This window comes from Sphingomonas sanxanigenens DSM 19645 = NX02 (genome assembly GCF_000512205.2).
In the GTDB taxonomy this organism is placed as follows: domain Bacteria; phylum Pseudomonadota; class Alphaproteobacteria; order Sphingomonadales; family Sphingomonadaceae; genus Sphingomonas_D; species Sphingomonas_D sanxanigenens.
Genome location: NZ_CP006644.1, coordinates 1,861,372 through 1,976,714 on the forward strand (window position 1 = coordinate 1,861,372; position 115,343 = coordinate 1,976,714).

The window sequence follows — 115,343 nt, forward strand, 5'->3', positions numbered from 1 at the left end:
GCAAGCCGATCATCCTCACCGGCTGCGCGCTGGCGGCGCTTGCCTATTTCCCGCTGTTCGGCGCACTGACCGACGCCGTCAACCCGGCGCTGGCGCGGGCGCAGGCATTGGCGCCCGTCACCATCGTCGCCAATGCCGATGAATGTGCTTTCCAGTTCGATCCGGTCGGCAAGAACAAGTTCGAAGGCTCGAGCTGCGACATCGCCAAGGCCTTCATGGCGAAGACCGGCATCAGCTATGCCAACCAGCCGGCGCCCGCGGGCGAACCGGCGACGGTGCGGGTGGGGACGACCCCGTTCACGGTGCCCACGCCGGCGGGCCTCTCTCCCGAGGCGCGCAGGGCGGCGATCGCCGATTTCCAGACACGGCTGGGGGAGGCGCTGGCGGCGGTCGGCTACCCGCCCGCCGCCGACCCGGCGCAGATCGACCGGGTGAAGGCGATCGCTGTGCTCTGGGCGCTCGCGATGCTGGTGACGATGGTCTACGGCCCGATCGCGGCGATGCTGGTCGAACTCTTCCCCAGCCGCATCCGCTACACCGCGATGTCGCTGCCCTATCATATCGGCAATGGCTGGTTCGGCGGTTTCCTGCCGACCACCGCCTTCGCGATGGTCGCGGCGACCGGGGATATCTATTATGGCCTCTGGTATCCGGTGGTGATTGCCGCGGCGACGGTCGTGATCGGGCTCATCTTCCTGCCGGAGACGTTCCGGCGGGATATCGACCAGTAAGGAAATTCCCCTCCCGCAAGCGGGAGGGGAATGCCCGCTACGCCCGCAGCATCGCCGTGCCGACCGCATTCCTCAGCACCCGGCCCGCCGCGAAATCACTGACGTTTTCGAGGGTCGTCGCCGCAATCGCCTGCAGCGCCTCCTCGGTCAGAAATGCCTGGTGCCCGGTGATCAGCACATTGGGAAAGGTCAGCAGCCGCTGGAACACATCGTCCTGGACGATCTCGTTGGAAAGATCCTCGAAGAACAGGTCAGCCTCCTGCTCATAAACGTCGAGCGCGACGCCGCCGATGCGGCCGCTCTTGAGCCCGTCGATCAGCGCGGCCGTGTCGATCAGCGCGCCGCGGCTGGTGTTGACGAGAATCAGCCCGGGCTTTGCCCGCGCGATTGCCTCGGCGTCGACGATGTGGTGCGTCTCTGGGGTCAGCGGGCAGTGCAATGTGAGGATCTCGGCCGCGCCGATCACCTCGGCGGGCGAGCGATACGCGACGCCGATCGCCACGAGCTCCGGATCCTCGACGACGTCCGCCGCGAGCACGCGGCAGCCGAAACCGAGCCGCAGCGTGCGGGCGACCAGCGCGCCGATCCGGCCGGTGCCGATCACCCCGGCGGTGCGGCCGTGAAGATTGCGCCCGATCAGCCCGTCCAGCGCGAAATTATTGTCGCGTACCCGTGCCCAGGCGCGGGGGATGTGGCGGTCCAGCGCGAGCAGCAGTGCGATGGTGAATTCCGAAACCGCATGCGGCGAGTAAGCGGGCACGCGCGCAACCGCGATATCCAGTCGCTCGGCGGTCCGCAGATCGACATTGTTGAAGCCGGCGCAGCGCAACGCGACCAGCTTGGTGCCGCCTCGCGCCAACCGCGCGAGCACGTCCGCGTCGAGGCGGTCGTTGACGAAGGCGCAGACCGCCGGAAATCCGTCGGCGAGCGTGGCCGTGGCGGAGTCGAGCCGTGGTTCGAAGAACGTCAGGTCATGGCTGTGCGCGGCATTTGCGGCGGTCAGGAACTGACGATCATAGGGTTTCGTGCCGAAGATCGCGACGTGCATGATGATCAATCCTCATCGGCGCCCGGGGTTTCGGAAGGGGGATCGGGTACCGGCTGGCGCGCGCGCAGCGCCTCGATCATCCGCGCCGCATCCTCGGAGGCGTTTCCGCCATGCGGATTGTTCGCGAGCGGCTGGAGCAAGGTGATTGCGGCGTCGGGCTTGCTCGCGCGCGCCAGCAGCCGCGCGTAGGTGAAGCGCACGCCGACATGCTGCGGCAGCAGTTGATAAGCGCGCGCGAGGCCCTGTTTCGCGGTTGCCGACGGTTCCAGGCCGAGCCGGGTATAGATGCGGAAATTCTCGTAGAGCGGCAGCGGATCGTTGGGCGCCGCGCGGTTGGCGCGGATGATGTCGGCGCGTGCCGCCTTCCACGCCTCGGTGTCGCGGTTGCCCGCCTTCTGCAGCCGTGCGGCCTCGGCCAGCGCGCGCCAAAGCGCGGCGCGGCCCAGATCGGGATCGAGCGCGAGTGCCTTGTCCGCCGCGGCCTTGGCAGCGTCGTGCTCGCCCAGCAGCAGCCGCGCCTGCGCGAGCATCGCGAAAGTCTCGGCGTTGTCTGGAAACTGCGCCGCCGCCCGTTCGAGCTCGGTCGCAAGGGCAAGCCGGCGTTCGCGGGGTACGCCACGCATCAGCGCGATGCGCTCGCGGATCGTCTGCTGGCCTGCGGCATCGAGCGCCGTCACCGTCGCGGCGCCCCGATAGACGAAGGGCTGCGCGATGTGGAAATAGTTGAGCCGCGATTGCTCCCGGTAGCGATCATAGTCGTTCTGCAGCTGGTCCAGCGGCCCGAACGCCTCTGTGGCGGCATCGCGATTGGGCCGTCCTCCGGCAAGCAGATCGAGATAGCGCGACAATTGGCCGGGGCGTTCGCCGCTGACCGACAGGTAATGCGTCAGCATCCAGCCTTCGGCGTAGAGTGCGCTGGTCTGCGGCCCCTTCAGCGTCCCGCGATTGGCGGTCAGCAGTCGTTCGAGCGGCATTTGCGGGCCGTTGCGCGCGGCCATCCAGCGTGCGGCCGGCGGTGTGCCCAGGCTCGCGAAATCCTGCTTGTCGAAGCTTGCGGTGGAAAGGAAGTCCGCGAAGCCCTCGACATACCAGATCGGGTAGGTCGAGGGAAAATACTGCATCATCAGATGATGCGCATATTCGTGGCGCAGCACGATCTCGCCGGTCTGGATCGAACCGGTGGCGCGGGGCACCACCGCCAGCGCGCCGCCCGCGGCGGGCACATAGAAGCCGCCGACATTGCCCGAATTGTCGCCGAACACGGCACGCACCTGGCCGTCGGTATCCAGCGCGAACACCGTCAGCTTCATGCCAGGTTCGCGATCTCCCAACGCGAACACGTGGCGCGCCAGCATGTCGAAGCGCTCAAGCTCCAGCGCATAGTCCCGCGCCTTGTCCGGACGGGTATCGGCATAGACGGTGAAATGCTCGGTATCGACACGCTGCCAATCGGCGCGGGCGGGCACACTTGCCGTGGCCAGCAGGGCAAAAATCAGTCGGATCAAGCGCATGACTTCGCTCCCGTCAGTCCGCAGGGCTATCGCCCGTCGTCGCGCCGGGCAAGGCCGGATGTCAGGGCGCGACGAGCTTTCCACATTGATAGACCAGGCTCTCGTTCGCCTGCGGCGGCAACGACGTGCGGATTGCCGCCTGCATTTCCGCCACCGTTCGCAGCACCTCCGGATCGGTGGTGCAACCCGTCTGATCATAGCGGCGGCGAATCTCACGCACCGATTCCATGTCGGCGGCGTTCAGCAGGTAACGGTCCGAGCGGAAACGGCCTTTGGCGGGCTCGAAGCTCTGCACGGTGACCGTGGCGTCGTTCTCTGGAACCAGCGCTCGACTCCAGATGCCGCTCGCGATCTCGCCATATTGGGTCTTGCCGTTGACGCAGCCGGTGGCGGTCCACTCGAACGGCAGGTCATCGGTGGCGGAAACGGTGATGCGGCTGCGATCGCTGACCACACGGCAGATATTCTTGCCGATCGCATCATAGCCCTCGGCAACAACCTTCTTTTCCGGCGGCATGCGATCGTCGACCTCGTCGAACTTGGGCCGGTTGAGGAAGATGAGCAGTGCGCCCGCGAGCAGCAGCATGCTGACGACGATCGCGCCGATGCCCGGGTTGCGGCGCTGCTGGCTGAGCGCGAGACCGCCGCCGGCCAGCGCCAGCACGCCGAGCGCGAGGAGCACAGCCGCGACCGCGATGGCGTTCTCGCGCTCGGTTGCGATTTCGCGCTCGATGCGTTCGCGTTCGGCGGCGCGCGCAGCCTTGGCGTCCTCGGCCATGCGGCGCTGCGCCTCGGCGTCGCTCGCATCGCTTGCGGCTGCGCGACGTTCGAGTTCGGCCTGTTCCGCGGCGGAGAGGCAGCGCACCGGCGTCGTGCGCGCCTCGACTTGGGCGCCCTTGAGGAACGCGGTCAGTTCGCGGCCGCTGGCGGCGAAACCGAACTCGGCATCGACGCCGTCGGATGCGCTCAGATAGGAATTGACCCCGACGATGCGGCCGCACTCGTCGAGCAGCGGCCCGCCGCTGCTGCCGCGCGCGATCGCAGCGGTGTGCAGGATGGTGTCATAATCCTTGCTGCTGCGTCCTTGCGAGATCAGGCCCTGCGTGCGCACCGGCGCGGTCGGGCGGATCAGGTCATCGGCGTTGCGGCCTTCCGCGCGGTCGACATTGCTGGGATAGCCGATCGCATAGACCGGTTCCGAACCTTCGGGCGGCAATGTCGCGATCGTGCCGGGCGCCAGCTGTCCGCCATCCAGGTCGACCAGCGCGAGATCGACGCGCTGAGAATAGGTGGCAACCTTGCCGACGAAGCCTTCCTTGCCGTCATAGGGCACAACGAAGATCAGCATCTCGGGATCGTCGAGCGCTTGTTCGACGACATGGAGGTTGGTGACGATCTGCCGCGGCCCGACCGCGAAACCGCTGCCATGGCCGCGATAGAAATAGTCGTTGCCGTCGGTCGCGACCACCACGACGCGCACCACGCTGCGCTCGGCCGCGCTGATGTCGCGGCTTTGCGCGTGCAGGGGCCCGGCCAGCAGCGCGACGACCATCATCAGCCCGGCGATGAACGCGTGCTTCACCTGTATCCCCCATGTGCGACCCATGGCGTGCCCCATATCGTGGAGGCACGCCTTAGGAAATATCTGGATGCGTGCGTTTGCCGCGATACGCCTTTTCGCCCTCCGCGGGCACCTGCTTATTGTCATCAGGCGTGCTGTCCATCGCGGCGAGGGCTGCCTTGCCGTCCATCGCGTCGAGGGCCCTCATCACCGACATCGCCCAGTCGCGCTGCGCTGCGCCCTGTTCGGCACTGTAGGCGATTGGGGCGATCGCCACTCGCGCTTCGGCAAGCTTCTGCTGCCCGATCAGCAGCCGCGTCGCCAGGATCCGAAGGCCATAGTCGAACGGCGCCAGCGCATGCGCATAGAGCAGGCCGGATTCGGCGTTCGCAGTGACCGGCTGGCCGGCGGCGCCGAAGCTCTGATAATAGAGGATCAGCGGCCAGGCATATTCGGGATCGATGCGGTTCGCGGCGAGGTACCAACGGCGCACCTCCCGCCAGTCCGTATCCTTCGTATCCGCCTTCGCGAGCAGCCGCGCCTGCGCCGAAAGCCCCTTGTAGATCATCGCGTGGATAGATTTTGGGTCGGCGCGCAGCGCCCGATCCGCCGCGGCCTCTGCCGCTGCATGATTGCCCGCATCATATTCTGCCTCGGCCAGCACATTCTGCGCGCCGGCATCGTCGGGATAGGCGGCTGCGGCCTTGCGGGCCTCGGCCGCGACCAGCGGGGCTGTTTTCTCGCTCACCCCGCGCGTCGATCGGATGCTGACCTCCATTGTCGCGGCTTCGCCGGGCGTCAGCGGCCGGACGGCGACCGCGCCGGGATCGAGCCCCGATTTGATGCCCAGCGCCGGCAATTTGCGCTGCCGGATGTAGCGGTTCAGGGCTTGGTCGAACGCGCGTGAATCGCCGAATACCGCGCTGGCCGTATCTGCATCGGTGCCGCTGTTGATCGCGTTCAGATAGGTCCGCAACAGCTTCGCGCGTTCCGGCTCCATCGCCAGATAATGAATCGCCAGCCAGCCGCGGGCGTACAGCGCGGCCGTCTGTTCATCGCTCAGCCGGCCGGGATTGAGCTTGAGCATCGTCCGGGCGGGCAGGATCGATGCGTCGAGCATGCCCCAGGCGCGATAGCGCGGCGCCGTGCCCAGCACCAGCTTGCCGTCGTCCTCGAACGTGGCTGTCGCGTAGAACTCCGCGAACCCTTCCGAAAACCAGAGTGGCACGACGGTGTTGCCCCAACTCTGATACATGAAATGATGCGCGTATTCGTGCAGCAGGACCGTCTGCGCGTTCAGCGAATATCTGCCCGTATCGGCGCGGCGGGGGACGAAGGCGACGCTTCCCGACGCGCGGTTCTCCATGAAGCCGGCAACGCTGCGGATACCCGCCAGCCGCCGGATGTCGCCCATATCGTCGACGATGTAGATGGTGACGCGGCTCGACGCACTGGCCGGGATCTTCGGCGCCGATGTCACCAGCCGCAGCGCACTGTCAAATTGTTCGAGGCGTGCGGCAAAGTTGCGAATATTCTCCGAGCTGTCGTTCGAATAGATGATGAAATGATCGCTGCTCGCCTCATGCCAGGCGGCAGAGGCGGTTTGCGGCAGGAACAGAAACATCAAGAATGACAGGACACGCAGCACGACGAAACACCCCCATTTCGTAGATGGCGAAAGCCTATCCGCGCTGCGATGCCGGATCAAACGAAACTATAGGGGTCCACATCGACCGAAACCCGCACGCTGCGCGGCCATTCGAGCCCGCCCAGCCACTCGCGGATCGCCGATTGCACGTCGAGTGCGCGGACCGCGTGGACCAGCAGGCGCTGGCGGTGGCGGCCGCGCAGCATCGCCATCGGCGCGGGGGCGGGGCCATAGACCGCCATGCCTTCGATCCGTGGCGCGGTGCGGCCGATCAGGGTCGCGGTCTCGGCCGCCTGGCGCTGGTCCTCGGCGGAGATGATGATCGCGGCATAGCGCCCGAACGGCGGGGCGTTGGCATCGCGCCGCGCCTCGGTTTCCGCGGCGTAGAAGGCAGCGGCGTCGCCGGCGACCAGCGCCTTGATCACCGGATGGCTGGGGCCGTGCGTCTGGATCATGACATGCCCGGGCTTCTCGCCGCGGCCGGCGCGGCCCGCGACCTGCATGATCTGCTGGAAGGTCCGCTCCGCCGCGCGCAGGTCACCGCCGGCCAGCCCCAGATCGGCGTCGATCACGCCCACCAACGTGAGTTCGGGGAAATGATAGCCCTTGGTGATCAACTGGGTGCCGATGACGATGTCGATCTCGCGCGCTTCCATCCGCCCGACGAACTCGGCCGCCTTCGCCGGGGACCACATCGTGTCGGACGTGACCAGCGCGGTGCGCGCGTCGGGGAAGAGTTCCGCGACCTCGTCGGCGATGCGCTCCACGCCGGGGCCGCAAGCGACGAGGCTGTCCGCCTCGTGACATTCGGGGCATTCGGCGGGCGGCGGCATCACATGCCCGCAATGATGGCATTGCAGCCGGCGAATCAGCCGGTGTTCGACCATCCACGCGGTGCAATTGGGGCATTGGAAGCGGTGGCCGCAGGTGCGGCACAGGGTGAGCGGCGCATAGCCGCGGCGATTGAGGAACAGCAAGGCCTGCTCGCCGCGCGCGATCGTTTCTTCCATCGCCCTGACCAGCGGCGGCGCAATCCAGTGCTGGCGGCTCGGCGGATGCGCGGTCAGGTCGATCGCGGCGATATCGGGCAGGGTCGCGCCGCCGAAGCGATCGGGCAGTTTCAGTTCCCGATAGCGGCCGATGGCGACCTGATGGCGCGTCTCGATCGCCGGCGTCGCACTGGCGAGGATCACCGGGCAGCCTTCGAAATTGCCGCGCATCACCGCCACGTCACGCGCATGATAGGTGACGCCGTCTTCCTGCTTGAAACTGGTCTCGTGCGCCTCGTCGACCACGATCAGCCGCAGGTCGCGATAGGGCAGGAACAGCGCCGATCGCGCACCGACCGTCACCTTCGCCTCGCCGCTGGCGATCGCGCGCCACGCCCGGCGCCGCTGCGACTGGCGCAGTCCCGAATGCCAGGCGACGGGCTGGTGGCCGAAGCGCCCCTCGAAGCGGCGCAGGAAGGGTTCGGTCAGCGCGATTTCCGGCAGCAGGACCAGGGTCTGCCCACCCTCGTCGAGCGCGCGGGCGACCGCCTCGAAATAGACCTCGGTCTTGCCCGATCCGGTGACGCCGTCGAGCAGGAAGGTCTGGAAGCCGCGCGCGGAAACCGCCCCGGCGAGGGTTCCGGCAACCTGCGCCTGTTCGGCCGACAGCGTGGGGCGCGCGAAGGCCGGATCGGGGCGCGGATAGGGATCTTCAACCGAGACCTCGACCGCCTCGATCGCACCGGCCTTCACCAGCCCGCGGATGACAGCGTCGGAAACGTCGGCGATCGTCGCCAGTTCGCGTACCAGCCCCTGCCGCTCGCCGATCCGCTCCAGCGCCTGAGTGCGCATCGGCGTCATCCGATCGGGCACGCGACCGGTCAGGCGATATTCGGTGACGGTGCGGCTGGCATCGAGCGCGGAGGCAGAGGACAGCGCCATGCGCAGCACAGCGGCCGGCGGCGACAGATAATAGTCGGACGTCCACTCGATCAGCCGCCGCAGCGGCGCGCCCAGCGGCGGCAGATCATAGACGCCGAGCAGGGGCCGTAATCGATTGTCGCCCACTTCTGCGTCTGAGGGCATCCTCTCGGGCTCCCAGACCACGCCGGCAAGCTGGCGCGGCCCGAGCGGCGCGAGCACGATGCTGCCGGGTTCGACGGCATGTTCGCGATCCACGCGATAGTCGAGGGGGCCGAGGGCCGGGTTCAGCAACAGGACTCGCGCGCGCGCCATCGCCGCTAGTTAGGGATGGACGCGCTGGAAGAACATCCCTCTGTGCCGAGACCTGCACCAGCGCACTGGCCTGACAGGCGTCGACACGGAGATCCTAATCCTCACCGGCCCTGCAAAGGATGTGTTCGATCCGATGCCCGACGGCTTTTCAGATAATCCGTATCACCCCTGACTGAGCTGCCGTTGAGGCGTCCTTGACATTGCCGAGATCACAACGGCATGCCATGCCAAAATACGGAACATTCAACCAAATGGTGGAGGTGCGTGAATTGGGGGGGCGCTATGCTGGGACGTGAAGAGCCGTCACTCGGACATTCTCGCCTGCCAACGGCATTCCCGCTGAGTCGCTGGCGTCGACCATCACTGGCGCTCGCTCTTTCCTTCGCCGCGCTGCCCGCCGTGGCGCAGGTGCAGAACGGCCCCGGTATCGGCTCCAATCCTCAATTGCCGCCGCCGTATCAGACGAAGTCCGCGGTCAACACGCCGGACACCACGCCGTTTCCGAACGGTGGCGGGCCGGCCGCAGCAGCGGGGCTCGCCGTCAATCGGTTTGCGGATGGTCTGGATTCGCCGCGCAATGCCGTCGTGCTGCCAAATGGCGACGTCCTGGTGGCCGAGGCGCGGACCGAGCGGAAGAACGAGGATCCGACCTATCGCGATCAGGGCCGGAACCGCATCCTGCTGCTGCGCGACAGCGATGGCGATGGACGCGCCGATGTCCGCGAGGTGCTTATCGCCGGGCTGCAACAACCCTACGGCATGGCGCTGATCGGAGCGAAGCTGTATATCGCCAACGCCAATGGCGTGTTCTGGACGCCTTATGCGATCGGGACGACGCGGATCGCCGACGATGCGCCGCGGACCTGGATCACCCGGTTCGATCCGACCGGCTACAACAATCACTGGACCCGCAACCTGCTGTCCAGCCGCGATGGCAAGACGCTATACGTCGCCATCGGTTCGGCCAGCAACGCCGGCGAATATGGGATGGAGAAGGAAAAGCGCCGCGCGGCGATCCTCGCCATCGATCTGCAAACCGGGCGCGAGCGCATTTTTGCCGATGGCATCCGCAATCCGGTCGGCATGGCGCTGGAACCGGTCACGGGCAAGCTGTGGACGTCGGTGAACGAACGGGACGAACTGGGCGACGATCTCGTGCCCGACTACATCACATCGGTTCAGGAAGGCGGCTTCTATGGATGGCCCTACAGCTATTGGGGGAAGCATCCCGATCCGCGGCTGAAAGGCCAGCGCCCGGATCTGGTCGCGCGCGCGATCACGCCCGACTATGCCGTGGGCGCGCACGCCTCGGCGCTGGGCATCTCGTTCGGCGATCGGACGTCGTTGCCGCAGCCGTTCCGATCGGGAGCGTTCGTCGCCCGCCACGGATCGTGGAACCGGGCGCAACTGCTCGGCTATGATGTGGTGTTCGTTCCCTTCCGCGATGGGCGCCCCGCCGGCGACATGAAACCGGTTCTGACCGCCTTCACCGACGGCGTGCTGGTTCACGGCCGGCCGCGTGCTCTGGCAACCGCCAAGGATGGCGCGTTGCTGGTGGTGGACGACAAGGGCGGAGCCATCTGGCGCGTCGCCGCGGCGGCCGCTGCGCCATAAAAGGCTTCTCCCGCCGGAGCGGGAGAAGATCCGAAAATGGCGTGGGGAGCCCCGCGTCAGATCAGGCTGATGCGCACGTCCAGCCCGTTACGGGTGGCGTGGCTGTAGGGGCAGACGATGTGCGCCTGGTCGACGATCGCCTGCGCGGTCTCGTGGTCGATACCGGGCAGGCTGATCGCCAGCGCCACGTCGAGGCCGAAGCCCTGGCCATCGTCACGCGCGCCGATCCCGACGGTGGCGGTCACGGTGGAATCCTCCGAAACCTTCACCTTCTTCTGGCTCGCGACGAATTTCACGGCGCCGAGGAAACAGGCCGAATAACCCGCGGCGAAAAGCTGTTCGGGGTTGTTGCCCTCACCACCCGGGCCGCCCAATTCCTTGGGGGTGACCAGCGACACGGCGAGCGCGCCGTCCTTGGTGCTGGCGCTGCCGGTGCGGCCGCCGGTGGCCGTGGCTTCGGTGGAATAGAGAACCTTCATCGTCTGTCTCCTTGCTCGCCCCGCCGGTGGTTCCGTTGGCGGGCTGATGCAGCTTATATATCGTGCACGATATTATCGTTCAATAAAGTTTGAGTTGGCCACGCGAAACCTGAGCTTGGTAGCGTTCCCACAGCCGCGCAGCTAAGCGTTGGGCGTCAGCGTTCGCGCGCCTATAGAGGGCGCCGATTCGCACAGCCCAGAGGGGACGATCATGAAGTTCTTCGTCGACACCGCGGACACTGCCGAAATTGCCGAGCTCGCGGCAACCGGCCTGCTCGATGGCGTCACCACCAATCCGTCGCTGATCCACAAGTCGGGCCGCGACTTCCTGGAAGTGGTGAAGGAGATTTGCGGGATCGTCGACGGCCCGGTCTCGGCGGAAGTCGTCGCGCTCGATCACGAGACGATGATGAAGGAGGCCGAGATCCTCCGGAAGATCGCCGACAACGTCACCATCAAGGTGCCGCTGACGATCGATGGCCTCAAGACCTGCAAAGCGTTGAGCGGCGAGGGCACGATGGTGAACGTCACGCTCTGCTTCTCCGCCAACCAGGCGCTGCTGGCGGCCAAAGCGGGCGCGAGCTTCATCTCGCCCTTCGTCGGTCGCCATGACGATGTCGGCCTCGACGGCATGCAGCTCATCGCCGACATCCGGCTGATCTACGACAATTACGCGTTCGACACCGAGATCCTGGTCGCAAGCGTGCGCCACCCGATCCATGTGCTGGAATCGGCCAGGATCGGTGCAGACGTGATGACGGCGCCGCCTGCGGTCATCAAGGCGCTGTTCAACCACCCGCTGACCGACAAGGGCATCCAGGGCTTCATGGCGGACTGGGCCAAAACCGGCCAGAAGATCGGCTAATGACACGAAGCGCCGGGCGGCCCGATAACCGCCCGGCGCTCGGTACGAACCATGCTTGGCGCCGCTCAGCCAGCGGGTGAGCGCGTCCGGTCCGAATCGGGGCCGCGCAGCGCCTCGATGCCGCTGACCGCCTGGCCGTCGCGCGACCGGTGCGCCGCGCCCATCACGCGATCGAGCAGGCGCTGGCCGTCTGCCCAGAAGCCGATATCGCTGTCGGCATTGATATGGCCGAGCGCGCCGGCAGTCTCGAAATGACAGCCCCAATGCCGGGCCATGTCGAACGAGGCCTGGATCGACGCATAATGATCATCCTCGCTGGCCACGAGGATCGCGGGGAAGGGCAGGATCGCCGGCGCCATCGGCGCGAAATCCTTGATGCCGGGATGGACGCCCGCGCGCGTCACGTCCGGCGGCGCGACCAGCAGCGCGCCCGCGACCGGCCAGCCATAGGGCTGCCCGGAGAGCGCCGCCCACCAGGCGACGGCATGGCATCCCAGGCTGTGCGCCACCAGGATCACCGGGGTCGGCGAATTGCGGATGGCCTGGTCGAGCTTCGTCACCCAGCTGTTACGGTGGGGTGCATCCCATTGGCCGAGGTCGACGCGGCTGCAATCGTCGCGCGATTGTTCCCACAAGGTCTGCCAATGGCCTGGCCCAGAATTGCTCAGGCCCGGAACCGTCAGCACCAGCGGAGCCCGTCCGTCGAAGTCATGAGACAGTTGCGCCATCGCAGCCTCCTTACCTCGTCCCTGTTGCTCTTGCCGAAGGTTGCGGCCGCGCGCCGCTCTAGGGGGACGTCGCGCGGCCGCTGTCTTTCGACGATTTGAAGATAAAGTCTACTGTATAGATAGACAATAGGACGGCGATAAAAGGACGGTGCCGCGCGCCAGTCCGACTGCGGCGACAATGCGGCGGCGCTTTCGGGGGCGTGGCGGGCGCCAGCCCGAACGCGTATGGCGCAAGCGATGCCCAAGATTCGTGCCGATCAACTGCTGGTGGAGCGTGGCCTCGTCGAGTCGCGCGCGCGGGGTCAGGCGTTGATTCTCGCCGGGCTGGTGCTGACGGGCGACCGCAAGGTCGACAAGGCCGGCCAGATGCTCGCCGAGGATGCGCCGCTGAGCGTGAAGGGGCGGGATCATCCGTGGGTATCGCGTGGCGGGCTCAAGCTCGATCATGCGCTGACCCATTTCGGGATCGATGTGACCGGCATGGTCGCGATCGACGTCGGCTCGTCGACCGGCGGCTTCACCGACGTGCTGCTGAGCCGCGGCGCAGCGCGCGTCTATGCAGTCGATTCGGGCACGAACCAGCTTGCCTGGAAGCTGCGGCAGGACGATCGCGTGATCGTCCATGAACAGACCAGCGCGCGCATCCTGACGGCGGAGCACATCCCCGAGCCAATCGACATCATCGTCTGCGATGCCAGCTTCATCGGCCTCGCCAAGGTGCTCGAACGTCCACTGTCGTTCGTGCGACCGGACGGGCGGCTGGTCGCACTGATCAAGCCGCAATTCGAGGCTGGCCGAGCCGAGGTTGGCAAGGGCGGTGTGGTCCGTGATCCTGCGGTGCATGCGCGCGTCTGCGGCGAAGTGGTCGAATGGCTGCAAACGAGCGGCTGGATGGTCGAGGGTGTCGTCGAAAGCCCGGTCACGGGCCCCGAGGGCAATGTCGAATTTCTCGTATCCGCGCGGCGCGCGGGCTGAACGGAACCAGCGCCGAAGCGGCGCCTTGCGTCTTGTGACTCCTTCGAAGGGCGGTTGGGTGATGAGTAGGACTCTCGGCAAGACGCTTCTGCTTACCGTGCCCTCGATCCTGTTGCTCGGCATAGGCTCGGGCTGGATCTCCAGAGCGAGCGAGAGCAATCGCTGGTATGCTGCGCTGGACAAGCCATGGTTCGTGCCGCCGGGCTGGGCTTTTCCCGTCGCCTGGACGACGCTCTATATCCTGATGGGGGTTGCGCTGGCGCTGGTGCTCGATGCCCGCGGCGCGCCGGGGCGGGGGCGTGCGATAGGTCTGTTCGCCACCCAGTTGCTGCTCAATCTCTCGTGGTCGCCCTTGTTCTTCGGGCTCCATCAGGTTCGGATCGCGCTGACGGTGTTGATCGCGATGGCGGTTATGGTGGCAATCACCATCACGCTGTTCCGCCGCATCCGGCCGCTCGCGGGCTGGTTGCTGCTCCCTTATCTGGCCTGGCTTTGTCTGGCTTCGGCGCTCAATTGGGAGATCGCGCGCCTCAATCCGGACGCGGAAACCCTTGTGCACGGGGAGCCGAGGGGCCAGATAACCCGCTGATGGGCATCGGCCCGATGGGAGTTTCTTGAATGCAGACCGAAAACCGGTTCTTCGACGATCTGGCCAAGCTGATGAACGGTGCCGCCGGCACGCTGGCCGGCATGGGGCGTGAGGCCGAGGCATCGGCCCGGCAGCGCGCGCGTGAATGGATCGGCGGGCTGGACTTCGTCAGCCGCGACGAGTTCGAGGCGGTGAAGGCAATGGCCGCCGCTGCCCGCGATGAGGTGGACGAACTTCGCACGCGCCTCGCGGTGCTCGAGGCGTCGCGTACGGGCGCACCCGCCGCCGCTGCGCCGGCGGATGTCGATCTGGGCAAGCCCACCTCCGACCCGGTGGATTGACCCCCTTCTTATCCACAGGATTTTCCACCGATCGGGAAATGCCGGCTTGCGCGCGCGCGGCTCTTTCGTAAGGGTCGGCGCGGGCGTGGCCATGCGCCCTGGAAAGGCATGAATGAACCTCGACGAGTTTGAAGGCGCGCGCGACGACGCCGCGCCCATCGACATGCTCGAAAGCTATTTCTCTGCCCATGGCTGGCAGCACGAGCGCGTCGGCGAAGATGAGATCGTCGCGCATGTGCAGGGAAGCTGGGCACAATATGAGCTTCGCTCGGTATGGCGCGAGGAGGATCATGTCCTCCAGTTCCTCGGATTTCCCGATATTCGCGTGACCGCCGATAAGCATGGCGTCATCTACGAAACGATCGGGCTGATCAACGAACAGCTCTGGCTGGGCCATTTCGAGATGTGGTCCTCTTCGGGCATCGTGCTGTTCCGGCACGCGGCTTTGATCGAAGGCAGCGACGACGTCTCGATCAGCCTCGAGCAGGCGGAAGCGCTGGTCGAAGCGGCGCTCGATGAATGCGAGCGCTTCTACCCGGTTTTCCAGTTCGTTCTGTGGGGCGGGAAGAGCCCGAAGGAAGCGATCGCAGCGGCGCTGATCGAAACGCGCGGCGAGGCCTGACGCGACGGCTGACAAGCCTTCCACGGGCGGCTAACGCCGTGCGATGTCTAACGATGCGATCTGGCTGCTCGGATGCGGCAACATGGCGGGCGCGATGCTTCTGCGCTGGCTGGAGACGGGGCTCGATGCACGCCGCGTGACGGTGATCCGGCCGAGCGGCAAGCCCGTGGCGCCCGGCGTGCGCGTGGTGACGGCAGTGCCGGCCGACGACCCGCCGCCGGCCGTGCTGCTGCTCGGCGTCAAGCCGCAGAAATTGGGCGAAGTCGCGGGAATGGCGGCCGGCCCCGAAACGACGTTGATCTCGATCCTCGCCGGAGCAACCGTGGCGAACCTGCGCGCGGCCTTCCCGGCCGCGGGCACCATCGTGCGGTCCATGCCCAACACCCCCGTCGCACTCGGCAAGGGGGCGGTGGCGCTGTACGCGCCGTCGCGTACGCCTGAGGCCGAGGCCGTAGCGGCGATGATGGCGCCGCTGGGGCTCGTCGAATGGGTTGAGGACGAGCCTATGCTCGATGCGGTGACGGCGCTGTCGGGTGCCGGCCCGGCCTTCCTGTTCCGCTTCATCGATGCGCTGGGCGCCGCCGGCGCCGACATTGGCCTGCCGCCCGAACAGGCGGCGCGGCTGGCGCTGGCGACGATAGACGGTGCCGCGGCGCTTGCAGTCGCGGCTGGCGAGTCACCCGCGATGCTCGCCGAACGCGTCGCGAGCCCAGGCGGAGCGACCCGCGCCGGCCTCAACATCCTCGACGGCGAAGCAGGTCTGGCGCCGCTCATCAGCCGCACGCTCGCCGCGGCACGGCAGCGCAGCGCCGAACTGGCGCGGGGCGGTTGAGACAGAAGGCCGTGCCCGGCTTGCGGGGCCGGGCGCGGCATGCCGCCGACCATCCCCGTTCACGGCGGCATGGAGTGTAGAGCGCTGCAGAGCGGATGCGACGATCGGCCTATTCGCCAATCGCAAGGGGGGCGTCCGGCAAGGCACGAAGCGCGGCTGCGGACTGTCTCAAAGCCATGGCTCCCATTTCAGGATACGTCTAAAACAATTTTGCTATTCGTATCGGATGAAGCAAGAAAAACCATATCACGGTATCGCGCTTCGGCAAGAACCTCTTCGATCTGGCAACCGGTTAAATCTGACGCATTTGCTTCCGATGCGCCTCTCTCGTCTCCACGGGAGCCGACACATGGAATCCGAAAGAGAGAGCGTGACCGTGCGGAGCGCATTAGACTTGCTGGCGGTCCGAAGCCTTCTTTGAGAGAGCGGGCTGTCGCTCTCGCTCGAGAAAAGGGTGAGGTTCGTACAAAGGACCTCACCGATATCGGCGTTCACCGCTGCTATCTTTCCCGTATGTGTGTCGAGGGATTGCTGGTGAAGGTCGGCTTCGGCCGATACCGGGCTGCGCGATCTAGGAAGAAGGTTGTGAAAGACTGACTTTTCTGCGTGAGCGGATGATCGGTCACGCATTTTTGCATACAATGCCACTGCTGAAGGGGGAATGTGATCATTCAATCAGCGTGATTGCTGTCACCTGAAACTCTGCCAGGCGGAGCAATTCCCTCTAACAATCTGATAGAGATACGAGGCGTGGCAGTTCAGCACTCCGAAGAGCGTGTGGCACATCCAGCCGCCGATTGATCCGATACCTGAATGCCCGATCGCGATTCAGCCCGCAACAGGGAGGGCACTGAAGTGCCGTTTCGGCAGAAGTTGGCGTAGGGAAGCAGAATCCGGACGTTAGGCGCACAGTCAGAGCCTGCTTTTCTCACTCTCCCGAAAGAATGGTCGCGTTCTGAGGCACCGACTCGGCCCGAATCGCCAGGTTGCCACGCGACGGATTGAGATTGCGGGCAGTGGGTCAGTTTGAATTCCGCCTGAGGCGGACCATCACGGTCGATCTGATGTGGAACGGCTAGGATCGGGTGGTTAGTTCTCGGTCGGCTTTCGTGTCGAGCGATGCCGAAAGCCGTCACTCACGCTGTGTAAAAACCGTTCCGGTTTCGACACCCGCAGCAACATGGCAGTTCACGCTCAATCATGAACATTCTATGCCGGATGCGTGAAGGCGGCGTTTCGAATCACTGCACCGACAAGCCGCCAAGCTGATGGCAACAGGCAGTCCTGATCGATCAGAAGACAAAAACGGCTCGTAAGCCGCTTGCGGGGAAATGGCCGGTACGTGATCAACCGTGTTGCGAATCCGACCATCTTCCATAAGCTTGCCGCATGAAATCCGCACTGCTGCTTCTGGCTGTCGCTTCGGCGGTCGCAATCGCCCAAGCGCCGGTTCATCAGGATGACGTCGCGCTCTACGAAAAGCACGACTGGTTCACCCTGCGGGACCGCATCACCGCTGGAACCGCAAAGGATTCGCTCGCGATTGGCGCCACCGCTGTGGCGTTCGGCGATGAGGCGAAGGCGCGGGCGCATCTGCAACCGCTGCTGGCGGGCAAACAGGCAGCTGAAGCGCATGGTTGGCTCAGCTATATGGACCTGCGCAAGGGGCATTACCGAGCGGCGGCGGCGCACATCGCGGCGACCGATCCGAGCAACCCCAATCCGCTCGCCGAGACGTTCCGCACGCTTCCCGATCAGATCACTGCCGCCATGGCGCCCGCGACGATCCGATATCGCATTTTCCAGCATAAGCTGTTCGTCCCCGCCGCGGTGAACGACAAGCCGGCCGAACTCATCGTCGATACCGACGCCAACCTGTCCTTCCTCAGCGAAACCGCAGCGAAGGAGATGGGCCTTACCGTCAGTGACAGCGCGGCGACTACCGCTAGGGCGCTCGGGGCAGGATCGCGCCTCAGGATCACGACTGCTGATGTGCGTATCGGCAAAGCGCATCTGCGCAACGTGGCCTTCATGGTGCTGCCCGACGATGCCAGTCTATTCGCTACGTTGGCCCCGCGGCAACAGGGCGCGCTCGGCCTTCCGGTCTTGCTCGGGTTGGAGCAGGTGAGCTGGGACCGCGACGGCAATTTCTGGATCGGCGTCGGACACGATCCCGCGCGCCCCTCATCTCCGCTCGGTTACGACGGCGCCGATCCCATCGTTCGCTTCTCTCATGAACATATGGCGCTGACCGGTGTGTTCGACACGGGCGCCGAGACGACCGACCTGTGGCCGCCCTTCGCCAAGTCTTTCGCGGTGCTGCTCGAGGAAAAAGGCGCGCCCGGAATGAAGCAGGTGCGCGGGTTTGGCGGCAACGGGCAAATCCCGGAGGTCGTCGTGCCGGAGATCAGCCTGGAACTCGGCGGCATGACTGTCCGGGCGGCGCCGGCGCACGTGTTGACCGTCAAGACGACCGCCAACAGCGATTGGCTCGCCGGGCGCATGGGACTTGACCTGCTGCGCCAGGCCGAGCGCGTCACGATCGATTTTCGCGCAAACAGGCTCCAACTGACGGAATAGACACGTCTCGCTACGGTCGAACGAACTCGGGCTACCAATTCCCGGATCGTATGCCGGGCTTTGCGACGGCGGCTCTCGGGATTGACAAACTCGCCTCGGCTATGACCGATTTGGGGCGGCAACGGAAATTCAAACTGACCCACTGCCCTCGATCCACTTAAATCGTGTACCAGGAACGCGTCGTTCAGCTTCCGTCCGAGATCGAAGGCGGAGCCGCCGCGCCATCTTGCTCCACGGCAAGCCTCGCGCAAATCTTGCGTGCCCGCTCGCGGACATCGAAAAGATGCTCGTCGATGATGCGTGTGGGCAAACCTTCGACGATACTGCCGATGTGAAGATAGTCAGCCGATTTCATCGAAAAGGCTCGGAAGAGATATCGGCTCGATAATTCCCTGAGCGAGTCCAACTGTCCTTGTTCGTCCAGCCATGCGTCGCGCGCGCCCGATGTCGTGATCGTGATCATATGCCCTGTGGTCAACGGGCCTTGTCCTGTGCGATCCTGCACCTGATGCGGCGTGACGCCCGCGCCGATCACGCGATCGACATAGCCCTTCATCATGGCGGGCGGCAGGCCAAACCAGATCGGATGAATGAGCGCCACAACGTCACAACCCTCGATGGCTTCGAGTTCGGCTCGCACATCAGGCGCGATCTCGAAACCACGCTTGTCGGGCCGCTCTTCGTTCTTGAGTACCGGATCGAACTTCATCGCATAGAGATCACGCAGGATTGCCTCTTGCCCGCATTCCCGAACTGTCTCGCAATAGGCGTGCGCGATGGCGGCGTTGAAGCTCTGTGGATCGGGATGGATGAGGATCGCCACATGTCGGGCATGCCCCTTTGCCGCGTCAGCCATCGAACGTCTCCTTCAGCTGTAATGCTACCCTACCGCACGATGGCTCGCCCTTGGGGAAATTACGCAACGATGGACATCACTGACGAAGCGGCCCGTTGCTGTCCCGCCAGAATGTGGCTCACAGCCCTATCGCCTCGGCGAGCAGAACGGCGTCGTGCGGCGCTGGCCTGGGCCTACAAGGTCATGTCGGCCCGTCTGACGACCGGGATCGTTTCCACGCATCGGGATTACTACTGATAGCAGGCTCATCGCCACGTGGTATTTCGCTTGGGTTCTCGGGTTTGACCTCGCGGTCGGCTTCCGAGATCGTAGCCGGCCCGAACCCTGGGCTCCCGCCGGCGTGGATGCGCGAGTGGGGACGAAGATGCTCGATAGCTGCACAATCTTGGCACGGCCTGATGACGAGGAGAGGTTTCCGACATCGGTCTGCACGGATTGCGCGGTTCGCCGGGATTCCCTGTGCGGAACGCTCACGGATGCCGAGCTTTCCCGACTGCACAGGCTTGGTCGCCGCCGCCGCTTACGTCGGGGCGAGGCTTTCGCCTGGGCGGGAGAGGAGAGCCGCGGTTGCGCGAATGTCCTTTCGGGCATCCTGAAAGTCAGCGCGTTGACCGCCGACGGCCGCGAACAGATTGTCGGCTTGCTCTATCCGTCGGACTTCGTGGGACAGCCCTTCGTGGGCAGCTTCGAATTCACGGTGACGGCGTTGGGAGACGCGGAAATCTGCACCTTTCGCAAGTCCGATTTCGAAGGGTTTCTGTCGACGCGAAACGGGATGACCCAGGCTCTCCTGTGCCGCACCTTCGATACGCTGAGCGATGCGCGCAGGCGCATGCTTCTACTCGGTCGTCAAAGCGCCAGCGAGAGGATCGCAGACTTTCTGCTCCAAACTTTCGAGAGGATCGGGGGCTGTAGCGCCAGCTCCAACGGACCGGTAACCTTCGATCTTCCTCTTTCCCGAGGCGCAATCGCCGATGTGCTGGGCCTCACCATCGAAACGGTCAGCCGGCAAATGACCAAGCTCAAGGTGGCCGGCGTGATTGCCCTGCCGGGCGGTCGCGCGGTGACGATACTCAAGCGCGACGCGCTCAGGCGAATGACCGACGCTGCCTGAATGATCGTGGCCGCGCTAGGCGCGACAGTGTCGGTCGAGGCTGTCGCGCAATAATGTTCGCGCCGCGGACGTAAGGCGCTGCTCCGCGAGCCCGAGGATCGCCAACTCCTCGAACGCCATATCGGCCCGGCACGCTTCGAAGAAGCAACGAAGCATATATCCCAATGTTGTTGCAGGCAGCGGAGAGGCGCCAGGCAGGAGAGCAGCGACGAGATCCTGCGCTTGCACAACCTGTGACACGCTGCGGCAGCGGATACGATCAAGGACCGCTTCGCCGTTCGGCATCGTCCGTGGGGCGAAAACGGTTTCCAAGAACCTGCGCTCTCGAGCTTCATGGGTGGGAAGCCGGTTCTCAAGCTCACGGCAAACCCAGGCCGCGTCATCTTCTTCCGGAAGGGTCGGCAGAGCGTCCGCAACCGATTCCAGCATGTCGCAAAGACAGGCAAGCTCGGCGTGGTCGATAAGCAGTGCGATCAGGTCAATCTCGTCGATCATGTACCAACCCATCGGTGGGACCAGGTTCGTGGCGGCTGGCATCGCTCAGAACCGCATCCCGATGCCGATACCAGGCACCAGAGGGTCAAGGTGGACACGCTCGCGGTTGATCAGACTGCCTGTCGTCAGACGGGCCGTGGTATCGATGTCGATATATTTGAGGTCAATATTGAGGAAAATGCCAGGGGTAATGTCGATATCGACGCCGGCCTGCAGGGCATAGCCGAAGCTGTCCTTCAGTTTCAGCTTCGTGTCACCAATGGCCGACTGGAGCGCATTGCTGGCGTTTTCAGAATAGAAGATCGTGTAGTTGACGCCCGCGCCGACATAGGGCCGGATATGTGCGCTGGGGGCAAAATGATATTGAAGCGTGAGCGTTGGCGGAAGCACCCAGGTTCGTCCTGCCTTGCCGAGTCCGTCAAGCGCGCCGCGTCCTTCGATGTGCTGCTTCGTCGTGGCCAGGATCAGTTCGGCGCCGATGTGCCTGGTCGCCATATAGGTGAAGTCCACTTCCGGCGCATAACTGTTTGTCACCGCCGTATGGGCGGTTGGAAAACTCGGAAGGATCGGGCCGGTCTTCTCGGTCGGCGTCACCCGGATCGCACGGGCACGGATGATCCAGCGCTTGTCTGCCTCTTCGGCATGGGCCGGGACCGCGAGCGCGGCAACAACTGCGCCAATCGATACAAGGACTGCCCTTTTCATGTCTATCTCCATGCCATGTCAGATATGGATTAGGAGACTTGCCGGCGCCGAACTTTGACCGAGCGCAAACATATGTGCGCGGATCGGAGTTGGTTCCATAGACCGGGTCGCATTGGTATCTCCGGACTACAGAGGCAGAAACTATGTGCTTTGGCGCGATAGATGTCGCGCAGGTTGCCGTGGATCCGCTCCGCTCTCTGGCGCACTGTTCGAAGCGCGCCTGATAGGATCTCTCAAATGGCGGTGTCGCGGCCGTTCTCGAACAGTACCGAGCCGCGTTGCAGCATGAACTCGCGCCGTCGAGACCGCTGGCTTGCGAGGACCGTGCCGTGATCTGGCTCTACCGAACAGGATTACTTCAAGGGGATGCGGAGGTTTGAGCTTCGTTTCCGCGATACGTACGAAAGGACGCCCCACCCGGTTGCCCGGAGGGGGCGAGTTCCGTTCGCGGGCGGGGAGGAGATAGCCCGCGTCCGGTATGGTGTTAGGCGTGGGTAGCGCTTCTCTCTTTGATCGTGGTCAAATTATTCACTGTGGGGCCGATATGCCCTTCAAGGAGTCAGAAGTAATTTGTGACTGCTTCCATGGCCACGGCGGCGCGAAGGATGACGGCAGTCGACCGTCGCACTTACGCGAACGGCCCCTTCAGTGCCCGAGTACCAGCGGCAGCTTGCTCTTGGTGAGCATCCGCTTCGTGACGCCGCCAAACGCTTCCAACAGTCTGCCATGACTATAGGCGCCCATCAGCACATAGTCGGCCTGGCGAAGGGCGGCCTCCTCGGCGATCAGCGCATCCGGCGCGTGAAGGCCGTCGTCGGCGATTCTGACGCTTGCGTGTACGCCATGGCGTGACAGATATTCGGCGGCTTCGGTCGGTTCGGTCTTCTCGGCGCCGTCGCGAGCCATGAAGATATGGACGTCGGATGCGAGTTGAAGAAGGGGCACGCAGGCGCGCATCGTGTCTGCCGCAGACGCCTGACCATCCCAAGCGATGAGCGCGCGACCGGCCGCGTTGAACCGTTCCAGGTTCTCGGGAACGGCGACGATGGGCTTGCGCGCGTGCATCACGATCCGGCTGGCGATCGTGCGCATATCGGGGAGGGGATAGGCGTCGAGCGTCCGATTGAGCACGATAAGATCCGCGAGCGTCGCCGCCTCTAGGACACAGCCGGCGATATCGCCAGTCGCGTCGGTCCAGTCCCAGCGAACATCTTCATGCGAGAGGCGCTCCGTCAGCGCAGCCCTGTTATTTGCCTCGGTCTCCCGCTCATCGGTCAGCATCACGGCTTCACCAAAGCCGGCATAGAGGTCGCCAGCGACCACCGGCGATTGCGTGACGTCGATACAGGTCAGATGGCCATCAAGCGCACGCGTCAGGTCGAGCGCTGTCTGCAGCCTGGCTTCCTGCCCATCGTCCTCGTGAACCAGCAAAAGAATGTTCTTCATAGTCGCCTCCATACTGATGGAGGGATTCTATTTGCGAAGCACGGCCTCAAATATGCGTGACTATACCTATGCGAGACGGTCACATGATGACTGCAGCGATCAGTGGATGGCTATTTCCTGACCGCGAAATTTGATGCTGGCGGACGCCCCACGATCGATCAGTGCAAGATGATGGGCAGCATCAGCAAGCTGGCTGCGACGCTCGCAATCAGGGCCATGGCGGCGGACCAGCCCCGATGTTTTCCGGCCAGGCTGACCGTGGCTCCGGCCTTGACGAGGGTGTTGAGAATGACCGGGGCGGCCAGAATGAGGCCCGCCGTTCGTCCGTCGAGCACGCCCTTTGGCAACCCACCCATCGTGATGATGGCGGAATCGACATCCACCATCCCCGACAAGGCGAGAACCGTGGCCAAGCCGGCGTCGCCAAACCGATCGAGTACCCAGCGCGACGCCAACGACAGAACCATCACCAGCGCCATGAGGCTGAGCGCCGGCGCAAGGTTGAACGGGTTGCGAACCGGAACTTCCTGGCTGGACGATGAGGGCAGTTGCGCCGCCGCCCGGAGATGCCAGCCCGTGGCGAGGGCGCTGATCAGCGCCGCGGGCGCGACCAGCAGCGCAAGCGCCGGTAGCGCGTAAGGCGCCAGCACGCCCACCAGCACCAGCACGCGGACCAGCATGACGACGGAGGCGGTGGTGATTCCCGCGATGAGAATAGGACCATTTTCCGCACCGTCGCGCAGGCGCGTCGCCAAGGCGGCGGTAACCGCCGTGGACGAGACCATGGCGCCGGCAGCTGCCGTCGCAAGTGTCCCGCGCGAGGCGCCGAGGCGCTTGCTGGCCACATAGCCGGCGAAGGAAAATCCCGACACGAGGACGACCACCATCCACAATTGCCGCGGATTCCAGGCATCGTAGGGACCATAAGCGCGGTCAGGCAGGAGTGGCAGGATGGCGAGCGAGATCAGTGCGAAACGGGCGATCGCGCTTACCTCGACCTCGCTTAGCCGCCCGATCCAACCGTGAAGCTGCGAACGGAGCGCAAGCACCAGCGTCATCACGACAGCGACGATCGTGGCGAGGCGTTCCTGCGGGGCGGTCGCGAGGAACCCGCAGCCGAGCGTCAGCAGCCCGGCAAGGCTCGCTGTTCCGCTGACCGGTCCGCCACGCCATGCCGCCTGCGCATATCCCATCAGGACCAGCATGGCCGCCGACGCGATCAGGATGATCGCCACGCCGGGCTCGATCGACCGAAGGGCGCCCGCGACGCCGCCGGCCAGCCCCAGCAGCCCGAAGGTCCGGATGCCCGCGAAGCGGGAGCCGGCCGGTTCATGGCGCAAGGTCCAGCCACGCTGGACGCCGATGAGCAGGCCAAGGGCCAGCGCCAGCGCGATGCCGGCTATGGTAGTAACACCCCCGGCCGCCGCAAAATCCATCTCAAACGCCGTCACTTATATCCTCGGTTCTGAATGCAACGTCGTCCAAGGGCAACTCGATGCCACCGTATGACCCGACGAAAATGCAAATATCCATTGGCTGCGGGTAGCACCAAGGCCACGGTGCCAATCTTGGCTGGCACAATAGGACAACAGGAATGACGATCACCGAAATCCGTAAGTACCCGTAATGTGTCGGTAGTCGGCCTACGCCAGAATGGCCCGGAACAGGGAGGCGACGCAGGACGTCGCGCACTTCGAACAGGAAGACGATGGATGCCGACGGCCACCGACCAGCGACCTACCGCGCCATCCCGGTCCGGGCTGACCGCGACGGAGGCCCGGCGACGCTTTGATGCCCAGGGACCGAACGAACTGCCAAGAACAGGGCGACGCACGGTGCCGCATATTCTCGCTGAAGTTGTCCGGGAGCCGATGCTGGCGCTGCTGCTCGCCGGCGGCGTCGCCTATATGCTGCTGGGCGACCTCGGCGAAGCGCTCATCCTCCTCGGCTTCGCGACCTTTTCGATCGGCCTCACGGTGATCCAGGAAAGCCGCACCGAGCATGTTCTCGAAGCGTTGCGCGACCTGTCGGCGCCGCGTGCCCTGGTAATACGCGACGGAACCCGCATCCGCATTGCCGGGCGCGAGGTAGTCGAAGGCGATCTGCTCGTCCTTGAGCAGGGCGACAGGGTCGCCGCCGACGCGATGCTGGTCTCGGCGGACGATCTTCAGGCCGACGAATCGCTGCTTACCGGCGAGTCTGTACCGGTCCGCAAGCAGCCGGCGCTTCAGGGCGAGGAGTTGCTGCAGCGACGGCCGGGCGGGGAGGATCAGCCGCTCGTCTATTCGGGCTCGCTCATCACCCGCGGCTCGGGGCTGGCGCTGGCGATCGCGACCGGTCCGCGCAGCGAGATCGGCAAGATCGGCCAGTCGCTCTCGACGCTCGATGCCGAGCCGCCGCGCCTACGCCGGGAAACCGCCCGGATCGTCCGGCTCTGCGCGATCGGCGGCGGCTTCGTCGCCCTCCTTGTCGTCCTGCTCTTCGGGCTCCTGCGCGGAGGATGGATCGACGCTCTGCTCGCGGGAATCGCGATCGGCATGTCCATGCTGCCGGAGGAGTTCCCGGTGGTCCTCACGATCTTCCTCGCGATGGGGGCATGGCGCATCGCCCAAGCCGGGGTTCTCACGCGCCGGGCGGCCGCCATCGAAACGTTGGGTTCCGCGACCATATTGTGCACCGACAAGACGGGGACCTTGACCGAGAACCGGATGGCGGTGACGGAGCTGTGGCTCGCGTCGGGCGAGATCGGCGCCGTCGATGGCATGACCGTGCTGTCACCTCGCTTTCACGAGTTGCTGGATGCAAGCATCCTCGCAAGCGCGCCGGTGCCGGTCGATCCGATGGAGGTCGCCTTTCACCAGACGGGCGCGGCCATTCCCGAACTGGCCGAGCGCCGTGCCGGGTTAAGTCTGGCCCATAGCTACGGGCTGCGTCCCGAACTGCTGGCGATGACGAATGTCTGGGAAACCTCCGACCCCGAGGCAGCCTGCACGGTGGCGGCCAAGGGCGCGCCGGAGGCGATCGCTGCGCTCTGTCATCTGTCGTCGGCCGAGCGATCTCGTCTGGAGACCGCGGTCGACACCATGGCGCAGCGGGGCATGCGGGTGCTCGGTGTCGCAACGGCATCGACCAGCCCTGGGAGCGCCTTGCCGGAGTCTCAGCAGAACTATGATTTTGCCCTGATCGGTCTGATCGGCCTCGCCGATCCCTTGCGCGCCAGCGTGCCGGCCGCCGTCGCCGAATGCCGCAGCGCCGGGATCAAGGTCGTGATGATCACCGGCGATTATGCGGCGACCGCGCGGACTATCGCGACGCAGGCCGGAATCATGGACGGCGACGTGCTGACCGGGACCGACCTCGCTGCCCTGGACGACGCGGCCCTTGCCGAACGGCTGAAGACGGTGACCGTTTTCGCGCGGATCATGCCCGAACAGAAACTGCGGATCGTGACGGCGTATAAGGCGGAGGGCGAAATCGTCGCGATGACAGGCGACGGGGTCAATGACGCCCCGTCGCTCAAGGCCGCGCATATCGGCATCGCGATGGGCAAGCGCGGCACCGATGTTGCACGGGAAGCCTCGGCGATCGTCCTGCTCGACGATGATTTCGGGTCGATCGTCAAGGCGGTGCGGCTCGGGCGGCGCATCTACGACAATATCCGCAAGGCGATGGCGTTCATCTTCGCCGTCCATGTGCCAATCGCAGGCCTGGCGCTGCTGCCGCTCGCCTCAGGCCTACCCATCCTGTTCGGCCCAATCCATATCGCATTGCTCGAGATGATCATCGATCCTGTCTGCGCGCTCGTCTTCGAGGCCGAGCGCGAGGAGCAGGATCTGATGAACCGTAAGCCGCGTCACCCCGAGGAACGGCTCTTCTCGCTGCGCATGATCGGCTGGAGCGTGTTCCAGGGTGGGTTGGGCTTTGCGCTGCTCGCCACAATATTTCTGGCGTCGAGCTACGCCGGTATGGCGGAAGCTGATGCGCGCGCGCTGACCTTCTTCTCGCTGATCGGCGTGATCCTCGTGCTGATCCTGGTCAATCGATCGTTCGACACATCGCTCCTTCACGCGCTGGTCCGGGGCAATGCGGCCCTGCGCTACGTCCTGGGCGCGGTGGTTGCCGTCGCGGCCGTCGTCATGACTGTTCCCGCGCTGCGGAGCCTGCTCAAATTCGGTCCGCTCCACGGCCCCGACGTCGCGATCACCATGGGGTCAGCAGCGCTGCTCCTGATTCTGCTCGAGGCGAGCAAGATGGTCCAGTTGCGGCGGGCCTCACGCTTTGCACGGCAGGCGCGGACGTGACACGTGTCTATGATGCACCCGGTTCAGGCTGGAGCCGCGAATGTGCGAAGATATCCCATGCAGCGATGAACAAGGCCGCCGCCACCGGACCGATCACGAGCCCGTTGAAGCCGAGTACTTGCAGACCGCCGAGGGTGGAGATCAGCACGACATAATCGGGCATGCGCGCGTCCCGTCCCACCAGGATCGGACGCAGGAGATTGTCCACGAGGCCGATCACGAACAGGCCGCACAGGATCAGAATGACGCCTTCCCAGACCGCGCCGGTCACGAGCAGATAGACGGCGACCGGCGCCCAGACGATGCCTGTCCCGATCGCCGGCAGCAGCGACAGAAACGCCATCAGTACGCCCCAAAGCAAGGCGCTATGGATGCCCAGCGCCCAGAAGACGATCCCGCCGATGGCACCCTGGATGACCGCAACCACGAGGCTGCCCCTGATCGTCGCCCGAATGACGGCGGCGAATTTCGCGAGCAGTGCGGCGCGTTGGTCCGGATCGAGCGGAATGGCCGTTTCAACCCGGGCAGCTACCTGCTTGCCGTCGCGCAACAGAAAGAAAGTCAGGTAGAGCATGACGCCCAGGGCGACGACGAAGCCGAAGGCGCTCTGGCCGATGCTGAATGCTCGCGCCGTCAGGGTCTGGAAGCTGGCGGCGATCCCGGCGGTCAATTTGGTCCGGACGGTCTCGAAATCGCTCAGGCCCAACCCTGACAACAGCGACTTCAGCCATTGCGGCAGATGTGCCTGGAACCGGAGGAAGTAGGCGCCGGGATCAGCCTCGCCGCTTTGCATTCGCGCGTAGACGCCCGCCACCTCCTGAAGCAGGAACGCAGAAAGCAGGATGGCGGGGAGGATCACCATCGCCATGATCACGAGCAGCGTCAGCAGAGCGGCAAGGTTGTTCCGCGTCGGCATCGCACGCAGCAGGCGATCGTTGAGAGGCGCGAAGAGGATCGACGCGATGACGCCCCAGAGAATGGCGCCGAACAGCGGCTGCACGATCCACGCAAAGGCCAGCGACACGGCCAGGATGAGCACAGCAAAGCTCGTGTCCTCGAGGCGGCGCATACGCGGTCCGTCAGGCCCTGTCGTGCGCCGCCGCGCTTGCACATCGGATGCACTGTGCGGCGGCGGGCAGCGCCTCGAGCCGTGTCGGCGCGATCAGCTCCCCGCACATGGTGCACAGGCCATAGGCGCCCGAGTCCAGCCTTGCGAGCGCCCGTCGCGTCAGGGCTATTTCCGTCAGCGCCGACCGCTCGACGGCATCAAGTGCTTCATCGTCTTCGCGGGCGATCGCCTGCTCTTCGAAATCATCATCGAGAGGCTGGCCCTGCTCATCCTCGATGCGGCCGACCTGGGCGCTCAGCTCGGAGAGCTGATCGGTGAGACGCCGGCGTATGAGATCGACATCCGGCATCACACGTCCTGTCTGTCCGCGATCATCTCCGCGACCTCATCGAGCAGGGTCAGGCGCTGCTTTTTCAGGTCTTCGAGCCGATCATCGGAAGCGGCGTCCAGTCCGCCTTCGATCCGAGAGATCTGCTGGGCCAACTCATGGTGGCGATCGGCCAGGAAGCGGTAATGTGCGCTCTCCAGTTTCAGGGCGTGAAGGATTTCCCGCTGCGCGGGAAACAGGGCATGTAGGTCGTGGCCAAGTTCACTCATCTTCTCTCCGATCGATCATTGGACGTGCATAAAGTTGCCGCTCGGGGGCTGCTGCGCCAACGCGTCGAGCGGCGACATCATGCCGCCAGCCGCTCCTGACATGCCGGCGGTGTCATCGCGCGCGCGCCGCACGGCCAGCAACCGATGTTGGTAGCGCCTGACGAAGTCCTGATGAACGTAATGGGCTTCGGGACAGGCCGTGACGCGGGCCAGTGCCCGATGTGAGCAGCAGCGACGCAGCAGGTAGGAAATCTCGGGATTATCCATGACGGGCCTCCTTCGACCAGAGGATGGCGTCACGCGAGGGGGGTGTCGCTACGTGAATTCCCGCAGGAGCTGATCGAAGGTCGCATTTGTAGAGAGAGGCTTCCATGCCGAGCCAGCATCCTGCCGTGGCCCGGTAGGGCTATGCCCCTGGCGCGTGCGAGGGTCGTGCGATCCCGACATCGGGCAGCTTGTCGCGCTGTGCGAGGACGACGTCGATCAATGCGGGAAGGCTCGGCACCGCAAGCTTCCGCATCAGCCGCGCGCGATGGATTTCGACCGTTCTGTGGCTGATTTCCAGCTCTCGCCCGATTTCCTTGTTGGTAAGCCCGTACAGCAGCCAGGCCACAACTTCACGTTCCCGGGCGGTCAGCCGATCGATGTTTCTGGCAATGGTTGTCGGCGTGCGCGGTCTGGGCCTGCTCGTCGCCAATCGGATTGCCGCCAGAAGGCGCTGTTCGGACAGCGGCTTTTCAAGAATATCGACCGCGCCGGCCCGAATGGCGGCGACACCAAACGCGAAGTCGGGCGCCGCTTTCGAGAGCAGAACAGCTTGCAACGACCCGCGCGTGCGAAGGGCAGCGATGGCACCGGGTACATCATCCTGAAGGTTGTCGGCGTCGAGTAGGACGATACCCGGTGCCAACCGCGCCGAAGCCAAAAGAAAGGCGTCAAGGGTGGCAAAGCAACGAGAGGCACCATCGTTCAGCGCCGACTTCACTTCAGGGTACGGGTCGCTGCCAATACAGTAGATTGTGGGAGTTCCCACAGGCGCCGATAGTTTGTTCACCGTCCCGCCTTTCCACTCCAACCCTACGAAAAGGACTGTGGGCATGTCATACGCAATGCTACGGACACTCGCCGGGAAAATACGCATGAGTTCGAGTGAGCAAGGCCCGCTCCTTGCCGCCGATGCATCCGCCGTTGGCGAGAAACGGCGGCTTGTCGGATCATCCGACGATGTCGATCGAGCAGTGCATCGCCTCGCCGCGGAGGGCGATCAGCACCTGATAAGTGGAACTTTCGTACCAACCGGTCGCGGCCGCATGGTCGGCAAAGAGAAAATGGCGCCATGCGTGTACGCGGCACCGTTGCTGAGCCCGAAAAGCGGACCGAGCCCAGGCGCCGCACCACCGTGCGTGGCCACCGTCGCGAGGGCCTTCTGGCCATATTCGGCAAGCTTGTCAGCGTCGATCGGCGTAGAGAGGAAGACGACGATGGCGGTCATGAGAAAACATCCTTGTAAAAGAATAAGCGGTCGATCGGGACTGGAAAAGGCGACGCAGCCGTCATGTGCTCTCCTCATCACGGGAGGTCGGCGCTAGGTGCTGCGGTGCATAATCTCCCACGATGCCCATCCAGGTGTTGGAGATGAAGGCCGGATTGCGCTGATGGAGCGCATGATCGGCAGCGCCGCCAGACTCAGGCTTCAGCACCTGCACGTCATTATAATCGCCACCATTCTGCGCTTGGAGCGGGCTCGGCCCGGCGTTCTGCTCATCGAGGATCCGATGGATGAAATCCCCAGCGGCCTCGAACCGCTATCTCGGTTCCGGCATCGATCACCGTTAACGTACGAGCGCTACACCTATTCTGAACCGGGTCATCCGCCGATCATAATCGAGCAGGTTCTCGCCATAGCCCGTGAAACTCTGCCCGAAGAGATATAAATCCGGGCCGCCCCCCAGCAGGCGCGGCAGTGGATAGGAGAGATCGGCGCTAAGCGCACCCTTGCCGCTCGAAAAGTTGAACCGGGTGGAGGTCGAGAGGCGCAGTCCTTCATCCTTGCCGATCTCGACGAAAAGCCCGGTGATGCCGCGATAGCGGCGGATATCTGGATTGTCTGACTTGTCGCCGACGAAAAGGGACAGGCGCGGCGCAATGGAGAGGCGATAGTCTCCGCCGAGCGGGATCGCGGCCGTCGGCGCGACATAGATGCTGTTGATGCTGCGCGACGCCGAGCCGTCGCGCCCATTCGATTCATGCCGGATACCGCCCTGCGCGCTCAAAGAGATGCCGTTCGACAAAGTGGCGGAAGGGGTAAGATAGAAGAGTTCGGGCTGATAATCGACATTGCGGAACGGCGAAGAGTTGCCGCCCAGATCCCAGAACATCCGCTGGCTATAGGCGAAGTGCAACCCATCGCGCCAGGACCGCGGCAGCCCGTCGACCCGTCTCGATCCGAACAGCTGGTATTTGAAGCTGATCTGGATTCTTGCCTCGCTGTCGGTGCCGGGCCCGTAGACGGCGTAGATCGGCTCATAGGCCGAAAGATGGACGAGAAAGGCATTGCCAGCCGAACGGTCGGCCGGCGGAGGCGCGGCTTTTCGCTCTGGAATGAACGGTGCCTGTGGAGCGGGCACCGCCTGCGCCACTTGCGTCGCGTTCCGCAATGCAACGGTGATCTGCTGCGAACTCCATGCCGGAATGGAAAGCACCGCGCCGTCCGGTACCAGGTCGGCAGGGGCGCGAAAACGATAGCGCGCCCGCATAAATCCGCCAGGCGGCACGGTCAGGCTGGCCGGGATGTTCGCGGCGCGTTCGATCCAGACGGTCCTGACAGACGCTGACGTTCCGATCCGTGCTTCGATGCGGTCGGGCAAGGATAGCGTTTGCGGAACGTTGCCCCCATTGAGCAATCGCAGATCGACCAGAATGGCGCCGTCCGGGTCGCGTTGGCCGGCATCGCCGATCAGGATTTCGATCGGGGAGGCAGCATGGGCAGTCGAGGCGACGAGGATCGATATGCCCGCCATGAGCCAGGAGAGCGGTCGAACTGTCATGCGTGCAGGTACCGACCGCTGCCGCCAGCATTGCGGACCGGATAAAAGAACGACGGTGTATATTCGCACGCGATCCCGGCCTCTAGCCGCGGTTGCCTGCCCGGTGGGAGGGCGAGGTGAAGTGCCCGGTCGGAGAAGATCTGGAAGTGTGCCGCGCATGAAGGCGCCGAAACGAACGGGGCGGCCACCAGGGCTGCGGGATAATCGAATGTCTTTGCAACGCTGGCCGGCGAGCCTGAAGGCGAGATGGCGGTGGATGGGTTCATGTTTTTCATCTCCAATCGGACATGCCCTTCCATGGCTTCGCAACGAGAAATGCGCACTACGCAATCACACGGTCTGGCCCAACATCCTCCTCCCAAACTACCGCCATTATACCATAGAATATCAAGCTATTACTTTGTTCTGATACTACGCATGTCATTTCCGCAGAGTCGTTAACCACATAGAAGCGTAACGCAGGGGAGAGATAAGGCGCAACCCCCGCCATCAGCGGATCTTTGCCTGCCGGACAAAGGATCTGTGCTCCGTCACCCGATTTGTGAGCGATCCTGCCGCTCCAGTCGGGCCCCATTCTCACGCTTTCCAGTAAGGGAGAAGGATCGGCTCGCGCGCCGATCCATATGCATAAGTATAGTTCCCGATGGCGGCGTGGTGCTCCGGCGATGCACACGATCTGCATATCCCGTCGTGATCGGGAATCCAAAACACCGGGGAGAGGCGCCGGATGGGCTTGGCGATGCCCGTTTGGGCGGTGGCTTTCATGTGCTCTGGAGATACCGGATGTTCGACTTCAAAGGCGAGATCGCGATCGGAGCCCCGGATTCCGTCTCCTTCATGGCGGTCGCCTACTATCCCGTCGATGGCGGCTATCTCGCGTAGCGACCACCTCTCCCGCCCACTTTCAACCAGCACCAGCAGCAAGGAAATTTCTATGTCCCGTATAGCGCTCATCACCGGCGGCGTAAGCGGCATCGGCGCCGCGACCGCACGTCTCCTCAAGGCGCACGGCTATACCGTCGTCGCCAATTATTTCGGCAATGAGGCCGAAGCCCAGGCCTTTCATGACGATACGGGCATTCCCGTCTATGATTGGAACGTCGGCGATTTCGCCGCGAGCCAGGCCGGTGTAGCCAAGGTCGTCGCGGAAGTCGGCCCGGTCGATATCCTCGTCAACAACGCCGGCATCACGCGCGACGGCACGCTCCACAAGATGAGCGAGGAGCAGTGGCGCAGCGTGATCGACATCGATCTGGGCGGCTGCTTCAACATGTGCCGCGCAGTGATCGAGGGCATGCGCGAGCGGCGCTTCGGTCGGATCGTCAATGTGAGTTCAGTCAACGCGCTGTCGGGGCAGTTCGGCCAGACCAATTATGCCGCCGCCAAGGCCGGGGTGATCGGCTTCACCAAGGCGCTCGCGCTCGAGAGCGCGGCGCGCAACGTCACCGTCAATGTGATTGCGCCGGGCTATACCGACACGGCGATGGTCGCCGCGGTATCGGCGGAGGCGATGAAAGGCGTTCTGGCCGCTGTTCCCGTCGGGCGCCTCGGCACGCCCGACGAGATCGCGCGCGGCGTCCTGTTCCTGGTCGAGGACGAGGCCGGCTTCGTCTCCGGCGCTACGCTGTCGATCAACGGCGGCAAATACATGGCCTGAAGAGGCTGACGGAAGGAAAAGATCATGACTACGAATGTTGTTCTTTGCGCACCCGTGCGCACCGCCATCGGCAGCTATGGCGGAACCCTCAAGGACATGGCCGCGCCGAAACTCGGGAGTATCGCCATCGCGGAGACATTGAAGCGCGCCGGCGTAACCGGCGATGCGATCGATACCGTCGTTATGGGCCAGGTGGTGCAGGCCGGGGCGAAGATGAACCCGGCGCGGCAGGCGGCGATCGGTGGCGGCATTCCCGAGGCCGTGCCGGCGATGACGGTCAACCGGGTCTGCGGCTCCGGAGCCCAGGCGATCGCCACCGCCGCGCAGGAGATCATGCTGGGCCTGACGAATGCCGCCGTCGCGGGCGGGATGGAGAATATGGACCAGGCGCCCTACCTCATCGAGAAGGGCCGCTGGGGCTACCGGATGGGAGACGGCAAGCTGTTCGACAGCATGCTCCATGACGGTCTCAACGATGCGTTCGTCGACCAGCATTCGGGCTGGGTGACCGAGGACCTCGTCACGAAATTCCAGATCTCGCGCGAGGCCCAGGACGCTTGGGCAGTGCGCTCGCAGCAACGGTTCAGTACGGCACAGGCGGCCGGCAAGTTCGACAGCGAGATCGTGGCGGTCGAAATTCCAGGACGAAAGGGGCCGACCATCTTTTCCCGGGACGAGCAGAACCGGCCGGATGCCACGCTCGAAAGCCTCGCCTACCTCAAACCGGCCTTCCGTCCGGAAGGCACCATCACGGCGGGCAACGCCCCCGGCCTCAATACGGGCGCTGCGGCGATGATCGTCGCGAGCGAGGGCTGGGCGCACCAGCATGGTGTCCCTCCCCTGGGGCGTCTGGTCGCGTTCGGCGTGGGCGCAGTGGAGCCAGGCCTGTTCGGGCTGGGTCCGGTGCCGGCCGTGCGCCAGGCGCTCACCCGCGCGGGTTGGTCGGTATCGGACCTCGAACGGGTCGAAATCAACGAGGCGTTCGCCGCGATCGCCATCGCCGTCATCCGCGAACTCGGGTTGCCGGAGGACATCGTCAATGTCGAAGGCGGGGCGATCGCCCATGGCCATCCGATCGGCGCGACCGGCGCGGCGCTGACCACGCGGCTGCTTCATTCGATGCGGCGGGATGGGCTCAGGCGAGGGCTCGTCACGCTTTGCATCGGTGGCGGACAGGGCGTGGCCCTTGCCCTTGAGGCCGTCTCCTGAGCGAAGAGACCTGGGGCGGCGATCGATCTTGGATCGACGCCGCTCTGGCCCGATTGCGACCGACAAGGGGCCGCGCGCTCATGCTCAACGAGAATTTTTCGAAAGACCCATTCTCACAAGGGAACCGGGAAGCCGCCGACGGCGGCACGTCTGTTCACAAGGATGGCGATCAGGTGCCCGGTCGACCGGGCCAATTGCCGAGTTCCGCCCTTGTGACCGAAGGACTCTCGGTTCTCGGGATCGAAAAATCGTTCGGCGCCCGAAAGGTTCTCCACGGCGTCTCGCTCAACGTTAAACCGGGGGAGATCGTGGGGCTGCTTGGTCCCAACGGCGCCGGAAAGACCATCTGCTTCTATGCGATCATGGGTCTGACGAGCGTCGATGCCGGCATGATCCTGCTTGGCGGAGCGGATGTGACGGCGCTGCCGATGGACAGGCGCGCGGCACAAGGCCTGGGCTATCTTCCGCAGGAGCCGTCGATCTTTCGGGGAATGACGGTGGCGGAGAATATCACCGCGGTGCTCGAGTGCCGCGCGCACGATCCCGTGGTGATCGCCGCGCGCCTCGATGAACTGCTCGCCGAGTTCGGTATTGCCCATGTCCGCGATACGCCGGCTCCGGCTTTGTCAGGCGGGGAACGCCGCCGCACCGAGATTGCTCGGGCGATGGCCGCAAAGCCGGCCGTCATGTTGCTGGACGAGCCCTTTACCGGCATCGACCCCTTGTCGATCATCGATATCAAGCTGATGGTGCGCGACCTCAAGGAGCATGGCGTCGGCATCCTTATAACCGACCATAATGTCCACGAAATGCTCGAACTGATTGATCGGGCCTATGTCATCCATGAGGGGAGGGTGCTGTTCGAGGGTGCGCCCGACTCCATGCTCCACAATCCCGCCGTGCGCAGACTTTACCTTGGCGAGGCCTATGAACAGTGATCCTTCATGGGTCTTGGCTTGATCCAGGGATCGCCCGGGGGGCGGCAATAGTACTGCTAAGTATAGCTACGCATTGTCCGGGGGAGGAGCTTTGAAGGAAACGGCGCGGCGTACCTTCAGCCGAAACGGAACCTAACGATCATGACGCATATCGCACTCGTAACCGGTGGCACGCGCGGGATCGGCGCGGCCATTGCCAGATCCCTGAAATCGGAAGGCTATGAGGTAGCGGCCGTCTACTATGGAGACGATGCTGCGGCTGCCCGGTTCGGGCAGGACACTGGCATAGCGGTGTTCAAGTGGGACGTTGCGGACGAGGATGCCTGCCGGAACGGCGTGGCCCAGGTCGAGGAGCGGCTTGGGCCGGTGTCCATCCTCGTCAACAATGCGGGCATCACCCGCGACGGGGTCTTCCACAAGATGAACTGGGACAGTTGGCGCGCCGTGCTGGCGACCAATCTCGATTCGATGTTCACCATGACCCGCGCGATCATCGAGGGGATGCGCGAGCGCCGTTTCGGCCGGATCATCAACATCTCGTCGATCAACGGCCAGAAGGGCCAGGTGGGGCAGGTCAATTATTCCGCGGCGAAAGCGGGCGTGATCGGCTTCACCAAGGCTCTGGCCCAGGAAAATGCCGCCCGCGGCATCACCGTCAACGCCGTCTGTCCCGGCTATGTCGACACGGACATGGTTGCGGCGGTTCGGGAGGAGGTGCGCGCCGGGATCATCGCCGGCATTCCGGTCGGCCGTCTCGGCGATCCCGACGAGATCGCGCAAGCGGTCTCCTATCTCGCCTCGCCAAAGGCGGCCTTCTGCACGGGCTCGGTGCTCACCATCAACGGCGGGCAATATATCGCCAACGGCTGAGCCGCATCTGCCGTCACGCATACGGATAATCCCTCATATCGCAGCGCAGCATCGCGACCGAAACTGCTTTTGCCCCACCTGGATTTTAAAAGGACCTGACCCATGACCTATCCCCTCGATCAGATCACCGCGCTTGCCAGGGCCAATGGCGAGCTCGTCCTCAAATTCGCCGAGATCGCCCGGACCGGGGGCGAGGACTATGCGCAGATCGGCAGCAAGGCGACGACACTGTTCGTCGATCAGTTGAAAGAGTTGAAGCCAGGAACCGTTCCTGCCTTCCGGAGCGACGGCTTCACGAGCCTGCTTGGCGAGATGGAAAAGAGCCGGGAGGCCTCGATGAGCAAGATCAAGGCGGCCGTCGAGGCATGGCAGGGGAGCTGGAAAGACCTGCTCTCGCAGGCGACCGGTCCGCAGGAACTGACCGATAGCTTCCGGACGTGGTTCCAGCCTTCGGCACCGGTGGCCAAGCCCGAGAAAGCAAACGTGCCGCCGCCGGCGCCCGCGCCTGCAAAAGCGTCCGCGACAGCCTGAGGGCCGCAACTCACGGCGAACACGGCTCCCGCCCGGCCTTCTGGGCGGGAGCCGTCTATCTGAACTCCACCAGGAACATTGCGCGGCGATATGGCCATTCCAGAGATCACAAGGACCCGATACCGGTCGCCAGCCATAAGCGCGGCCTGTCTCACTGCGTCTATGCTACTGGCCGGCTGCTCGTTCGCGCCGGCGCATGTCCGCCCTCCGCAGCCGGTTCCACAAACCTATGCGGCATCGGCACCCGGGTCGCCGTCCATCGCCCGCATCGGCTGGCATGATTTCTTCCGCGAGGAGCAGCTTCGCGCGCTGATCGCCGCAGCGCTCGAGAACAACCGCGATATCCGGATTGCCTCGGGGCGCATCGCGGAAGCGCGGGCGGCGTGGCGGATCCAGGGATCGGCGCTCTACCCCCAGCTCGACGCCGTTGCCACTGGAACCCGGGCACGCACCCCCGCGGATCTGTCGATGACGGGCCAGGCAGTTACAGGCAACCAGATCTACGGCCAACTCAGCGCCGGTTGGGAGATCGACTTCTGGGGCCGGCTGCGCAATCTCAACGAGGCGGCGCGGGCGCAATATCTGGCGACGGAGGAAGCGCGGCGCGCGATCGCGACCGATCTCATCGCCCAGATCGCCAACGGTTATCTGCTCGAGCGCGAATATGAGGAGCGCGCCGTATTGGCGGTCCGCACGATCGCCACGCGCGAGGAATCGCTGCGGATCATGCGGCGGCGCTACGAAGTGGGCTCGGGCTCGAAACTGGAGATGACCCAGGCGCAAACCCTGCTGGCACAAGCGCAGACGGCGCTGCAGGCGCTCGATCAGGACCGTGACGTCAATCGCAATGCCCTCGCACTGCTGGTCGGGCGTCCGGTCGATATGCGGCCGGGGCCGCTCGGCCTCGCCGAAGTTGCGCCGGAGGTCGTACTTCCTCCGGGCTTGCCGTCGGAGCTTCTCGCCAACCGGCCCGATATCGTGGCGGCGGAATATTCGCTGCGCGCCGCCAATGCGAATATCGGCGCCGCCCGCGCCGCCTTCTTTCCGAACATCAATCTGACCGGGACCTTCGGGACCGCAAGCAGCGAACTGGACGGCCTGTTCAAGAATGGCAGCCTTTCCTGGAACTTCTCTCCGACGATCAGCCTGCCGTTGTTCAACGCAGGCCGGCTGGCGGCCAACCTCGATGTGACGAAGGCCCGGCAGGTGATCGCCGTTGCCGACTACGAAAAGACGGTGCAGGCGGCGTTTCGCGATGTCTCGGACGCGCTGGTCCGGCGCCGGCAACTCGGCCTCCAGATCGAAACGACGCGCGTCATGCTCGCTGCGCTTCAGGAACGCGCGCGGCTCGCCCAATTGCGCTTCGATAACGGGCGCTCGGCCTATCTTGAAGTCCTCGACGCGCAGCGGGACCTGTTCGACACCGAGCAGACGCTCGTCCAGCTCCGGCGCGCCGAGCTTGCGAGCGCCGTTGCACTCTATGCGGCGCTGGGTGGGGGCTTCCTGCAAAATCCAGCCTTCGACATCAACGCAGCCGAAACCGGGAATCCAGCACAATGACGACGCCTTGGAAGACGTGGATTATCAGGGGCGCCATCGCCGCGGCGGTTGGCGTGGCGGCCTTCATCCTGTGGCTGGCGCTCAAGCCGAGCGACCTGCCCGACGGTATCGTCGGCGGCAACGGCCGGATCGAGGCGATCGAGATCGATGTCTCGGCCAAGACTCCCGGGCGCATCCGCGACATCGTCGCCGACGAGGGCGACTTCGTGAAGGCGGGACAGATCGTCGCCCACATGGACACCGATGTCCTCAACGCCCAGCGCTCGGAGGCGCAGGCCCAGCTTGCCCAGGCCATCAACGCGATTCTGGTCGCCCAAAGCCAGGTGTCGCAGCGCCAGAGCGAGCGCGCCGCCGCGCTCGCCGCCGTGCGGCAGCGCGAGGCCGAACTCAATGCCGCGCGCAAGCGGTTCGCTCGCTCGGAGACGCTGGCGCGCGAGGGCGCGACCGCCGCGCAGGAGCGCGACGACGATCAGGCGCAAGTCGAAGGAGCGACCGCGGCGGTCGAGGCGGCGCGCGCGCAAATGGCGTCGGTCGATGCGGCCATCGGCACCGCGCGCAGCCAGGTGATCGGCGCGCGCTCGAACGTCGACGCGGCGCGCGCGACGATCGAGCGGATCGAGGCCGATATTCGCGACAGCGCCCTGCGCGCGCCGGCTGGGGGAAGGGTCCAGTATCGCGTGGCCCAGCCGGGCGAGGTCGTCGCCGGCGGCGGGAGGGTGCTCAACCTCGTCAATCTCGGCGACGTCTACATGACCTTCTTCCTGCCTGAGACGGTAGCGGGACGCGTGGCGCTGGGGAGCGACGTGCGGATCGTGCTGGATGCCGCGCCCGACTTCGTGATCCCCGCCAAAGTCTCGTTCGTCGCCGATGTCGCCCAGTTCACGCCCAAGACGGTGGAGACGACAAGCGAGCGGCAGAAGCTGATGTTTCGGGTGAAGGCGCGGATCGATCCCGCCTTGCTCGATCGCCACATCTCCCAGGTCAAGACCGGGCTTCCCGGCATGGCCTATGTCCGCATCGACCGCAGCACCCAGTGGCCGGCGAAGCTGACCGTAAACGTGCCGCGATGATCACGCCCGGCATGCCGGAAAGCGCCGTGCCGGCGATGGCAGCCCGTCTTTCGGGCGTAAGCCTGGATTATGGCAAGACGCGGGCGCTCGATGGCATCGAGCTCGAGATTCCCGCCGGCAGGATGGTGGCGCTGATCGGCCCCGATGGGGTGGGCAAGTCCACCCTGTTCTCGCTGATCGCCGGCGCGCGCGCGATCCAGCAGGGCAACATCGAGGTGCTCGGCGGCGACATGGCGGATAGGACGCATCGCGAAGCGGTTTGCCCTCGCATCGCCTATATGCCGCAGGGTCTGGGCAAGAACCTCTATCCGACTTTGTCCGTTGACGAGAATCTGGAATTTTTCGCGCGCCTGTTCGGGCAGGATGCACAGGAACGCGAGCGGCGGATCACAGAGCTTACGGAGAGCACCGGCCTTGCGCCGTTTCGCAAACGTCCTGCCGGCAAGCTTTCGGGCGGAATGAAACAAAAGCTGGGGCTATGCTGTGCCCTCATCCACGACCCCGATTTCCTGCTGCTCGATGAGCCGACCACGGGCGTCGATCCGCTGTCACGCGCGCAGTTCTGGGACCTGATCGACCGCATCCGGGGCGACCGGCCGCATATGAGCGTGCTGGTCGCCACCGCCTATATGGAGGAGGCCGCGCGGTTCGACTGGCTGGTGGCGATGGATGCCGGGCAAATCCTCGCCATCGGCACGCCCACGGACTTCTATCGACGCACCGGCACGGACCAGCTGGAACAGGCGTTCATCGCTCTGCTGCCCGAGGAACGGCGGCGCGGTCACAAGCCGGTGACGATCCCGCCGCGCAGCGACGGGGGCGAGGCCGAGATCGCCATCGAGGCCAGTGGACTCACCATGCGCTTTGGCGATTTTACCGCTGTCGATCATGTCGATTTCCGGATCGAACGCGGCGAGATCTTCGGTTTCCTGGGGTCGAACGGCTGCGGCAAGTCGACGACGATGAAGATGCTGACCGGCCTGCTCAAGGCGAGCGAGGGCGAGGCCTGGCTGTTCGGGAGCAAGGTCGAGAATGACGACATGGCGACGCGCCAGCGGGTCGGTTACATGTCGCAGGCCTTCTCGCTCTATTCCGAACTCACCGTCAGGCAGAATCTCGAGCTGCATGCGCAGCTCTTCCACGTGCCCACCGCCCAGATCCCCGCGCGGATCGAAGAGATGGCCGAGCGGTTCGGCCTGGCCGATATCATGAACGCGCTGCCCGACGCCCTCCCGCTCGGACAGCGGCAGCGCCTCAGTCTGGCGGTGGCGATGATCCATAAGCCCGAGATGTTGATCCTCGACGAACCGACCTCAGGCGTGGATCCGATCGCGCGCGACCAGTTCTGGCAGATGATGATCGACCTGTCGCGGGGCGACAAGGTGACGATCTTCATATCCACGCATTTCATGAACGAGGCCGAGCGTTGCGACCGGATTTCGCTGATGCACGCCGGCAAGGTGCTCGTCAGCGACACGCCGGCGGCGATCGTCGCAAAGCGCGGCAGCAAGAATCTCGAGGACGCGTTCATCAGCCATCTGGAAGACGCGGCCGGCAGGGACGAAAGGGTAGGGACGCGAACGGCGGCGCCAGTGCCGGCCGCCGGGAGCATGGCTCAGTCCGGTTCGTCCTTTACCCGCACCTTCAGCCGCCGGCGCATGATGAGCTATTCCCGGCGCGAGGCGCTGGAGTTGCGCCGCGATCCGATCCGCGCCACGCTCGCCCTGTTGGGAAGCGTATTGCTCATGTTCATCATGGGCTATGGGATCAGCATGGACGTGGAGGATCTGCCCTTTGCGGTCCTCGACCGCGACGGCACGACCACCAGCCAGAACTATGCGCTCAACCTCGCCGGGTCGCGCTATTTCGTCGAACGTCCGCCGATCACCGACTATGCGCAGCTCGACCGGCGCATGCGCGACGGGGAGCTCAGCGTCGCGATCGAGCTCCCACCCAACTTCGCGCGCGATCTGAGACGCGGCACGCCGGTGCAGATCGGCGTGTGGATCGACGGCGCCATGCCGCAGCGTGCCGAGACCGTGCAGGGCTATATCCAGGCGATGCACGCCCAATGGCTGGGAGAAATGGCGACGCAGGAATTGGGGGCGAAGCCCTCGGGCGGTCTCATCAACATCGAGATGCGCTATCGCTACAATCCCGACGTCAAGAGCCTGGTCGCGATCGCTCCGGCGGTCATCCCGATCCTGCTGCTGCTGTTTCCGGCGATGCTGACGGCACTCAGCGTCGTGCGCGAGAAGGAGCTCGGCTCGATCATCAACTTCTATGTCACGCCGATCACGCGGATCGAGTTCCTGCTGGGCAAGCAGTTGCCCTATGTCGCGCTTGCCATGCTCAACTATGTCCTGCTGGTGCTCCTGGCGTTGCTCGTCTTTCGCGTGCCGATCACCGGCAACCTGCTGGCGATGACGGTGGCGGCCTTGTTCTACACTATGTCCGCGACCGCGATCGGGCTGCTCTTCTCGATCTTCATGCGCAGCCAGATCGCCGCGTTGTTCGCGACCGCGATCGGCACCATCCTCCCGGCGGTTCAATTTTCCGGGTTGATCAACCCGGTATCCTCGCTTGAGGGCGTCGGTGCATTTGTCGGCACGATCTTTCCGACCACCTATTTCGTCACCATCTGCCGGGGCGTCTTCTCGAAGGGGCTGGGCTTTGGCGATCTCGGCCAGCCGCTGCTGGCATTGGCCGTAGCTGTGCCGGTGCTGCTCGCGCTGTCCGTCGCGCTCCTCAAGAAGCAGGAGGCCTAGAATGCGGCACACGGCCAATATCCTCCGCCTCGGGATCAAGGAACTGCGCAGCCTGTGGCGCGATCCGATGATGCTGGTGCTGATCGCCTATGCCTTTTCGCTCGGCATCTACGTGGCGGCTTCCGCCATGCCAGAGACCTTGCACAAGGCGCCGATCGCGATCGTCGACGAGGACCAGTCGCCGCTGTCGAACCGGATCACCGGGGCCTTTTATCCCCCGCACTTCACCAAGCCTGCATTGATTCCTCTGGGCGAGGTCGATCCGGCCATGGATGCCGGACGCTACACCTTCGCGCTCGACCTGCCGCCCGATTTCCAGCGCGACGTGCTCGCCGGCCGCCAGCCGACCGTTCAGCTCAACATCGATGCCACGCGGATGAGCCAGGCCTTCACCGGCGGCGGCTACATCCAGCAGATCGTCCAGGGCGAGGTCTCGGAGTTCATGCGGGGTACGCGGGCGACAGCACCACCGCCCGTCGACCTGGCCCTGCGCGCCCGTTTCAACCCGACGCTGGCGCAGAGTTGGTTCGGGTCGGTAATGGAGATCATCAACAACGTCACCATGCTCTCGATCGTACTGACCGGCGCCGCGCTGATCCGGGAGCGCGAGCATGGCACGATCGAGCATCTGCTGGTGATGCCGGTCACGCCGTTCGAAATCATGGCGAGCAAGGTCTGGGCGATGGGGCTCGTCGTGCTTGTCGCCTGCGCCTTCGCGCTTCTTTTCGTGATCGAAGGGATATTGAAGGTTCCCATCGAGGGATCGATCCCGCTCTTTCTCCTCGGGGCTGGGCTTCACCTGTTCGCGACCACGTCGATGGGCATCTTCATGGGTACGATCGCGCGGTCCATGCCGCAGTTCGGGCTGCTGCTGATGCTCGTGCTACTGCCGCTCCAGATGCTCTCGGGCGGCACGACACCGCGCGAGAGCATGCCCGAGATCGTGCAGACCGTGATGCTCGCCGCGCCCACCACCCACTTCGTCAAGATGGCGCAATCGATCCTCTATCGCGGCGCCGGGCTCGACGTGGTCTGGCCGCAATTCCTGGCGATCATTGCGATCGGCGCGGTGTTCTTCCTGATCGCGCTTTCGCGGTTCCGCAAGACGATCGGAACGATGGCATAAGCGGGCATAGGATGGCCGGCTCAGTAACACTACCAATATGCCCGTCGACGCGGCTGCGCGAAACATTTCTCATCACATAGGAGGAATTGCCATGCACGCCCTGGACAGAATTCGTCAGTCGATCGATGTCATTTTCCTGTATGGATTGACGGCAGGTCTGATGATGGCGATCGCCGCCATCATCATGGCGAAGCTTCCTGAATGAAAAGGAAGCCGCGTCTTCAATGTATCGCACCGCTTGTCCTGAGTGCCTTGCTTGGGCTTTCGGCGTGCACCGCCGCCCAGGCGGCACCCGCCGCCGCCAGAGCGACCGTCCCGGCGGGCTTCCGCCTCGATCCCGACGGAACGCTGGTGCATGAGGGAAGCGGTACACGCTTTCCACATATACTCGCCGGATTCACGCGCGTGGCGGAGCAAGGATATGATCCCAGCGGCCAGTATGTTTCCGTCGAATATCACTCGCCAGTGCATGGCGCGGCGATCGTCGCGCGCATCTCGCTTGTTCACATCGAGCAAATGTCGGCGAAGGAGCATTATACGATCATGAAAGGGCAAGTGCGCGGCTATTTCGATGAAAGTACGCCGCTGACCGAGGGGCAGGTCGTTCTTCCAGACGTACCAGAGGATTCCGTGTGGCGCGGGCGCTTCCGTGGCGTCCGCGAAGGCGTCCGCTTTGAATTCAGCCTCACGACGGTCGATCTCGGCTATTGGGGCGCCCGTGTCGCGACAGCCTATCCCGAGGCCGATCATGTAGAAGCCGAACAGCGGCTGGACGCATTGATCGGTCGATTGCGGGCGTTGGCGCCGTCTGTGAAGCCGGAATAGGGACGGTCTCATCCAAGGCCGTTGCCGCTCGTCACCTGGCTCCTCGGGGCCGCCGAATTCGCGGACGAACTCTCCCGCCAGGCGGGTAAGACGGTCATATTTCGCAACCTGAGCGAGGCCGACGACAAAGCGGCGCTGGTTGGCACGGGCCTGTCCGAGGCGGTGGCGGCAATGCTTGCCCAGTCGGATGCCGCGGCCGGACAGGGCGCAACGACGCCATTGAAGGATGCGATTGCCGCGGCACTGGCTTGTTGAACGCCGCGCGCCGGCGGTCAAACGGGGCGCAGCTTCTTCCTGACCAGGACCAGGGTCGAGTCCCCGGGATATTCTTCCACCGAGAATCCCATGTCGCGCTCGAGTCCGATTGCAGCGGTATTGGCGCGGCTCTCGATTGACTCGATTGTCGATAGCCCTCGCGCTTCGGCCTCATCGGCCATGAAAGAGAGCAGTGTCCATCCGACGCCTCTGTGCCGATAGTCCGCGTCAACCGAGATTGCTATCTCGCCCCGCTCGCCCGCTGCATCGGATACGAGCATCGCGCTTGCAATTGCGGCGCTGCTCTCGGCATCGAACGCAAGATAGCTTACTGCGTTGCCGTCATCGATCGGCGTCAGGGCCCGGAGTTGCTCCGGCCCGATTTCGTTCAATCCAGACAGGAACCGGAAGCGCAGATCTTCATGGCTCACATGGTGGAACAAATGCTTCAAAGTCGCCTCGTCGTGTGTGTCTGCGGGTCTCACCAGCAACTTGAGTCCGCTGCGCGTGACCAGCGAGGTTGGGTTATCGCTCATCGTTCTGACCTTTCCGAGTTTTTGCATCCATGCTGTCGGTGCATGACGTCTGCGCGCTCCGGTCGGCGATGGATGCCGCATAGCGGACAGCCGCCCGATTGAACGCGGCTACTATTCCGGTCGTGCTGTTCGTCATAGCGGGTTCCTCGACCGACAACCGACAGGACGCGACAGGCTGCCGGTCATCGAGGTCGAACAAAGTCATGCCACCGGCGACGAGGACCGTAGGCGGAGCCTTTTGATCTCCTTCGCCATGGTAACGCGCTTCGAAGCGGTCGACGGTGACCTGCAAGGCCTGTGATGCTCCCGCCGCGTTCCTCGGCGCTGCCAGCCGGATGCCTGGCGCGCGCGTCTCGAACTGCCGCTCGAGGGTCTGGGCGAACAGGTCGGGCACGGAAGCCACCCAGCGGGCATCCTTGATGTAGAGGGCGCGCTCGCCGCGCGTCGTCAGGATGCGATCGCCCTCGATCTCGGGCGCGAACCGCGATCGCAGCAACGTCAGCGTCCGGCGCGGAACCGGGTATCGCGCGGAAGGGGCATCAGCACGCTCGACTACGCCGAAGCGAAAGAGATCGTCCCGTCTGCCGCCACCCAGCAGGCTGCCGCAGCTGCCCAGCAGCGATGCCCCCAGCAAGAGCACCAACGTCCGATTGCCTGGAGAAAAAATCATCGCGGTAGCTCCAGTTCCTTGCCGCTATCCTTGCTAAGCGCCTGACGAGGACTTTGGCGGATCTGGCGGATCAGGCCGTCCAGCGATTCCGCCGTTTCCTGCAGCGTGAGCATGGTGGCGTTGATGTTGGGAAGAGTAGTCGTGCCCAGGTCGCCGCTTTGCGTATCGAGCTTCGCGATGACGCCGCGCGCCTCGTGAACCGCCGCCTTGAGTTCGCCCGCTGCCCCTGACACATCCGCAAGCGCGCGTTTTCCATCGCCATCGGCGATCTGACGGACTGACGCCGCCGCTTCCTGAATATCGGTGGCGGCGCGGTCGAGTTTGGCCATGGCCGAGGCCGCGTTGGCGATCATCGTCCGGTTCGCCGCAAGTTCCGCGGTCGTCGTCCGGACGTCATGGATGGCGGCCCCGACATTGGCGATGTTGCGATCGGACAGAAGCCTGTTCACGCGAGTGAGTGCTTCGGTGGCGCTTGCCACCATCTGGCCTCCTCCTTGCAACAGCGAAGACAATGCGTTGGGCTTGCTGGGAATCACGGGGCGCCTGCTGTGATCGACGCGGCGCAACAGCGGTTTGCTGGCCGTCCCGGCGCTGATCTGCACGATACTGACGCCGGAAATTCCCTGCGTTTCAGTGGACGCCATCGAATCCACGCGCACTGGTGTCCCGCGGTTGACCTCGATGTCGGTGACCACGCGGTTGGGATCGCGCGCGTCGAGCCTGATCCGCTGGATCTCGCCGACCTTGATGCCATTGAACTGGACCTCGGCTCCGACGCTCAGACCCCGCACCGGGCCATGAAACACGACCTGGAAGGGATCGTGCTCCCGTCTGAACTGCGAGCCGCCCAACCAGACCACGAAAACGATCGCGGCGATGAGCAGCACGATCGAGATAGCGCCCACCAGCGCATAATTGGCGTGGCGTTCCATCAGCCTTCCTTCTGCTTCTTGGCGGCACGGCCGCGCGGCCCCAGAAAATAGCGCCTGATCCAGGGATGGTCCGATCGCTCGAGCTCGGCGACCGGCGCGATGGCGACAATCTTCCTGTCGGCGACGACGGCAACCCGGTCGCAGATGGCATAGAGCGTATCGAGATCGTGGGTGATCATGAAGACGGTGAAGCCGAGCGCATCACGCAGCGTCCTGACGAGATCGTCAAACTCGCTCGCCGCGATCGGATCGAGTCCGGCTGTCGGCTCGTCGAGGAACAGGATCTCGGGATCGAGTGCGATGGCGCGGGCGACACCCGCGCGCTTGCGCATGCCGCCGGACAGCTCGGCGGGCTTCAGGATGCCGGCATCGTCGGGCAGACCCGCCAACTTGATCTTCAGCCGGGCGAGATCGCGTACAAAGTCCCTTGAGAGATGCGCATGCTCGAGGAGCGGTGTCTCGACATTCTCCTCCACGGTGAGGAAGGAGAACAGGGCGCCCTGCTGGAACATCACGCCGATGCGCCGTTCGATATCGGCCTGCGCGCCCGGATCATCGATGTGCCGACCGAAGATTTCGACGGTCCCGCCATCGGGTCGCTTGAGGCCGAGGATGGTGTTGAGCAGCACCGATTTGCCCGAACCGGAGCCGCCCACGACGCCGAGTATCTCGCCGCGCCGGACCTCGAGATCAAGATCCTCGTGGATGACCTTTTCGCCGAACGCCGTTCGCAGGCCGCTGACGCGGATCGGCGCATCGTCGCTGTCGGTGGTTGATGGCGCACTCACAGGTCCAGCACCATGAAGAGCACCGCGAAGATCGCGTCGAACATGATGACCATGAAGACCGACTGGACGACCGCGGAGGTGACGTTGCGGCCGAGGCTTTGGACGTCGCCACCAACCATCAGGCCATGCCGGCAGCCAGCGGCGGCGATGACGATCGCCAGGAACGGCGCCTTGCTCATGCCGATCCAGAAATGCTTGATATTCACCGTTTCGAGCGTGCGCTGGATGAAGAAGACCGGGCTGATATCGATTGTCGCCCAGCTGACCAGCAAGCCGCCGGCAATGCCGCCGATATCCGCGCAGAAAGTCATCAGCGGCATCATCAGCAGCGCGGCCAGGACGCGGGGGATGACCAGCGCGTCGAAACGGTCGACGCCCATCACCTGCATCGCGTCGGTTTCCTGGTTCATGCGCATCGAGCCGATCTGCGCTGCGAAGGACGATGCGGAGCGGCCCGACAGCAGGATCGCGGCGATGACCACGCCGAACTCGCGCAGGATCGCCACCCCGACCAGCTGGACCGTGAACACTTCCACGCCGAGTGTCGTCAGCAGGTTGGTGCCGACCAATGCGATGACCGCACCGATGAAGAAGGTCATCACGAAAACGATCGGCAAGGCGTTGACGCCGGCGTCCTGCATCATTGCGACCAACGGCGTCACGCGCAGGCGGCGCGGATGAAAAAACGTCCGGCCGAGCGCCGCGATCAGCCGACCGGTGAATTCGAGCATGGCGTAAGCTTCGCCGCCGAGCTGGACCACCTGGCGTCCGAAACGGTCGAAAAAGCCCACTATCCCCCCGGAACCCCGCCGGGGCGGCGTTTCAGTGTATAGCGCCGGCCGGACGAGTTCGATCAGCCGGCGCAGATCCTCTCGCGGGCCACAGTCTATGTCGACCTCTTTGGGCACGAACTGCAGCAACGCAAGCGCGCCAGCCGTATCGACCCGCCCCAGGTCAGACAGATCAACCCGCTGAACCATGCCTCTCTCTCCGAGGTGTGCGGACAATCGGTCGAGGGCGTTCCCCAGGGCCAGCGCCGTCCAGTCGCCGGTCATGTGAAGCGTCATCTCGCCGTTGCGATCATAGAGATGCCAATCCGCGCTCGTCATCGCAGGAGAACGGCTCCCGGTTGAATGCGGGGCGGTGGTCGACGATTACCAAAGAGATTATGGCCGTACCGGGCGCACGGGACTCCATGGGTCGACCGACCAGCGATATCGCTTTCCGTGCTGGCAGCGAACCGAGCTCCGGCGGCCCAGGCGGCAACAGGTCTCACTGACCACCTCCCGCCGTAGGCAAGGCGCCGATGGTATGGATGGCGATCATGCGTTCCTCGTCGGTCGGAATGACGCGAACGGTGATCCGGCTGTCCGCAGTGCTGATGATTGGCGCGTCGCATGCGTTCGCCGACGGGTCGATGGCGATGCCCAGCCAGCCCAGTCGCTCGCAGATTACCGCGCGGACGGTGGGATCGTTTTCGCCAATGCCCGCGGTGAAAACCAGTCCGTCGAGGCCGCCCAGCGCGCCAACCAGCGCCGCAGCTTCCCGCGCCGCGCGCCAGGTGAAGAGGTCGATCGCTTCGGCGGCGCAAGGGTCATCGCTCTTGTGAAGCGCCCGCATGTCGCTGGAAACTCCGGAAACGCCGAGCAATCCCGACCGGTTGTAGAGCAGTGCCTCGACGTCCACTGCGCTCATCCCTTCCTGGGTCTGCAGGTGAAGCACAACGCCGGGATCGATCGCGCCGCAGCGCGTTCCCATCATCAGCCCGTCGAGCGCGGTGAAGCCCATCGTCGTATCGACGCTCTTTCCGTCATGCATCGCGCACAGGCTCGCGCCGTTTCCCAGGTGGGCGACGATCACTCGCCCGCCCGCCAGCTCCGGGTCGATTTCCTGCAGTGTCCGCGCGATATATTCATAGGAAAGGCCGTGGAAACCGTAACGCCGGATACCCTTGTCGTGCAGCGCGCGAGGCAGGGCGAAACGCGTGGCGGTGTCCGCGCGGTCGTGATGGAAGGCGGTATCGAAGCAGGCGACCTGGGGAAGGGCGGGCGCCAGCGCGCGGATGGCCCGGATCGCGGCGAGATTGTGGGGCTGGTGGAGCGGCGCCAAGGGGCACAGCGCGTCCAGTGCCGCGAGCAGGGCGTCGTCGACCAGAAGCGGCCGCGCAAACCACATTCCGCCATGGACGACGCGATGGCCGATGGCGATGATCTCATGCTCGGGCAGGTGATCTCCTGCCCAGGTGAACAGGTCATGCAGCAGGACCTCGTGGGTCAGCCCCGCGCCATTTGTCCAGTTGCGGTCGACCAGGACGGTGCCCTCGGCGTCGCGCGCCACGAGCCGCGGCGCTATGCCGATCCCTTCCAGCTTGCCGGCCGCGGCATGACGCGGGCCGTCGGCGTCCAGCGTGAACAGCGCGAACTTGATGCTCGACGATCCGGCGTTGAGGCTGACAATGGCGCGGCTCATGCCAGCGGCTTGCCTTCGGGCAGGCCCGGCGCCGCCATGGTGGCGGCGCGCGCGAGCAGCACCGCGACTGCGCAGGAGGCGAGACGGGTGCGCAGGGAATCCGCGCGGCTGGTGAGGATGATCGGCACGCGGGCGCCCAGCACCACCCCGGCGGCGTCCGCCCCACCCAGGAAGGTGAGTTGCTTGGCGAGCATGTTTCCGGCCTCGAGGGTGGGCACGACCAGGATTTCCGCCTTGCCTGCGACGGGCGAGACAATGCCCTTTTCCTTCGCCGCCGCCTCGCTGATCGCATTGTCGAACGCCAGCGGGCCATCGAGCACACCGCCTGAGATCTGGCCGCGATCGGCCATCTTGCAGAGCGCGGCGGCGTCGAGCGTCGATCGCATCGACGGATTGACCGTCTCTACCGCCGAGAGGATCGCGACCCTGGGACTTTCGATCCCGATCACATGCGCGAGATCGATGGCGTTGCGGATGATGTCGGCTTTTTCCTCGAGACTCGGTTCGATGTTGATCGCAGCGTCGGTGATGATGAGCGGCGTGGGATGGCCGGGCACGTCCATCAGATAGGCGTGGCTGATGCGCCGCTCCGTCCGCAGGCCTGTCGAGGAGGAGACCACCGCGCTCATCAGTTCATCGGTGTGGAGCGATCCCTTCATGAGCAGCTTCGCTTCGCCCGAATGGACAAGCGCGACCGCCGCTGCCGCAGCGGCGTGGCTGTGCGCGGCGGGCACGACACGATATGCGGAGATGTCTTTCTCCGCCTCATGCGCCGCCGCGCGGATCCGGGCTTCCGGCCCGACCAGAATCGGTGTGATCAGACCGGCCTCGGCAGCGTCGACCACCGCGGTCATCGCCGCGGCGCTGCAGGGATGGGCGACGGCGGTCTGCGGCGCCACGTCCGCTTTGGTCCGTTCGATCAGTTTGCGATAGCTGTCATGACCGGAGATGCGAACGTCGGGGAGCGCCATTCGCGGAAGGCGGATCTTCTCGGTTGGCGCCCTGACCTCGGCCTGGCCCGTGATGATCTCGTCGCCGTTCTGGTTGACGCAGCGACAATCGAGCAAAAGCACATGATGCTCGGATCGTTTCTCGGTTACCTTCACCGAAGTTGTGATGGCGTCGCCCAGACCCACCGGCCGGACGAAGCGCAATGACTGGCTCAGGTAGCTTGCGCCCGGTCCGGGCAGCTCGGTGTCGAGAACAGCTGAGATCAAGCCTCCGCCCCACATGCCGTGGGCGATCATACGGTGCGACAGGTCGGTCCCCGCATGATCGGCGTCGAGATGCGCAGGATATGCGTCGCCCGAGACGAGCGCGAAGAGCTGGATATCCTGCTCGCGCAGCGTGCGGGTAATGCTCGCCGTATCGCCGATGGCGATTTCGTCGAAGGTGCGGTTCTCGATCATGTCGGTCAAAACCACCGCTCAATGCTCCAGCACATAGCGCCCCGGGGCGTCCTCCAGAATCGGATAGCCCTTGTCGGGCGCGCCTAGCGGGGGCGGCGCGATCGGCTCGCCCGAATGCGCGCGCAGCCACTCCTCCCAGCCGACCCACCAGGATCCCTCCCGCACCGGCGCAAGTGCCATCCACTCGTCCGGATCGAGCGCGGCGCCATCCGTTTCGCGGGTGAGGATATGATAGCGCCGCCCCTTGTGTCCGGGCTCGGAGACGATCCCGGCATTGTGCCCGCCGCTGGTCAGTGCGAAGGTGATCTCCGCGCTGCTCAGCATGTGGATCTTGTGGACCGAGCGCCAGGGCGCGACATGGTCGCGCTCGGTGCCGACGACGAACATCGGCTGGCGCAGCGCCGACAGGCTGATCGTCCGGCCATCGACTTTGTAGCGGCCCTCGGCGAGATCATCGTCGAGGAACAGGCGGCGCAGATATTGGCTGTGCATGACGTAGGGCATCCGCGTGGCATCGGCGTTCCAGGCCATCAGGTCCGACATCGGCTCGCGCTCGCCCATCAGGTAAGTATTGAGGATCCGCGACCAGACCAGATCGTTCGAGCGCAGGATCTGGAAGGCGCCGCCCATCTGTGTGCCGTCGAGATAGCCCTTACTCCACATCATGTTGTCGAGCACGCTGAGCTGCGCCTCGTCGATGAACAGGCCAAGCTCGCCTGGCTCGCTGAACTCGGTCTGCGCGGCGAACAACGTCACCGTGGCGAACCGGTCGTCGCCCTCGCGCGCCATCGCCGCCGCCGCGATCGACAGCAGCGTGCCGCCGATACAATAGCCGACGGCGTGAACGGCCGACGATCCCGTGATCGCGGTCACGGCGTCGAGCGCGGCCATCGGACCCAGCCGCCGGTAGGCCTCCATGTCGAGGTCGCGGTCGGCGCTGACCGGATTGTGCCAGGAGATGATGAAGACCGTATATCCCTGCGCGGTGAGCCAGCGGACCAGCGAGTTCTCCGGCGAAAGGTCGAGAATATAATATTTCATGATCCAGGCCGGCACGATCAGGATGGGCTCCGGCCGCACCTTGTCGGTGGTGGGCGCATATTCGATCAGCTCGATCAGCGCGTTTCGATAGACGACTTTGCCGGGCGTGACGGCGATGCCCTTCCCGACCTCGAACGCTTCGGTGCCTATCGGTGGTTCGCCGCGCATGGTGCGCTGCATGTCCTCCAGCAATTGCCTGGCACCTTCGATGAGGCACTGCCCGCCGGTCTCGAATATCCGCTTCTGGAGGACCGGGTTGGTGGCGATGAAGTTGGTCGGCGCCATCGTGTCGAGGATTTGCCGCATTCCGAAGGCGACCATGTCCTCATGATGCCTCGTGACACCCATCACGCCGGTCGTGGCGGCATGCCACCATTGCTGGTTGAGGAGGAAAGCCTGGGCGATGACGTTGTAGGGTGCCTCCTTCCATGCCGGATCGGTAAAGCGTCGATCCTGCGGCAGCGGCTCGATCGCGGGAGCAGCGTCATGGTCGCCGATGCTGCGCACGGCATAGTCGCCGAGCCGCACGAATTTGCGTGCCGTCTTGGCCGCCAGCTGAAGTTGCTTGCCCGGCGAGCTGGCAAGATGCATGCCCCAGTCGGAGAAGGCCTGCACGATGGTCGCCGGCGAAAGCCCGCTGGTCAATTGCGCGATCCCGGCGATAGCGGCCCGGTCGAGGGTTTCGGCTATGCCGTCGAGCGGATCGGACGCGTCCTGGCGTGAATGCGTTGCTGCCATCTTGAAGCTCCTGAAAAATCCCGTTTCTACTGCAGCTCCACGCGTGCAAGCGCATTACGTAAATGCCCCATGCCGGCTGCCCCCGCAGCATTCCGCCGGCATTACTTCGCCCGTAATTTCATGTATTTTGAGCGAATGCGTGATCCGGCCAGGAAAAGAATCGCGCCTTCGCATTTGCAGCAAATGGTATCGCGGAGGCGGTACATTGTGCAAGTCCGCCGGCTGTTCCGGGACATTCTTGTTAGCGATCCATCGCCGCCGAGGCGCTGAAGCGTCGACGACGCCCGAACCGCTGTTTATCAATTCACGAAGATGGGGCGGGGGGGAGCGGAGCTGTCAAACGCGCGACAGCCTCAGCGAGCGCATGCTCGCGCAGCGGCTTCTCGAGGACGACGCTGAAGCCTTCCTTCATCGCCCGCTCGACAAGATCGGGTGAGCCATAGGCGGTGACGAGGATAGCCGGTCGTTGCCATCCGCGCGCTCGAAGCGAGCGCAGGACCGCAAAACCATCCATCTCGGGCATGCGATAGTCGGTGACCAGGCAGACGGCCTCATTCACGAGCGGATCGGCGACGAGTGCCGCGCTCGATGCATAGGAGCGGATATCATAGCCTTGGGCGTGGAGGAGAAGCTGGAACGAGCGGCGTACGCTCGGTTCGTCCTCCACCAAAAGAATCTTCGGTCGCTCCGCCGGAAGAGCTGCAATATTGCCATTCATGTTCGCCTCGCGCTGACCGGCTTTGAACGTCGACCGGACGCAAGCAATTGCAGCAAGATCGCGGGGGAGTCGTTACGTAGAGGTCCTACGACTCGTCGTTTCCGAGATTGGCGGCGAACGCGATACGCAGAGCATCGGACAGGCTACGCACACCTAATTTCGTCATCAGGTTCGCACGATGCACCTCGACGGTCCGGGGCGATATGCCCAGATCATAGGCGATCGTCTTGTTGGGTAGGCCTTCGGCCAGACCCTTGAGCACATCCTGCTCGCGTCCGGTCAGCGCCGCGATCAACACGCTCGCGTCGGCCGCTCTTGTCGCGCGTTTGCCACTGTTGTCCAGCCGCTCGAAGGCGGCGGCGATCGCGTCGAGCAAGACGGCCTTCTCGAAGGGCTTTTCGATGAACTCGACCGCGCCCGCCTTCATGGCACGCACCGCGATCGAGATGTCGCCATGGCCGGTGAGGATGATGACGGGCATCGCGATGCCCCGTTCGAGGAGTGCCTGCTGCACCTCAAGACCATCCATGTCGGGCATGCGGACATCGAGCAGGATGCAGCCAGGCTCGGCGTGGCGCACTTCGCGGAGAAACGAAACGCCTGATGCGTAGCTTGCCACCGTGAATCCGGAGGTTTTGAGCATGAATCCGGCAGATCGCCGGATCGCTTCCTCGTCGTCAACGATATGAATCATGCGTCTTTCCGTCATTCTGCATTCTCCGGCTCGGCTTCAATGAGCGTAAAGTGGAATTGCGACCCGCCGCCAGGGCGCGGCTCCAGCCATATCCGGCCGCCATTCGCCTCCACGATGGTACGGCAGATCGAAAGCCCCAGACCCATGCCCTCGCTCTTCGTGCTGACGAAGGCAGTGAAAAGCTGCTCCGCGACTTCCGGCGACACGCCAGGCCCGGAATCGGCCACGGTGACCCGGATGACGCCTGCTTTCTCGTGGCGGGAGGTGATCCACAGGTGCCGTTCGGATGATCCTGCCATCGCCTCCACAGCATTGCGAAGGAGATTGATCAGCACCTGCTGGATCTGCACCTTGTCGAGGAGCACTTTCGAAGCGTCGGGAGCGAGATCGAACTGGGTATCGACACCCTTCTCCCGAGCGCCTATCAGCCCGAGCGCCGCCGCCTCGCCGATGAGCGTGGGGAGATCCTCGACGGTTTTCTCGACTTCCCCGCGCGCCACGAAATCGCGCAGCCGCCGGACGATCTGGCCTGCGCGCAGGGCCTCTCGCACCGAATCGTCCAGCGCTTCGCGGATCATCGGCAGATCTTCGGGATTGGCTTCGGCGAGCAGATCCCGCACCGCTTCGACATAATTGGCGACGGCGGTGATCGGCTGGTTGAGCTCATGGGCCAGTGTCGAGGCCATCGTGCCCATCGCGCTGACCCGGGCGACATGGATCAGCTTGGATTGCAGCTCGTCGAGGCGCTCCTGCGTCTCCTGCCGTTCGGTCAGATCCCGGATGAAGCCGTTGAAGACACGCTGGGTCTCGCCGATGGCTTCGCCCACCGACAACTCCATCGGGAAGGTCGAGCCGTCGCGCCGTGCGCCAATGACGACGCGCCCGATCCCGATGATCCTTCGCTCGCCGGTTTCAAGATAATGTTTGAGATAGCCGTCATGCCGGTCGCGATCGGGCGAGGGCATGAGCATACTTACGTTCGATCCGCGAATTTCGGCCTCCGAGAAGCCGAACAGCCGTTCGGCCGCGGCGCTGAACGACAGGATGATGCCATGCTCGTCGATCACGATCATCGCATCGGGGACGGTCGAGAGGATCGAGCGGAGATGGCTGGCGCTCGCCTTGTGCGCGCTTTCGGCGGCGCGCTCGTCCGTCGCATCGCGGACCACCTTGCCGAAGCCGCGCAATGCTCCACTGCCGTCGCGGAGCGCGGTGATCGAGATATGCGCCAGGAACTCCGATCCGTCCTTCCGGAGCCGCCAGTCCTCTTCCTCGACCTTGCCCTGCTCGCGGGCGCGTTCGAGGTCGGCTTCGGGTTTGCCGGCCTGGACCGCATCCGCCGGATAGAAGATCGAGCAGTGCTGGCCGATCGCCTCTTGCTCGCTCCAGCCCTTCAGCCGTTCGGCGCCCTCGTTCCAGATCGTAACGCGACCCTCGGGATCGAGCATATAGATCGCGTAACCTTGGGCGCCGTCGATCAGAAGGTTGAGTTCATCGGCGATCTCTGAGAGTTGGCTTTGACGAAACTTGTCCAGGGCGGCACGACGCCGTGCCCTGTAGGCGTTGCGAGCGTCGAGCAGAGCGATGCCTAAGGCAACGAGCAGCAAAAGCGCCAGATCGACAGGTTCAGAAGCAGCAGCACGGCGCGATAACGCAAAAAAGACCCCCACGAGGACTGCGAAAATAGCCGCAGCCGTTGCCGCGCCAGTCCCGCCGAGGGCAGCTGCCACGATGGTTGAAAGGATGAGCAGGAGATAGAGGTCGTGATCGAAGCCCCATGCCCGCAGCAGAAGGTTGACGGGTATGGCGACAAGGACGGTCGCGACGGCGATCAAGCAAGCTGAACGGACTGATCGCAATGTGTTGCCGTGCACTTCGCTTGCCATGAAGACCCCGTCTTGATTTTATAGGCCTCTCCATTTGCGCCCTGTTCATATTCAGGGCTTATCGTTTTAGTAGTTTGACCGATCGGAGAATGTTGTTTGCCGGAGCGGAAGGCATATTGGCATGAAATCTTAGCCTATCCTCGCACTCTGCCGTTGTCCTTCCAAAACAGCATCGAGTCGGCCCAAGATCATTGCAGGGTCCGTCTCACTTCGAGACCTTATAGTGGCAACCTTGCCTTGGAACAGCATAAACATCCGCAGCGCCAGGCTTGCATAAGCAATCTGGGAGACATCGTCGATCGTACACGCGAGGTCCTTGGCTGCCCTGTGTTGCCCCACGTCGTGCCAGTCGGGACGGTCGATCGCGCGCAAACATGGGAAAACGTGGCCTGCGAATTTTCCGAAGGTATTGCATTCCGCAAGCCGCCCGACCGAGAGTAAAGAGCCTGCGTTCGTCGCGCAAGTGCGGATCCAATCCTCACGATCAAGATCGGATGGCGAGCAGGCGGCCGCCGGGCCATCCCGGCGGCCGCCTGCTCCCTGCGAGGGTCAGAAAGCGATGATGATATTGTCCTCGACCCTGGTGACGCCGGGAGCGGCCCAAGCCGCGCGCTCGGCGATCTGTCGCTCGTTCCACGCCTTGACCTTACCGCCCAGCGTGACCTTGCCGCCATCGGTGAACACGGTCACCGATGCCGCATCGAGATCGGCATTGCGCTTGAACGCTGCCATGATCCGGTCCTTGATATCGCCCGATGTCGGCAACTTGCGCACCTCGATCAGATTGCTGACACCGACGACGCCGTTGACCTTGCCGGCGACTTTCCGCGCCTCCTCGCTCTGATAGTACCAGTCGACCGTGCCGGTGAGCGTCACCCAGCCATGCTCGACTTTCACCGCGATCTTGTCGCCGGGGATGGAGATGTTCCAGGAGAACATGTCGAGTATGCGCTTGGCGATCTCATGATCGGCCGTCTTGGGATCCGACGCGAAGCGCACCTTGATCTCCTCGGCGAGCGCCTTGACGCCCGCCACGCGCCGCGCCGCCTTTTCCGCCGCCAGCTTTTGCGGATAGCTTTTGACGAAGCCGGAAAGGGTGACGACGCCGTCCGTCACCGCCACACCGATGTCGGCGTGATCGATGCTCGGCTCCCATTCCAGTTCTGCCATCACGTCACGCTGCAATTGACTGTCGTTCTTCATCTCAAATCTCCTTGGCTCGCAAAATAGCCGTCCCAGGTGGGTCGGCAGCTCATCGACGGTCACAGACCGGGGATCGTCGGCAAGTTCATCGCAGGGCGCTAATGGCTTGACCCCGCATCGGGGAATCCCTGCAAGGTCCCTTGTCTGTTGCCCGGCACTGCCACAGAATCCGTATTGTCCCGGAGAAACCAGGGTATGCCATCATTCCCTGCAGCCGGGGCTCGACTCCTGGCCAAGCGACAAATTTCAGCCGAGTACGGCGGCAGGACGGCGCCCGAGATGGTCAGCTAGGTAAACTCCCCAATATAGGCGCGGATGGGCCGCCTTTATCCTCACCAAGACTCGGCGAAGGAGGTCATCATGAGTGACGAGAGCACCAACCAGGCGAGTTGGCCGTCCGGTGATCCCGACACAGCCGCGGCGATGCTTGCCGCCCAACGCCTGTGGCAGTTGCCGCTGGCGCTCTACACGAGTTGGTGGAACGCGGGCATGGAGGCACTTTGGCCCCATATGCCGCATCCCCATCATCGCGCCCATCACCACGAGAATGACCAACTCGTGGTTCCTGAACCGATCGAGGCTGAAGGCGAACATGCCCTGTTCGCCTGATGGCAGGTCTTTCCCTCATTACGGGATCGACCATCTTCAACCTGAGGAGAAGCAAGATGAACGATGTGACCAATGTTCCAGCGACCAAAACACGTCCGGCATCATCGTTGCGCGATCTGGCAACCCAGATCAGCGAGCCGGTCGGCTGGCTGCGATCGGAGATCGACCGCCTGTTCGACGATTTCGGCAACTCCGGCCGCAGCCTTTTCCACTTCGCTCCGCGCGGCGCCTTGGCAATCGTGCCGGCGCTCGAGCTGGTCGATGACGAGAAGGCCTATCGTCTTACCGCGGAGCTTCCCGGACTCGATGAAAAGGATGTGGAGATTAACGTTGCCGATGGCGTGCTCAGCATCTCGGGCGAAAAGAAGGAAGAGGAAGAGCGCAAGGAGAAGGGCTTCCTGCTCAGCGAGCGCCGCTATGGTTCCTTCCGGCGCCAGATTTCGCTCCCCGCCGATGTGGATGCCGAGGGTATCAAGGCGCAGTTCAAGGACGGCGTCCTGACGGTGACGCTAGCCAAGGACGAGAATGCGGCGGCGCGAACGCGCAAGATCGCGATCGAGAAGGCCTGAGCCAATGGCGACGTCATCGCCTGGCCCCGGCGCGCCGGACGACCAGGCCGATGCCGTCGTCTTCCTCGGGGAGGGTCACGCCTTCAAGCGAACGTGTCCCACACGCATCGATACCCACTGCGCCAGTATTTTTCTTGTCGGTGACCGCGCCTGGAAGCTCAAGCGCGCGGTCCGGTTCGGCTATCTTGATTTCTCGACCTGCGACAAACGTCATGCCGCGCTCGAGGCGGAGCTTTACCTCAACCGCCGAACCGCACCCGATCTCTATCTTGCTCTTCATCCGATCACGCGGGACGCCGGCGGGCGGCTGGCGATTGATGGTTCCGGTGACGTGGTCGACTGGTTGCTCGAGATGCGACGCTTTCCCGATGATGCGCTGCTCACGCATCTCGCCGATCGCGGCCAACTCGATGAACGCCTGCTGATGCGGCTGGCGGATCGCATAAACGCGTTCCATTCGACGACGGAAGCTGATCTGGCGCAAGGGGGTGGCGCATCGTTCCGCCGCGTCGTCGAAGGCAATATCGCCAGCATGGCGGCCGTTCCCGCTATTCTCGACCCGGACAAGGCAAAGCATCTGGGCGAAAGGCTGCTCCAGATAACCGATGGCATGACATCGCTGCTCGATGCCCGAGCGCGGAAAGGCCGGGTCAGACATGGGCATGGCGACCTACATCTCGCCAACATCGCGCTGATCGACGGTGAACCGACCTTGTTCGACTGCCTCGAGTTCAGCGTCGAGCTGGCCACGATCGATGTGCTCTATGATCTTGCCTTTCTCCTGATGGATCTATGGCATCGCAATCTCCGTACCGAGGCGAACATCATCTTCAACCGCTATCTTGATCTGTCGCCGGACGATGAGGGCGGGATCGGGCTATTGCCTCTGTTCCTGTCCGTTCGCGCGGCGGTTCGCGCGCATGTGCTGGCGGCCCAGAGCCTGCGTGCCGGAGAAGACAGAGCGCTCGCGCTGGGCGCACGATCCTATCTCGACCTTGCGCTCGCGATGCTGGCGCCCGTTCCTCCGCGGCTGGTAGCGATCGGCGGACTTTCGGGGACGGGCAAGTCCAGCCTTGCGCGCCGGCTCGGCGGCGCGACCGGGCGCGTGCCCGGCGCCAGGATCTTTCGGACTGACGTGCTGCGCAAACACCTCGCGGGGCTGGCTCCTGAGGCCAGGCTCCCCCGCGACAGCTATTCGGCGCGGGCCGCCGTCGAGGTCTACGAGGCAATGGGCCGGATGGCGGCATCGGCGCTTGCGCTCGGCCAATCCGTCGTGGCCGACGCGGTGTTCGCGCTGCCCGTCGAGCGCGAGAGGATCGCAGCGGTCGGGCGGACGGCTGGCGTCCCGTTCGACGGTCTCTGGTTAGAGGCGGCGGCAACCGCGCGGCTCAGCCGGGTGGGGATTCGCGGCGCCGACGCATCGGATGCCGATGTTTCGGTCGCGCAAGCCCAATCACAATTAGAAATCGGCGATCTCGGCGCGTGGCTTAGGGTCCAGGCGGACGGATCGCTGGACAAGTTGGCTGCGGTGGCGCGCGCCAAGCTGGGACTGCGCTGACGAAACGCCTCACCTCATGCCGATACGCATGTTGAACTCGGGCTTTGTCCGCGCCCGCTATTCGTCTTCCCCGGTTATGACTGTGAGCGACCGGCCGGTTTGACTCCTTGCGAGACTGTCGTTGGTAACCAGCACCGTTGCGCCCTCGGTCAGAATTGCTGCGACGGAGCGACGGAAGTCCTCGGCGACGCGCAATCGGTTCCGATTCTCGGACGGCACTGTCTGCTCGGCTGACGGTGCCTGCTCGGCTGTTGAGGCCTCGCCGGATAACGGGATGCGCAGCCAGTGAAATCCGGCTCCGTCGATCGAGCGTAGCGTATAGGCTGTCGTATGGTCGATGCTGGTGTCCCGTGCTACGGGCGCTGATCCGATCTGGCGGCCGTCGCGGAGCACGATCATTCGTCGATCTGCGGTGCTGATCACGATGGATACAGGTCCCGAGGGCGACAGTTCGGGACGCCATGTGAGCGGCCCGGAAGGCGAAGCGTCGTCGATGTCGGATGCTGTCGGCCGCAGGGGATCGGGTACCGGCGCGACACGGGGCACTGCCGCCTCTTTCGTGATGACGACCGTCAAGCCGAGGCGAGTGACGCTGTAGAGAAGCTTGGCGAAGCCCGGCGGCAGGCGGATGCAGCCATGCGACGCAGGATACCCAGGCAGATTACCGCCGTGAAGAGCTACGCCGCCCCATGTCAGGCGCTGCATATAGGGCATCGGCGCATCGTCGTAGAGGTTGGACTTGTGATCGATGTCCTTCTGCAGGATCGTGAACAACCCCGTTGGCGTCTCATGTCCGGGCTTTCCGGTCGAGACCGTGGAGACGCCGATCGGCACGCCGTTTCGGTAGGTGACGGCCCGCTGGTTGGCGAGGCTGACGATGATCAGCACGGGGCCGGCGGGAGCAATATCAGGCGCCCAGATATATTCCCCGGGCTTCAGGCGCTCGACCGTCTCAAGGATTGAACTCGTATCCAGCGTCGGTTGCTGCGCGGACAGCGGCCCGAACGGCATGCCAAGGAGCAATGCCGACATCATGGCCATCCCCATGCTGCGACCCAAACGCGTCGAGGTTCGCCAAATCGGGTATATCGCCAAGTTCAAACACGGCATGGCTCGCGTAGCAGAGGCATATGTGCCGACCGGACGCATCGCATTTGATCCTCGATATCCTGTCATGTCGATCCTGCGGACAACGATCCGTATCTGGACCCGTCGCACGCGATCATGATGTGATCGGGACCGTCTCGGGATTGGTATTATCCCTTAGTTATCCCGGCCGCTCTAACCTCTAGCGTGCGATGCAAACGGGATCGTGGCGAAAACGAGGAGGGCGTGGTGAAATCGATACTTCTGCATATCCATGACGATTGCGGACAGGCGGAGCGGCTTGCCGTGGCGCTGGACCTTGCGCGCGCTCACCAGTCACATATCACCTGCGTCCAGGTCACCCCGTTCAACAGCTATGTCGTCGGCGACCCCTTCGGCGGCCTTTATGCATCGTCGGAGCTTCTCGATGCCCTTCAAGCGCGCGACGATGAGGAACGAGAACGCATCGAGCAACGACTGAAAAGCGAGGATATCTCCTGGGATTGGGAGCATGCCGATGGAAATGCCGCCGACGCGCTGGTGAGCTGCGGGCGCCTAGCCGACGTCCTGATCCTGAGCCGTCAGAACAAGGGCCAGGATGACACGCCGGAGCCTCTGCCGATCGTCGCCGACGTGGCCATACACGCGCGCGCGCCGGTGCTGGTCGTGCCCCCGGGCACGACCAGCTTCAACGCCAACGGGCCGGTCGTCTTAGCCTGGAACGGATCGATCGAAGCCGCGCACAGCCTGCGTCTGACGCTTTCCTTCTTGCGGCTGGCGAGCGAAGTCCACATCATCACCATATCGAACGATGCCAGTGAATTTCCACCGATGGACGCAAGCCGGTACCTCGCCCGGCACGGTATGGCTTCACAGCTGCACGAATGGCCCCAGGAGGGGCGCACGATCGCGCAGACGCTTTTGGATGCGGCGCGAGAACTGGCGGCATCTTCTCTCGTTATGGGAGCCTATGGGCATTCTCGGCTGCGTGAGACGGTGCTCGGCGGAGTGACCCGCGACCTCCTGTCCGACGCGTCCGTTCCGCTGCTGCTCGCGCATTAGCCAAGCCGTGAGATTATCCGGTGGCGCCCAGGCACAGCAGACGCTCCCCACGGCGTCCAATTCTATTGACGAGATGCTGAGCGGACGTATGCGGCGTTTGAACTGAAAATCGGATTTCCGGCCGCATTGTTGACCTGCGAAAACCGCCTGCGCGGATTGAGCCGTTGGCCGTCCTTGGGGACCTTCGATCAGGATTATTCGAATGCGGCGATCTCGTGTGGATGATCGCCTCGATCGTTCGGCTCCTGGGCGTTTCCGGCCCAGGGCTTCAGCTGCGTATCGCTAAACCCAGCCTCGGCCACCGCTGCTGCACCGTGTCGGTGATGATGGTTATGGCGCATGAACAGGTGTATCAGCGGACCTGTAAGGAACAGTGCATAGGGAGGACGCCGTAGATGTGTCCCCAAAGCTCCCCGAAATTGAAGAAGACTGCCGAACCAACGGCCACCAGGAGCACTAGCCCGAAGTACCGGTAATCGCCCATGTTGTGGACCACCTGTTGGCGCAGTCGAACATCACTCCTGGCTCGGATCGCTATTGGGACGGCGCCGCCGGGGATATTGCCGTACCCTTGGCGGGTCGATGTTCTCCCTCCATGCACTTGTCCATCATCGTCCTGCGACCCTGCACCTGCTCGGAGCCTCCCTTCGGCGGCGTCGAGGTCATTGTGCCGCCGGATGTCCCATCGGTCTTGGTCCTGTCGGCGGTCGGTGCCGCTGCGGGCGGCCCGACTCGCGGTTGATGTCCGACATCGGGATCGGTCTGGCCGAGAGCCGGCATACTGATCAATGCCGCACAGAGAAGAGACAGGATCTTGAGGCCGGATGGGATGAAACGAATCCTGGATGTTGTCTGCTTGGCCTCCCGACGTCCCGCCCCCTTCTATAGGTAATGTAACGCAGATCGGCGGGTTCTTCCGGTTGTTATGGCCTTGTCATCGGTCGGATGCCTGCCGCCGGCAGCGTTTGACCCAGACATGGTATCAAACCTCATATGCAGCGGCGTTGCCACAGGAGCAGCTTGATGCAGCACGACCTTTATAATCATGAGCAACCGCAGGCGGATCATGCACTGCCTAAAGACCCAGTCTGCGGGATGACGGTCGATCCGGAACAGACCGCCCACCACGTCCATCATGCTGGCAAGATCTGGCACTTCTGCAGCGCGACTTGCCGAAGCAAGTTCGTGGCCGATCCCGACCATTATGCGGCCCGGGCAGCGTCCACCGCTCACGATGCCGCGCCGAGTACGATCTGGACATGCCCGATGCACCCGGAAATCCGGCAGGATCATCCTGGCAATTGTCCGATCTGCGGGATGACGCTCGAGCCAGCTTTGGTAACGCCGGATACGGGACCAAGTCCTGAACTCGCCAACATGACGCGGCGCTTCTGGATCGCGCTTGCGTTGACGTTGCCGGTGTTCGTCCTCGAAATGGGCGGCCATATCTTTCCCGAGCTGCATCATCTGGTGCCGATGCGGATCTCGGCATGGATCCAGCTCGTGCTGGCGACCCCGGTGGTGTTGTGGGCCGGCTGGCCGTTCTTCGAGCGCGGCTGGGCGTCGCTTCGGACCGGCAACCTCAACATGTTCACCCTGATCGCGATGGGGACGGGGATCTCCTGGGCCTACAGCATTGTCGCAACGCTTGCGCCCGGCGCCTTTCCGTTGGCGTTTCGATCACCGGATGGGACGGTCGCCATCTATTTCGAGGCGGCCGCGGTCATCACGGTGCTGGTGCTGCTCGGGCAGATGCTCGAGCTGCGCGCTCGCGAACGCACTTCAGGCGCGATCAAGGCGCTGCTCAACCTCACGCCCAAGATTGCGCGACGCATCGCTGCAAACGGTGATGAGGAAGAGATCGGCCTCGACCAGGTTTCCGTCGGCGATCGGCTGCGCGTGCGGCCTGGGGAAAAGGTCCCGGTAGATGGCGTGGTCGAAGATGGTCGTTCCTCGCTCGACGAGGCAATGGTCACCGGTGAGTCGATGCCCGTAACAAAGGTCATTGGCGACAAGGTGATCGGCGGCACGCTCAACCAGACCGGCGCTCTCATCGTCCGGGCCGACAAGGTGGGACGCGACACGATGCTGGCGCGGATCGTCCAGATGGTCGCGGCGGCACAGCGCTCGCGCGCGCCGATCCAACGCATGGCCGACCAGGTTGCCGGCTGGTTCGTGCCTGCTGTGCTGGCGATTGCGGTGCTCGCCTTCGCCGGCTGGGCAATCTGGGGACCGGAGCCGCGCTTTGCCTATGGTCTGGTTGCGGCTGTGGCGGTGCTCATCATCGCCTGCCCATGCGCGCTGGGCCTCGCAACGCCGATGTCGATCATGGTCGGCGTCGGCCGCGGCGCAGGCCTCGGCGTGCTGATCAAGAATGCCGAGGCGCTCGAACGGATGGAAAAGGTCGACACGCTGGTCGTCGACAAGACCGGAACGCTGACTGAAGGGCATCCTTCGGTAACGAAGGTCATAGCTGCCGAGGGCCTTGGGGAGGACGAGTTACTGCGGCTGGCCGCCGGTGTGGAGCGTGCGTCCGAGCATCCGCTGGCGCGCGCGATCGTCGAGGCTGCAGGCAGTCGCCTGATCGTCATTCCCGAGGTGTCCGACTTCGACTCCCCAACCGGCAAGGGCGCGCTCGGCACCGTCGAGGGCAGGCGTGTGCTGTTGGGCAATGCCGACTTTCTGAAAGAACATGGTATCGATACCGCACCGCTGGCCGCACAGGCCGACGCCCTGCGGCGTGAAGGCGCTACGGCCATCTTCGCGGGTCTCGACGGCATTGTGGCGGGTGTGTTTGCGATTGCCGACCCGATCAAGACGACGACGCCCGAGGCGCTCAGTGCGTTGCGGGCCGAGGGGATCCGCGTCGTCATGCTGACCGGCGACAATCGCACGACGGCCGAAGCCGTTGCGCGGGCGCTCGGCATCGACGAGGTCGAGGCCGATGTGCTCCCCGACCGCAAGAGCGCGGTGGTGGAGCGCCTGAAGCACGAAGGCCGCACGGTGGCGATGGCCGGCGATGGCGTCAACGATGCGCCCGCGCTCGCGGCCGCCGAGGTGGGGATCGCGATGGCGTCGGGTACGGACGTGGCGATCGAGAGCGCGGGCATCACGCTCCTCAGGGGCGACCTGATGGGGATCGTACGTGCGCGTCGGCTCAGCCAGGCGACCATGTCCAATATCCGCCAGAATCTCGTCTTCGCGTTCATCTACAATGCAGCGGGGATCCCGGTCGCGGCGGGGCTGCTCTATCCGCTCTTCGGTATCCTGCTGTCGCCGATGATCGCGGCGGCCGCCATGGCGCTGTCCTCGGTTAGCGTGGTCGCAAATGCGCTGCGGCTCAACCATGTGAGGCTGTGACCGCTCCATCCGGAAAATCCCGCATGTCGGTCACGCATGTGGCCATTTAGGCTATCTTTCGACGCCGCGCCGCAGCGTTCACATTCTGGAGCAACCCCATGAAGAACATTCTGCTGCTTGTGCATGACGATGCCGGTCAGGAGGCGCGGCTTCAGGCGGCGCTCGACATCACCCGGGCCCTGCAAGGCCATCTCAACTGCGTCGATGTGGCGTTGATGCCGATGCTCGCGGGGGATTATGATGCAACCGGCGCGACGATGCTGCTTGCCGACGAGCGCGAGCGCGAAGCTCAGAACCGCACGAGGCTGGAGGAGCGCCTCGCGCGCGAGGCGATACAATGGGATTGGATCAATGCCGTTGGTGACATGGCGGAATGCATCACCCGTGCCTCGGGTCTCGCCGATCTGATCGTGGTCAATCGCAAACTCGACGCCTTTGCGACGCCCGACATGCGCGGCATCACCGGGACCATCGCCATACGGTCCCGCAAGCCGCTGGTTGCCGTTCCGGACGATAGCCGCGCCTTCGATACCGCGGGGACGGCACTGATCGCCTGGGATGGGTCGGCGCCCGTAATGAGGACGATGCAGGCCTGCGTCCCGTTGCTGAAACTCGCCGCCTCCGTGCGCCTCTTCACGGTGGATGACGGCTCGGAAGCGGTCCCGGCGGAGGAGGCCGCCACCTATCTGTCCCGTCACGATATCCACGCGTCGATCGAGCGTGTCGACGGACTGGATCGCAAGGCGGACACGCTGATCGCGGAGGCATGCGAGGCGTCCGGCGCCGCCTATTGCCTGATGGGTGCGTATAGCCATGGACGGCTCGCCGAGACTTTGTTCGGCGGCGTCACACGGCGTCTGCTCGAGAGCTGCAGGCTGCCACTCGTGCTCGGGCGCTGAAGTCACGCGGACGCGCTATGAGCCACCGCCCAGTCTTGCGGCAAACTGGCTGAATGACGGAGCAACTGACGCTGGCTCAACACCGACCTGGAATGGCCGGTTATCAGGGCTGGCCGAACTGAACCATGCGCCGCCTACGTGGTCGGTCCAGGCCAAGTTGTCATCCGAGAAGATGCTGTCCGTTCCAGCCGACGAAGCGTTGGGGCGGCAAAACGTCAACTTGGCGCTCCGATGAGATATCGGCGGGGGAAGTCGCTGCGCAGGTGGGCGCAGAGGACGGGCGATTATCCGGAGTCCGCTTGCGATATCCCACTCGAAAAGCGCAGGCTCCGGTGGGATCCCCCGATGCCATGAATCATCACCATCGGCGTGCTGAGGCCGCATTCGGCATGTTCGAGCGCACCGAACGGTGTTGGGGTCCCAGCACTACCATGCCCTCCAGGCGACGTTTCGCATGAGCGAGGTCGCGCAAGAATGCCTATTTTGTTCCCGCCCCTGCTGTGGGACGGCGAGCACGCCGAGCGCACGACGCCGCGTGACCATCTGCGGTTTGCGGTGACTGTCCCTTGTGTCGTCACCCGACAGCATCTTCATGCGTGGATGAACCCGGTCCAGGTCTTCAAATGTCGATTGTTGGATGGCGGAGACAAGCCTGACTGTCACAATTCAATTCTACTACGGCGCGAATCGAAGCGGCGCTGTCAGGGCCTCCACCGGCATCAGGCATTCCCGCAGAAGCCCAAGTTCCACTCTTCTCCGGATAATGGATGCACAGTCTAGATAGGGAGCGAACGCGCTGGTTCCTGCGGCATATTCTGCCGCATGAGGCGGCGCTGCGCGGCTGGCTTGTCAGACGCGCTGTGGTCGGCATCGATATCGATGACATCATCCAGGAATCCTACACGGTCCTCGCAGAAATGGACTCGGTCGATGCGATCCGCTTTCCCAAGGCCTATTTGTTCCAGATTGCCCGCTCGCTGATCGTACGTCACATCCGGCGCGCGCAGATCGTGTCGATCCAGGCCGTCGACGATCTGGAGAGGCTCGACTATCCCGACGATGCTCCATCTCCAGAACAATGCGCTATCGGCCGCGACGAGTTGGGACGGTTGGCGGTAGCGATCGCGGCGATGCCACTCAAAACGCGTGAAGCCTTCATCCTGCGGCGTGTCGAAGGCTTTTCTCAGCGTGAAATAGCTGCTCAGATGAGAATCTCCGAGAATACGGTCGAAAAACATATATCGCGCGGTGTCCGGTTCTTGATTGATTGGCTTGGTCATGGCGGAAAGACCCGTTCTCAAACCTCTAGGGATACGGATTCGGAGATTGCCTCGTTAGATGGCCGAGCGAGAAACAAGTCACAGCATTGACCAGGCAGCCTCCGATTGGACCGCGCGGCTGGATCGCGGCGCGCTGGCTCCCGCGGAAGAAAAGGCGTTTGAAGCCTGGTTGAGTGGAGATCCGCGCAGGCGGGGCGCGTTCCTGCGCGCTCAGGCCGTATCCATGATGAGCGAGTCTGCACAGGCTCTGGGACCGCATTTCGACCCCGCGCCCTTCGAGGCACCGAAAGCGCCGGTGGGGTCGCGTGTCTCGAGGCGTCAGGCGCTCGCCTGGGGAGGCGGTGCGGTGGCGGTAGCGTCGATGATCGCGGTCGGCATCAGCGTCCCGGCATGGGGCGCGATCACGACCGGCCGGGGCGAGATTCGGCTGGTCCCGCTCGAAGACGGTTCGACGGTCTTGCTGAACACCGAAACCAGAATCCGGGTGCGCTACGACAATTCCGAGCGCGTGGTGACATTGATCGAAGGCGAGGCCTATTTCGCCGTTACCAACGATCCGAAGCGCCCGTTCCGTGTCGATGTAGGCGACCGTCATCTGAGCACGTCCCGTGCAGCTTTCCGGGTTCGCAAGCTCGACAACGATCCAATCGATGTCCTGGTCGATCATGGACAAGTCGATATGGCTTCCCCATCGCAATCGCTCACGTCTCCACTGGTCCTTGCAGCGAACACGCGGCTGATCCTGGCTCGCCCGGGTTCCGGTGGGTCAACTCTCCCCGAACATGCACAGAGCGTCACGTCGGATTTTGTTTCCCGCGAGCTGGCTTGGCGCGAGGGCAAGATCGCCTTTGAAGGCGAGACGCTGAAGGAGGCCGCGAATGCCTTCGCCCGCTACAGCGACACCAGGATCATGATCCGCGATCCGGCCCTTGCGCGGGAACCCGTCACTGGCCTGTTCGCGGCGAACGATCCGGCCGGCTTTAGCCGAGCGATTGCCCGCGTGTTCGATGCGCAGGTCAGGCAGAGTGGAGACACTATCATCCTGACGCGGAGCGCAGCAGCGCCGTAAAAATTTCAAACCCCGATGGCGGAACCGGCTCGCTGAAGTCTCTCAGCCGCAAGCATTGCGATACGCGCAGCCAGTAGGGGCAAGCAACAATGAATCTTCGCCGTTCCGTCCTGTCGTCCGGGGCCGCCTTCGTCGCGCTCGCTATGAGCTGCCCGGCCTTCGCCCAGGAGAGAAGCTTCGACATTCCCGCTCAGCCGGCGGTTCGCGCGATTCCGGAACTGGCCCGCCAGGCTCAAGTGCAAATCGTCGCTCCTGCCAGGGATCTCGAAGGCATTCGTACACCTGCCGTCAAAGGGCGCATGGACGTCCGGACTGCGCTGCGAAGACTGATCGCCGGAACGCCGCTTCGCATCGATACCGATGATGGCCAGATCATTACACTTCGCTCGGCGGGCAAAGGCGCGGCGCTGCGCAAGAAGGCGGGAGAACGGGTTGAGGTTGGTGTCATTGTCGGTCGGGTGATCGATCCGGCGACCGGTGAGTATAAGCGCGATGCGATCATTCGCCTTATCACGGCTGCCGGCGAGCGCCAAACCGTCGCCTCGAACGAAGGCGGTGAGTTTCGGATCCTGGACGTGCCGACCGGCTCGGCTAAAGTCACGGTCAGCTTTACCGGCTACGCGGACCAGGCGTCCGCCGTCCAGGTGATCGCCGGCAAGACGGTGACGCTGGATTTCGCGCTCCTGGCGCCCGGGGAGGAGGCGAGGGGGCCAGAGATTGTCGTGACCGGCGGGCGGGAAGGCGACGCGCGCGCAATCATGAGCCAGCGCCGCTCGATGAACATCACCAACAACCTGTCGTCGGAATCGTTTGGAGAAGTGTCCGAAGGCAATGTCGGCGAGTTCCTGAAATTCATGCCCGGCGTTGTCACGCAGAACCAGGGCGGAGCCGACGATACGGTGCGGTATGTCGGGCTGCGCGGCCTGCCGCCCGAATACACGTCTGTGGATCGGCGTGGAAAAAGGACCCCGGTAGCGGGGTGATCGGCGTCGAAAAAGGACCCCTCATCCCGGTGGTCTAGGCTGTTCGCTTGGCAGGTGTCAGGCGGCGAGATCGGGATGTTGGTATTGGAGACGGTGTTGAGGATCCGGCGCGAGCACGCGGCGGGGAAAGCCATCAAGGCGATAATGCGCGACCTGCATCTGTCACGTGGGGTGGTGCGCAAGGCGATCCGGTCGCCGGAGGCGGACATGGGCTACCGACGCGAGGTTCAGCCGCTGCCGAAGATCGGACCATTCCAGGTGCGACTGGATGCGCTGTTGAAGGAAGACGAGGCACGGCCGCGGCGCGAGAAGCTGCGCATCACGCGTATCCACGACCTGCTGCTGCGCGAGGGGTTTGACGGCTCGTATGATGCGGTGCGTCGCTATGCGGCCCGCTGGCGGCAGGCGCGGCGTCGCGACGTGATGGATGCGCCGGCGTTCATCCCGCTGCTGTTCCGGCCGGGCGAGGCCTATCAGTTCGACTGGAGCCATGAGGACGTCGAGATCGCGGGCAAGCCGATGCGCGTGAAGGTCGCGCATGTGCGGCTGTGCGCGTCGCGAGTGATATACGTGCGAGCCTATCCCCGCGAGACGCAGGAGATGCTGTTCGACGCGCATGCGCGGGCGTTCGCCTTTTTCGGGGGCGTGCCAACGCGCGGCATCTACGACAACATGAAGACCGCGGTGACGAGCGTGTTCACCGGCAAGGAGCGGGTCTTCAACCGGCGGTTCCTGGTCATGGCCAACCACTACATGGTCGAACCGACGGCATGTTCGCCGGCAGCCGGTTGGGAGAAGGGTCAGGTCGAGAACCAGGTGCAGACGGCACGTGGCCGGTTCTTCCAACCACGCCTGCGCTTTGCCAGCATTGAGGAGCTGAACGGTTGGCTGGAGGCGGAGTGTCGCCGTTGGGCGGACACGCACCAGCATCCCGAGCAGAAGGAACTGACGGTCGCTCAGGCCTGGGCTGCGGAGCGCAGCGTGCTTCAGCCCGTCGTCGCGCCCTTCGACGGGTTCTACGAGAGCGAACACGCGGTGAGCGGCACGTGCCTGATAAACTTTGACCGCAACCGCTACTCGGTCATGGCCAAGGCGGTGCGGCGCGCGGTCCAGGTCCGTGCCTATGCCGACCGCATCGTCGTGCGCTGCGACGGCGAGGTCGTTGCCGACCATCCCCGGTTTTTCGGACGCGACCGGACCATCTACGACCCGTGGCACTATCTGCCGGTGCTGGTCACCAAGCCCGGCGCCTTGCGCAACGGTGCACCATTCCAAAACTGGGAGTTGCCACCTGCGCTGTCGCGGCTCCGGCGCAAGCTAGGCGCTGGCGATGATGCTGACCGGCGGTTCGTGCGGGTGCTGGCGGCGGTGCTCGACGACGAGCTGAACCTCGTCGAGGCGGCTGTACGCGAGGCGTTGCTGGCCGGCGTCACCAGCGACGATGTCATCCTCAACATACTGGCCCGCAGGCGAGAACCGCCTCGACCGTTGGCCATCGTCACGGCCGAGGACCTGGCGCTGCGTCATCCGCCTCTTGCCGACTGCACGCGCTACGACAGCCTGCGAGGCCTCCATGCAGCGGCATGAGATGATGACGGCCATGGCGGGTCTCGGCCTGAAGGGCATGGCCAGTGCCTTCGACGAGGCGGTGACCACCGGACTACAGCGCAAGCGCACGACGATGGAGATCCTGACCGACCTGCTGCGTGCCGAGGCAACCCACCGCCATGCAGCGTCGGTCCGATACCGGATGTCGGCCGTCAGGTTGCCGGCGGTGAAGGATCTCGACGGCTTCGTCTTCGACGGCACCCCCATCAACGAGGGGCTCGTACGCTCGCTGCACAGCGGCTCGTTCCTGGCGAGCCAGCGCAACGTCGTGCTGGTCGGCGGTACGGGCACCGGCAAGACACACCTGGCCAGCGCCATCACCGCCAACGTCGTGCGGGCCGGTGCCCGCGGGCACTACTTCAACACGGTCGACCTCGTGAACCGGCTCGAGGAGGAGAACCGCCTCGGCAAAGCCGGCGCGCTCGCAAAACAGCTCTCCCGCCTCGATGTCGTGGTGCTGGACGAGCTCGGCTATCTGCCCTTCGCCCGCTCAGGCGGTCAGCTGCTCTTCCATCTGGTGAGCAAGCTCTACGAGCGCACCTCGGTCATCGTCACGACGAACCTCGCCTTTGGCGAGTGGCCAACCGTCTTTGGTGACCCGAAGATGACCACCGCGCTGCTCGATCGCATTACCCACCATTGCGACATCGTCGAGACCGGCAACGACAGCTGGCGCTTCAAACACCGCAGCTGACGCAAGGGACTACCGGCAGAAGACGCTTCGCGCTGGTTGCGCCTCCGGTCGAGCTACGCCCGCCCTACGCCGCAACCAGCGCGAACGGCACGCCCGCCATACCTGTCACGCAGCTCGACGAAGGGGGTCCCTTTTGCACGCCGATAGGGGGTCCTTTTTGGACGCCGATTGACATACACGTCCGTGACCATCAACGGAATCAGCGTCGCGGGAGCGGATGCAAACGAAGGCGCAAACAGTTCGCGGGCTTTCAGCTTCGAGCAGGCGTCGCTCAGCAGCATCGACTCTATCGAGATTTCCAAGACGATCAGCGCCGATGTCGATGCCAATGCTCCCGCCGGCACCATCAACCTGCGAACCAAACGCGCCTTTGACCGCAAGGGGAGGCGGATCGTCGCGTCCTTGAATGCCACCACGCAATCGGACCTGTGGGACAACCGGCGCGCAGGGCCGACCGAAAAGAGCGGCAATGGGCGTTTCCGGCCAGGTGGCTCGATCGAATATTCGGACGTGTTTCTCGACGGGCGCCTCGGAGTCCTGGCGAGCGCCAGTCTGTCGCGCACACATACGGAATTCGAGACAGTCCAGAATGGATGGAACTATGCGCCCACAGCCGCAAGCCCGTTTCCCCTCGCGTCGGCCACGCTCACGAGCCGCGTGACCGCCCAGGAAGTCTCGCGCTTCTCCACCAACGTCACGGTCGATTTCAAGGCGAGCGACAGCCTGACGCTTTCGCTCATGTCGATGTACAACCGGTCCTATAATCTCTCGGACCAGCGAACCTTCACCTTCACCAGCGGCGCCCGCGCACGTGGGCTGGTCGGCGACCCGGCTTTCGATTTCACGACGCAGCAGCTCGCCACGGCGAACACAGTGACGGCCGGCTCGATCACGATTGCCAAGAAGGGCAGTGGCCTGACACTGGTTCCCAGCTTCGAGTTCCGGCAAAACCGGCTCACACTCGATGGCAACTTTGCCTATACCAACTCGCGCAGCAGCTATGATCCGCTGGGCAAGGAAGGCGCGGTCTTCAACCTTGCCAACGCGCCGACCGTCGGCGGCAATTTCTCGGCACAGCGCAGCAAAGACTATCTCGCAGCAGACTGGGCCGTGCATCAGGTGAGCGGCGCCGACTGGAGCAATCCGTCGAGCTACACCATGTCCTCGACCATCCTTAATACCCAGGACGGACGATCGGCGTACGTCGAGCGCATGGGTGGCGGGCTGAACCTCACGGTAGACGTCCCCTTCGGCTTTGCGCCGGTGACGTTTAAGACGGGTGCGAAAATCCAGCGCAGTGCCTATGAATATGAAAACCAGCGCGAAGCTTACCGCTATCAATATACGGGGCCGCTCAGCACTGCCGAATTCCTGTCTCAGATCCAAAGCAGTACGCCGCTGACCTTCAACAACTCCGGCTTCAGCTATACCTCGCTTTCCGGGTCTCCCGACCTGTACATGCCGAGCAACTATCTGCTTGGACGGCTCTTTCTCGACCACCCCGATCAGTTCGTCCACACGATGACGGCGACCAATTATTACAACGCCTTCATCGCCAACAGCCGACACTTTGAGGAAGACACCAACGCGGCCTATTCCATGGCGACGTCACAGCCCGCCGACTGGTTGAGCGTGCGCGCCGGCTTGCGGTGGGAACAGACCAAGACACGATCGCTCGAGCCCGATCCGCTGAGTGCGGCCGAAATGACGGCCGCTGGCTATGCTGTATCCGCCTCGACGGGGCAGGCGACCACGGTCGACGGCATCAAGCATCAATATGAATCGCGCGGCAGGGTCGCTCGCAAGGGCAGCTATGACTATTTCTTCCCCAGCGCCTCGGCTAAATTCTCGATCTTCCGCAACACCGACCTGCAGCTCGGCTACAGCCGCACCATCCGTCGACCCGAAGTCAGCGTCCTGGCGGGCGTCTGGACGGTCAATGAGACGGCCCAGACCGTGACCGCTCCGAACCCTGGTCTGACGCCTGAGATTTCCGATAATTTCTCGGTCAGGCTGGCCCAATATTTCGAACCGGTCGGCCTGATCGCGGTCAATTATTTCCGCAACAAGCTCAAGGGGGCCTTTCAGACCCAAGAGCTAACCGCTCGGGAATTCGGCTACACCGGCACCGAATTTGCCGACTATCTCTTCCGCACCACGACCACGGTCGGCGACGGGACGATCGATATCGAGGGCGTCGAGCTCGAACTCAACTATTCGCTCGAGCGCCTGCTGCCGTCTCCATTCAAGGGGCTGACGCTTCGCGGTTCCTATACCTATACCAAGCCGAACGAACCGATCTCGCTGACCCCCCAAAACATGGTGACCGCGGCGCTGGCCTATAAGACGGGTCCGGTGAGGCTTTACCTCAACGCGGTCTGGACGGATGATCGGGCGGGCACGATCTCGACCGGCACCTACGACCGGGCTCGCTGGGACGTCAATCTGTCTGGCAGCTATCAGATCAAGCGTGGCTTTCAGACCTTTTTCGCGGTGCGCAACCTGCTCAGCAAGCCAGCCTATCGCATGGCGCCGGGGGTTGCGAATTTGGCCGGCGTCGCTCCCGACCACGACGCCAATTACAACAATGCTGGCGTCAGCGGCACGGTTGGGGTGCGCGCGACTTTCTGAACGACCTCCAACCGAATGGAACGACCCGATGGCACAGTACAACCTCGATCGTCGCAAGCTGCTGGTGAGGGCGGGAGGCCTGGTCCTGTTCGCGGGGTTGAGCCCGATCGAGAGCGCTTGGGGCAGCCCGAAATTCGCCGACTATCCCTTCTCTCTGGGCGTCGCTTCGGGCGATCCCTGGCCAGACGGCTTCGTGATCTGGACGCGCCTTGCCCCCAGCCCGGTGGAGCAGCATGGCGGCATGCCGATGCTGGGCGTTCCGGTCCGCTGGGAAGTGGCCGAGGACGAGCATTTTGCCCGGATCGTCCGCTTCGGTGAAGCGATCGCACGTCCCGAACTCGCTCATAGCGTCCATATCGAGGTGGAAGGGCTGCAATCCAGGCGGCCTTACTGGTATCGTTTCCTGGTCGAAGGTGCCGAGCCGAGCCCGGTTGGTGTGGCCCGCACGGCGCCTGCGGCCGGCACCTTGCCGGATCGCGTTCGTCTCGGGCTCGCCGGTTGTCAGTCCTACCCTCAAGGCTGGTACGGCGCTTATCGGCATTTGAGCCGGGAGCCGGATCTCGACGCGATTTTCCACTATGGCGATTATATCTATGAGAATGGGCGTCATAGTAGCATCGTCATCACGGACGGCACCGGCAAAATCGTCGACCGCACGCATTCCAGCGATGAAATCTACAGCCTGGACGATTATCGAAACCGCTACGCGCAGTACAAGGCCGATGCAGACCTGCAGGCCGCCCACCATGCGTCGGCTTTCATTGTCTCATTCGACGATCATGAGGTGGATAACAACTGGGCATCGGCGTTCGACCAGGACGGCACGCCGCCCGAGGCGTTCCTTTTGCGCCGCTACGCCGCAATGCAGGCATGGTACGAGCACATGCCGGTGCGCAAGGCCCAGTTTCCACGTCCCGACGGCCTGACCATGTATCGTCGGCTCGATTATGGTCGGCTGTTCCGCATGCATGTGCTCGACACCCGCAGCTACCGCAGCGATCAACTCTGCGAGAGGCAGGGCGAGCGCGCCTGCCGGATCCATGACGCGCCAGACTCGACCATCATGGGCTCGGCCCAGGAAACCTGGCTCGGCGAGGGGTTGCGCAATGATGCCCGCTGGAATCTCATCGCCCAGCAGGTGCGCGTGATGCCGATGGTCAGGCGGGCAGCCGATGGCTCGCCCGCACCGGCGGCCACTGATACCTGGAGTGGTTATCCGGCCGCGCGGGCCCGGCTGGTGCAAGCCATCACAGATCGCAAGCTGACCAACGTGGTGATCGCCACTGGAGATTCTCATATTCACAACGTCGGCGTGGTGCCACTGCGCGACGATGAATTGGACGGCCCTGCGGCTGCCACCGAGTTCCTCGGCACATCGATTACATCCGGCGGCGATGGCGCGCGAGAAACTGCGACGAGCAGGGCGCTGATGGCCAACAACCCCCATTTCGCCTTGGTCAATCAGCAGCGTGGCTATCAGACTTTCGACGTGACGCCCAAAGAGTGGCGCACCGACGTCAAGGTCATGGATCAGGTGCAGTCACCGGACGGAAAGCTGAGCACCCTGACACGGTTCACCGTAACCCCGGACGAATCGAAACTTCACGTCAGCTAAGCATCCGGCGCCGATCGCTTACTTAGTGCCGCCTCGCCATATGCTCGGGCCACCCAACTCTCCGGTGTGGCGCACAGTATCGGCCTCGCCGGCACGGGATAGAGCAATCCCGGCAAGGCCCCTACACCGCTCAACGTGCGCTGCAACGAGCCGATCCTCGCCGAAGTGCGCCGACCAGTAAATATCGCTGCAGGGCCCGATTCCGCCAGCCGCGCCAAGGGCCGGCGAGATGATAAGGCAAGCCGCGGGCTTTATTCGGACCGCGCCGATAGCGGCGATACCACTGCATTCACCGGTCTGCGCGCGGAGAAAGGCATCTCAATCCCGTATCCGAAGCGTAGAACGACGTCGGGTCGCCGGCCGGGCAGGCCGACGAGCCGCGCAAGCTCAGACTGCAAGGCGACCACCTCGACAGGCTGATTGATGAAGGCGTGCTTGAGCCCCAACGCAGTCGCCTGCAGCGCGAAGCGCTGGCATGCGCGCCCAACCTGCACCCAATGGGCCTTGTCGTTGCGCTCCGACACGAAAACGGCGATTCCCGCCGACGAGCGAATCTGACTGGTGTATCGATCATTCTCCGAAGCGACGCGGAACGCCAGATCGAACAGCAACTTGCCCAACCAGGCCGGGGCGGTCGGATTGCCGGTCGTGGCGCTGAACAGCCCGTCGCCCCATTCGAGCGCTTGCCGGGGATTGAACCGAATCCAACGCTTCAACTCATGCACGAACGCGGGATCGGCCATCTGGGCGCGATTGCCGACGAGGACGAGATCGAGCACCTGTTCAACTCGTGAACGCTCCGACAGCAAGATCAGATCGACGCCTGGAACCTGTGCGGCGGCGGCGAGCATAGCCAGATCAGCGGCGGCGACCGACCGGCCGTCATAATCGGCGCGTGTCGACTGGCGTTTCGGGATCGCCTCGAAGAGCGACGATCGCACCGGTGACGCAGTGTCGAAGTCAAAATGCACGGCGCCTTCTCCGTCGGAGTCTAACCGCAGTTCGCCCCCATGGCCCCGAGCGGCGGCGGCGAGCGCGAGATTCTCGGCGGCGCAGCCCAAGCTGACGAAGAGATGGTGATCATCGGGATCGACGACCGGCGTGCGCCGCTCGAAATCGGGCAGGATCGTGATGCGGCGGCGTTCGAGGTGGAAACGCCAGGGTTGGGTGTTGTGGCCGCTGGCGGCCAGCGTCGCATAGCGGACCAGGTCCACCAGCTGCGGATGCTCCGCAAGGACGGCGCGCTGCGCCGCCATCCTTGCTGCATAGTCGGTCATCGAGCCGGTGTCCGAGAAGCCGAACGCGGCAGCGCCCCCTACGGCCAGCACGCCGCCGCCGATCACCATCTGCCGTCTGTTCATCCGGCGATCGCCTATGCCTTCTCGAAATCGATGACGATGCGGCCCTCGATCTCGCCGCGATGCATGCGGCCGAAGATGTCGTTGATGTTCTCGAGCGTGTCGGTCGCAACGGTCGCATGAACTTTGCCGTCGGCGGCGAAGTCCAGCGCTTCCTGAAGGTCGAGGCGGGTGCCGACGATCGACCCGCGCACCGTGATGCCGTTCAGCACAGTGTCGAAGATCGACAGCGGGAAATCGCCGGGCGGCAGGCCGTTGAGCGATACGGTGCCGCCGCGCCGCACCATGCCCATCGCCTGCTGGAAGGCCTTGGGCGAGACCGCGGTCACCAGCACGCCCTGCGCGCCGCCGATTTCCTTCTTGATGAACGCCGCGGGATCGGTGCTCAGCGCGTTGACCGTCAGCGTCGCGCCCAGCTCCTCGGCGAGCTTCAGCTTGGCATCGTCGATATCGACCGCGACGACGTTAAGCCCCATCGCCTTGGCATATTGGACCGCCATATGGCCGAGTCCGCCGATGCCGGAGATCGCCACCCAGTCGCCTGGCTTGGTGTCGGTGACCTTGAGCCCCTTATAGACCGTCACGCCCGCGCATAGGATCGGAGCGATTTCGACGAAGCCGATATTGGCGGGGAGGTGGCCGACATAATTGGGATCGGCGAGGACATATTCGGCGAAGCTGCCATTGACCGAATAGCCGGTGTTCTGCTGGTCCTCGCACAGGGTCTCCCAGCCGCCCAGGCAGTGCACGCAATGCCCGCAGGCGGTATAGAGCCAGGGAACGCCGACGCGGTCGCCTTCCTTCACATGGGTGACGCCGGAGCCGACCGCGACGACATGGCCCACACCCTCGTGGCCCGGGATGAAGGGCGGGTTGGGCTTGACCGGCCAGTCGCCCTCGGCGGCATGGAGATCGGTATGGCAGACGCCGGTCGCGGCGATCTTGACGAGAATCTGGCCGGGGCCGGGCATGCGCACCGCCACTTCCTCGATGACCAGCGGCTTGCCGAATTCGCGGACTACGGCCGCCTTCATTGTCTTTTCCATGATCGTGCCTCGAAATTGGGGTAGGGGGTGCCCGCGGCCTGTCTCCTGGGGGTGAGGCAGGCTGCGGACGAGCAGGTTCAAAAGGGGGCGTCGATGTCGACGACGTCGATTAACTTGTGGTTGACGAACTCCTTGATGCCGAGCCCGAGCAACTCTCGGCCATAGCCGGAGCGGCGGACGCCGCCGAACGGAAGGTCCGCCTTCACCATCGTCGGGTGGTTCACGAACACCATGCCGGTCGAGATGCGCCGCGCCACTTCGGCGCCATGCTTCGTGTCCGACGTAAACACCGAGCCGCCCAGCCCGAACGGTGAATCATTGGCGATCCGGACCGCATCGTCCTCGTCCTTCGCGCGAAACAACATCGAGACGGGGCCGAAGAATTCCCAATAGCGCGCCGGATTGTCCTCGCCGATATCGGTGAGGATGGTCGGCCGCACGAAGGCACCCTGATTGGGCGCGTCGGGTCCAACCGGCATTGCCCTGGCGCCATGCTCGACCGCACGCGCGATCATGTCCTTGAGATCGTCCGCTGCCTTCTGGGACGAAAGCGGCGCGAGCGTCGTCTCAGGATCGAACGGGTCGCCCATCCGCAGCGCGGCAACACCCTTGGTATAGCGATCGAGAAAATCGTCATAAACCTCATCGACGATGATCATGCGTTTCGACGAGACACAGACCTGACCCCCGTTCCAGTGCCGGCCGAACACCGCCCATCTGACGGTCTTCTCGAGGTCGGCGTCCTTGAGGACGACAAAGGCATCGGCGCCGCCCAGCTCCATCGTCGATTTCTTGAGCGCCTTGCCGGCCTGCGCTGCCACCACCGCCCCGGCGGCTTCCGAGCCTGTCAGGGCGACGCCGTGGACGCGCGGATCGTTGATGATCAATTCGATCTGCTCGCGGGTGGCATAAAGGTTCTGGAACGCGCCTTCGGGCAAGCCAGCCTCCAGCATCAGCGCCTCGAATGCCGCCGCGCTCTGCGGGACATTGGCGGCATGTTTGAGCAACATGGTGTTGCCCGCCGAGAGCTGTGGCGCGATGATCCGCGCGATCTGATAATAGGGGAAGTTCCAGGGTTCGATCGCGAGCAGCACGCCGAGCGGTTCGTGGACCAGTGTCGCTTCGCCTTCGGCCGGGTCGGCAACCGGGAGCGTCTGTGACGCAAGCAGGCGCTCGGCGTTGTCGGCATAATAGTCGAAGATCGCAGCCGACAGCTCCACCTCGCCCTTTGCCTCGGCCAGCAATTTGCCCATCTCCAGCGTCAGCAATCGAGCATAGCGCTCCACGTCCTTGCGCAGAATGGCTGCGGCGCCACGCATCACCGTCGCACGCCGCGCAAACGCACTATGCCGCCACGACTGGAAAGCGTGGTCGGCCCTCCCGATCGCGAACAGGACGGCGTCATCGGTCGCGTCCGGGAATGTCTTCAGGACCTCGCCGGAATAGGGATTGGTGGTGGCATAGGTCATCGTGCTGTCCTTCTTTTCGTGTGGAGGGACCACTGGATCGGGTGTGGTCCGCCCTCGACGAAGTCATCTTATGCCCCGCAGCGATGCGGAGCGCCGTCCCGTCACGCTTGATGAGCCTTCGGCGCGTTTGTCCCTATGCGGAATGTTACTTAGCCGGGGCACCGAGCGCCGGCGCGGCTGTCAGGCCGCGCTGCGCAGCGCAAACCGCCTGAGCCGTTCGGCGCTCGCGAGATAGACATTGCCATTAACGCGATGGCCCCAATCACCGCTGCTGTTGGGGCGGCGAAGCTGAGCGACCCCGGCCAAGGCAGGAACGGCACGACGAGCGCCGCGGCAAGTCCGGCCAGCGCAGTCAGGGTCAGGGCGATATGTGGGCACTGGCCCAGGCGGGCCGGGCCGTCCGCCGGCCGTCGAGTAGCCGCGGCGGATTACTCCACCGCGGCTCTCTCAGAACCGGACATGCGGACCACGCATCCGGCTCTTTGGGTTGATATCAGAGCGCCAGTACAAACTGGTCATTGACCCGTGGGGGGTTTAACTCGTGCCATCGAGTTTTGAGCGAGATCAGCCGTTCGTGGAACCATGAAGGAGGATAAGCCTTCACAATCCCCGGACGATTTGACTTCGCCCAGCTCCCCTTGCCGCAAAAAGCGGTTCCAGCCGCCGCTTGACGACTGACCCCGCGTGACAACAGGTACCGGAACAAGAAGCGCGGACGCTTCTTTTGACGTACGATGATCGCCCTGAGCCGGCGGCGAACGTGGGCGTCGATGACCCCCAGTTCCGACGGGACCTCTGCGGTGCAGAGGCGGTAATATGCCGACCATCCGTTCAGGTATCGACTGAGTTCGGCCATGCAGGTCATGATTGATCTCCCCCAATTGGGTGGAGTCATTTCCCGTATGGTCGTCATCAACCGACGCTTCGTCTTGCTGGATAACGCGACCTCGATCGAGGACACGCCCTCCGTACAGCGAAAGCAAAAGCCGAGGAAGTGGACCTGCTCCGGTTTCCGGACCGCGCTTTTCTCCTCATTGACCTGAAGGCGCAAACGCTCCTCCAGAAATCGCCGAAGAGATGACATGACCCGGATCCCGGCTCTCTCGCTGCGCACGAAGACGTTGGCGTCATCAGCGTAGCGAACAAAACGCAACCCACGCCGCGCCATTTCCTGATCGAACTCGTCGAGGACGATATTCGACAAAAATGGCGAAAGCGGACCGCCTTGCGGGGTTCCTTCAACAACTTCGATACGTGTGCCATCCGGCATCACCACGGCTGACTTCAGCATTCGTCGTATCAGGTTGAGGATCCGCCGGTCGGCCACTCGCTGGCTCATTCGATCCAGCAGGCGTTGGTGATGAACCCGGTCAAAAAATTGCGCCAGATCCAGATCGACCACCGTCCGGAAGCCCTCTTCCAAATATCCGGTTGCTTCACCAATTGCCGTGTGAGCACCGCGATTATGAGGGAACCCGTGACTGCCGGGATGGAAGGTTGGCTCAAATATTGGCTCCAGAATCTGGAGGACCGCTTGTTGAACCACCCTCGTTCTCACATTGGGAATGCCAAGACCGCGCTGACCTCCTCCGGGCTTGGAAATCCAGACCCGACGAATATCCCCTGGGTAAAAGCGTTCCGCCAACAGTTCACGACGCAGGTCGGCCAGTAGACGCGGAGCTTTCGCTTCGGCCTCCTCAACCGTCTGGCCGTCAATTCCCGGTGCACCCTTATTGCGTACAACAGACAGCAGCGCCCGGGCGAGATTTGCCTCGGATGCCACCGCTTCCAGCAGCCGATCCGAATCGGCTGCCCGGGTGAAAGAACTTGCCATGGTTTTGTGCTTCGCTGTGTGCAGTAGCCATGAACGATGCTCGGGTTCGCCCGAGCCTCCTTCATCGCCACCCCCTCGCGGGCTGTCGGCGAACACGAAGCCCAATTGATGATGTCCTTTCCTTCTCAACCCATCTCTCCCTTTGCTCAGCCGACTTTCACCGGCTTCATCGCTCCTACGGAGAGATCCGACTTCTGCAGGGGCGTCAGCGGTCGTCGTTTCCTCCTGCCCGCTTACCGCTCACGCGGACCCCAACAGATCTCCCGGGGTAAGAACACTGAATGTCCCGCCGCCGCCGCCCTCATTACCGCCCCGGTCTCGGTTGGATTTTGGGCGTCGCGTTATGAGGCACGCTCACCCGACCGGATCGGCCTGTCCAAGGGTTTACTCGCGTTCGGTGCTGCGGTTCGCCTAAGACTTCTTCCCCACACGACCTCGCGGCATCAGCGCATTGCCGTCTCCCGACGGGCACGCTGCGTGCAGTTGCCTTCGACTTACGGTTGCTACCAACTCGCCCCGTAAAGGACTTTCACCTCCAATCCAGTGCCCATGCCCGGCACACCTCGGCAACGCCGTCGCGCCGCGCTGGCGCCCCCGCGATTTGTCGATGTGCTCGCAGGCCCAAAGATGCACGATGCAACCGGCGCGATGATAGTGTTCTTGCAGGCGTTGAAATCGTCGAAGAACGCGGTGCCGGCGATTTCCGTCACGCACGCGCGTAAGCTTCTCAGGAACGAAATTTCTCCGGATCGGGACAGATTACCGCAGCACCTATCAACCGACCCTCGCGCAACCGTTGCAATGCCTCGTTCGCATGCTCCAGCGTAAACCGTTCGGTCACGGTCCTGATCCCCGCCTTTTCAACCATCTCGAAGAAGGAAGTGCCATCCTCGCGCGTCAGGTTGGCGACCGAGAGGATCGAGCGCTCGCCCCAGAGATCGGCATAGGGGAAGGCAGGAATGTCACTCATATGAATGCCCGCGCAGACAACGCGTCCACCCTTGCGCACGACCTTCAGCGCGGCCGGTACCAGCGCCCCTACGGGCGCAAAGATCAGCGCGGCATCGAGCTGAACCGGAGGCGCGGCCTCGGACGACCCGGCCCAAATGCCGCCAAGCGACCGAGCAAACGCCTGTCCGTCTTCGTCGCCCGGCTTAGTGAAGGCATAGACCTCACGCCCCTGCCATGTCGCGACCTGGGTGAGGATGTGCGCGGCCGCGCCAAAACCGTACAGCCCGATCCGCCGGGCGTCGCCGGCAAGACGCAGTGCGCGCCAGCCGATCAGCCCCGCGCACAATAGCGGCGCTGCCTCGACGTCGGTAAAGCGGTCCGGCAACGCGAAGCAATAGCGTGCGTCCGCGACGACATGACTGGCATAACCCCCATCGCGGGTACAGCCGGTAAACTGTGGCTGATCGCAGAGATTTTCGTGCCCACTCCTGCAATAGCCGCAGACGCCGCAGGTGTAGCCGAGCCACGGAACGCCAACGCGTTGGCCGATCGCGAAACCTGCGGTTTCTTCGCCCACGGCAAGCACCCGGCCGACGATCTCGTGACCCGGGATGATCGGGTAATGGGCGGGGATTTCCCCGTCGAGCACATGGAGGTCGGTGCGGCAGACACCACAGGCCGCCACCTTGATCAGGAGATCCGCCGGACCGGCAACGGGCAACGGCCGCGCGACCATGCGCAGCGGCTTGCCGGGTCCGTCGAGCTGCATGGCATGCATCTGGCCCATGTCACGATCCTATCATTGGCGGTACTATCAGTCTCGCACGGCTTTCCGGGCATCGCGCTAAGTAAACTTACCAGGTTGGTCGCGGATTCGACGCGGCATCCCCTACTTATATCAACCTGCCTGAGAGGCCGGTATGGGGAAGGATCTTGTTGTGATCATCGAGGGCGGCGATCAGTCTGTTCTCGTGGTCCATGTTGAAATTGCCCTTCCCGAACTGCATGGCACTCGTCTTGGGCCGACAATGCTTTCCAAGCGGCAGATGCTTATCGCCGCCTTCGATCCGATGGGATGTTGCTGGCCTGAGCCGGTGTGCGAAGCGGACATGCACATCACCTCGACGAAGTTCGATAGCAGACGACGAGGGCAAGCATTCCGGCCGATGTGCAGCGACTCTGTGACGAACCAGCGGCCCTTCCGAGGCTGGCGAATATCCAGCGCCATTGCTGATTGCTGGGCGTCGGGTACGCCAACGCCCTTGACCCGGCGGGGCCCCGATCCGGCATCATCCGAGGCGATCGCGATCGCCATCGAAAGCGGTAGGGCGACGACCGCGAACGTCAGCGCGGCCACCGCATCTTCCTTAAGCGCGGAAAAGCCGTAGCCTTCGCGCTGCACCGTGATGAGCTTGGCCGTGAACAGCTCTGCGAAGTCTGGCTCACCCATCATGGGCGATCGTGCCTAGGATCGATCCGATTGCCCGTTGCGCCCTAGCGTCAGCCCGAAGCGCGCGTGCCGAACGTGGCGTTACGCAGGGACAGGCCGATCAAGAGGAGGGCGATCCCCTGGAACAGCAGGTCGATGGACAGCACCATCCCGAGAACCCAGATCGAATTAACCGGCCAGCCAAGCGCAATCACCAGCGCGGCGGCGATGCTCGCAACGGCCGAGACGGCCATCCACCCCCAACGGGAGAGCGAGCGCGTTGTAAGCGCGATGAAGAGACGCAGAACGCCGGAGAGTCCGAGCGAGACGGCGAGGAACAGGGTCAGTAGGGTGGCGGCGAACACGGGATCGAGCAACATCGCGGCAGCGGCCGCAAGATAAAGTAATCCGCTGAGAGCCCAAAATGTGAATCGCGTCCTTTTTCTGACGCCGAAGGCATGGATAATCTGGAACGCGCCAGCGACCAGCATGACGGCCCCGACGTAGAAAGTCGCCGCAACGGTCGTGATAAACAGGTTTGCGGACGCAGAGGCGCCCAACAGAACGAGCGCCATGCCGAGCGCCACGAACCAGCCCCATGCGCCGCGCTGCTCGAGCGAAGCCGGGCTGCCGCCGAAGCGCGATCCTTGCGTGTAGATCATGATGTTCGACTCCTATGCCTCTACGGTCCAACGCCCAACGACCGCTTGCTAGACTCCCGCGATCTCCAGCACATTCCGTTTATCTACGGATTGGCGCCGCCCCCCAACCGTTCAGTTCAGCGCAACATTCAAACCAGGTTCTCGTACTGTCGCAGGAGCCGCCAGAAGTCACACCCGGTAAGATATCCGACCCATGACCCATAGCCATATGCGACCAGCCACAGCCTCCAGGTAGGCAGCGGGACGATGTCCTTGGCAACAGTGGTTTCTGGTCCGCGATGCGAATGTCAGGGCCACGACATCACCAATTTCGAGAAGCTTCATCTCGTGGGTGGCGGCTTCGACGGCGCGGGCGAGCCGGACGTTGGTTATGTGCAGCGGCGCCACGCCGATCACACCGAGCAGCCGTCGGATATCCTGTTCGGCGCTGTCCTTGGACTCGTCATCTAGCCAGCCCCACGGGAAAGCCGAACCCTGTCGCGGAGGTCACGAGACGCCGACAGGGTTCGATCCGTTAATCTACGGATAGGTTCGACGCGAGCCCGGGTTCACATCGCTGGTCTTGATCACCGGTCCTGAAGGGCCGCGTCGAGGCACATGTCCAATATTCGGTCACAGAAAGGTTTGTCCATGAAAGCGCTCGTTTATCAGGGTCCAGGCGCCAAGGCGCTCGAGGACCGGCCCAAGCCCGAAATCCGCGACGCCGGCGATGCGGTCGTTCGCATCACTCGGACGACGATCTGCGGGACGGACCTGCACATCCTGAAGGGCGACGTCGCGACCTGCGCGCCGGGCCGCATCCTCGGCCATGAAGGCGTGGGCGTGGTCGAGGCGGTCGGCGCGGGGGTCTCCGTCTTCAAGCCGGGCGACCGCGTGCTCATTTCGTGCGTCACCGCCTGCGGCCGGTGCGACTATTGCCGGCGCGGCATGTATTCGCATTGCACCACCGGCGGCTGGATCCTCGGCAACGAGATCGACGGCACCCAGGCCGAATATGTCCGAATCCCCCATGCCGACACCAGCCTTTACCCGATCCCCGAAGGCGCTGACGAGGAGGCGCTGGTGATGCTGAGCGACATCTTGCCGACCGGCTTCGAGTGCGGCGTGCTCAACGGGAAGGTCGCGCCGGGGGGCAGCGTCGCCATCGTCGGCGCGGGTCCGATCGGGCTCGCGACGCTGCTGACGGCGCAATTCTATTCTCCCGCCCAAATCATCATGATCGATCTCGACGACAACCGACTGGAAGTCGCCCGCCGTTTCGGCGCGACGCATGTCGTCAACAGCGCCGACGGGAAAGCGGCGGACGCGGTGAAGGCGCTCACCGAGGGACGCGGCGTCGACGCCGCGATCGAGGCTGTGGGCATTCCCGCCACCTTCCTGCTGTGCCAGGACATCGTGGCGCCGGGTGGCGTGATCGCCAATATCGGCGTCCACGGCTCCAAGGTCGATCTCCATCTTGAGCGGCTCTGGTCGCACAACATCTCGATCACGACGCGGCTGGTCGACACCGCGACGACGCCGATGTTGCTCAAGACGGTCCAATCGAAGAAAATCGATCCCAAGCTGCTGATCACGCATCGTTTCGCGCTGGCGGACATTCTTGACGCCTATGACACCTTCGGCCGCGCCGCGGCGACCCAGGCGCTGAAAGTGATCATAGAAGCTTGACCACCGGGACCGACCCTGGCGCCCTGCCGCGCTATCGCTCCAATCTTCAGGGCGAGGTCGACGGCGCGGCGGTCTATGCGGCGCTGGCCGAGAGCGAGGCCGATCCAAAGCTGGCCGAGGTGTTCCACCGGCTCGCCGCGGTCGAGCAGGCCCATGGCGAGTTCTGGCGGAAGCGGATCGAAGCAGGCGGCGACCATTTTTCGCCTGCTCCCTCCGCAAGCGCACGCATCCTCTCCTGGTTGGCGAAGCGATTCGGACCGGCTTTCGTCCTGCCGGCGATCGCGGCCAGCGAGGCGCGCGGCAGCACGGCCTATGACGCACAGCCCGAGGCGAAAGCCGCCGGGCTACCGGCCGATGAGCGATCGCATGCCGTGCTGATGCGGGCGGCCGCCGGCGAAGGAGGTCTCTCAGGACCGACGATCGCGCTCCTCGAGGGACGCCACCGTGGCGGCGGCAACACATTGCGCGCCGCCGTGCTCGGGGCCAATGACGGTCTCGTCTCCAATCTCAGCCTCGTGATGGGGGTGGCCGGCGCCGCCGCGGCAGACAATACGCTGCTGCTCACGGGACTTGCCGGTCTTGTCGCCGGTGCCTGCTCGATGGCGATGGGCGAATGGCTGTCGGTCACAAGCTCGCGCGAACTTTACCAGAGCCAGATCGCGACCGAAGCAGAGGAACTGCGCGAGGTTCCTGAGGAGGAGAAGGAGGAACTGATCCTCATCTATCAGGCCAAGGGCATTGCCGAACCGCAGGCGCGCGCGCTGGCGGAGCGGCTGCTGAGCAATGAAGGAACAGCGCTCGACACGCTGGCGCGCGAAGAACTGGGGATCGATCCGGATCAACTCGGCGGGTCCGCATGGACGGCGGCGAGCTGGTCGTTCCTGCTCTTTGCGGGCGGCGCCATCATCCCCGTGGCGCCGTTCCTGCTGCTCTCCGGGCGACCGGCGCTGATTGTCAGCCTGGCCGCCAGCGGCCTTGCTCTCGCGCTGATCGGCGCCGGCACAAGTCTATTTACCGGCCGCTCCGCGCTGTTCTCGGCGGCCCGCCAGCTCGCCATCGGGATTGCCGCTGCCGTGGTCACCTATGGCGCGGGTGCAATCGTGGGCGTTTCGCTCGGCTGAGCGCCTCCATCATCGTGCGGGAGATGGGCGAGGTGTTCCCGCTGCACGGCGGAACGCCTGCAGCCCAGGGTCAAGACCGGAGACCCGAAGCTTCGACGGGTCGTGGGTCGCGACTGGCAGAACAGTACGCTGATTTCACCGCCGGCCTGAAACGCGAACTGGCGGAAATACAGGATGCCAAGATCCGCCAGTGGGCGATCTACGATATGCGGGCGGTCCTGGAAAGCGACAAGAAGGTCAGGGGCGAGCGGGCCGCTCGGCGGCGTTGAGAGACGAGGATTCCAGGGACTCGCGCTCGATCAGGCCATCATCGTGCCCGTCTCCACGAAGCGCAGGTGCCATGACAGGGCTTCAGCCAACAGGGACGGCGAGTGCTTGCCGTAGGATGACCGCAAGGCCCGCTCGAAATAATCGGACAGCGCCGGCCTGTAGCGAGGATGCGCGCATTTCTCGATGATCAGTCGCGCGCGCTGCTTGGGCGAGAGACCGCGCAGGTCGGCCAGCCCCTGCTCGGTCACGAGTATCTGAACATCCTGGTTGATGTGGTCGACATGGCTCACCTGCGGCACGATGGCCGAGATCGCCCCGCGCTTGGCGAGCGAGGGCGTCATGAAGATCGACACATAGGCGTTGCGCGCGAAATCGCCCGATCCGCCAATGCCGTTCTGGATGCGCGAGCCCATGACATGAGTGGAATTGACGTTGCCGTAGATGTCGGCTTCGATCAGCCCGTTCATCGCGATGCAGCCCAGCCGGCGGATCAGTTCGGGATGGTTGCTGATCTCCTGTGGACGCAACACCATCTTGTCCCTAAAACGCTCCATGTCGGCGTTGAGACCTGCGGCTGCCTCGGGGCTGAGCGAGAAGGCCGTCGCGGAGGCCATGCGCAGCTTGCCGGCAGCAAGCAGGTCCAGCATCCCGTCCTGGATCACCTCGGTATAGGCGGTCATGTCCTCGAACGGGCTGTCGACAAGGCCCGTCAGCACGGCGTTGGCGATGTTACCCACCCCCGACTGGATCGGCAGCAGGGACGCAGGCAATCGGCTCCGCGCGACCTCATGACGGAAGAACTCCAGCAGGTGCCCGGCTATGGTCAGCGCATCCTCGTCGGGCGCCTTGAACGGCAGGTTGCGGTCGGGCGCGTCCGTTTCGACGATGGCGACGATTTTGGCGGGGTCGCACCGGAATCCAGTCTCGCCGATCCTGTCATCCGGCCGCACGAGCGGGATCGGCACGCGGTGCGGGGGCAGGGCGGTGCCATAATAGATGTCGTGCATGCCTTCGAGAGCCGGGTTCTGCCAGCTGTTCACTTCGAGGATGACCTGGCTCGCCCGGTCCAGCCACGTCTTGTTGTTGCCGACCGACGACGACGGAATCAGCGACCCGTCCGGCCGGATACCGCTGATCTCCACCAACGCCGTGTCCAGCGGACCCAGGAAGCCCTGCCATGCCATCGGCGCGACCTGGCTCAGATGCATGTCGAAATATTCCATCTCGCCGCGGTTGATCTTTTCGCGGGCGATCGGGTCGGAATTATAGGGCAGGCGGAACTCGATGCCGTCGGCCCTGGCCAGCGCACCGTCGAGTTCGGGCCCCGTCGAGGCGCCGGTCCAGACGCGCAGCGAGAAGGGGTTGCCTGCCGCATGCTCGGCCTCGATCCGTTCCGCAAGGGCGAGCGGGACCGCCTTGGGATAGCCGGAACCCGTGAAGCCGCTCATGCCCACCGTGGTGCCGGGCGCGATCAACCGCGCGGCATCCTGCGCGCTCATCAGCTTCGAGCGCAGCGCGTCGCAACCAATACGTCGTTCTCTCACCGTTCCGAATCTCCAATCATGTCCAAGGTGCCTGCAAGCATTGATGAAAGAAGGCCTTTGCACCAGCGCCGTGCGGCGCGTACGGCCCTGGCCCATCGCTCCGCCGCGGTGGCAATTGTCGGCATTTCAAACCATCGCAGTAGATCGAGGAATGCAGTCGTGCAGCATGGCAGCCTCGTCATCGATGCGCGGACTTCACCGGCCGCAAAGCGTATCGCTTGAGGCACTCCGCACTTACCAAATAGCCGACCACCAGCAGTGCGATGGCGCCGAATATGGTTCCGCCTGGCATCGTGAAGCCGAGCAGACCGGCCGAGGGGAGTAGCGGCAGCAGCAGCGCCGCCGCAAGGCCGGCCAGCGCCGTGACGGTCAGCACGATGTGCGGCCGGCTCGACCAGGCCGGGCGGGATGTGCGGATCACGAAGACCACGAGGATCTGCGTCAGCATCGATTCCATGAACCAGGCTGTGCGAAACTCCGGGATGCCGACGTGGAAGACGCCGAGCAGAAGCGCAAAGGTAGCCAAGTCGAAGAGCGATGAAAGCGGTCCCATGATCGCGGTGAAGCGTACCAGCCCCCTCATATCCCATCCCTGCGGACGCGCCAGATCGTCGCTATCGGCGGTGTCGAACGGGATGCCGATCTCGGACAAGTCGTAGAGAAGGTTGTTCAGCAGGACCTGCACCGGTGTGAGCGGCAGAAACGGCAGGAACAGCGACGCGACCGCCATGGTCAGCATGTTGCCGAAGTTGGAGCTCGTTCCCATCCGGACATATTTCATGATGTTGGCATAGGTTCGCCGCCCCTCGGCGACGCCGTCGGCGAGCACGCCGAGATCGGGCGCGAGCAGGATCATGTCGGCTGCCTCGCGTGCCACGTCGGTGGCGCCGTCGACCGACAGGCCGACATCCGCGGCGCGGATCGCCGGCGCGTCGTTGATGCCGTCGCCGATGAAGCCCACCGTGTGGCCGCGCGCACGGAGCGCCCGCACGATCCGTGTCTTCTGGTCGGGCGTGACGCGGGCGAAAAGGTCGACCTGTTCCACGCGGGCAGCGAGTGCTGAATCATTCAGCTTCGCGATCTCTTCGCCGGTCAAAATACCTTCGACCGGCAGGGCGAGCGCCGCCACGAGATGCTGGATCACCGGCGCAGCGTCACCCGAAATCACCTTGATGCGGATGCCCGCCGCTTCGAGCCGGGCGACTGCGGTTGTGGCGCTGGGCTTGGGCGGGTCGACGAACACGCAATAGCCAGCGAAGACGAGTTCGTCTTCGCCGTGTGCGTCGATGCGCTCCTGTCCGGCGGCCGGCTTCCATGCGATGGCGAGCAGTCTGAGCCCCTGTGCAGCCCGATCGTCCCGCAATGCGCACAGCCGCGCGCGCAATCCATCGTCAAGTGGCAGAAGTGCCCCCGACCGGTCCTGCGCTCTCGTGCACAGGGCAAGCAGTGTCTCGGGCGCGCCCTTGACGATCTCGATCCGCTCGCTTCCTTGCTCGGCCAGGACCGCCACGCGTCGCCGCTCGAAATCGAACGGCCGTTCGTCCAGCTTGCGCCAGTCCTCGAGCGAGCGGCCAGTCATGTGGAGCACCAGCGCCTGGTCAAGCGGACTTTTCAGGCCGGTCTCGAAGCGGGCGTTGACCGCCGCCAGCTCCGCCACCCGCTCGTCATCCTCGCCGTCGATGCCTGGATGGCCGACGAGCGTGATCCGCGCCTCGGTGAGTGTGCCGGTCTTGTCGGTGCACAATATGTCCATCTGGCCGAGGTCGTGGATCGCGGACAGCCGCTTCACCACCACTTTGGCTTTCGCCATCCGCTGAGCGCCGCGCCCGAGCGCGACGGTCATGATCATCGGCAAAAGCTCGGGCGTCAGGCCCACCGCGAGCGCCATCGCGAACAGGAAGGACTGTAGTGGCGGCCGGCCGAGGGCCAGATGGGCGAGCAGCACGAACAATACGAGGAAGATCGTGAGCCGCACGATCAATGTGCCAAGTTTGTGGATGCCATGTTCGAACGCGGTCGCCGGCTGCTTGCCGGCGAGCGAACGCGCGATCGCGCCGAAGCGCGTGCGCAAACCGGTCTGGACGACGAGCATCGTCGCCGTGCCGCCGATGAGTGATGTCCCGTGGAACAGCGCGTTGCGCGCGTCGGCCGGCGTCTCGGCGGTCATGACGGGCTCGATCTGCTTCTCGACCGGATAAGGCTCGCCGGTCAGCAGCGCCTCGTTCACCTGCGCGCCGTTTGCCGCCAGGACTATGCCATCGGCAGGGACGAGATCGCCCGCCGCAAGCATGACGATATCGCCAGCCACCAGCTCGCGCACGGGCAACTCGATCGGCTTGCCATCGCGCAGCACGGTCGCATGAAGGGCGATCGCCTGCTTGAGGGCTTCCGCCGTCGCTTCGGCCCTGTGCTCCTGGACGAGATCGAGGGCGGTAGACAGCACGACGACGATGAAGATGATCGCAAAGCTCGCCATGTCGCCGGTCGCCCCGGCTATGCCGGCGGCCACGAGCAGGATGGCGATCAGAGGATTGCCGAGGCGGCGCAGGAGGTCGAGCAGGAGATGCCGCTGCTTCGCCGCGGATATCTCGTTCAGCCCGTCCCGCTCGAGGCGCGCGGCCGCCTCATCCGACGACAGCCCGTCGCGGGTCGCGGCGAGCGTGCGAAGAGAATCGTCGGGCGTGGCTTGCCAGAACGCCTGCGGATCGGTCACCGCGGCTCCCGTCCGCTGAACCGCAGCAAGGACAGGAACAGGTTCAGGAAGTCGAGGTAGAGCGTCAGCGCACCCATTACCGCAGCGCCACTGCGCCCATCCGCGGCGCCCTTCTCATACTGACGCTTTAATCGCTGTGCGTCGAATGCGGTGAGCCCCGCAAACAGCAGGATGCCGACGGCCGAGGTGAGCAGATCGAGCGTGCCTGAGCGCACGAACAGATTGAGCAGCATTGTCATGATGAGCCCGACGAGCGCGATTGTGAAGAATGCACCCAGCCCCGATAGATCCTTGCCCGTGATCGCGCCAGCCAGCGCGAGCACGGCAAACCCGGCAGCAGCGGCAACGAAGGTATAAGCGACGCTGTCGCTGCTGTAGGAAAGCAGCACGCTGCCGAGCGACAGTCCGACGAGCGCGGCGTAGAGCATGAAGATCGCCCTGGCCGTCAAAGCGGACAGCCGGTCAACGCTGGCGCCGAGCAGGATCACGATTCCCAGGGGCGCCAGCGTCACGATCCATCCAATGATGGTGAGCCCGTCGGCAGTGAAAAGCGCGTCCGTCAGCGATCGGCTGTAGGCGACCAGAAGGGCGAACGCCGCCGATAGGATCACGCCGCCTGCCATGTGGAGATAGACCGCGCTCAAATATGCGCCAAGCCCACGATGCCCGCCGTCCGAATTGCCGGACGCTGGCCACCCAAATTCATTGCTTCGATGGAGCATGCGACGGTCCTCGCCTTGGGTAAAAGCTAGACTTCCACTCTGTGTCGGCACGTCGCTGCGACCAATCCGCAAAGCTACGTAAGCTGACGGCCGGCCTAGGTCCGTAGGCTTACCTAATTCGTCGTGCTGCAGAAGTTCCTATGAGCCGCTGACAGGCAACGAGGAGCAGGCAGTGGTTTCGCTATCGACGCCCGACAGAATGGCGACAAAATGTGCTGGTTATCCAGACGGCGCATTGGCTGAACTGTTCCTTCGCGCCATGAGAGTAGCCGTTGCGACCCTTGCAGGCGGGCTCGCGCTGTCGTCGCTCGGCGAGGCATTCGGTTGCTCGCGCAACCGGCAGAGGCGGACTGCGTCGATCCTGAAACCTGGCTGGCCCGGACATCGTCAGGCGCAGGTTCGTGGTGGCCGGCATGGGCCGCCTGGCTCGACCTTCATTCAAGTCCTCCAGGCCTACCGCCGCCGCTCGGCGGTTCCGGCGTGAACGCCGGGGCGCTCGGAAACGCGCCGGGCAGCTATGTCCTCGAAAGCTGACGAGCCGACCGCAACAAAGCCGTCGGGCGCATGGCGGCCCTGGTTTCTCGGCATCATCCTTGTGGCGGCGCTGGTCGGGGCGGTGCTGCATTTCGGCGAGATAGAGAACTTTGGCCGGCTGGTCGCTCGCGCCAATCTCTTCTGGTTGGCTCTTGCCGTCCTATTCCAGCTTTCGACCTATGCCAGCGTGGCGGCGGGCTGGGCGGTGGTGCTGCGCTGTGCGGGAACGCCGCGTCCGCTCCCCAGATTGATGCGAATCGCGCTCACCAAATTATTCGCCGACCAGGCAGTGCCGAGCGCAGGAATGGGGGGCAATGTCCTGCTCGTCGACCAACTCGTGCGGTTACGCGTGCCGCGCGGGACGGCGGTCGCGGCCCTGCTCGTGTCGATGATCGGCTATTATGCCGCCTTCGCATTTTTCGCGATCGTCATGCTGGTTCTGCTGTGGCTCCACGACAAGGCGACGCCGCTGATGGCCGGCGCGGTCACCACCTTTCTGCTGGTCGCGCTTGCGATTCCGTCACTCGCGCTCTGGCTCAGGCACCGCGGCAGCCAACCCTTGTCGCCTCGGCTCGAACGCGTAGGCGTAGTCCGCAACCTGCTTGAGATCGTCGGTCAGGCCCCGACGGATCTAATCGGCGACCGCCAGCTTCTGGTTCGCGTGACCGGCTTCAACGGGGCGGTCTTCCTGGCCGATGCGGCGACACTCTGGGCTTCCCTGAACGCCCTGGGAGAACCTGCGGCGTTCGGGACCGGATTCATCGCGCTTATCATGGCATCGATCATCGTCACGCTAGGCCCGATCCCGCTCGGTCTCGGCAGCTTCGAGGCAACCTCAATCGCAACGCTCGGTCTCCTGGGCGTGCCGATAGAGACTGCCTTTGCCGCCACGATGCTATTGAGAATCCTGACATTGTGGCTGCCGTTGCTGCCCGGTCTGATAACGATGCGCTCGGCGCTCAAGCGGCGGCCACTCCGGTCCGCCGATCGTGATAAGCCAGCCGAGCGGCAAACGGCAGGACGGCCGTAAGGTTTAGTACTTATCTGTGAAGTGGCGCATATCATTCTTATCATGGTCTTGATCAGCAAACAGATAGTGGTTCGAGACAAGCGTGACATTCATTTCCAGGCGCCGCCTGCTTTTGGGTGGCGGTGCCGTCGCTCTGGGCATGTTACAACAGACGAACGGACGCGCCGCCCTGCCAGGACCAGTTCCTCCGCGCCCGGTTCTGCTTCAACGCGCATTGAGTGCGCTGGATCGCCACGGCGCGACGATAAAGCAACGCGACGTAATCGGTATCGTGGATTTCAGCCAGGCATCGCGCACTCCCCGGTTCCATATCGTCGATGTGATGAGCGGGCGGAGCCAAAGTCTGCTGGTCGCGCACGGGCGCGGGTCCGATCCGGATCATAGCGGTTGGGTCGAGCGCTTCTCCAATTCACCGGGGTCGGCGGCATCTTCAGCGGGTGCTTATCTGGTCGGCAGCGGTTATTCAGGCAAGCATGGTCGCTCGCAGCGCCTGATCGGTCTTGACCCCGAGAACAGCAATGCCGAAAAGCGCGCTATCGTGATCCATGCGGCGTCCTATGTATCGGACGACATCGTTCGGACGACCGGCAAGCTCGGGCGAAGCCAGGGATGTTTTGCCGTTGCCCAAACCGCCATAATGGAAGTTCTCGGCCAACTCGGCCCCGGCCGAATGATCTACGCAGCAAAAATCTGACCATGCGGCTGTCGGTTTCGGATCATCGCCTTCCCTGTCTCCTCGGCCTATGAAACCACGCAATGGCTGCACGGGTGTTGAAGCCGAGAAGATGCTTGCCCAGTCCTGGCAAGGACCGCAACGTATCACAATGGCCGCATTCGAGCGGCTCGGGCCGAATTCTGGTCCCACAAGCTCGGTGTCCGACGTCGCGCGTGACGAGCCGCTGCCCAAGATTCTCGCTTCGGGCAGCACTTCGTGGCTCACTCAAGCTGGTGCCCGGCACCTCAGAGATCTTGGGAAACCGTTCCCCTAGCATCGTCAGATCGAACAACGGCCCTTCGGACACTGCGCAGTATCGTCGCCGCGATGGCTGATCTCGCCCGCCAGCAATCCGCGAAGTGTGTTCATTTTCCGGCGTCGGTCTCGCTCGCCAGCAGGGCCTCGAACCGCTCGATATCGGTCTGGGTAATGAATTCCTTCACGCGTGTCGCCCATCTGGAACGCCGCCCCGACCCGTCCGGGTCGTTTGACCTATGTTGCCATATGCCGAGTCGAGTGGCGCTTGCGTCATCATGGGGGCCTCCGACCGTCAAACGCTGGCGCTGCGCCCCTCCTGCGATTGTGAAGGCACAGACGCTTGCGACGGGTCGTCTTGGAAGCGCGGGACTCTCCTAACCAGAATTGGGCGTTCAATCCGTGCCCACACGGGCTGACCTGCCAGGACGCAGCCAGGCGAGCAGGAACGGCCTGAGGTTTGGTGAAGCACCGTTGGGCGTCTCGATATCAATGTTCAGACGCTTGAATTGCCAATAGATCATCACGCTCATGACCGCGGCGTAAAAACACCAGACAGAAGCAAATGCGTATTCCTTGACGATCTCTGCGACCGTCAGCGCAATGACGTTCACCACGCCGTAGGCTTTGACGACGCGATGGGTGGACAGCAGCAGAGCACCGCACGTCGCTATAATATACAGGCAGGACACCCAGAAATCGCCGGTCAGCGGGTTACGGTAGGCGATCGAGTTCTGCTCGATAAAGACCTGGTTCGGAAAGAATATCAACCCGTAGACGTCCCATGCACATACGAACGCGCCGACGGCGGTCAGGCTGAGAATGACCTTTCTGCGCCAGCCGGGCGGTTCCATCAGCGCGACAGCGGCCGGCATCAGCAGGGGTAGTATCCCCTGCGCATAGAGCATGAACAGGAATGCGACATGATCAAGCGCAAGCTGGCCGATATGCCCTTCAAGGCCGAGCCAGACGAACCCTTCGGAGAATTGGTGAACTGCGAACAGCATCGGCACGGAAGCGAACAGCAGGGCTCGCGGCTCGCGGACATGCCGCAATGTCGCCACGCCGATCGATCCAATCACGGCGCTAGCGATAAAGCTGGAGCTGGCTGAAAAGCACATGTGGTCATTCCCCGAAAAGGGGCACGAACCCCTGACAAGCGCTTCCTGAGTCATTCGCAGCGTGATGCGCGGCGATAGTTGGCGTCTTCGGTGCCGTGGTCCAGTTTCAATTCAAGTGAAAGGCCGCAGGCCCATGGTCACAGCCATATATTTGGCCGGGTCCTTGTTGACGATCTCTGGCGCGCCCGCAGCAGCGATCCGCTCGCGACGAGATAATCTCATTCCATGCCGCCGAGATGGTCGAGACATGCTTGCTATCCCGCTCGGTGACGCCGGGCCACGCGGCCCGAACCGGAATTCCTTGGCCGTTTCCCGCTCGTAGACCGCCGTGCTTACGGGGGTGTTGCCTTGGATCGGGATGCTGGAGCGAACCATCTGATGCATATCGAGAAGGCTATCGAGCGTCGCACCGGTGGCGCCACCCACGAGATAGTGCGCGCGCGCCGGGCCGCCCAGCCGGGCGATGGCACGCGCCATATTGATGCCGCCATCCGGGTCATAATGTTCCTGGTGGGCCCGGATCTTGTGAGTGTGAAAGACGCGATCCGCCTCATAGGCCACATCTTTGGCCGGGTTTACCGTAAGGGTCGCAATTCTCTTCATGTCCGGGAGGTTATCATCGCGAGCCTTGGCGTCGGAATAAGTATATGTCCCGAGATGCTCCCCAATTCGGCTCGCTTGACTACTATGGCCGCCGCGACGGCTCTATCACCGCCATACCGCTGTGCAGCTATCGAGTTGGCTTCGGCGCGGACAGGGCTCCGTATTGTTCCCTATGTTGTCACGCCCCGGCTTTCGAGAGGAAAAGCTATGAAGAAATTCCTGCTTCTCGCCTTTGCCTGCTTCCTGCCTGCGGCATCCGTCCCCAACCCGCCGCATTGGCACAAGGCGCAGGCCGAACGCCTCGTCGAATGGCTCGACGCAGCTGCCGACGGCCCATCGGCCAAATCTACGCGGGCGGCCTAGCGTTCAGATCGCTCCTAGATGACATCACGAAACGGTGAGAGAAGGCAAGCATGGCGGACGAAGTCGAACTGAAGCTCGAACTGACGCCGGACGCCGCCGATGCGTTCGAAGCTTCCGCTTTGCTGCCCGTCAATCCTGAAAAGATCGAGCAGCGGTCGATCTATTTTGATACTCCGGATCATGCTCTGGCGAAGAAGGGGTTTTCGCTGCGCATCCGCCGTTCGGGGAGGAAGCGCACGCAGACCGTGAAGGCGGATGGTGCCAGTGCCGCGGGCCTGTTCGTGCGCTCCGAATGGGAACGTGCGGTCAAGGACGACAAGCCCAACCTCGATGATACCACGCCGGTCCTGGCCATGATTGGCGGCGCGGTCGATACCGTCGCTTCGGTCTTCGAGGTGCGGATCGCGCGGCGCACGTGGATCCTGAGGCAGGACGGCGCGGCGATCGAAATGGTTCTGGACCGCGGCGAGGCGGCGGTGGGGGACCGAACATCGCCGATCAGCGAGATCGAGCTGGAGTTGAAGGCCGGCGATCCGGCCGCATTGTTCACGCTTGCCCGGCGCATCGATGCGGTCGCGCCCGTCCTGCTGAGTGTACAGACCAAGGCCGAGCGGGGCTACCGGCTCACCGGACCGGTCGCTACGATGGTCAAGGCAGAGCCGATAGCGCTAACGAGTGACATGACGGCGGCCCATAGCAGGCGACCTGCCGCCGGTTGCTGAAGCTGCGGAAGAACGCCTCGGCATGCAGCACGCCGGCAAACTCGGGACCGATGCCGCGCAGCTGGAGCAGCCGGGCGCTCGCCGGCTCAGCTGCCTCGTCCGTCGCCGCCTCCAGCATCGCGTCGCGCCCGCGCTCCACCTCCTTGATCTGGCGCATGACCAGCTCCAGCCGGTCCAACTCGCGCTCGATCTCGCGCTTCACATGGCAAGGCAGCGGCCGACCGTCACCGGTGACTAGTTCCTCCAGCCGCGCGCGCCGGTTCGTGCGCAGTGGTTCGTAATCGCCGACCTCTCGCGCGAACAGCAGGCCCTTGATGCGGTTGACGTGCCGGATGCGTTCGACGACCAGCGAGCGCCGCTCGCGGCAGACGCGCCGGCGGTCTTCGTCCTCTGCGCTCGGCACTGTCACCATGGCACAGACCCGCGGCTCGCCGCGCTTGTAGGCAAGCAGCGTGCGGACCAGCGCCTCGCCGTCGAGCTTGTCCGTCTTCGCGCGCTGGCTGCGCCACGAGGCCGCGATCGAGGCGGCATCGACGACATGGCTCTCGATGCCTTCGCGCACGAGGCAGCGGTGAATCCAGAAGCCGTCCAGCCCCGCCTCTTGGATGACGACCAGCGGATACTGCTCGCCCGTCCGCTCCCGCGCCTTCGCCTGCAACTGCGCGAACCGCTCCAGCAGTGCCGGCACGTCGCTGGCCTTCCCCTGATGGCGTGAAATGCGCCCGCAGCCACCCGGCGCCAGCGACGTCACCAGCCAAGTGGAACGGCTCAACTCGAGCGACACGAAGATCGCGTTCAGCTGCGTGCTGACGGCGGCATGGGACGGAATGGACGCGGGCAATCTCCTTCGACAAAGCGGGAAGGCCAGTCTGCCTTTTTGAAGTCACCTATCTTTCTCAAGCGACCGCAGCTTCTCTTGCTCATCGTGAAGGAGTTTGCGGATTTCATTATGTCTGTCGCGATGGGCGGCATTGTGGAGAAGCGCCTGGAAGCGCAGGATATTCTCGTTGTGCGCCCAGGATCGCTTCTCGAAGTCGCTCCGACCGCTCCCGCCATCACACGCCATTTGCAATGCTCCCGCTAGCGACCTGCCTACGGGCGAGCGGAGCGCCGCTGGCGGCGATCCTATCGCCTCAGCGTGTCGGAGTGCACAGAGTGATGACCGTTCGCGCGCGTGTCTGTTCGATGTCGAACATAGCAGCAGCGGTTCTGAAACTTTCCCGAAAAGTCAGCCGCCCGGCTGCGTTTCCGGGCCAAACAACCGATTCATCTCTGTGGTGGTCTCGGCGTAACACTCGCACGACGTCTCCTCGAGACCCGGCCGGTCGACGATCGTAATGATCCCGCGCACATAATCGATGTATCCTGCCCGATGGAGCACCTTGGCGGTCAGCGAGACGCTGGAGCGGGTCGTTCCAAGCATCGTCGCGAGGAACTCGTGGGTGAGGGGAAAGGTGTCGGCAAGGGCGCTGTCATGGCTCGTCAGCAACCAACGACAGCAGCGCTCCTCGAGCGTATGCAGTCGGTTACAGGCCGCAGTTTGTGCGAGCTGGCCAAAGGCGAAGCGCCAGTACCGCTCCAACATCCGCCTCAGATCGCGGTCTCGCTCGAGCTCGCGCGAAAGGAAAGTTCGGCTGATCTTGAGCGCGCTGCCCGGCACCTGCACCATCGTCTCGGTGATCGCCACATCGACGCCGAACAGTGCATTGGAATCGGTGATGCCCTCGACACCGATCGCGCCCACTTCGACGGAGCGGCCATCACGCATCACCTTGACCATCGAGACGATGCCGCGGTTTACGAAATAGAGATGTTGGATCAACCCGTTAACATGATCGATGACCGCCCCCGACTCCGTCTGGATAAGCTCCATCTCGGGTGTCAGCCGTGCGAGCGTCGCCGGAGGCAGCGCGAGCAACAGGCGGTTGGTGATTGGTTCCCTTTCACTGACCATCGTAATGCGCTCCGCCTGACCGACGGTGCGCATGCAAGAGACGGTCGATCGTGTCGCCGACGGCTCCTTCGCGAAACGGCGTCTCGATCACCGCTCCAAAGCCGAGTCTGGCAGCTCGCTCCTGAAGGTCCGGGGTGGAGTAGGCGGTAATCAATATGGCGGGTCCATTCCAATCCCGCGAACGCAGGCACGACAAAATCTCGAAGCCGTCGAGTTCGCGGAACCGATAGTCCGCCACCAGGCAGGCAGCGCTTGTGCAAAACGGATCGTCGAGCAGTGTCTTTCCGCTCGCGTGCGCCCTGACGTCGTAGCCCCGCGCCCGCAAGACCAGCTGAAGCGATCGCCTGACGGCAGGATCGTCTCCTGCAAGCAGGATCTTCGGCTGTCCTGAATCCGAAGCGATGTTCGGGTACCTCATGTTGTTCCGTTCGGAGAGGAGATATTGCATCGTTTCCGATAGCGGGCGCTCCTATGCGATGCGTTACGTAAAGCCCCGGATGAGGCGTCATTACGCACGCCCCGGTTCAATGGACGGCGCAGGCCAGAAAATCCAGAAAATGGCGGCCATGACGGCTATCCAGAACAGAACGATCGCAACGGCGGCTTTCCTGCTGATGGCAGTGACCCAGCGCTTCTGCCTGGGCGCGAAACTCCGCAATCAGTTTCGCCGGAGTTGATCGAGCAGGGCTTGCCCGATGCGCGTGCGAAGCTCCTGTACGACGCACTGAATCCCATCAGCGCAGATTTTGCCTTCTGGCTGGCGATCAGGGTCGCGCGGGCGTCCGTCGTGCGGTTCCTCGGCGTTCCGCCCGAGGTCGAGACCAATGCGCCGCGCGAAGAGCGCGCGTATCACCGCGATCATGCGCGGCATACTTCCGTTGTCGAGACGCGCTGCCGGCCTCCAGAACGATGGCGAGAACAAGATCGTGCCGTGGCCGTTGGAGAAGATCGTGGTTCCTACGCTCATCATCTCGGCGGCGGATGACCTCTCCAAGACCCTGCCGGGCGCCCGGTTCACGGCAGCGCATGTTCCTGGCGCTCGGTTGAAGGTCTTCGAGACGGGTGGACACCTCATGGTGTCGCGCGGCGACGAGGTGCGCAGGACGATCGACGAATTCCTCCGCCGCCCGCCCGGTCCCGCCGATGGCCGGACCGCTTGAGGGCGCCATGAACAGGCGGACCTTTCTTGTCGGAATCGGTGGTGCGGTCGTACTCGCCGGATCGGGCGCGGTTGCGTGGAGATCGTCGGTGGGATCGATGGCCGACTATGAGGACTATGCGCGACACCTACGCGCCCCGCTGGCCGGGAAGTCGAGCCTCCGGGAAATCATCCGCTATGCGACACTCGCGGCCAACGGTCACAATACGTAGCCCTGGCGATTCCGGGTTAAGGACAACGCTATCGATCTCGTTCCGGACTATGGGCGACGCACTGGCGATGAATCGCTACCAAAGTCCCGAACGATGCATTTTCTGTCGCGCGAAGACTTTGTCCGGCGCGGGCGCTCGCCGCCTAGCGCATCTCGAAAAGCTCCTGATTGAACTGCGATCCTGTCAGACCCCGCGACGTCATTGCGGCACACAGGCTCTTTCCAAAAGCAGCCGGACCGCAAAACCAGATGTCTGCCTCGATCCAGTCAGGCACCAGGTCGGCCAATCGATCCAATGTCAAAAAGCCGTCACGGGGCGTGACAAACAGGTGGAAGCGGACGCCCGCTTTCTCGGCGAGATCGCGAACTTGCCCGACAAAACCATCGTCGGGCGCCGCGGTCGAATAGAAAAGGTCGATACCGCCTCCCTGACCGGTCCCGGCAAGTGCCTGGAGGCGTGCGATGAAGGGGGTGATGCCAACGCCGCCCGCGATCCAGATCTGTCGGGCGCGGTTGCCCTGGAAATCGAAGCACCCATAGGGGCCTTCGATCGTCACGGGCTGGCCTACATGGAGCAGGTCCGGGAGCTTGCGCGTATAGTCGCCTAGGCCCTTGATGCTGAAGGCCAGATGGCCGTCATTATGCCATGCCGAGGAGAGGGTGAAGGGATGGGCGCCTTCACGATCGTCGGTCTTGAGGAAGGCGAACTGCCCGGCTTGATGGCCCGGCCACGCCGTCCCGACATCGACTGCCACGTCGAGAACGGCATTGCCGGGATAGATCACGAGCCGCGTGATCACCCCGGCCGCCCGGCGCGAATAGCCAATGCGCCGGAACAGGGCTGTTGTGGCGGCAACCGTGCCCGCCGCGAGCAGGACGATCATCAGCAGCCCCAGAGGCGCGGTCCAGTAGGTGCGGTCCATCAAGACCACGGCATGGAACACGAGCACGAGGAAGATCGGCGCAGTCAGGCGATGCGCCTTGAAGAACCAGTGATACGGGAACTTCTTCCAGAGCGCGAGCAGGACGAGCACGATCAGGATGTAGAGCGCGATCTCGCCCAGCTCGGTGGCGGCGCCGCGCAAACCGTCCAGAAGATTGGCGCCAGCGGCCGGGCCGCTTCCCCTTGGTCGGCTTGGACGAACCAGCCAGCCCTGACCCACCATCCAGCGTGGGATGATCTCGAGCAGCCAATGGGCCAGCGCGAGAAGCAGGCCAGCTACGCCAAACCATTTATGGAGACGGTAGAATTTGTCGAGGCCGCCAAGCGCGCCTTCGATCTGCACTGGCCGCGCCGCCAGCACCACGCCCGCCGCCATGAAGCCGATGGCGAGAATGCCGGTGAGGTAGATGAGTTCGTGGCGGACCGCCCAGAAACCGCCCGTCAAGGCCCCGGTGCGCAGGCTTAGCAGCTAGGCAACGACGAGAATCAGAGCGAGGGCAACAGGAAGAAGTTTCAGCCGGGTCAATCGCATCGCACACGTCACTCCAGAGCAGTATCGCCTGCTTCTCCCGGCCCGGCGCATTGAGCCCTCACGATACATGCAGCGCCATGGGCCGTCAGGCAGTTCGTATTGCTACGTAAGTCGAGCTTCAGGGGCTCGGGTAAATGATGCCAGTGGCCCATGGCGGCAAACTGCGGAGCTTCCGCGCGCCTGTGTTAGGCGCCCTGAAGCTGCGGCTTCGGTCCCAGGACGTCATTCATGGCGACGAGACTACGGTTCAGGTGCTCAAGGAAGAGGGCAAGGCCCCTACCAGCACCTCGTATATGTGGGCCTACCGCAGCAGCGAGGACAGCGAACAGCCGATCGTGCTGTTCGACTATCAACCCGGTCGCGGGCAGGAACATCCGCAGGCCTTCCTCGGCGACTATCGCGGCATCCTGATGAGTGACGGCTATACGGCCTGGCGCACATTGAAAGGCGCCACGCATCTGGGCTGCATGGCCCACGCCAGACGGCGCTTTGCCGACGCCCTCAAGGCGAGGAAGAAACAAGGCGGGCCGCCCGCACAGGCGCTCAAGTTCTTCGACCAGCTCTACCGGATCGAAAGGCAGGCGCGGGACGAAATACCCGATGAGGGGGAAACGCAGGCCAGCTACATGCGCCGCTTCCGCCAGAAACATAGCGTCCCGGTCCTGGATGCGCTCAAGGCGTGGCTCGATGACATCGCACCCAAGGTTGTGCCCGACACCAAGCTTGGTGATGCGGTATCCTACACCCTCAACCAGTGGGAATACCTGACGCGCTACGTCGAAGACGGCAGGATGCCGATCGATAACAATCTTCTCGAACGCGACATCAGGGTTTTTGCAACAGGAAGAAAATCCTGGCTTTTCTGCGACACCGTGGACGGCGCACGGGCGAGCGCCGTAACCTACAGCCTGATGCTGACTTGCCGCGCCTGCGGCGTCGAGCCTCTCGCGTGGCTACGCCATGTCCTCACTGAACTTCCCCAGCGCCCTCACGACGCCGATATCGACGACCTGCTGCCATTCAACTTCGAAAGACAAGCCTGACCCGCCGACGTCGCTGCGGTGGCCTGTCTCGCCCAGCGTCAACTGTGACGGCGGCACTGCCTCCGGAAGCAGCGTGCTACGAAATGCGCGCTTACAATGTTACTGAAAGGAACGCCGCGAAAAAGTATACCGCCCCCAGCAAAGCGCTGTGGCGCAACTCGCCATCTATGGCCCGGAAATTCAGAATCCTGTCCAGCATGGTCCAATTATGGCACAACTCAATTAACAACGCCTTCCACATCTGCCGGCAGATTTCTCGATTCCAGCATCTAATCGCCGCTATCGCCTGCCTCTGCCTAGGTGGTGGGGATTCTTCGCCGATGAGACTAGACGCACTGGCCAGGGGCCAGGGGAAGAATGATTTGAGTCGCCGCGCAGCGCTTTTGGCGCGGAGACTGATTCGTCTCAGCCCATTAATGGCCATCCCGTTCTAATTGAGCCTGCAGGCTCAGCACATGCGGCAGACTCAAGATCGGAAGATGCCTGCTCCATCTCGCGCCAAAAATGCGCATTTGATTGACGAATATCAAATCTCATCCAAATATCATATGATATCTGTAATTTGAAAGCTGGGCGAAGTTCGCAGCGATGGGGCGGCGGGCGGGGGGCTCGATATTTTATAGGGAATCCTGATTATGGCCGAGCCGTTAATCCGCGCGCTCACGATCGGCGCACGAGGCATGTTGTTTGACGCCCTGAGCTGCGGTCCCGAGCACGGACAGTTGGTCCTTTTCCTCCACGGCTTCCCTGAATTCGCCGATGCCTGGACCGACATCCTTCGTGGGGTGGGCGGGGCGGGCTATCGCGCGGTCGCCTTTAATCAGCGCGGCTATTCGGCCGGGGCAAGACCGTCGCGGGTCGAAAGCTATACGATCAATGAGCTTGTCGCCGATGTTGCCGCCGTAGCGGATGCCCTGGACGCTCGCCGCTTTCATCTGGTCGGGCACGACTGGGGCGGTATCCTTTCCTGGTGGATCGCTGCTGTTTATCGCGAGCGGCTTCATTCTTTGACCGTACTTTCGACGCCGCACACCGATGCGTTGTTGGAAGCTAAGCAAAGCAATCCGGATCAACGCCGCATGTCACGTTATGTCGATCTGTTCCGGCTGCCGTTCCACATCGCCGAATGGTTGCTCCTGCGCAAAAAGGCTGCCGGCCTCAAACGTGCTTATGCCGGTCAGCTCTCACAGGCTCGCCTGGATGAAAATATCAGACGCTTTCGTGAGCCAGGGGTGCTTACTGCCGCGATCAACTGGTATCGCGCGCTCGATCTCAAGGCTCGCGTCGGAACCGTCAGTGTCCCAACGCTGTTCGTCTGGGGTACCCATGATCAGGCGCTTGGACGAGTGGCGGCGGAAGCCACCGCCCGATATGTTTCCGGACACTACCATTTTCTCCCACTCGCCGGCGCCTCCCACTGGTTGCTCGAGGAGGCGCCTGACCAGGTGCTTGATGCTCTTTTGCCTCATTTGGACCGATGGTCGTGAATGGCGCTTAAAGCTCTTCTGCCATGGGGCAACCGACAAAAGATCCCGCGTTTCCAATGAACTGAAAACTTGACGAATCTGTCATTTATTGGTGACATTGGTGTGGGAGAGATGGATGGGTCGGTGCCAACGTTGGAGGTTGGTGGCGGCAAAATCCGGGATTTCGCAATCCAGGCCGATTCAGAGGCTGCAAAAGCCTGGCCCGTTCCTCCGGCGTTGGAGTTCCATGTGACGCAGCAAAATGGTGTTGTTGGTGCCATAGCACGGCGTGGATATCGCGGATGAAACGAACTCGTTTCGTCATTGCGGTTGTTGCGATCGCCGCGCTGTTTGCAGGCGGTTATCTCGCATGGCGCTATCTCGATCGCCGTGACGCGCTTCCTGAGTGGATTGAGAGAAGCAACGGGCGGATCGAGATGACCCGCACTGACGTGGCCGTCAAATATCCCGGCAGATTGGTAGAGCTGCTGGTCCATGAAGGCGACAGCGTCCGCGCTGGCCAGATCGTCGCGAAGCAGGATGCTGCCGATGTCATGGCCCAACTCGACGGGGCGAAGGCGTCGCGGGAGAGAGCGCTCGGCGCTCTCGCGAGGGCGAAAGGCGAACATTCTGCTCATCAAAGCCAGGCGGATCTCGCAAGGCTCAACTGGTCGGAGACGGTCAATCTCCATTCACGCCAAATGGTTTCTGATGTTGAGTTGAAGCAACGTAGGCTGGCGCTTTCCGGCGCAGCCGATGCGGTCGCTGCGGCTGGTGGCGGAATCAGCGAAGCACGGGGCGCACTTGCGCAGGCGGATGCGCAAATCCGGCAAGTATCTACCGTACAGGAAGATCTGCATATCCGCGCTCCCGCTCCCGGGGTCGTCGAGTATCGGATTGTGGAGCCGGGAACCATGATGGCCCCAGGCGGCAAGCTCATATCGATCGTGAATACTGAGGACGTCTATCTGACGATCTTCCTGCCCTCCGGCGTCGCCTCGAGGGTCAGCATCGGCGACGAGGCCAGGATCGTGCCTCAGGGGACCAACAAAGCCTTACCTGCTCGCGTGACTTTTGTGTCGCCCGAAGCGCAGTTCACACCCAAGTTCGTAGAGACCGCAAATGAGCGGGATAATCTGTCTTACAGGGTCAAGCTGCAGATATCCGCTGAGGTTGCTCGACAATATGCAGGCCTGTTGAAGGCAGGCATGACCGCCGAAGGCTATGTACGCACCGATCGCCGTCGACCCTGGCCCGATCTGGCGTCCCTGCACCAATGACAAGGTCGGGTCTCATCGATCCCGCAGGCACGCCTGACAGTGCCATCGTGCTCGAGGGGGTCGGCCATCGCTATGGCCAGGTCCGGTCTCTTGAAAACGTGTCGCTGCAATTGCCGCGCGGCGCGGCTGTCGCCCTGGTGGGGCCCGATGGCGTAGGCAAATCGACGCTTTTGGGCCTCATATCGGGCGTGAAGCGCGTCCAGCAAGGACAGGTCCGCGTTCTTGGTTTCGATCTCAAGCGAGGTGGCGATCGGACCGCCTTTCTCAATCGGGTGGCCTATATGCCTCAGGGGCTTGGCCGTAATCTCTATCCCACCCTGTCTGTTTCTGAGAATATCGACTTCTTCGGTCGGTTGTTCGGTCTCGGCGCCGCAGAGCGAGCCGCGCACATGAAGCGCTTGCTGGATGCGACAGGGCTCGCCCCCTTTCCCGACCGGCCGGCGGGGAAGCTTTCGGGAGGAATGAAGCAGAAGCTGGGGCTTTGCTGCTCGCTGGTCCATGACCCGGATCTGCTCATTCTCGATGAGCCGACAACCGGCGTCGATCCCCTCTCGCGGCGCCAGTTCTGGGAACTGGTCGGCGCGATGAGGAAGGAGCGGCCGGGTATGACGGTCCTCGTTTCCACCGCCTACATGGAAGAAGCTGAGCAGTTCGAGCATCTCGTGGCGATGGATGCCGGTCGCCTCATTGCGCAGGGCAGGACGCGCGAAATCCTGGCGCGGGCCGGAGCGGCGAACCTGGAGGAGGCCTATATAGGTCTGCTTCCTGAGGAGAAGCGGCCCGCCGGCGAATTACGGGCGGTTGCTCCCTGGCAAGACAGCGGTGAAGCGCCGGCGATCGAAGCGCATCACCTGGTGCGCCGTTTCGGTGATTTCGTCGCCGTCGACGATGTGAGTTTCCGGATCGGCCGCGGAGAGATTTTCGGTTTCCTGGGATCGAACGGCTGCGGCAAGACGACGACGATGAAGATGCTGACGGGGCTGCTCGACGCCACCAGCGGCTCAGCAAGCCTGTTCGGGCATAGGATCACGCCGGGCGACATGCAGACCCGGATGCGGGTCGGCTATATGTCGCAGGCGTTCTCCCTCTATGACGAGCTGACTGTTCGGCAGAACCTGTTGCTGCATGCGCGGCTTTATCAAGTGGGGGGCGACAAGGCGCCTGTCCTGGTGAACGAAGCGATGGAGCAGTTCGCATTGCTCGAGCATGCGGATGCGGTGCCCGCTGCGCTGCCCCTCGGCATCCGCCAGCGCCTGCAACTGGCGGCCGCATGTCTCCACCGACCCGAAATCCTGATCCTCGACGAGCCGACCTCCGGCGTTGACCCGGCCGCGCGCGACATGTTCTGGGGCCATCTTCTGCGCCTGTCACGTGATGAACGGGTGACGATCTTCGTCTCAACCCATTTCATGAACGAGGCGGAACGGTGCGACCGGATATCGCTCATGCATCGTGGTCGGGTATTGGCAGTTGGAGCGCCGGCCGAATTGACGTTCCAGCGCCACGCCGATAATCTTGAAGACGCTTTCATTGCCCTGCTGGAAGAAAATGCCGATGAGGTAACGCCAGCTGCCAATCCGGGCACCGTGCCGATGGCGTCGGCACGGGAGGACGCCCCTTCGCAGACAGTGGGATCTCGAGGGGGCGTCCTGATCTGGTTTTCCTTCGTGTGGGCCTTCGCCCGGCGGGAAGCCACCGAACTGACGCGTGACCGCATCCGGATGGCATTCGCCCTGGCGGGGCCGATCATTCTGCTGTGCGTCTGTGCCTACAGTATCTCTTTCGATGTTCAGAATGTCCGATTGAGTGTGCTGGATCACGACCAGACTGTGTCCAGTCGTGATCTAGTTCGGCGCTTCGAGGGTTCTCGCTATTTTGTTGAAGCGCCTCCTGCCGTGAGTGAAGAGCAGGCACGTGCCTCTCTGCGGTCAGGGCATGTGCAGATGATACTCGATATTCCGCCCGATTTTGGGCGCGATCTTGCTGCCGGCCGGCGCCCGGAGGTTGCTGTCCTGATCGACGGGGCCAGCCCGTTTCCGGCCTCGAACATCCGGGCTTATGCCGATGCCATCATCCTCGCCTATGTTTTTGACATGCTGGCCTCTGCGCAGGTTCCGGTCGCCGTCGGGCTGCCTGCATCGATCGAACCACGCTTCATCTACAATCAGGATTTCCGCAGCATCTATGCGATCACGCCCGGCGTGCTCATGCTCACGATGATCCTGATCCCTGCGATGCTGACCGCGCTCGGTATCGTGCGGGAGAAGGAAATAGGGTCCATCACCAACCTCTATGCGTCCCCGGCGGGCAGTGGCGCCTTCCTGATCGGCAAGCAGGCGCCTTATGCGGCGCTGGCCATGGGGAGCTACTTCAGCCTGGTGGCTCTTATCATCCTCTTGCTCGACGTCCCGCTCAAGGGCTCCTTCATCGCATTGACGATTGGCGGGCTGCTTTTTGTGCTTGCGTCGACTGGACTCGGCATGATGATCTCGACCTTCGTGCGATCGCAGGTCGCCGCGATTTTCGCGACCGCGCTCATCTGCCTTATTCCGTCGGTCAATTTCTCCGGACTTCTTTATCCGGTTTCGACCCTCGTCGACGGCAGCTACTGGGTAGGCGTCGGCTTCCCCTCTTCCTGGTTCCAAGTCGTCAGCCTCGGTACTTTCACCAAGGGCCTTGGCATTGCGAGCTTCGGGCAGGCCTATCTGGCACTGGCGGGATTTGCGCTCTTTTTCATAATCGGCTCGCGCCTCATGCTCAGGAAACAGGAGACATGACGCGCTGGCTCGTCAATGTCTGGCTGCTCGGCGCCAAGGAATTGCGCAGCGTCATGAAGGATGTGACGTTGATCGTTCTCATCGTGTTTGCTTTCACCATAGCCATCCAGCTTGTCGCGTCAGGCGTGAAAGCAGAAGTTTCCAACGCCTCGGTCGCTATCGTCGATGATGATCACAGCGAGTTGTCGCGACGAATGCGCGACGCCGTGCGACCGCCTTATTTCAAGTCGCCCGTGGACATCGCGCGCGGCGATGTCGCGTCCGCAATGGACGAGGGGCGTTATATCTTCGTCATTGAAATCCCTCCGCGCTTCGAGGCGGATGTCCTGGCGGGGCGCAGGCCGATTGTGCAGATCCTAGTCGATGCGACGGCGATGACCCAGGCAGGCTTGGGCGCATCCTATTTCCAACAGATTTTTGCCACTGAGGTGCTTGATTTTATGCACGCGCAGGGTTTGCTTGCACAGTTGCCAATCAAGGCGACAAGCCAGACTTTTTTCAATCCGAACTCGCAGTCGGCTTGGTACACCTCGGTCATGCAAATCGTCACCAATGTGACGGTATTGTCGATCATCCTTGTGGGCGCGGCGGTGATTCGCGAGCGTGAACACGGCACGATCGAGCATTTGCTGGTCATGCCTGTCCGTGCGAGCGAGATCGCCTTCGCAAAGATACTGGCCAATGGTCTGGTCATTCTCGTGGCGTCGATCGCGTCGCTATGGTTCGTTGTGCACGGTTTACTGAGTGTGCCGCTTGCAGGATCGCTTCTGCTCTTTGTGGCTGCGATGATGCTTTACCTCTTCTCGGTGACATCGCTTGGCATGTGGATGGCGACCATGGCGCCCAGCATGCCGCAATTCGGTCTGTTCGCGGTGCCAGTCTATGCGATCGCCTATCTCCTTTCTGGAGCGGCGACGCCGCTCGAGAGCATGCCGGTCGCTGTGCAGACGGTCGCGAGGCTTTTGCCAACGACCCAGTTCGTGAGCCTGTCGCAGGCTGTCCTTTATCGCGGAGCGGGATTGCAGACGGTGCTGGGTGAACTGCTCATGATCTGCGGGTGGGGCGCCCTTTTCGTCACCCTGGCAGTTCAACGGTTCCGCACGATGCTGGCGCGGCAGGGGTGACGATGCATATCCGAAACGACACCATCCATAGACTCCTGCAGCGCCTGACCCTTGGCTCCGCAGTACTGGCGCTGGCAGCTTGCGCGTCTGCGCCGCCTCTGTCGCCATCCTCGGCCAGGATCACGGCTCCGCAGCGGCTGGACGCTCCCGCTGCAAATGAGGCGTCTGAAGGGAACCTTGATCGGTGGTGGACCCTTTGGAAGGATCCATATCTCGATGCACTGGTCGATCGGGCCCTGGCGAGCAATGCCGATGTCCGCGTCGCCGAGGCGCACGTCAGAGCGGCCAGGGCGCTTGTGTCGGTCGCGGAATCGGCTCTGTATCCTTCGATTGCAGCGAGTGGTGCTGCTTGGGTAAATGCCGGCGACACCGACATCGATACCGCGCTGGGGTCTGTGCTCCAACCCTACACGAGCGGGAAGACCGGAACCGGCTATCTGATCGGCCTCGGCGCTCAATGGGAGCCGGACATATTCGGTGGTCGACATGCCGATGTCGACACGGCGCACGCTCTTGCCGAGAGCACGGCCAGCCTGGCGGATGGTGTCCGGTTGGTTGTGATAGGTGATGTCGTCGAAAATTATCAGCAATGGGCCGGTCTGCAGCGTCGGCTTGCCCTTCTTGGTGAGAGTATCGCTGTCGCGCGGCGCCTGACCGATTATGCGTCGGCGCGCCAGCGAACGGGACAGGCAACCGCCATGGATGTGGCCAAGGCGCAAGGCGCGCTGGCTTCGTTGGAGGCATCCCGCCCGCCGATAATGTCGCTGATCGATGCGAGACAAAGGCGGCTCGCCGTACTCGCCGGTGACCTGCCCGAGCAATTGCCGAAGATGCCGACGGGCCTCCAGATCGCCGTGCCGCCGCCTCCATCCGGCCAATTCCCCTCGACCATATTGGGTCGCCGCCCCGATGTCCGCGCGAGAATGCTGATCGTCGAGGCGCGGGCCGCGAGGCTTAAAAGCTTGCAGGCCGATCTTATGCCACGTTTCGGTATCAGCTTCATGGGTCAGAACGGCCAGATCGGCTTGTCGGGTCTCCCGGGCTTTGGAGGCTCGCTCGGGCTCGTCAGCGTCAAAGCGAGCGTTCCGATCTTCACGGGCGGTCTGCTGCGCGGCCGAATTGCCGCAGGCAACGCGGAACTGGCGGCTGCGCTCGCGGCACAGGACCGCGCGATGCTCAACGCCCTAGAGGAGGTCGAGACGGCATATGGTTTCCGTGCCGGTCTGGACCAACGCCTGAGCGGACTTGATCATGCGCGCGATCTCTCTGAGAACCGTGCGGAGCTTGCGGCGAGCTTCTACAAAGCCGGACGCGTGCCCCTTGGAGACGTCCTTCAGGCCAGGCTCGATGCCCTGTCGGACCTCGACAGGATGGAACAGGCACGGATTGCTCAGGGTACGGCCACTGTCCAGCTATACCGCGCCGTCGCTGGCGGCTGGGGCGCTGGGGCATCGCCAATAGCGATGAGCGGAGCCGACAGTTCACAGCAGCATGATTCATCAGGGAGTTCCCCACAATGATCGACAGCCCCGGCACCGCTTCCGCCCCGGATCCGCTCGATGGCCTCGCGGAGACCTTCGACCGGGCCGCTTTCGCCGCGATCGCCAGCATGACGGGGGGCCTTTCGCCCGTCACAATTGCGCAAGCCTTTTCCGACTGGGCCCTGCATCTTGCCGCGTCGCCGGGTCATCGCCTGGAACTTTTCGCCAAGGGCGCGCGCAAATATATCCGGCTGGCCGACTATCTGGCCCATGGCAGCGCTTCCGACCATCCCGCGATTGAGCCGCTGCCGCAGGATCATCGCTTCGACGACCCGGCCTGGAAGACGCCTCCTTACAGCGCGATCGCCCAGTCGTTCCTGCTGATGCAGCAATGGTGGCATGCGGCAACGACCGGCGTATCCGGTGTCAGCGACCATCATGAGGCGGTGACGTCCTTTGCGATGCGACAGATACTCGACATGTTTGCGCCGAGCAATTTCGCGGCGACCAATCCAGTGCTGCAACAACGGATTGTGGAAACGGGAGGCATGTGCCTTGTCGAAGGCGCACACCTGTTTCTGACTGACCTGGAGGATATGGCGCGTGGTGCTGCGTCCAGCAGCGTTGCGGACTTCAAGCTTGGAAAGGATATTGCCGCGACCAAGGGCAAGATCATCTACCGAAATCGCCTGATAGAACTCATCCAATATGAACCCACCACGGCAAATGTCCGCCCCGAGCCGGTGCTGGTCGTTCCAGCCTGGATCATGAAATATTATATTCTCGATCTGTCCTCGCACAACTCTCTGATCTCGTGGTTGGTGGGGCAGGGCTATACGGTCTTTGCAATATCCTGGCATAATCCGGGCAGCGCCGACCGCGATCTCGATATGGACGATTACAGGCTGCTCGGCCCGATGGCGGCGCTAGAGGCGATCGGCGCCATAACGGGCGCTCAGAAGATTCACGCGCTTGGATATTGTCTTGGCGGGACGCTTCTCGCGATCACCGCTGCCGCGATGGCGCGGGACGGGGACGATCGGCTTGCTACGCTCACTCTGCTGGCGGCGCAGACCGAGTTCAGCGAGCCGGGCGAGTTGGGCCTGTTCATTGACGAAGCCCAACTCAACCTGCTGGATAGCATGATGTGGGAACGTGGCTATCTCGACAGCAGCCAAATGGGCGGGGCTTTCCAGATGCTGCGATCCAATGACCTCGTCTGGTCTCGAGTCCTGAACGAATATCTGATGGGCAACCGGCCGCCCTTGAACGATCTGATGGTCTGGAATGCGGACGGTACACGCATGCCTTACGCCATGCACAGTGAATATTTGCGGAAACTCTTCCTGAAGGACGATCTGGCAGAGGGGCGTTTCAAGGTCGATAATCGGACGATTAGCCTGTCAGCGCTGCGACTCCCCATGTTCGTGGTGGGCACTGAAACCGACCATGTCGCGCCATGGCGCTCGGTCCACAAGATCCATATGCTAACCAGCGCCGAGATCAGCTTCGCGCTCACCAATGGCGGCCATAACGCAGGCATCGTATCGGAGCCCGGCCATAACCATCGCCATTATCGGCTTCTGACGCGGCGTGACGGTGACCCGGCCCTTTCGCCCGAAGAGTGGCTGTTGCAGGCAGAAGATCATGGCGGCTCCTGGTGGGAAGCATGGGGCGAGTGGCTGGGTGTGCGGTCGGGGGAAGCCGGTGCGCCGCCGCCCCTGGGAGCGAGCGACAAGGGATATGCCCCGATCCTCGATGCTCCCGGCAGCTACGTGCTGGAGAAATGACTATGACCGCGCCTGAAATGATCGAGAACCGCACATATGATGAAATTGCCGTTGGCGAGACGGCAAGCTTGTCACGAACGCTGGGCGAACGCGAAATCCAACTCTTTGCCCTGGCTTCAGGGGACGTGAATCCCGCCCATCTGGACCCGGAGTTCGCCGCGGGCGACATGTTCCATCGCATCATCGCCCACGGCCTGTGGGGTGGAGGACTGATCTCGGCTGTGCTGGGAACGCAATTGCCTGGCCCCGGCACCATCTATCTCGACCAGTCGCTGCGGTTCGTACGGCCCGTTGGACTGGGCGACACTATTACAGCGCAGATCAAAGTCTCCACGAAGGACGACAAGCATCACATTCTCACCCTCGATTGCCGCTGCACCAACCAGGACGGCGAGGACGTCATCACGGGCATTGCGACCGTCAAGGCGCCCATCGAGAAGATAAGACGTCCGCGTGCGGTCCTTCCCGACATCCAGCTTTCCGGCCATGACGGATATCGAAGGCTGATGGACGCTGCCGCGGGAAAGAGTGCCGTCCCAACCGCTATCGTCCATCCCT

General features: G+C 63.6%; 101 protein-coding genes and 2 pseudogenes (2 of these 103 only partly in view). 54 read left to right on the plus strand and 49 right to left on the minus strand.

Annotated features, from left to right (window positions below; genetic code table 11):
* Positions 1–731 carry the final stretch of an MFS transporter gene (locus NX02_RS08535; RefSeq protein ID WP_245648805.1) on the plus strand. The gene continues 955 nt to the left of window position 1, outside the view, so the window shows 731 of its 1,686 coding nt (coding positions 956–1,686); its start codon lies beyond the left edge, outside the window; the stop codon is at positions 729–731.
* Between the two features lie 37 nt (positions 732–768).
* Here NX02_RS08535 and NX02_RS08540 read toward each other — a convergent pair whose 3' ends face one another.
* The 5 genes from NX02_RS08540 to NX02_RS08560 form a co-directional block, all read right to left on the minus strand.
* On the minus strand, positions 769–1,779 hold the full coding sequence (locus NX02_RS08540; protein ID WP_025291779.1) for a 2-hydroxyacid dehydrogenase: 1,011 nt from the start codon (positions 1,777–1,779) through the stop codon (positions 769–771).
* A gap of 5 nt (positions 1,780–1,784) precedes the next feature.
* Complete coding sequence (locus NX02_RS08545; RefSeq protein ID WP_025291780.1) at positions 1,785–3,290, minus strand: hypothetical protein; 1,506 nt, start codon at positions 3,288–3,290, stop codon at positions 1,785–1,787.
* A gap of 61 nt (positions 3,291–3,351) precedes the next feature.
* The gene (locus NX02_RS08550; protein WP_025291781.1) at positions 3,352–4,872 is read right to left on the minus strand and encodes a S1 family peptidase; all 1,521 of its coding nucleotides are present in this window, start codon (positions 4,870–4,872) and stop codon (positions 3,352–3,354) included.
* A gap of 52 nt (positions 4,873–4,924) precedes the next feature.
* Positions 4,925–6,475 (minus strand): M1 aminopeptidase family protein, encoded by a 1,551-nt coding sequence (locus tag NX02_RS08555; RefSeq protein WP_025291782.1) that lies wholly within the window; start codon positions 6,473–6,475, stop codon positions 4,925–4,927.
* 80 nt (positions 6,476–6,555) lie between these two features.
* On the minus strand, positions 6,556–8,724 hold the full coding sequence (locus NX02_RS08560; RefSeq protein WP_025291783.1) for a primosomal protein N': 2,169 nt from the start codon (positions 8,722–8,724) through the stop codon (positions 6,556–6,558).
* Positions 8,725–9,006: 282 nt separating this feature from the next.
* Here NX02_RS08560 and NX02_RS08565 point away from each other — a divergent pair, with 282 nt between their 5' ends.
* Entirely contained in the window at positions 9,007–10,338 is a 1,332-nt protein-coding gene (locus tag NX02_RS08565; RefSeq protein WP_084717652.1) for a PQQ-dependent sugar dehydrogenase, read from the plus strand.
* Positions 10,339–10,394: 56 nt separating this feature from the next.
* On the opposite strand, the gene NX02_RS08570 is transcribed toward NX02_RS08565, so the two are convergent.
* A complete protein-coding gene (locus NX02_RS08570) occupies positions 10,395–10,817 on the minus strand; it encodes an organic hydroperoxide resistance protein (RefSeq protein WP_025291785.1) in 423 nt (140 codons plus the stop codon).
* A gap of 211 nt (positions 10,818–11,028) precedes the next feature.
* Here NX02_RS08570 and fsa point away from each other — a divergent pair, with 211 nt between their 5' ends.
* Positions 11,029–11,682 carry a fructose-6-phosphate aldolase gene (gene fsa / locus NX02_RS08575; protein WP_025291786.1) on the plus strand — a complete coding sequence of 218 codons (654 nt, stop codon included), beginning with the start codon at positions 11,029–11,031 and terminating at the stop codon, positions 11,680–11,682.
* Between the two features lie 65 nt (positions 11,683–11,747).
* On the opposite strand, the gene NX02_RS08580 is transcribed toward fsa, so the two are convergent.
* Positions 11,748–12,410: an RBBP9/YdeN family alpha/beta hydrolase gene (locus NX02_RS08580; RefSeq protein ID WP_025291787.1), complete on the minus strand. Its 663-nt coding sequence runs from the start codon at positions 12,408–12,410 to the stop codon at positions 11,748–11,750.
* A gap of 237 nt (positions 12,411–12,647) precedes the next feature.
* On the opposite strand from NX02_RS08580, the gene NX02_RS08585 reads away from it, so the two are divergent.
* From NX02_RS08585 to NX02_RS08610, 6 genes are all read left to right on the plus strand, one after another.
* Positions 12,648–13,385 carry a TlyA family RNA methyltransferase gene (locus tag NX02_RS08585; RefSeq protein ID WP_025291788.1) on the plus strand — a complete coding sequence of 246 codons (738 nt, stop codon included), beginning with the start codon at positions 12,648–12,650 and terminating at the stop codon, positions 13,383–13,385.
* Positions 13,386–13,446: 61 nt separating this feature from the next.
* The gene (locus tag NX02_RS08590) at positions 13,447–13,974 is read left to right on the plus strand and encodes a TspO/MBR family protein (RefSeq protein WP_025291789.1); all 528 of its coding nucleotides are present in this window, start codon (positions 13,447–13,449) and stop codon (positions 13,972–13,974) included.
* Between the two features lie 29 nt (positions 13,975–14,003).
* Complete coding sequence (locus NX02_RS08595; RefSeq protein WP_025291790.1) at positions 14,004–14,315, plus strand: accessory factor UbiK family protein; 312 nt, start codon at positions 14,004–14,006, stop codon at positions 14,313–14,315.
* 112 nt (positions 14,316–14,427) lie between these two features.
* The gene (locus tag NX02_RS08600) at positions 14,428–14,937 is read left to right on the plus strand and encodes a type III secretion system chaperone family protein (protein ID WP_025291791.1); all 510 of its coding nucleotides are present in this window, start codon (positions 14,428–14,430) and stop codon (positions 14,935–14,937) included.
* 43 nt (positions 14,938–14,980) lie between these two features.
* A complete protein-coding gene (locus NX02_RS08605) occupies positions 14,981–15,769 on the plus strand; it encodes a pyrroline-5-carboxylate reductase family protein (RefSeq protein WP_025291792.1) in 789 nt (262 codons plus the stop codon).
* A 1,389-nt stretch (positions 15,770–17,158) separates the two neighbouring features.
* Positions 17,159–18,349 carry an aspartyl protease family protein gene (locus NX02_RS08610; protein ID WP_025291793.1) on the plus strand — a complete coding sequence of 397 codons (1,191 nt, stop codon included), beginning with the start codon at positions 17,159–17,161 and terminating at the stop codon, positions 18,347–18,349.
* Positions 18,350–18,533: 184 nt separating this feature from the next.
* Here the strand turns inward: NX02_RS08610 and NX02_RS08615 are convergent, their stop codons facing one another.
* Positions 18,534–19,205, minus strand: a complete 672-nt coding sequence (locus NX02_RS08615) for an NAD(P)H-dependent oxidoreductase (protein ID WP_025291794.1) — start codon at positions 19,203–19,205, stop codon at positions 18,534–18,536.
* A gap of 364 nt (positions 19,206–19,569) precedes the next feature.
* Here NX02_RS08615 and NX02_RS08620 point away from each other — a divergent pair, with 364 nt between their 5' ends.
* Complete coding sequence (locus NX02_RS08620) at positions 19,570–20,319, plus strand: Crp/Fnr family transcriptional regulator (protein WP_047099977.1); 750 nt, start codon at positions 19,570–19,572, stop codon at positions 20,317–20,319.
* 15 nt (positions 20,320–20,334) lie between these two features.
* Here NX02_RS08620 and NX02_RS08625 read toward each other — a convergent pair whose 3' ends face one another.
* The 4 genes from NX02_RS08625 to NX02_RS08640 all read right to left on the minus strand — a co-directional run bounded on the left by NX02_RS08625 (position 20,335) and on the right by NX02_RS08640 (position 24,401).
* Entirely contained in the window at positions 20,335–20,814 is a 480-nt protein-coding gene (locus NX02_RS08625) for a hypothetical protein (RefSeq protein ID WP_158013963.1), read from the minus strand.
* A 45-nt stretch (positions 20,815–20,859) separates the two neighbouring features.
* Entirely contained in the window at positions 20,860–21,519 is a 660-nt protein-coding gene (locus NX02_RS08630) for an OmpW/AlkL family protein (protein ID WP_025291797.1), read from the minus strand.
* 645 nt (positions 21,520–22,164) lie between these two features.
* A complete protein-coding gene (locus NX02_RS08635) occupies positions 22,165–22,965 on the minus strand; it encodes a universal stress protein (RefSeq protein WP_025291798.1) in 801 nt (266 codons plus the stop codon).
* 158 nt (positions 22,966–23,123) lie between these two features.
* Positions 23,124–24,401 carry an MgtC/SapB family protein gene (locus NX02_RS08640; protein WP_025291799.1) on the minus strand — a complete coding sequence of 426 codons (1,278 nt, stop codon included), beginning with the start codon at positions 24,399–24,401 and terminating at the stop codon, positions 23,124–23,126.
* Positions 24,402–24,677: 276 nt separating this feature from the next.
* Between NX02_RS08640 and NX02_RS08645 the strand changes: the two genes are divergently transcribed.
* Positions 24,678–27,266 (plus strand): cation-translocating P-type ATPase, encoded by a 2,589-nt coding sequence (locus NX02_RS08645; protein ID WP_025291800.1) that lies wholly within the window; start codon positions 24,678–24,680, stop codon positions 27,264–27,266.
* 7 nt (positions 27,267–27,273) lie between these two features.
* On the opposite strand, the gene NX02_RS08650 is transcribed toward NX02_RS08645, so the two are convergent.
* The 7 genes from NX02_RS08650 to NX02_RS08680 all read right to left on the minus strand — a co-directional run bounded on the left by NX02_RS08650 (position 27,274) and on the right by NX02_RS08680 (position 31,952).
* Entirely contained in the window at positions 27,274–28,335 is a 1,062-nt protein-coding gene (locus NX02_RS08650; protein ID WP_025291801.1) for an AI-2E family transporter, read from the minus strand.
* A gap of 10 nt (positions 28,336–28,345) precedes the next feature.
* Positions 28,346–28,684 (minus strand): TraR/DksA family transcriptional regulator, encoded by a 339-nt coding sequence (locus NX02_RS08655; protein ID WP_025291802.1) that lies wholly within the window; start codon positions 28,682–28,684, stop codon positions 28,346–28,348.
* Complete coding sequence (locus NX02_RS08660; RefSeq protein ID WP_025291803.1) at positions 28,684–28,932, minus strand: HP1242/YdcH family protein; 249 nt, start codon at positions 28,930–28,932, stop codon at positions 28,684–28,686. The genes NX02_RS08655 and NX02_RS08660 overlap by 1 nt, the downstream gene beginning before the upstream one ends.
* Before the next feature lie 15 nt (positions 28,933–28,947).
* On the minus strand, positions 28,948–29,199 hold the full coding sequence (locus NX02_RS08665; protein WP_025291804.1) for a hypothetical protein: 252 nt from the start codon (positions 29,197–29,199) through the stop codon (positions 28,948–28,950).
* Between the two features lie 139 nt (positions 29,200–29,338).
* Positions 29,339–29,986: a response regulator transcription factor gene (locus tag NX02_RS08670; protein WP_158013964.1), complete on the minus strand. Its 648-nt coding sequence runs from the start codon at positions 29,984–29,986 to the stop codon at positions 29,339–29,341.
* A 210-nt stretch (positions 29,987–30,196) separates the two neighbouring features.
* On the minus strand, positions 30,197–30,424 hold the full coding sequence (locus NX02_RS08675; protein ID WP_025291806.1) for a DUF1330 domain-containing protein: 228 nt from the start codon (positions 30,422–30,424) through the stop codon (positions 30,197–30,199).
* Between the two features lie 340 nt (positions 30,425–30,764).
* The gene (locus tag NX02_RS08680; protein WP_245648806.1) at positions 30,765–31,952 is read right to left on the minus strand and encodes a phospholipase A; all 1,188 of its coding nucleotides are present in this window, start codon (positions 31,950–31,952) and stop codon (positions 30,765–30,767) included.
* 961 nt (positions 31,953–32,913) lie between these two features.
* Between NX02_RS08680 and phbB (NX02_RS08685) the strand changes: the two genes are divergently transcribed.
* The 11 genes from phbB (NX02_RS08685) to NX02_RS08735 all read left to right on the plus strand — a co-directional run bounded on the left by phbB (NX02_RS08685) (position 32,914) and on the right by NX02_RS08735 (position 44,788).
* Positions 32,914–33,636, plus strand: a complete 723-nt coding sequence (phbB, locus tag NX02_RS08685; RefSeq protein WP_025291808.1) for an acetoacetyl-CoA reductase — start codon at positions 32,914–32,916, stop codon at positions 33,634–33,636.
* Positions 33,637–33,660: 24 nt separating this feature from the next.
* The gene (locus NX02_RS08690) at positions 33,661–34,845 is read left to right on the plus strand and encodes an acetyl-CoA C-acetyltransferase (protein ID WP_025291809.1); all 1,185 of its coding nucleotides are present in this window, start codon (positions 33,661–33,663) and stop codon (positions 34,843–34,845) included.
* 80 nt (positions 34,846–34,925) lie between these two features.
* The gene (lptB, locus tag NX02_RS08695; protein ID WP_084439186.1) at positions 34,926–35,783 is read left to right on the plus strand and encodes an LPS export ABC transporter ATP-binding protein; all 858 of its coding nucleotides are present in this window, start codon (positions 34,926–34,928) and stop codon (positions 35,781–35,783) included.
* 141 nt (positions 35,784–35,924) lie between these two features.
* Complete coding sequence (phbB, locus tag NX02_RS08700) at positions 35,925–36,653, plus strand: acetoacetyl-CoA reductase (RefSeq protein WP_025291811.1); 729 nt, start codon at positions 35,925–35,927, stop codon at positions 36,651–36,653.
* Positions 36,654–36,755: 102 nt separating this feature from the next.
* Complete coding sequence (locus NX02_RS08705; protein ID WP_025291812.1) at positions 36,756–37,184, plus strand: hypothetical protein; 429 nt, start codon at positions 36,756–36,758, stop codon at positions 37,182–37,184.
* Between the two features lie 162 nt (positions 37,185–37,346).
* Positions 37,347–38,744 (plus strand): efflux transporter outer membrane subunit, encoded by a 1,398-nt coding sequence (locus tag NX02_RS08710; protein ID WP_025291813.1) that lies wholly within the window; start codon positions 37,347–37,349, stop codon positions 38,742–38,744.
* Entirely contained in the window at positions 38,741–39,814 is a 1,074-nt protein-coding gene (locus tag NX02_RS08715; RefSeq protein WP_025291814.1) for an HlyD family secretion protein, read from the plus strand. Before NX02_RS08710 ends, NX02_RS08715 begins: the two co-directional genes overlap by 4 nt.
* Entirely contained in the window at positions 39,811–42,582 is a 2,772-nt protein-coding gene (gene rbbA, locus NX02_RS08720) for a ribosome-associated ATPase/putative transporter RbbA (RefSeq protein ID WP_025291815.1), read from the plus strand. Before NX02_RS08715 ends, rbbA (NX02_RS08720) begins: the two co-directional genes overlap by 4 nt.
* 1 nt (position 42,583) lies before the next feature.
* On the plus strand, positions 42,584–43,708 hold the full coding sequence (locus NX02_RS08725) for an ABC transporter permease (RefSeq protein ID WP_025291816.1): 1,125 nt from the start codon (positions 42,584–42,586) through the stop codon (positions 43,706–43,708).
* Positions 43,709–43,909: 201 nt separating this feature from the next.
* The gene (locus tag NX02_RS30640) at positions 43,910–44,533 is read left to right on the plus strand and encodes a hypothetical protein (protein ID WP_025291817.1); all 624 of its coding nucleotides are present in this window, start codon (positions 43,910–43,912) and stop codon (positions 44,531–44,533) included.
* Between the two features lie 21 nt (positions 44,534–44,554).
* A complete protein-coding gene (locus NX02_RS08735) occupies positions 44,555–44,788 on the plus strand; it encodes a hypothetical protein (protein WP_025291818.1) in 234 nt (77 codons plus the stop codon).
* Positions 44,789–44,805: 17 nt separating this feature from the next.
* On the opposite strand, the gene NX02_RS08740 is transcribed toward NX02_RS08735, so the two are convergent.
* The 12 genes from NX02_RS08740 to NX02_RS08800 form a co-directional block, all read right to left on the minus strand.
* Positions 44,806–45,324, minus strand: a complete 519-nt coding sequence (locus tag NX02_RS08740; protein ID WP_025291819.1) for a GNAT family N-acetyltransferase — start codon at positions 45,322–45,324, stop codon at positions 44,806–44,808.
* On the minus strand, positions 45,314–45,994 hold the full coding sequence (locus tag NX02_RS30645) for an ABC-type transport auxiliary lipoprotein family protein (RefSeq protein ID WP_066862159.1): 681 nt from the start codon (positions 45,992–45,994) through the stop codon (positions 45,314–45,316). Before NX02_RS30645 ends, NX02_RS08740 begins: the two co-directional genes overlap by 11 nt.
* On the minus strand, positions 45,991–46,926 hold the full coding sequence (locus tag NX02_RS08750; RefSeq protein ID WP_025291821.1) for an MlaD family protein: 936 nt from the start codon (positions 46,924–46,926) through the stop codon (positions 45,991–45,993). Before NX02_RS08750 ends, NX02_RS30645 begins: the two co-directional genes overlap by 4 nt.
* Positions 46,926–47,714, minus strand: a complete 789-nt coding sequence (locus NX02_RS08755; RefSeq protein WP_025291822.1) for an ABC transporter ATP-binding protein — start codon at positions 47,712–47,714, stop codon at positions 46,926–46,928. The genes NX02_RS08750 and NX02_RS08755 overlap by 1 nt, the downstream gene beginning before the upstream one ends.
* Complete coding sequence (locus NX02_RS08760; RefSeq protein WP_084718228.1) at positions 47,711–48,769, minus strand: ABC transporter permease; 1,059 nt, start codon at positions 48,767–48,769, stop codon at positions 47,711–47,713. Before NX02_RS08760 ends, NX02_RS08755 begins: the two co-directional genes overlap by 4 nt.
* A 217-nt stretch (positions 48,770–48,986) precedes the next feature.
* Positions 48,987–50,183: an acetate/propionate family kinase gene (locus NX02_RS08765; protein WP_025291824.1), complete on the minus strand. Its 1,197-nt coding sequence runs from the start codon at positions 50,181–50,183 to the stop codon at positions 48,987–48,989.
* Positions 50,180–51,592 carry a bifunctional enoyl-CoA hydratase/phosphate acetyltransferase gene (locus NX02_RS08770; protein ID WP_157102615.1) on the minus strand — a complete coding sequence of 471 codons (1,413 nt, stop codon included), beginning with the start codon at positions 51,590–51,592 and terminating at the stop codon, positions 50,180–50,182. The genes NX02_RS08765 and NX02_RS08770 overlap by 4 nt, the downstream gene beginning before the upstream one ends.
* An 18-nt stretch (positions 51,593–51,610) precedes the next feature.
* Complete coding sequence (locus NX02_RS08775; RefSeq protein WP_025291826.1) at positions 51,611–53,371, minus strand: PHA/PHB synthase family protein; 1,761 nt, start codon at positions 53,369–53,371, stop codon at positions 51,611–51,613.
* A gap of 304 nt (positions 53,372–53,675) precedes the next feature.
* Positions 53,676–54,089, minus strand: a complete 414-nt coding sequence (locus NX02_RS08780; protein WP_025291827.1) for a response regulator transcription factor — start codon at positions 54,087–54,089, stop codon at positions 53,676–53,678.
* Between the two features lie 85 nt (positions 54,090–54,174).
* Positions 54,175–54,798: a response regulator transcription factor gene (locus tag NX02_RS08785; RefSeq protein WP_025291828.1), complete on the minus strand. Its 624-nt coding sequence runs from the start codon at positions 54,796–54,798 to the stop codon at positions 54,175–54,177.
* A complete protein-coding gene (locus NX02_RS08790; protein ID WP_025291829.1) occupies positions 54,795–56,669 on the minus strand; it encodes a PAS domain-containing sensor histidine kinase in 1,875 nt (624 codons plus the stop codon). Before NX02_RS08790 ends, NX02_RS08785 begins: the two co-directional genes overlap by 4 nt.
* A gap of 549 nt (positions 56,670–57,218) precedes the next feature.
* On the minus strand, positions 57,219–57,872 hold the full coding sequence (locus NX02_RS08800; RefSeq protein ID WP_025291831.1) for a BON domain-containing protein: 654 nt from the start codon (positions 57,870–57,872) through the stop codon (positions 57,219–57,221).
* A gap of 360 nt (positions 57,873–58,232) precedes the next feature.
* Between NX02_RS08800 and NX02_RS08805 the strand changes: the two genes are divergently transcribed.
* From NX02_RS08805 to NX02_RS08815, 3 genes are read left to right on the plus strand one after another with little or no spacing between them, the layout of a single operon-like run.
* Complete coding sequence (locus NX02_RS08805) at positions 58,233–58,481, plus strand: hypothetical protein (RefSeq protein ID WP_157102598.1); 249 nt, start codon at positions 58,233–58,235, stop codon at positions 58,479–58,481.
* Between the two features lie 56 nt (positions 58,482–58,537).
* A complete protein-coding gene (locus tag NX02_RS08810; RefSeq protein WP_025291833.1) occupies positions 58,538–59,050 on the plus strand; it encodes an Hsp20/alpha crystallin family protein in 513 nt (170 codons plus the stop codon).
* Entirely contained in the window at positions 59,007–60,608 is a 1,602-nt protein-coding gene (locus tag NX02_RS08815) for a bifunctional aminoglycoside phosphotransferase/ATP-binding protein (protein WP_245648807.1), read from the plus strand. The genes NX02_RS08810 and NX02_RS08815 overlap by 44 nt, the downstream gene beginning before the upstream one ends.
* Positions 60,609–60,665: 57 nt before the next feature.
* Here the strand turns inward: NX02_RS08815 and NX02_RS08820 are convergent, their stop codons facing one another.
* The gene (locus NX02_RS08820) at positions 60,666–61,643 is read right to left on the minus strand and encodes a L,D-transpeptidase (RefSeq protein ID WP_232313848.1); all 978 of its coding nucleotides are present in this window, start codon (positions 61,641–61,643) and stop codon (positions 60,666–60,668) included.
* Between the two features lie 300 nt (positions 61,644–61,943).
* On the opposite strand from NX02_RS08820, the gene NX02_RS08825 reads away from it, so the two are divergent.
* Positions 61,944–62,756 (plus strand): universal stress protein, encoded by an 813-nt coding sequence (locus NX02_RS08825; protein WP_025291836.1) that lies wholly within the window; start codon positions 61,944–61,946, stop codon positions 62,754–62,756.
* A 194-nt stretch (positions 62,757–62,950) separates the two neighbouring features.
* Here the strand turns inward: NX02_RS08825 and NX02_RS34070 are convergent, their stop codons facing one another.
* Entirely contained in the window at positions 62,951–63,163 is a 213-nt protein-coding gene (locus tag NX02_RS34070; protein ID WP_084439187.1) for a DUF2933 domain-containing protein, read from the minus strand.
* Positions 63,164–63,779: 616 nt separating this feature from the next.
* On the opposite strand from NX02_RS34070, the gene NX02_RS08830 reads away from it, so the two are divergent.
* From NX02_RS08830 to NX02_RS08870, 9 genes are all read left to right on the plus strand, one after another.
* Positions 63,780–66,116 carry a heavy metal translocating P-type ATPase gene (locus NX02_RS08830; protein WP_039996496.1) on the plus strand — a complete coding sequence of 779 codons (2,337 nt, stop codon included), beginning with the start codon at positions 63,780–63,782 and terminating at the stop codon, positions 66,114–66,116.
* Between the two features lie 98 nt (positions 66,117–66,214).
* Positions 66,215–67,015 carry a universal stress protein gene (locus NX02_RS08835; protein WP_025291838.1) on the plus strand — a complete coding sequence of 267 codons (801 nt, stop codon included), beginning with the start codon at positions 66,215–66,217 and terminating at the stop codon, positions 67,013–67,015.
* A gap of 767 nt (positions 67,016–67,782) precedes the next feature.
* Positions 67,783–68,385, plus strand: a complete 603-nt coding sequence (locus NX02_RS31390) for an RNA polymerase sigma factor (RefSeq protein WP_084439188.1) — start codon at positions 67,783–67,785, stop codon at positions 68,383–68,385.
* The gene (locus NX02_RS08845) at positions 68,354–69,364 is read left to right on the plus strand and encodes a FecR family protein (protein ID WP_025291840.1); all 1,011 of its coding nucleotides are present in this window, start codon (positions 68,354–68,356) and stop codon (positions 69,362–69,364) included. Before NX02_RS31390 ends, NX02_RS08845 begins: the two co-directional genes overlap by 32 nt.
* Positions 69,365–69,453: 89 nt before the next feature.
* Positions 69,454–70,347, plus strand: coding sequence for a carboxypeptidase regulatory-like domain-containing protein (locus NX02_RS08850; protein ID WP_084717654.1), 894 nt, complete (start codon positions 69,454–69,456; stop codon positions 70,345–70,347).
* Positions 70,348–70,422: 75 nt separating this feature from the next.
* Positions 70,423–71,934 (plus strand): IS21 family transposase, encoded by a 1,512-nt coding sequence (gene istA / locus NX02_RS08855; protein ID WP_025291104.1) that lies wholly within the window; start codon positions 70,423–70,425, stop codon positions 71,932–71,934.
* Positions 71,921–72,649 carry an IS21-like element helper ATPase IstB gene (istB, locus tag NX02_RS08860; RefSeq protein WP_025291103.1) on the plus strand — a complete coding sequence of 243 codons (729 nt, stop codon included), beginning with the start codon at positions 71,921–71,923 and terminating at the stop codon, positions 72,647–72,649. Before istA ends, istB begins: the two co-directional genes overlap by 14 nt.
* A 183-nt stretch (positions 72,650–72,832) precedes the next feature.
* Positions 72,833–75,280 (plus strand): TonB-dependent receptor domain-containing protein, encoded by a 2,448-nt coding sequence (locus NX02_RS08865; RefSeq protein ID WP_025291842.1) that lies wholly within the window; start codon positions 72,833–72,835, stop codon positions 75,278–75,280.
* Between the two features lie 28 nt (positions 75,281–75,308).
* On the plus strand, positions 75,309–76,895 hold the full coding sequence (locus NX02_RS08870; RefSeq protein ID WP_025291843.1) for an alkaline phosphatase D family protein: 1,587 nt from the start codon (positions 75,309–75,311) through the stop codon (positions 76,893–76,895).
* Positions 76,896–77,146: 251 nt separating this feature from the next.
* On the opposite strand, the gene NX02_RS08875 is transcribed toward NX02_RS08870, so the two are convergent.
* The 7 genes from NX02_RS08875 to NX02_RS08905 all read right to left on the minus strand — a co-directional run bounded on the left by NX02_RS08875 (position 77,147) and on the right by NX02_RS08905 (position 85,644).
* A complete protein-coding gene (locus NX02_RS08875; protein ID WP_245648808.1) occupies positions 77,147–78,241 on the minus strand; it encodes an Acg family FMN-binding oxidoreductase in 1,095 nt (364 codons plus the stop codon).
* A 26-nt stretch (positions 78,242–78,267) separates the two neighbouring features.
* Entirely contained in the window at positions 78,268–79,299 is a 1,032-nt protein-coding gene (adhP, locus tag NX02_RS08880; protein WP_025291845.1) for an alcohol dehydrogenase AdhP, read from the minus strand.
* Positions 79,300–79,376: 77 nt separating this feature from the next.
* Positions 79,377–80,768, minus strand: a complete 1,392-nt coding sequence (locus NX02_RS08885; RefSeq protein ID WP_025291846.1) for an NAD-dependent succinate-semialdehyde dehydrogenase — start codon at positions 80,766–80,768, stop codon at positions 79,377–79,379.
* Positions 80,769–81,261: 493 nt separating this feature from the next.
* Complete coding sequence (gene ltrA, locus NX02_RS08890; protein WP_232313873.1) at positions 81,262–82,698, minus strand: group II intron reverse transcriptase/maturase; 1,437 nt, start codon at positions 82,696–82,698, stop codon at positions 81,262–81,264.
* A 631-nt stretch (positions 82,699–83,329) separates the two neighbouring features.
* Positions 83,330–84,340 (minus strand): zinc-dependent alcohol dehydrogenase family protein, encoded by a 1,011-nt coding sequence (locus tag NX02_RS08895; protein WP_025291848.1) that lies wholly within the window; start codon positions 84,338–84,340, stop codon positions 83,330–83,332.
* Positions 84,341–84,511: 171 nt separating this feature from the next.
* A complete protein-coding gene (locus NX02_RS32310) occupies positions 84,512–85,006 on the minus strand; it encodes a hypothetical protein (RefSeq protein ID WP_025291849.1) in 495 nt (164 codons plus the stop codon).
* Positions 85,007–85,053: 47 nt separating this feature from the next.
* A complete protein-coding gene (locus tag NX02_RS08905) occupies positions 85,054–85,644 on the minus strand; it encodes an HdeD family acid-resistance protein (RefSeq protein WP_025291850.1) in 591 nt (196 codons plus the stop codon).
* 246 nt (positions 85,645–85,890) lie between these two features.
* On the opposite strand from NX02_RS08905, the gene NX02_RS08910 reads away from it, so the two are divergent.
* The 4 genes from NX02_RS08910 to NX02_RS08925 all read left to right on the plus strand — a co-directional run bounded on the left by NX02_RS08910 (position 85,891) and on the right by NX02_RS08925 (position 88,702).
* On the plus strand, positions 85,891–86,094 hold the full coding sequence (locus NX02_RS08910; protein WP_157102599.1) for a hypothetical protein: 204 nt from the start codon (positions 85,891–85,893) through the stop codon (positions 86,092–86,094).
* Between the two features lie 180 nt (positions 86,095–86,274).
* Entirely contained in the window at positions 86,275–87,312 is a 1,038-nt protein-coding gene (locus NX02_RS08915) for a zinc-dependent alcohol dehydrogenase family protein (RefSeq protein WP_025291852.1), read from the plus strand.
* Positions 87,309–88,433, plus strand: a complete 1,125-nt coding sequence (locus tag NX02_RS08920) for a VIT1/CCC1 transporter family protein (protein WP_025291853.1) — start codon at positions 87,309–87,311, stop codon at positions 88,431–88,433. The genes NX02_RS08915 and NX02_RS08920 overlap by 4 nt, the downstream gene beginning before the upstream one ends.
* Before the next feature lie 23 nt (positions 88,434–88,456).
* Entirely contained in the window at positions 88,457–88,702 is a 246-nt protein-coding gene (locus NX02_RS08925) for a hypothetical protein (RefSeq protein ID WP_025291854.1), read from the plus strand.
* Positions 88,703–88,732: 30 nt separating this feature from the next.
* Here NX02_RS08925 and scpC read toward each other — a convergent pair whose 3' ends face one another.
* The 3 genes from scpC to NX02_RS08940 all read right to left on the minus strand — a co-directional run bounded on the left by scpC (position 88,733) and on the right by NX02_RS08940 (position 93,604).
* Complete coding sequence (scpC, locus tag NX02_RS08930) at positions 88,733–90,247, minus strand: succinyl-CoA:acetate CoA-transferase ScpC (protein ID WP_025291855.1); 1,515 nt, start codon at positions 90,245–90,247, stop codon at positions 88,733–88,735.
* A 178-nt stretch (positions 90,248–90,425) separates the two neighbouring features.
* The gene (mgtA, locus tag NX02_RS08935; RefSeq protein ID WP_025291856.1) at positions 90,426–92,960 is read right to left on the minus strand and encodes a magnesium-translocating P-type ATPase; all 2,535 of its coding nucleotides are present in this window, start codon (positions 92,958–92,960) and stop codon (positions 90,426–90,428) included.
* The gene (locus tag NX02_RS08940; protein ID WP_053000621.1) at positions 92,957–93,604 is read right to left on the minus strand and encodes a Bax inhibitor-1/YccA family protein; all 648 of its coding nucleotides are present in this window, start codon (positions 93,602–93,604) and stop codon (positions 92,957–92,959) included. The genes mgtA and NX02_RS08940 overlap by 4 nt, the downstream gene beginning before the upstream one ends.
* A gap of 595 nt (positions 93,605–94,199) precedes the next feature.
* Between NX02_RS08940 and NX02_RS08945 the strand changes: the two genes are divergently transcribed.
* Positions 94,200–95,246 carry a lysylphosphatidylglycerol synthase transmembrane domain-containing protein gene (locus tag NX02_RS08945; protein WP_025291858.1) on the plus strand — a complete coding sequence of 349 codons (1,047 nt, stop codon included), beginning with the start codon at positions 94,200–94,202 and terminating at the stop codon, positions 95,244–95,246.
* An 82-nt stretch (positions 95,247–95,328) separates the two neighbouring features.
* Complete coding sequence (locus NX02_RS08950) at positions 95,329–95,940, plus strand: murein L,D-transpeptidase catalytic domain family protein (RefSeq protein WP_039996501.1); 612 nt, start codon at positions 95,329–95,331, stop codon at positions 95,938–95,940.
* Positions 95,941–96,611: 671 nt separating this feature from the next.
* Here the strand turns inward: NX02_RS08950 and NX02_RS08955 are convergent.
* Positions 96,612–97,337, minus strand: coding sequence for a DUF6629 family protein (locus tag NX02_RS08955; RefSeq protein ID WP_025291860.1), 726 nt, complete (start codon positions 97,335–97,337; stop codon positions 96,612–96,614).
* 111 nt (positions 97,338–97,448) lie between these two features.
* The gene (locus NX02_RS08960; RefSeq protein WP_053000622.1) at positions 97,449–97,940 is read right to left on the minus strand and encodes a 1-phosphofructokinase family hexose kinase; all 492 of its coding nucleotides are present in this window, start codon (positions 97,938–97,940) and stop codon (positions 97,449–97,451) included.
* A 207-nt stretch (positions 97,941–98,147) separates the two neighbouring features.
* On the opposite strand from NX02_RS08960, the gene NX02_RS32320 reads away from it, so the two are divergent.
* Positions 98,148–98,303, plus strand: a complete 156-nt coding sequence (locus NX02_RS32320) for a hypothetical protein (RefSeq protein ID WP_157102602.1) — start codon at positions 98,148–98,150, stop codon at positions 98,301–98,303.
* Between the two features lie 50 nt (positions 98,304–98,353).
* On the plus strand, positions 98,354–99,025 hold the full coding sequence (locus NX02_RS08965; protein WP_025291861.1) for a CYTH domain-containing protein: 672 nt from the start codon (positions 98,354–98,356) through the stop codon (positions 99,023–99,025).
* Here the strand turns inward: NX02_RS08965 and NX02_RS08970 are convergent.
* The 3 genes and pseudogenes from NX02_RS08970 to NX02_RS08985 all read right to left on the minus strand — a co-directional run.
* Positions 98,997–99,866 (minus strand): annotated as a pseudogene (locus tag NX02_RS08970) (transposase); the annotation flags it as partial. The gene NX02_RS08965 and the pseudogene NX02_RS08970 sit on opposite strands and share 29 nt — an antisense overlap.
* Positions 99,867–100,253: 387 nt before the next feature.
* The gene (locus tag NX02_RS08980) at positions 100,254–101,012 is read right to left on the minus strand and encodes a Crp/Fnr family transcriptional regulator (RefSeq protein WP_053000623.1); all 759 of its coding nucleotides are present in this window, start codon (positions 101,010–101,012) and stop codon (positions 100,254–100,256) included.
* Positions 100,969–101,427: a response regulator gene (locus NX02_RS08985; protein ID WP_025291865.1), complete on the minus strand. Its 459-nt coding sequence runs from the start codon at positions 101,425–101,427 to the stop codon at positions 100,969–100,971. Before NX02_RS08985 ends, NX02_RS08980 begins: the two co-directional genes overlap by 44 nt.
* 28 nt (positions 101,428–101,455) lie before the next feature.
* On the opposite strand from NX02_RS08985, the gene NX02_RS32325 reads away from it, so the two are divergent.
* Both NX02_RS32325 and NX02_RS08995 read left to right on the plus strand, forming a co-directional pair.
* Positions 101,456–101,656, plus strand: coding sequence for a hypothetical protein (locus NX02_RS32325; RefSeq protein ID WP_157102603.1), 201 nt, complete (start codon positions 101,456–101,458; stop codon positions 101,654–101,656).
* A 147-nt stretch (positions 101,657–101,803) separates the two neighbouring features.
* Positions 101,804–102,139, plus strand: coding sequence for an alpha/beta fold hydrolase (locus NX02_RS08995; RefSeq protein ID WP_025291866.1), 336 nt, complete (start codon positions 101,804–101,806; stop codon positions 102,137–102,139).
* 353 nt (positions 102,140–102,492) lie between these two features.
* Here the strand turns inward: NX02_RS08995 and NX02_RS09005 are convergent, their stop codons facing one another.
* On the minus strand, positions 102,493–103,737 hold the full coding sequence (locus tag NX02_RS09005) for a ferredoxin reductase family protein (protein WP_211258306.1): 1,245 nt from the start codon (positions 103,735–103,737) through the stop codon (positions 102,493–102,495).
* A gap of 269 nt (positions 103,738–104,006) precedes the next feature.
* On the opposite strand from NX02_RS09005, the pseudogene tnpC reads away from it, so the two are divergent.
* From tnpC to NX02_RS09045, 9 genes and pseudogenes are all read left to right on the plus strand, one after another.
* Positions 104,007–104,867: pseudogene (tnpC, locus tag NX02_RS09010) on the plus strand (IS66 family transposase); the annotation flags it as partial.
* Between the two features lie 635 nt (positions 104,868–105,502).
* A complete protein-coding gene (locus NX02_RS09015; RefSeq protein ID WP_047099761.1) occupies positions 105,503–106,354 on the plus strand; it encodes an alpha/beta fold hydrolase in 852 nt (283 codons plus the stop codon).
* Positions 106,355–106,423: 69 nt separating this feature from the next.
* Positions 106,424–106,639, plus strand: coding sequence for a hypothetical protein (locus tag NX02_RS32330; RefSeq protein WP_158013970.1), 216 nt, complete (start codon positions 106,424–106,426; stop codon positions 106,637–106,639).
* Positions 106,636–107,613 (plus strand): HlyD family secretion protein, encoded by a 978-nt coding sequence (locus NX02_RS09020; protein WP_025291871.1) that lies wholly within the window; start codon positions 106,636–106,638, stop codon positions 107,611–107,613. Before NX02_RS32330 ends, NX02_RS09020 begins: the two co-directional genes overlap by 4 nt.
* Positions 107,610–110,390 (plus strand): ribosome-associated ATPase/putative transporter RbbA, encoded by a 2,781-nt coding sequence (gene rbbA / locus NX02_RS09025; protein ID WP_025291872.1) that lies wholly within the window; start codon positions 107,610–107,612, stop codon positions 110,388–110,390. Before NX02_RS09020 ends, rbbA (NX02_RS09025) begins: the two co-directional genes overlap by 4 nt.
* A complete protein-coding gene (locus tag NX02_RS09030) occupies positions 110,387–111,514 on the plus strand; it encodes an ABC transporter permease (protein ID WP_025291873.1) in 1,128 nt (375 codons plus the stop codon). The genes rbbA (NX02_RS09025) and NX02_RS09030 overlap by 4 nt, the downstream gene beginning before the upstream one ends.
* Before the next feature lie 2 nt (positions 111,515–111,516).
* Entirely contained in the window at positions 111,517–113,034 is a 1,518-nt protein-coding gene (locus NX02_RS09035; protein ID WP_047099762.1) for an efflux transporter outer membrane subunit, read from the plus strand.
* The gene (locus NX02_RS09040; protein WP_025291875.1) at positions 113,031–114,785 is read left to right on the plus strand and encodes a PHA/PHB synthase family protein; all 1,755 of its coding nucleotides are present in this window, start codon (positions 113,031–113,033) and stop codon (positions 114,783–114,785) included. The genes NX02_RS09035 and NX02_RS09040 overlap by 4 nt, the downstream gene beginning before the upstream one ends.
* A 2-nt stretch (positions 114,786–114,787) precedes the next feature.
* On the plus strand, positions 114,788–115,343 hold the 5' portion of the coding sequence (locus NX02_RS09045; RefSeq protein WP_025291876.1) for a bifunctional enoyl-CoA hydratase/phosphate acetyltransferase. Its footprint extends 857 nt past the window's final position; the window shows 556 of its 1,413 coding nt (coding positions 1–556); its start codon is at positions 114,788–114,790; its stop codon lies off the right edge, out of view.

Bases quoted from the DNA above. Each gene is read 5' to 3' on its own strand.
- NX02_RS08540 (WP_025291779.1), bottom strand. From the start codon at position 1,779: ATGCACGTCGCGATCTTCGGCACGAAACCCTATGATCGTCAGTTCCTG.
- NX02_RS08545 (WP_025291780.1), bottom strand. From the start codon at position 3,290: ATGCGCTTGATCCGACTGATTTTTGCCCTGCTGGCCACGGCAAGTGTG.
- NX02_RS08555 (WP_025291782.1), bottom strand. From the start codon at position 6,475: ATGTTTCTGTTCCTGCCGCAAACCGCCTCTGCCGCCTGGCATGAGGCG.
- NX02_RS08560 (WP_025291783.1), bottom strand. From the start codon at position 8,724: ATGGCGCGCGCGCGAGTCCTGTTGCTGAACCCGGCCCTCGGCCCCCTC.
- NX02_RS08565 (WP_084717652.1), top strand. From the start codon at position 9,007: ATGCTGGGACGTGAAGAGCCGTCACTCGGACATTCTCGCCTGCCAACG.
- NX02_RS08570 (WP_025291785.1), bottom strand. From the start codon at position 10,817: ATGAAGGTTCTCTATTCCACCGAAGCCACGGCCACCGGCGGCCGCACC.
- fsa (WP_025291786.1), top strand. From the start codon at position 11,029: ATGAAGTTCTTCGTCGACACCGCGGACACTGCCGAAATTGCCGAGCTC.
- NX02_RS08580 (WP_025291787.1), bottom strand. From the start codon at position 12,410: ATGGCGCAACTGTCTCATGACTTCGACGGACGGGCTCCGCTGGTGCTG.
- NX02_RS08585 (WP_025291788.1), top strand. From the start codon at position 12,648: ATGCCCAAGATTCGTGCCGATCAACTGCTGGTGGAGCGTGGCCTCGTC.
- NX02_RS08590 (WP_025291789.1), top strand. From the start codon at position 13,447: ATGAGTAGGACTCTCGGCAAGACGCTTCTGCTTACCGTGCCCTCGATC.
- NX02_RS08595 (WP_025291790.1), top strand. From the start codon at position 14,004: ATGCAGACCGAAAACCGGTTCTTCGACGATCTGGCCAAGCTGATGAAC.
- NX02_RS08600 (WP_025291791.1), top strand. From the start codon at position 14,428: ATGAACCTCGACGAGTTTGAAGGCGCGCGCGACGACGCCGCGCCCATC.
- NX02_RS08605 (WP_025291792.1), top strand. From the start codon at position 14,981: ATGTCTAACGATGCGATCTGGCTGCTCGGATGCGGCAACATGGCGGGC.
- NX02_RS08610 (WP_025291793.1), top strand. From the start codon at position 17,159: ATGAAATCCGCACTGCTGCTTCTGGCTGTCGCTTCGGCGGTCGCAATC.
- NX02_RS08615 (WP_025291794.1), bottom strand. From the start codon at position 19,205: ATGGCTGACGCGGCAAAGGGGCATGCCCGACATGTGGCGATCCTCATC.
- NX02_RS08620 (WP_047099977.1), top strand. From the start codon at position 19,570: ATGCTCGATAGCTGCACAATCTTGGCACGGCCTGATGACGAGGAGAGG.
- NX02_RS08625 (WP_158013963.1), bottom strand. From the start codon at position 20,814: ATGATCGACGAGATTGACCTGATCGCACTGCTTATCGACCACGCCGAG.
- NX02_RS08630 (WP_025291797.1), bottom strand. From the start codon at position 21,519: ATGAAAAGGGCAGTCCTTGTATCGATTGGCGCAGTTGTTGCCGCGCTC.
- NX02_RS08635 (WP_025291798.1), bottom strand. From the start codon at position 22,965: ATGAAGAACATTCTTTTGCTGGTTCACGAGGACGATGGGCAGGAAGCC.
- NX02_RS08640 (WP_025291799.1), bottom strand. From the start codon at position 24,401: ATGGATTTTGCGGCGGCCGGGGGTGTTACTACCATAGCCGGCATCGCG.
- NX02_RS08645 (WP_025291800.1), top strand. From the start codon at position 24,678: ATGCCGACGGCCACCGACCAGCGACCTACCGCGCCATCCCGGTCCGGG.
- NX02_RS08650 (WP_025291801.1), bottom strand. From the start codon at position 28,335: ATGCGCCGCCTCGAGGACACGAGCTTTGCTGTGCTCATCCTGGCCGTG.
- NX02_RS08655 (WP_025291802.1), bottom strand. From the start codon at position 28,684: ATGCCGGATGTCGATCTCATACGCCGGCGTCTCACCGATCAGCTCTCC.
- NX02_RS08660 (WP_025291803.1), bottom strand. From the start codon at position 28,932: ATGAGTGAACTTGGCCACGACCTACATGCCCTGTTTCCCGCGCAGCGG.
- NX02_RS08665 (WP_025291804.1), bottom strand. From the start codon at position 29,199: ATGGATAATCCCGAGATTTCCTACCTGCTGCGTCGCTGCTGCTCACAT.
- NX02_RS08675 (WP_025291806.1), bottom strand. From the start codon at position 30,424: ATGACCGCCATCGTCGTCTTCCTCTCTACGCCGATCGACGCTGACAAG.
- NX02_RS08680 (WP_245648806.1), bottom strand. From the start codon at position 31,952: ATGGCGGGCATATCGATCCTCGTCGCCTCGACTGCCCATGCTGCCTCC.
- phbB (WP_025291808.1), top strand. From the start codon at position 32,914: ATGTCCCGTATAGCGCTCATCACCGGCGGCGTAAGCGGCATCGGCGCC.
- NX02_RS08690 (WP_025291809.1), top strand. From the start codon at position 33,661: ATGACTACGAATGTTGTTCTTTGCGCACCCGTGCGCACCGCCATCGGC.
- lptB (WP_084439186.1), top strand. From the start codon at position 34,926: ATGCTCAACGAGAATTTTTCGAAAGACCCATTCTCACAAGGGAACCGG.
- phbB (WP_025291811.1), top strand. From the start codon at position 35,925: ATGACGCATATCGCACTCGTAACCGGTGGCACGCGCGGGATCGGCGCG.
- NX02_RS08705 (WP_025291812.1), top strand. From the start codon at position 36,756: ATGACCTATCCCCTCGATCAGATCACCGCGCTTGCCAGGGCCAATGGC.
- NX02_RS08710 (WP_025291813.1), top strand. From the start codon at position 37,347: ATGCTACTGGCCGGCTGCTCGTTCGCGCCGGCGCATGTCCGCCCTCCG.
- NX02_RS08715 (WP_025291814.1), top strand. From the start codon at position 38,741: ATGACGACGCCTTGGAAGACGTGGATTATCAGGGGCGCCATCGCCGCG.
- rbbA (WP_025291815.1), top strand. From the start codon at position 39,811: ATGATCACGCCCGGCATGCCGGAAAGCGCCGTGCCGGCGATGGCAGCC.
- NX02_RS08725 (WP_025291816.1), top strand. From the start codon at position 42,584: ATGCGGCACACGGCCAATATCCTCCGCCTCGGGATCAAGGAACTGCGC.
- NX02_RS30640 (WP_025291817.1), top strand. From the start codon at position 43,910: ATGAAAAGGAAGCCGCGTCTTCAATGTATCGCACCGCTTGTCCTGAGT.
- NX02_RS08740 (WP_025291819.1), bottom strand. From the start codon at position 45,324: ATGAGCGATAACCCAACCTCGCTGGTCACGCGCAGCGGACTCAAGTTG.
- NX02_RS30645 (WP_066862159.1), bottom strand. From the start codon at position 45,994: ATGATTTTTTCTCCAGGCAATCGGACGTTGGTGCTCTTGCTGGGGGCA.
- NX02_RS08750 (WP_025291821.1), bottom strand. From the start codon at position 46,926: ATGGAACGCCACGCCAATTATGCGCTGGTGGGCGCTATCTCGATCGTG.
- NX02_RS08760 (WP_084718228.1), bottom strand. From the start codon at position 48,769: ATGACCGGCGACTGGACGGCGCTGGCCCTGGGGAACGCCCTCGACCGA.
- NX02_RS08765 (WP_025291824.1), bottom strand. From the start codon at position 50,183: ATGAGCCGCGCCATTGTCAGCCTCAACGCCGGATCGTCGAGCATCAAG.
- NX02_RS08770 (WP_157102615.1), bottom strand. From the start codon at position 51,592: ATGATCGAGAACCGCACCTTCGACGAAATCGCCATCGGCGATACGGCG.
- NX02_RS08775 (WP_025291826.1), bottom strand. From the start codon at position 53,371: ATGGCAGCAACGCATTCACGCCAGGACGCGTCCGATCCGCTCGACGGC.
- NX02_RS08780 (WP_025291827.1), bottom strand. From the start codon at position 54,089: ATGAATGGCAATATTGCAGCTCTTCCGGCGGAGCGACCGAAGATTCTT.
- NX02_RS08785 (WP_025291828.1), bottom strand. From the start codon at position 54,798: ATGACGGAAAGACGCATGATTCATATCGTTGACGACGAGGAAGCGATC.
- NX02_RS08790 (WP_025291829.1), bottom strand. From the start codon at position 56,669: ATGGCAAGCGAAGTGCACGGCAACACATTGCGATCAGTCCGTTCAGCT.
- NX02_RS08800 (WP_025291831.1), bottom strand. From the start codon at position 57,872: ATGAAGAACGACAGTCAATTGCAGCGTGACGTGATGGCAGAACTGGAA.
- NX02_RS08805 (WP_157102598.1), top strand. From the start codon at position 58,233: ATGAGTGACGAGAGCACCAACCAGGCGAGTTGGCCGTCCGGTGATCCC.
- NX02_RS08810 (WP_025291833.1), top strand. From the start codon at position 58,538: ATGAACGATGTGACCAATGTTCCAGCGACCAAAACACGTCCGGCATCA.
- NX02_RS08815 (WP_245648807.1), top strand. From the start codon at position 59,007: ATGCGGCGGCGCGAACGCGCAAGATCGCGATCGAGAAGGCCTGAGCCA.
- NX02_RS08820 (WP_232313848.1), bottom strand. From the start codon at position 61,643: ATGATGTCGGCATTGCTCCTTGGCATGCCGTTCGGGCCGCTGTCCGCG.
- NX02_RS08830 (WP_039996496.1), top strand. From the start codon at position 63,780: ATGCAGCACGACCTTTATAATCATGAGCAACCGCAGGCGGATCATGCA.
- NX02_RS08835 (WP_025291838.1), top strand. From the start codon at position 66,215: ATGAAGAACATTCTGCTGCTTGTGCATGACGATGCCGGTCAGGAGGCG.
- NX02_RS31390 (WP_084439188.1), top strand. From the start codon at position 67,783: ATGCACAGTCTAGATAGGGAGCGAACGCGCTGGTTCCTGCGGCATATT.
- NX02_RS08845 (WP_025291840.1), top strand. From the start codon at position 68,354: ATGGCCGAGCGAGAAACAAGTCACAGCATTGACCAGGCAGCCTCCGAT.
- NX02_RS08850 (WP_084717654.1), top strand. From the start codon at position 69,454: ATGAATCTTCGCCGTTCCGTCCTGTCGTCCGGGGCCGCCTTCGTCGCG.
- istA (WP_025291104.1), top strand. From the start codon at position 70,423: ATGTTGGTATTGGAGACGGTGTTGAGGATCCGGCGCGAGCACGCGGCG.
- istB (WP_025291103.1), top strand. From the start codon at position 71,921: ATGCAGCGGCATGAGATGATGACGGCCATGGCGGGTCTCGGCCTGAAG.
- NX02_RS08870 (WP_025291843.1), top strand. From the start codon at position 75,309: ATGGCACAGTACAACCTCGATCGTCGCAAGCTGCTGGTGAGGGCGGGA.
- NX02_RS08875 (WP_245648808.1), bottom strand. From the start codon at position 78,241: ATGGTGATCGGCGGCGGCGTGCTGGCCGTAGGGGGCGCTGCCGCGTTC.
- adhP (WP_025291845.1), bottom strand. From the start codon at position 79,299: ATGGAAAAGACAATGAAGGCGGCCGTAGTCCGCGAATTCGGCAAGCCG.
- NX02_RS08885 (WP_025291846.1), bottom strand. From the start codon at position 80,768: ATGACCTATGCCACCACCAATCCCTATTCCGGCGAGGTCCTGAAGACA.
- NX02_RS08895 (WP_025291848.1), bottom strand. From the start codon at position 84,340: ATGGGCCAGATGCATGCCATGCAGCTCGACGGACCCGGCAAGCCGCTG.
- NX02_RS32310 (WP_025291849.1), bottom strand. From the start codon at position 85,006: ATGATGGGTGAGCCAGACTTCGCAGAGCTGTTCACGGCCAAGCTCATC.
- NX02_RS08905 (WP_025291850.1), bottom strand. From the start codon at position 85,644: ATGATCTACACGCAAGGATCGCGCTTCGGCGGCAGCCCGGCTTCGCTC.
- NX02_RS08910 (WP_157102599.1), top strand. From the start codon at position 85,891: ATGTCCTTGGCAACAGTGGTTTCTGGTCCGCGATGCGAATGTCAGGGC.
- NX02_RS08915 (WP_025291852.1), top strand. From the start codon at position 86,275: ATGAAAGCGCTCGTTTATCAGGGTCCAGGCGCCAAGGCGCTCGAGGAC.
- NX02_RS08925 (WP_025291854.1), top strand. From the start codon at position 88,457: ATGGGCGAGGTGTTCCCGCTGCACGGCGGAACGCCTGCAGCCCAGGGT.
- NX02_RS08945 (WP_025291858.1), top strand. From the start codon at position 94,200: ATGTCCTCGAAAGCTGACGAGCCGACCGCAACAAAGCCGTCGGGCGCA.
- NX02_RS08955 (WP_025291860.1), bottom strand. From the start codon at position 97,337: ATGTGCTTTTCAGCCAGCTCCAGCTTTATCGCTAGCGCCGTGATTGGA.
- NX02_RS08960 (WP_053000622.1), bottom strand. From the start codon at position 97,940: ATGAAGAGAATTGCGACCCTTACGGTAAACCCGGCCAAAGATGTGGCC.
- NX02_RS32320 (WP_157102602.1), top strand. From the start codon at position 98,148: ATGAAGAAATTCCTGCTTCTCGCCTTTGCCTGCTTCCTGCCTGCGGCA.
- NX02_RS08965 (WP_025291861.1), top strand. From the start codon at position 98,354: ATGGCGGACGAAGTCGAACTGAAGCTCGAACTGACGCCGGACGCCGCC.
- NX02_RS08980 (WP_053000623.1), bottom strand. From the start codon at position 101,012: ATGCGCACCGTCGGTCAGGCGGAGCGCATTACGATGGTCAGTGAAAGG.
- NX02_RS08985 (WP_025291865.1), bottom strand. From the start codon at position 101,427: ATGCAATATCTCCTCTCCGAACGGAACAACATGAGGTACCCGAACATC.
- NX02_RS32325 (WP_157102603.1), top strand. From the start codon at position 101,456: ATGCGTTACGTAAAGCCCCGGATGAGGCGTCATTACGCACGCCCCGGT.
- NX02_RS08995 (WP_025291866.1), top strand. From the start codon at position 101,804: ATGCGCCGCGCGAAGAGCGCGCGTATCACCGCGATCATGCGCGGCATA.
- NX02_RS09015 (WP_047099761.1), top strand. From the start codon at position 105,503: ATGGCCGAGCCGTTAATCCGCGCGCTCACGATCGGCGCACGAGGCATG.
- NX02_RS09020 (WP_025291871.1), top strand. From the start codon at position 106,636: ATGAAACGAACTCGTTTCGTCATTGCGGTTGTTGCGATCGCCGCGCTG.
- rbbA (WP_025291872.1), top strand. From the start codon at position 107,610: ATGACAAGGTCGGGTCTCATCGATCCCGCAGGCACGCCTGACAGTGCC.
- NX02_RS09030 (WP_025291873.1), top strand. From the start codon at position 110,387: ATGACGCGCTGGCTCGTCAATGTCTGGCTGCTCGGCGCCAAGGAATTG.
- NX02_RS09035 (WP_047099762.1), top strand. From the start codon at position 111,517: ATGCATATCCGAAACGACACCATCCATAGACTCCTGCAGCGCCTGACC.
- NX02_RS09040 (WP_025291875.1), top strand. From the start codon at position 113,031: ATGATCGACAGCCCCGGCACCGCTTCCGCCCCGGATCCGCTCGATGGC.